Annotated in this window: 101 protein-coding genes and 1 tRNA gene (2 of these 102 only partly in view); 59 read left to right on the top strand and 43 right to left on the bottom strand. The window is 61.0% G+C overall.

The features are described 5' to 3' along the window. The 3 genes in view from EV700_RS02345 to EV700_RS02335 are tightly spaced (at most 14 nt apart) and all read left to right on the top strand, a layout consistent with a single transcriptional unit that may run on beyond the window. Positions 1–525: the 3' portion of a CoA pyrophosphatase gene (locus EV700_RS02345; protein WP_130410746.1), read on the top strand. 54 nt of this gene lie to the left of the window's left edge; only the last 525 of its 579 coding nucleotides appear in the window; the start codon falls outside the window, past its left edge; its stop codon occupies positions 523–525. Between the two features lie 14 nt (positions 526–539). Further along, complete coding sequence (locus EV700_RS02340) at positions 540–1067, top strand: gamma carbonic anhydrase family protein (RefSeq protein WP_130410745.1); 528 nt, start codon at positions 540–542, stop codon at positions 1065–1067. Next, complete coding sequence (locus tag EV700_RS02335) at positions 1054–1989, top strand: alpha/beta hydrolase (protein WP_130410744.1); 936 nt, start codon at positions 1054–1056, stop codon at positions 1987–1989. The genes EV700_RS02340 and EV700_RS02335 overlap by 14 nt, the downstream gene beginning before the upstream one ends. Positions 1990–2008: 19 nt before the next feature. Here the strand turns inward: EV700_RS02335 and EV700_RS02330 are convergent, their stop codons facing one another. Beyond that, entirely contained in the window at positions 2009–3277 is a 1269-nt protein-coding gene (locus EV700_RS02330) for an HlyC/CorC family transporter (protein ID WP_207224548.1), read from the bottom strand. A gap of 81 nt (positions 3278–3358) precedes the next feature. Further along, on the bottom strand, positions 3359–4174 hold the full coding sequence (locus EV700_RS02325) for a cytochrome C assembly family protein (RefSeq protein ID WP_130410743.1): 816 nt from the start codon (positions 4172–4174) through the stop codon (positions 3359–3361). Positions 4175–4316: 142 nt separating this feature from the next. Here EV700_RS02325 and ffh point away from each other — a divergent pair, with 142 nt between their 5' ends. Continuing rightward, the gene (gene ffh, locus EV700_RS02320) at positions 4317–5762 is read left to right on the top strand and encodes a signal recognition particle protein (protein WP_130410742.1); all 1446 of its coding nucleotides are present in this window, start codon (positions 4317–4319) and stop codon (positions 5760–5762) included. Between the two features lie 55 nt (positions 5763–5817). Here ffh and EV700_RS02315 read toward each other — a convergent pair whose 3' ends face one another. From EV700_RS02315 to EV700_RS02290, 6 genes are all read right to left on the bottom strand, one after another. Beyond that, on the bottom strand, positions 5818–6423 hold the full coding sequence (locus tag EV700_RS02315; RefSeq protein WP_130410741.1) for a DUF2238 domain-containing protein: 606 nt from the start codon (positions 6421–6423) through the stop codon (positions 5818–5820). A gap of 66 nt (positions 6424–6489) precedes the next feature. After that, the gene (locus tag EV700_RS02310) at positions 6490–7374 is read right to left on the bottom strand and encodes a DMT family transporter (RefSeq protein WP_130410740.1); all 885 of its coding nucleotides are present in this window, start codon (positions 7372–7374) and stop codon (positions 6490–6492) included. A gap of 72 nt (positions 7375–7446) precedes the next feature. After that, complete coding sequence (locus tag EV700_RS02305) at positions 7447–8472, bottom strand: phosphatidylinositol-specific phospholipase C (RefSeq protein WP_130410739.1); 1026 nt, start codon at positions 8470–8472, stop codon at positions 7447–7449. A 177-nt stretch (positions 8473–8649) separates the two neighbouring features. Continuing rightward, positions 8650–9111 carry a hypothetical protein gene (locus tag EV700_RS02300; RefSeq protein WP_130410738.1) on the bottom strand — a complete coding sequence of 154 codons (462 nt, stop codon included), beginning with the start codon at positions 9109–9111 and terminating at the stop codon, positions 8650–8652. Between the two features lie 408 nt (positions 9112–9519). Then, positions 9520–10767 (bottom strand): ribonucleotide-diphosphate reductase subunit beta, encoded by a 1248-nt coding sequence (locus EV700_RS02295; protein ID WP_130410737.1) that lies wholly within the window; start codon positions 10765–10767, stop codon positions 9520–9522. A 65-nt stretch (positions 10768–10832) separates the two neighbouring features. Beyond that, on the bottom strand, positions 10833–13676 hold the full coding sequence (locus EV700_RS02290; RefSeq protein WP_130410736.1) for a ribonucleoside-diphosphate reductase subunit alpha: 2844 nt from the start codon (positions 13674–13676) through the stop codon (positions 10833–10835). 449 nt (positions 13677–14125) lie between these two features. Here EV700_RS02290 and EV700_RS02285 point away from each other — a divergent pair, with 449 nt between their 5' ends. Together EV700_RS02285 and EV700_RS02280 are read left to right on the top strand one after the other, a co-directional pair. Then, entirely contained in the window at positions 14126–14845 is a 720-nt protein-coding gene (locus EV700_RS02285) for a response regulator (RefSeq protein ID WP_130410735.1), read from the top strand. A gap of 74 nt (positions 14846–14919) precedes the next feature. Next, complete coding sequence (locus EV700_RS02280; RefSeq protein ID WP_242610166.1) at positions 14920–16563, top strand: ATP-binding protein; 1644 nt, start codon at positions 14920–14922, stop codon at positions 16561–16563. Positions 16564–16738: 175 nt separating this feature from the next. On the opposite strand, the gene EV700_RS02275 is transcribed toward EV700_RS02280, so the two are convergent. Together EV700_RS02275 and rpsT are read right to left on the bottom strand one after the other, a co-directional pair. Beyond that, positions 16739–17581 (bottom strand): HEAT repeat domain-containing protein, encoded by an 843-nt coding sequence (locus tag EV700_RS02275; protein WP_130410733.1) that lies wholly within the window; start codon positions 17579–17581, stop codon positions 16739–16741. Positions 17582–17805: 224 nt separating this feature from the next. Beyond that, positions 17806–18069 (bottom strand): 30S ribosomal protein S20, encoded by a 264-nt coding sequence (gene rpsT / locus EV700_RS02270; RefSeq protein ID WP_130410732.1) that lies wholly within the window; start codon positions 18067–18069, stop codon positions 17806–17808. A gap of 173 nt (positions 18070–18242) precedes the next feature. Here rpsT and murJ point away from each other — a divergent pair, with 173 nt between their 5' ends. The 12 genes from murJ (at position 18243) to EV700_RS02210 (ending at position 33195) form a co-directional block, all read left to right on the top strand. After that, the gene (murJ, locus tag EV700_RS02265) at positions 18243–19820 is read left to right on the top strand and encodes a murein biosynthesis integral membrane protein MurJ (RefSeq protein WP_130410731.1); all 1578 of its coding nucleotides are present in this window, start codon (positions 18243–18245) and stop codon (positions 19818–19820) included. A gap of 88 nt (positions 19821–19908) precedes the next feature. Continuing rightward, positions 19909–20844, top strand: coding sequence for a bifunctional riboflavin kinase/FAD synthetase (gene ribF, locus EV700_RS02260; RefSeq protein WP_130410730.1), 936 nt, complete (start codon positions 19909–19911; stop codon positions 20842–20844). Beyond that, a complete protein-coding gene (gene ileS / locus EV700_RS02255; RefSeq protein WP_130410729.1) occupies positions 20837–23662 on the top strand; it encodes an isoleucine--tRNA ligase in 2826 nt (941 codons plus the stop codon). Before ribF ends, ileS begins: the two co-directional genes overlap by 8 nt. Positions 23663–23716: 54 nt before the next feature. Next, on the top strand, positions 23717–24220 hold the full coding sequence (gene lspA / locus EV700_RS02250) for a signal peptidase II (protein WP_130410728.1): 504 nt from the start codon (positions 23717–23719) through the stop codon (positions 24218–24220). Then, complete coding sequence (gene fkpB / locus EV700_RS02245) at positions 24217–24696, top strand: FKBP-type peptidyl-prolyl cis-trans isomerase (protein WP_130410727.1); 480 nt, start codon at positions 24217–24219, stop codon at positions 24694–24696. Before lspA ends, fkpB begins: the two co-directional genes overlap by 4 nt. Positions 24697–24707: 11 nt before the next feature. Then, entirely contained in the window at positions 24708–25661 is a 954-nt protein-coding gene (gene ispH / locus EV700_RS02240; protein WP_130410726.1) for a 4-hydroxy-3-methylbut-2-enyl diphosphate reductase, read from the top strand. Between the two features lie 122 nt (positions 25662–25783). Continuing rightward, on the top strand, positions 25784–26302 hold the full coding sequence (locus EV700_RS02235) for a pilus assembly FimT family protein (protein ID WP_130410725.1): 519 nt from the start codon (positions 25784–25786) through the stop codon (positions 26300–26302). Between the two features lie 28 nt (positions 26303–26330). Next, positions 26331–26834, top strand: coding sequence for a type IV pilus modification protein PilV (gene pilV, locus EV700_RS02230; RefSeq protein ID WP_423201205.1), 504 nt, complete (start codon positions 26331–26333; stop codon positions 26832–26834). Beyond that, the gene (locus EV700_RS02225; RefSeq protein ID WP_130410723.1) at positions 26834–27700 is read left to right on the top strand and encodes a PilW family protein; all 867 of its coding nucleotides are present in this window, start codon (positions 26834–26836) and stop codon (positions 27698–27700) included. The genes pilV and EV700_RS02225 overlap by 1 nt, the downstream gene beginning before the upstream one ends. Positions 27701–27717: 17 nt before the next feature. Next, positions 27718–28413, top strand: coding sequence for a PilX N-terminal domain-containing pilus assembly protein (locus tag EV700_RS02220; RefSeq protein WP_130410722.1), 696 nt, complete (start codon positions 27718–27720; stop codon positions 28411–28413). Positions 28414–28443: 30 nt separating this feature from the next. Continuing rightward, positions 28444–32631, top strand: coding sequence for a PilC/PilY family type IV pilus protein (locus EV700_RS02215; RefSeq protein ID WP_130410721.1), 4188 nt, complete (start codon positions 28444–28446; stop codon positions 32629–32631). A gap of 102 nt (positions 32632–32733) precedes the next feature. Then, the gene (locus EV700_RS02210) at positions 32734–33195 is read left to right on the top strand and encodes a type IV pilin protein (protein ID WP_130410720.1); all 462 of its coding nucleotides are present in this window, start codon (positions 32734–32736) and stop codon (positions 33193–33195) included. Between the two features lie 11 nt (positions 33196–33206). On the opposite strand, the gene EV700_RS02205 is transcribed toward EV700_RS02210, so the two are convergent. Continuing rightward, entirely contained in the window at positions 33207–33761 is a 555-nt protein-coding gene (locus tag EV700_RS02205) for a GspH/FimT family pseudopilin (protein WP_165391297.1), read from the bottom strand. Between the two features lie 78 nt (positions 33762–33839). Here EV700_RS02205 and thiO point away from each other — a divergent pair, with 78 nt between their 5' ends. After that, positions 33840–34931 carry a glycine oxidase ThiO gene (gene thiO / locus EV700_RS02200; protein WP_130410719.1) on the top strand — a complete coding sequence of 364 codons (1092 nt, stop codon included), beginning with the start codon at positions 33840–33842 and terminating at the stop codon, positions 34929–34931. Here the strand turns inward: thiO and EV700_RS02195 are convergent. The 3 genes from EV700_RS02195 to EV700_RS02185 are packed head-to-tail and all read right to left on the bottom strand — an operon-like array spanning position 34928 to position 38159. Further along, positions 34928–36334 carry a sigma-54-dependent transcriptional regulator gene (locus EV700_RS02195; protein WP_278044863.1) on the bottom strand — a complete coding sequence of 469 codons (1407 nt, stop codon included), beginning with the start codon at positions 36332–36334 and terminating at the stop codon, positions 34928–34930. The genes thiO and EV700_RS02195 overlap by 4 nt on opposite strands. After that, on the bottom strand, positions 36331–37929 hold the full coding sequence (locus tag EV700_RS02190; protein ID WP_165391296.1) for a sensor histidine kinase: 1599 nt from the start codon (positions 37927–37929) through the stop codon (positions 36331–36333). Before EV700_RS02190 ends, EV700_RS02195 begins: the two co-directional genes overlap by 4 nt. Beyond that, positions 37926–38159, bottom strand: coding sequence for a PP0621 family protein (locus EV700_RS02185; protein WP_130410717.1), 234 nt, complete (start codon positions 38157–38159; stop codon positions 37926–37928). The genes EV700_RS02190 and EV700_RS02185 overlap by 4 nt, the downstream gene beginning before the upstream one ends. Positions 38160–38233: 74 nt before the next feature. On the opposite strand from EV700_RS02185, the gene EV700_RS02180 reads away from it, so the two are divergent. Continuing rightward, positions 38234–39859 (top strand): NAD+ synthase, encoded by a 1626-nt coding sequence (locus tag EV700_RS02180; RefSeq protein ID WP_130410716.1) that lies wholly within the window; start codon positions 38234–38236, stop codon positions 39857–39859. Here the strand turns inward: EV700_RS02180 and EV700_RS02175 are convergent, their stop codons facing one another. Further along, positions 39860–40396: an RDD family protein gene (locus EV700_RS02175; RefSeq protein WP_165391295.1), complete on the bottom strand. Its 537-nt coding sequence runs from the start codon at positions 40394–40396 to the stop codon at positions 39860–39862. Between the two features lie 95 nt (positions 40397–40491). After that, a tRNA-Thr gene (locus EV700_RS02170) sits at positions 40492–40567 on the bottom strand. 216 nt (positions 40568–40783) lie between these two features. On the opposite strand from EV700_RS02170, the gene rpmE reads away from it, so the two are divergent. Beyond that, complete coding sequence (gene rpmE, locus EV700_RS02165; protein ID WP_130410714.1) at positions 40784–41002, top strand: 50S ribosomal protein L31; 219 nt, start codon at positions 40784–40786, stop codon at positions 41000–41002. 91 nt (positions 41003–41093) lie between these two features. Here rpmE and EV700_RS02160 read toward each other — a convergent pair whose 3' ends face one another. Continuing rightward, positions 41094–43496, bottom strand: a complete 2403-nt coding sequence (locus EV700_RS02160) for a penicillin-binding protein 1A (RefSeq protein ID WP_130410713.1) — start codon at positions 43494–43496, stop codon at positions 41094–41096. Between the two features lie 177 nt (positions 43497–43673). On the opposite strand from EV700_RS02160, the gene EV700_RS02155 reads away from it, so the two are divergent. From EV700_RS02155 to EV700_RS17285, 9 genes are all read left to right on the top strand, one after another. Next, on the top strand, positions 43674–44735 hold the full coding sequence (locus tag EV700_RS02155) for a pilus assembly protein PilM (protein ID WP_130410712.1): 1062 nt from the start codon (positions 43674–43676) through the stop codon (positions 44733–44735). Beyond that, positions 44735–45376 (top strand): PilN domain-containing protein, encoded by a 642-nt coding sequence (locus EV700_RS02150; RefSeq protein ID WP_130410711.1) that lies wholly within the window; start codon positions 44735–44737, stop codon positions 45374–45376. The genes EV700_RS02155 and EV700_RS02150 overlap by 1 nt, the downstream gene beginning before the upstream one ends. Beyond that, positions 45373–46101 carry a type IV pilus inner membrane component PilO gene (locus EV700_RS02145; RefSeq protein WP_130410710.1) on the top strand — a complete coding sequence of 243 codons (729 nt, stop codon included), beginning with the start codon at positions 45373–45375 and terminating at the stop codon, positions 46099–46101. The genes EV700_RS02150 and EV700_RS02145 overlap by 4 nt, the downstream gene beginning before the upstream one ends. Before the next feature lie 2 nt (positions 46102–46103). Further along, positions 46104–46637, top strand: coding sequence for a pilus assembly protein PilP (locus tag EV700_RS02140; protein ID WP_242610164.1), 534 nt, complete (start codon positions 46104–46106; stop codon positions 46635–46637). A 23-nt stretch (positions 46638–46660) separates the two neighbouring features. After that, positions 46661–48895 (top strand): type IV pilus secretin PilQ, encoded by a 2235-nt coding sequence (locus EV700_RS02135; protein ID WP_242610163.1) that lies wholly within the window; start codon positions 46661–46663, stop codon positions 48893–48895. Next, complete coding sequence (gene aroK, locus EV700_RS02130; protein ID WP_278044895.1) at positions 48876–49436, top strand: shikimate kinase AroK; 561 nt, start codon at positions 48876–48878, stop codon at positions 49434–49436. The genes EV700_RS02135 and aroK overlap by 20 nt, the downstream gene beginning before the upstream one ends. Positions 49437–49470: 34 nt before the next feature. Further along, positions 49471–50574 carry a 3-dehydroquinate synthase gene (gene aroB, locus EV700_RS02125; protein WP_130410709.1) on the top strand — a complete coding sequence of 368 codons (1104 nt, stop codon included), beginning with the start codon at positions 49471–49473 and terminating at the stop codon, positions 50572–50574. Next, positions 50571–51287, top strand: coding sequence for a hypothetical protein (locus EV700_RS02120; RefSeq protein ID WP_130410708.1), 717 nt, complete (start codon positions 50571–50573; stop codon positions 51285–51287). Before aroB ends, EV700_RS02120 begins: the two co-directional genes overlap by 4 nt. Before the next feature lie 71 nt (positions 51288–51358). Next, positions 51359–51595 carry a C1orf53 family protein gene (locus EV700_RS17285; protein WP_130410707.1) on the top strand — a complete coding sequence of 79 codons (237 nt, stop codon included), beginning with the start codon at positions 51359–51361 and terminating at the stop codon, positions 51593–51595. A gap of 2 nt (positions 51596–51597) precedes the next feature. Here the strand turns inward: EV700_RS17285 and EV700_RS02110 are convergent, their stop codons facing one another. Next, on the bottom strand, positions 51598–52980 hold the full coding sequence (locus EV700_RS02110) for a sensor domain-containing diguanylate cyclase (protein ID WP_130410706.1): 1383 nt from the start codon (positions 52978–52980) through the stop codon (positions 51598–51600). A gap of 165 nt (positions 52981–53145) precedes the next feature. Between EV700_RS02110 and hemE the strand changes: the two genes are divergently transcribed. Further along, the gene (hemE, locus tag EV700_RS02105; protein WP_130410705.1) at positions 53146–54210 is read left to right on the top strand and encodes a uroporphyrinogen decarboxylase; all 1065 of its coding nucleotides are present in this window, start codon (positions 53146–53148) and stop codon (positions 54208–54210) included. Positions 54211–54264: 54 nt separating this feature from the next. On the opposite strand, the gene EV700_RS02100 is transcribed toward hemE, so the two are convergent. From EV700_RS02100 to EV700_RS02075, 6 genes are all read right to left on the bottom strand, one after another. Continuing rightward, a complete protein-coding gene (locus EV700_RS02100; protein ID WP_130410704.1) occupies positions 54265–54996 on the bottom strand; it encodes an SRPBCC family protein in 732 nt (243 codons plus the stop codon). Between the two features lie 186 nt (positions 54997–55182). Further along, on the bottom strand, positions 55183–56112 hold the full coding sequence (locus tag EV700_RS02095; RefSeq protein WP_130410703.1) for an alpha/beta fold hydrolase: 930 nt from the start codon (positions 56110–56112) through the stop codon (positions 55183–55185). Between the two features lie 2 nt (positions 56113–56114). Further along, entirely contained in the window at positions 56115–56783 is a 669-nt protein-coding gene (locus tag EV700_RS02090; RefSeq protein ID WP_130410702.1) for a hypothetical protein, read from the bottom strand. Beyond that, a complete protein-coding gene (locus EV700_RS02085) occupies positions 56749–57108 on the bottom strand; it encodes a 4a-hydroxytetrahydrobiopterin dehydratase (RefSeq protein WP_130410701.1) in 360 nt (119 codons plus the stop codon). The genes EV700_RS02090 and EV700_RS02085 overlap by 35 nt, the downstream gene beginning before the upstream one ends. Further along, entirely contained in the window at positions 57081–57791 is a 711-nt protein-coding gene (locus tag EV700_RS02080) for a hypothetical protein (RefSeq protein WP_130410700.1), read from the bottom strand. Before EV700_RS02080 ends, EV700_RS02085 begins: the two co-directional genes overlap by 28 nt. Before the next feature lie 42 nt (positions 57792–57833). Continuing rightward, positions 57834–59735, bottom strand: a complete 1902-nt coding sequence (locus EV700_RS02075) for an ATP-binding cassette domain-containing protein (protein ID WP_130410699.1) — start codon at positions 59733–59735, stop codon at positions 57834–57836. Positions 59736–59872: 137 nt separating this feature from the next. Here EV700_RS02075 and EV700_RS02070 point away from each other — a divergent pair, with 137 nt between their 5' ends. Together EV700_RS02070 and EV700_RS02065 are read left to right on the top strand one after the other, a co-directional pair. Next, a complete protein-coding gene (locus tag EV700_RS02070; RefSeq protein ID WP_130410698.1) occupies positions 59873–60082 on the top strand; it encodes a SlyX family protein in 210 nt (69 codons plus the stop codon). Between the two features lie 29 nt (positions 60083–60111). Then, positions 60112–61869 (top strand): cation:proton antiporter, encoded by a 1758-nt coding sequence (locus tag EV700_RS02065; protein WP_130410697.1) that lies wholly within the window; start codon positions 60112–60114, stop codon positions 61867–61869. Between the two features lie 40 nt (positions 61870–61909). On the opposite strand, the gene EV700_RS02060 is transcribed toward EV700_RS02065, so the two are convergent. After that, on the bottom strand, positions 61910–62398 hold the full coding sequence (locus EV700_RS02060) for a DUF4442 domain-containing protein (protein ID WP_130410696.1): 489 nt from the start codon (positions 62396–62398) through the stop codon (positions 61910–61912). A gap of 40 nt (positions 62399–62438) precedes the next feature. Then, on the bottom strand, positions 62439–62927 hold the full coding sequence (locus EV700_RS02055; RefSeq protein ID WP_130410695.1) for a YajQ family cyclic di-GMP-binding protein: 489 nt from the start codon (positions 62925–62927) through the stop codon (positions 62439–62441). A 58-nt stretch (positions 62928–62985) separates the two neighbouring features. Here EV700_RS02055 and EV700_RS02050 point away from each other — a divergent pair, with 58 nt between their 5' ends. Together EV700_RS02050 and EV700_RS02045 are read left to right on the top strand one after the other, a co-directional pair. After that, complete coding sequence (locus EV700_RS02050) at positions 62986–63633, top strand: MBL fold metallo-hydrolase (protein ID WP_130410694.1); 648 nt, start codon at positions 62986–62988, stop codon at positions 63631–63633. Positions 63634–63863: 230 nt separating this feature from the next. Next, the gene (locus EV700_RS02045) at positions 63864–64880 is read left to right on the top strand and encodes an alpha/beta hydrolase (protein WP_130410693.1); all 1017 of its coding nucleotides are present in this window, start codon (positions 63864–63866) and stop codon (positions 64878–64880) included. 15 nt (positions 64881–64895) lie between these two features. On the opposite strand, the gene EV700_RS02040 is transcribed toward EV700_RS02045, so the two are convergent. Further along, positions 64896–65519 carry a TetR/AcrR family transcriptional regulator gene (locus EV700_RS02040; protein ID WP_130410692.1) on the bottom strand — a complete coding sequence of 208 codons (624 nt, stop codon included), beginning with the start codon at positions 65517–65519 and terminating at the stop codon, positions 64896–64898. 116 nt (positions 65520–65635) lie between these two features. On the opposite strand from EV700_RS02040, the gene EV700_RS02035 reads away from it, so the two are divergent. Continuing rightward, positions 65636–66535: a metal-dependent hydrolase gene (locus EV700_RS02035; RefSeq protein ID WP_130410691.1), complete on the top strand. Its 900-nt coding sequence runs from the start codon at positions 65636–65638 to the stop codon at positions 66533–66535. A 6-nt stretch (positions 66536–66541) separates the two neighbouring features. Here the strand turns inward: EV700_RS02035 and EV700_RS02030 are convergent, their stop codons facing one another. From EV700_RS02030 to EV700_RS02020, 3 genes are all read right to left on the bottom strand, one after another. After that, a complete protein-coding gene (locus tag EV700_RS02030; RefSeq protein ID WP_130410690.1) occupies positions 66542–67411 on the bottom strand; it encodes a cation diffusion facilitator family transporter in 870 nt (289 codons plus the stop codon). Between the two features lie 63 nt (positions 67412–67474). Beyond that, positions 67475–68449, bottom strand: coding sequence for an NAD-dependent epimerase/dehydratase family protein (locus EV700_RS02025; RefSeq protein ID WP_130410689.1), 975 nt, complete (start codon positions 68447–68449; stop codon positions 67475–67477). A 25-nt stretch (positions 68450–68474) separates the two neighbouring features. Next, positions 68475–69236, bottom strand: coding sequence for an alpha/beta fold hydrolase (locus EV700_RS02020; RefSeq protein WP_165391294.1), 762 nt, complete (start codon positions 69234–69236; stop codon positions 68475–68477). Positions 69237–69557: 321 nt separating this feature from the next. Between EV700_RS02020 and EV700_RS02015 the strand changes: the two genes are divergently transcribed. Then, complete coding sequence (locus EV700_RS02015; RefSeq protein WP_130410687.1) at positions 69558–70199, top strand: TetR/AcrR family transcriptional regulator; 642 nt, start codon at positions 69558–69560, stop codon at positions 70197–70199. Between the two features lie 91 nt (positions 70200–70290). Then, complete coding sequence (locus EV700_RS02010) at positions 70291–71751, top strand: DUF4403 family protein (RefSeq protein WP_165391293.1); 1461 nt, start codon at positions 70291–70293, stop codon at positions 71749–71751. A 28-nt stretch (positions 71752–71779) separates the two neighbouring features. Here the strand turns inward: EV700_RS02010 and EV700_RS02005 are convergent, their stop codons facing one another. The 5 genes from EV700_RS02005 to pilB are packed head-to-tail and all read right to left on the bottom strand — an operon-like array spanning position 71780 to position 76421. Further along, positions 71780–71983, bottom strand: a complete 204-nt coding sequence (locus tag EV700_RS02005) for a DNA gyrase inhibitor YacG (protein WP_130410685.1) — start codon at positions 71981–71983, stop codon at positions 71780–71782. Then, positions 71976–72584, bottom strand: coding sequence for a dephospho-CoA kinase (gene coaE, locus EV700_RS02000; RefSeq protein ID WP_130410684.1), 609 nt, complete (start codon positions 72582–72584; stop codon positions 71976–71978). The genes EV700_RS02005 and coaE overlap by 8 nt, the downstream gene beginning before the upstream one ends. Positions 72585–72587: 3 nt before the next feature. Continuing rightward, the gene (locus EV700_RS01995; RefSeq protein WP_130410683.1) at positions 72588–73442 is read right to left on the bottom strand and encodes a prepilin peptidase; all 855 of its coding nucleotides are present in this window, start codon (positions 73440–73442) and stop codon (positions 72588–72590) included. 8 nt (positions 73443–73450) lie between these two features. Next, on the bottom strand, positions 73451–74674 hold the full coding sequence (locus EV700_RS01990; protein WP_130410682.1) for a type II secretion system F family protein: 1224 nt from the start codon (positions 74672–74674) through the stop codon (positions 73451–73453). Positions 74675–74690: 16 nt separating this feature from the next. Further along, complete coding sequence (gene pilB, locus EV700_RS01985; RefSeq protein ID WP_130410681.1) at positions 74691–76421, bottom strand: type IV-A pilus assembly ATPase PilB; 1731 nt, start codon at positions 76419–76421, stop codon at positions 74691–74693. Positions 76422–76602: 181 nt separating this feature from the next. Between pilB and EV700_RS01980 the strand changes: the two genes are divergently transcribed. Then, entirely contained in the window at positions 76603–76893 is a 291-nt protein-coding gene (locus EV700_RS01980) for a ComEA family DNA-binding protein (protein ID WP_130411458.1), read from the top strand. A 3-nt stretch (positions 76894–76896) separates the two neighbouring features. Here EV700_RS01980 and EV700_RS01975 read toward each other — a convergent pair whose 3' ends face one another. Beyond that, positions 76897–77562, bottom strand: coding sequence for a sterol desaturase family protein (locus EV700_RS01975; protein WP_130410680.1), 666 nt, complete (start codon positions 77560–77562; stop codon positions 76897–76899). 163 nt (positions 77563–77725) lie between these two features. Here EV700_RS01975 and EV700_RS01970 point away from each other — a divergent pair, with 163 nt between their 5' ends. The 3 genes from EV700_RS01970 (at position 77726) to EV700_RS01960 (ending at position 81624) form a co-directional block, all read left to right on the top strand. Next, positions 77726–78688 carry an alpha/beta hydrolase gene (locus tag EV700_RS01970; protein WP_130410679.1) on the top strand — a complete coding sequence of 321 codons (963 nt, stop codon included), beginning with the start codon at positions 77726–77728 and terminating at the stop codon, positions 78686–78688. Between the two features lie 83 nt (positions 78689–78771). Then, entirely contained in the window at positions 78772–80823 is a 2052-nt protein-coding gene (locus tag EV700_RS01965) for a hypothetical protein (RefSeq protein ID WP_130410678.1), read from the top strand. A gap of 75 nt (positions 80824–80898) precedes the next feature. Further along, on the top strand, positions 80899–81624 hold the full coding sequence (locus tag EV700_RS01960; protein ID WP_130410677.1) for a Bax inhibitor-1/YccA family protein: 726 nt from the start codon (positions 80899–80901) through the stop codon (positions 81622–81624). Positions 81625–81683: 59 nt separating this feature from the next. Here the strand turns inward: EV700_RS01960 and EV700_RS01955 are convergent, their stop codons facing one another. Genes EV700_RS01955 through EV700_RS01945 form a run of 3 tightly spaced genes read right to left on the bottom strand, consistent with a single transcriptional unit; the run spans position 81684 to position 84556 of the window. Then, positions 81684–82685 carry a class 1 fructose-bisphosphatase gene (locus EV700_RS01955; RefSeq protein WP_130410676.1) on the bottom strand — a complete coding sequence of 334 codons (1002 nt, stop codon included), beginning with the start codon at positions 82683–82685 and terminating at the stop codon, positions 81684–81686. 58 nt (positions 82686–82743) lie between these two features. Next, entirely contained in the window at positions 82744–83289 is a 546-nt protein-coding gene (locus tag EV700_RS01950; RefSeq protein ID WP_130410675.1) for a phosphohydrolase, read from the bottom strand. Between the two features lie 13 nt (positions 83290–83302). Next, positions 83303–84556 carry a glycosyltransferase gene (locus tag EV700_RS01945; protein ID WP_130410674.1) on the bottom strand — a complete coding sequence of 418 codons (1254 nt, stop codon included), beginning with the start codon at positions 84554–84556 and terminating at the stop codon, positions 83303–83305. 68 nt (positions 84557–84624) lie between these two features. On the opposite strand from EV700_RS01945, the gene EV700_RS01940 reads away from it, so the two are divergent. The 5 genes from EV700_RS01940 (at position 84625) to EV700_RS01920 (ending at position 97084) form a co-directional block, all read left to right on the top strand. Further along, positions 84625–90423, top strand: coding sequence for an alpha-2-macroglobulin family protein (locus tag EV700_RS01940; protein WP_130410673.1), 5799 nt, complete (start codon positions 84625–84627; stop codon positions 90421–90423). Between the two features lie 11 nt (positions 90424–90434). Then, entirely contained in the window at positions 90435–92579 is a 2145-nt protein-coding gene (gene pbpC / locus EV700_RS01935; protein WP_207224546.1) for a penicillin-binding protein 1C, read from the top strand. Between the two features lie 84 nt (positions 92580–92663). Then, on the top strand, positions 92664–93428 hold the full coding sequence (gene pgeF / locus EV700_RS01930) for a peptidoglycan editing factor PgeF (RefSeq protein WP_130410671.1): 765 nt from the start codon (positions 92664–92666) through the stop codon (positions 93426–93428). Positions 93429–93666: 238 nt separating this feature from the next. Continuing rightward, positions 93667–96543 (top strand): adenosylcobalamin-dependent ribonucleoside-diphosphate reductase, encoded by a 2877-nt coding sequence (locus tag EV700_RS01925; protein ID WP_130410670.1) that lies wholly within the window; start codon positions 93667–93669, stop codon positions 96541–96543. Between the two features lie 226 nt (positions 96544–96769). Next, entirely contained in the window at positions 96770–97084 is a 315-nt protein-coding gene (locus EV700_RS01920) for a rhodanese-like domain-containing protein (RefSeq protein WP_130410669.1), read from the top strand. On the opposite strand, the gene EV700_RS01915 is transcribed toward EV700_RS01920, so the two are convergent. Continuing rightward, the gene (locus EV700_RS01915; RefSeq protein WP_130410668.1) at positions 97081–98148 is read right to left on the bottom strand and encodes a lipid A deacylase LpxR family protein; all 1068 of its coding nucleotides are present in this window, start codon (positions 98146–98148) and stop codon (positions 97081–97083) included. The two genes, EV700_RS01920 and EV700_RS01915, sit on opposite strands and share 4 nt — an antisense overlap. A gap of 75 nt (positions 98149–98223) precedes the next feature. Continuing rightward, positions 98224–98628, bottom strand: a complete 405-nt coding sequence (locus EV700_RS01910; protein WP_207224545.1) for a hypothetical protein — start codon at positions 98626–98628, stop codon at positions 98224–98226. A 283-nt stretch (positions 98629–98911) separates the two neighbouring features. Between EV700_RS01910 and clpB the strand changes: the two genes are divergently transcribed. The 10 genes from clpB to EV700_RS01860 all read left to right on the top strand — a co-directional run bounded on the left by clpB (position 98912) and on the right by EV700_RS01860 (position 111314). Further along, positions 98912–101497, top strand: coding sequence for an ATP-dependent chaperone ClpB (gene clpB, locus EV700_RS01905; RefSeq protein ID WP_130410667.1), 2586 nt, complete (start codon positions 98912–98914; stop codon positions 101495–101497). A 5-nt stretch (positions 101498–101502) separates the two neighbouring features. Then, on the top strand, positions 101503–102501 hold the full coding sequence (locus EV700_RS01900) for an AraC family transcriptional regulator (RefSeq protein ID WP_130410666.1): 999 nt from the start codon (positions 101503–101505) through the stop codon (positions 102499–102501). Between the two features lie 145 nt (positions 102502–102646). After that, a complete protein-coding gene (locus EV700_RS01895; protein ID WP_165391292.1) occupies positions 102647–103555 on the top strand; it encodes an oxygenase MpaB family protein in 909 nt (302 codons plus the stop codon). 178 nt (positions 103556–103733) lie between these two features. Continuing rightward, entirely contained in the window at positions 103734–104441 is a 708-nt protein-coding gene (locus tag EV700_RS01890; protein WP_130410664.1) for an ABC transporter ATP-binding protein, read from the top strand. Continuing rightward, positions 104438–106804: an ABC transporter permease gene (locus EV700_RS01885; protein ID WP_130410663.1), complete on the top strand. Its 2367-nt coding sequence runs from the start codon at positions 104438–104440 to the stop codon at positions 106802–106804. The genes EV700_RS01890 and EV700_RS01885 overlap by 4 nt, the downstream gene beginning before the upstream one ends. After that, positions 106797–107996 carry an efflux RND transporter periplasmic adaptor subunit gene (locus EV700_RS01880; RefSeq protein ID WP_207224544.1) on the top strand — a complete coding sequence of 400 codons (1200 nt, stop codon included), beginning with the start codon at positions 106797–106799 and terminating at the stop codon, positions 107994–107996. Before EV700_RS01885 ends, EV700_RS01880 begins: the two co-directional genes overlap by 8 nt. A gap of 172 nt (positions 107997–108168) precedes the next feature. Further along, positions 108169–108645, top strand: coding sequence for a hypothetical protein (locus EV700_RS01875; protein ID WP_130411451.1), 477 nt, complete (start codon positions 108169–108171; stop codon positions 108643–108645). Positions 108646–108651: 6 nt separating this feature from the next. After that, a complete protein-coding gene (locus EV700_RS01870) occupies positions 108652–109839 on the top strand; it encodes an iron-containing alcohol dehydrogenase (protein WP_130410662.1) in 1188 nt (395 codons plus the stop codon). 95 nt (positions 109840–109934) lie between these two features. Next, the gene (locus EV700_RS01865; protein ID WP_130410661.1) at positions 109935–110606 is read left to right on the top strand and encodes a Hint domain-containing protein; all 672 of its coding nucleotides are present in this window, start codon (positions 109935–109937) and stop codon (positions 110604–110606) included. Between the two features lie 48 nt (positions 110607–110654). Next, positions 110655–111314, top strand: coding sequence for a polymorphic toxin-type HINT domain-containing protein (locus tag EV700_RS01860; RefSeq protein ID WP_165391291.1), 660 nt, complete (start codon positions 110655–110657; stop codon positions 111312–111314). 394 nt (positions 111315–111708) lie between these two features. Here the strand turns inward: EV700_RS01860 and EV700_RS01855 are convergent, their stop codons facing one another. Further along, the gene (locus tag EV700_RS01855; protein ID WP_130410659.1) at positions 111709–112284 is read right to left on the bottom strand and encodes a hypothetical protein; all 576 of its coding nucleotides are present in this window, start codon (positions 112282–112284) and stop codon (positions 111709–111711) included. A 172-nt stretch (positions 112285–112456) separates the two neighbouring features. Between EV700_RS01855 and EV700_RS01850 the strand changes: the two genes are divergently transcribed. Next, entirely contained in the window at positions 112457–113128 is a 672-nt protein-coding gene (locus tag EV700_RS01850; protein WP_130410658.1) for a spermidine synthase, read from the top strand. A 2-nt stretch (positions 113129–113130) separates the two neighbouring features. Here EV700_RS01850 and EV700_RS01845 read toward each other — a convergent pair whose 3' ends face one another. Continuing rightward, positions 113131–114057 (bottom strand): alpha/beta hydrolase family protein, encoded by a 927-nt coding sequence (locus tag EV700_RS01845; protein WP_130410657.1) that lies wholly within the window; start codon positions 114055–114057, stop codon positions 113131–113133. Positions 114058–114206: 149 nt separating this feature from the next. Here EV700_RS01845 and EV700_RS01840 point away from each other — a divergent pair, with 149 nt between their 5' ends. Further along, a protein-coding gene (locus EV700_RS01840) for an adenylate/guanylate cyclase domain-containing protein (protein WP_130410656.1) crosses the window boundary here: on the top strand, positions 114207–115343 show its 5' portion. 162 nt of this gene lie beyond the right edge of the window; only the first 1137 of its 1299 coding nucleotides appear in the window; the start codon lies at positions 114207–114209; its stop codon lies off the right edge, out of view.

The raw sequence follows: 115343 nt of genomic DNA, 5'->3' as shown, positions 1-115343 counted from the left end.
GTGGATGCGGCGGTCCTGATCGCCCTGACCCGTGAACCCGTTCCGCGCGTTATCCTGACCCGCCGCGCCGGTCACATGAACACCCATGCCGGGGAAGTTGCCTTTCCCGGCGGCAAGTGTGATGCCGCCGACCTGTCGGTGGTGGGCACCGCGCTGCGCGAGGCGCACGAGGAAATCGGCCTGTCGCCCAAGGAGGTCAAGATCATCGGCGAACTGGGCGTGTTCACCTCGCGCGTCGGGCTGAAGGTCAAGCCGATTGTCGGCCTGCTGGAGACGATGCCGGAACTGACCGGCAACCCCGACGAGATCGACAGCATCTTCACCGTGCCGCTCGACTTCTTCCTGCAACAGCCGCCGTCCTATGATCACAAGATCAAGTTCATGGGCGTGAATGTGTCGGTGCCCAGTTTCAATTATGAAGGCTATGTGATCTGGGGCCTGACCGGCTACATGATCGTCGAACTGCTGCGCCGCGTGTACGACGCCGAAATCGACTGGCGCTGGCCGAATCCGCTGAAAAAATAAGTCCGGAAACCCGCATGATCTACGATCTTGAAGACCGCCGCCTGATCACCAACGGTGATTACTGGATTGCCGACAACGCCACGCTGGTGGGCTCGGTGGTGCTGGAGCACAACGCCAGCATCTGGTTCAACGTTGTCATCCGCGCTGACAACGACATCATCGTCATCGGCGAGAACTCCAACATCCAGGACGGCGCGGTGCTGCATACCGACGCCGGGGTGCCGCTGATTGTCGGCAACCATGTCACCGTCGGCCACAAGGCGATGCTGCATGGCTGCACCATCGGCGACAATTCCCTGATCGGCATCAACGCCGTCATCCTCAACCGCGCCCGCATCGGCCGGAACTGCATCATCGGCGCCAACGCGCTGATCCCGGAAGGCAAGGAAATTCCCGACAACTCGCTGGTGATGGGTTCACCCGGCAAGGTCGTCAAGGAAATCTCCGAAGCCCAGGCGATGATGCTGCGCCTCAGCGCGCTGCATTACGTCGAAAACTTCAAACGTTACCAGCAACAGTTGAAACCTCATGTCCCGATTTAACGCCCTTCCTCTCCGCACCCGTCTGCTCGGCCTGTTCTCGCAGCCGATGGACTACCTGCCCAAGGCTCCCGATTTCCTGCTGAAGGCCGTGCAGCGCGCCGGCATCCACCCGGTGATCGAGCGCGCCGTGCTCGGCAAGTCGCTGCCGCTGCCGAAGGTGCGGCAACAGCAGGTCAACACGCCGCACGGCCCGGTCGATGTCCGGCTCTATTACCCGTCCACGGCCGAGAATCTGCCGGTGATCCTGTTCTTCCACGCGGGCGGCTGGGTGATCGGCAATCTGGAAACCCATGACGTGATGTGCCGTCGCCTGGCCAGCATGACCGGGGCGCTGGTGATCTCGGTGGATTACCACCTGTCGCCGTGGGTGAAGTTCCCGGTGCCGGTGGAGCAGGGCGAGGCGGTGCTGGCCTGGCTGCGCCGCGATGCCGTCAGCCTGGGCGCGGACCCGCTACGGGTGATGGTGATGGGCGACAGCGCGGGCGGCAACCTGTCGGCGGTGCTGGCGCGCAAGCATCCCAACGCGCTGAAGGCGCAGGTCCTGGTCTATCCGGCCACCGACGGTGATTTCCGTTCGCTGAGCGCCGACGAGAACAGCGCCGCCCCCATCCTCAGCAAGCGCCTGATGCAGTTCTTCTACGATTGCTATGCCCGCACCGAGGACGACAAGCGCCATCCCGATTTCTCGCCGCTGCTGGCGCACGACCTGACCGGGCTGCCGCCCTGCCTGATCATCACGGCGGAATACGATGTGCTGCGCGACGATGGCTTTGCCTACGCCCAGCGCCTGCAGGCGGCCGGGGTCACCGTGCAGCACGAGCATTATGCCGACATCCACGGCTTCCTGAGCTTTCCGACGCTGTGCGCGTCCGGGGAAGAGGCCTTCGCGGCCATCGGGCGGTTTGTGGGGAAGGTGTTGTAGAACGACGCGGGGCGGCCGTTCAGGCCGCCTCCACCCGCTTGATGCGCGCCGCCTTGATGGTGTTGTCGCGGATCTGCATCACTTCAATCAGGTAGTCTTCCAGCCGCAGGCCCAGCGCCGCGTCGGGAATCGTTTCCAGATGCTCCAGAATCAACCCGCTCAGCGTTTTCGCGCCGTCGGTCGGCAACTGCCAGTGCAGTGAACGGTTGATGTCGCGCAGGCCCAGACTGCCATCGATCACGTAGAAACCGTCGGCGTGCGGCGTGATGTCCTGATGGTTATCGGCGACGTTGGTGGTGAATTCGCCGACAATCTCTTCCAGGATGTCTTCCAGCGTCACGATGCCCTGTACATCGCCGTATTCGTCCACCACCAGCCCCAGCCGCCGTTTCTGCTTCTGGAACTGCAGCAGCTGCGCCTGCAACGGCGTGCTCTCCGGTACGTAGTAGGGTTCGCGCACGAATTGCATGATCTCGGCTTTGCTGACGTTTTCCTGCCCCAGGAAGCGGGTGGTGTTGCGCGTATGCAGGATACCGATGGTCTGGTTCAGTTCGCCGCGATAGACCGGCAGGCGGGTGTGATGGGTGGTGCGCAGGATATTGAGAATGTCTTCAACCTCGTCATCCATGTTGATGCCCGCCACTTCCTGGCGCGGAATCATGATGTCGTTGACGGTGATGTTGTCCAGTTCCAGGATGCCCAGCAGCATGTTGCGGTGCTTGGTTGGCAGGAACACGTCCTGAAGGATGGTGTGCAGTTCGTCGCGGGTCAGCTTGTCCTTGCGGTCGTGGCTGCCCTGGTTCATCCGGAACAGGGCATTGGTGATCTTGTTCAGCACCCACACCAGCGGATGGAACAGCTTCAGCAAGGCGGGCAGCACATAGGACGCCAGTGAGGCCACCCGTTCAGGATGGTTGGCGGCGAAAGTCTTCGGGCCGACTTCGCCGAAGATCAGCAGCACGAAGGTGAGGATAGTGGCTGAAATGGTGGCGCCGACATCGTCCGAGACCCCGAAACGGCTCGCCAGCGCGATGCCGATGAAGGTGGCGACCATGGCGACCAGGGTGTTGACGGTGGTGTTGCCGATCAGGATGACGCCGATCAGGCGGTCCGGCTGGCTCAATAACCCGAGAATGCGCTGGGCGTTACGCTCACCCAGTTTGGCGCGGTGCTTCAACCGGTAGCGGTTGGAGGCCATGAGGCCGGTTTCAGAGCCCGAAAAAAAGGCGGAGCAAAGAATGAATACTACGAGCAGGGCAAAGAGCAGCCCTAAATTGGTGTCGTCCAAGGAGGGGGAACCGGATTATGGGAATAGCTTCATCAGAAAGGGCCGGTGACGGCAAGTCAAGAAAACTTGACGGTTAATTGTTTACACTTTTTGCAGGATCAGTTCCAGGACGATCTTGGAACCGTAGAAACCCACCAGTAAAAGCCCGAAGCCGCTGAGCGTGAAGCGGATGGCGGTCTGGCCGCGCCAGCCCCGGTAACGGTGGCCGCCCAGCAGCACCGCGAAGACCATCCAGGCGAACAGGCTGAACACGGTCTTGTGCACCACGTGCTGGGCGAACATGTTCTCCAGGCTGAGAAAGCCGCTGACGATGGCCAGGGTCAGCAGCGTGAAGCCCAGCCCGATCATGTCGAAGAGCACGGCCTCCATGGTTTGCAGCGGCGGCAGCACTTTCAGCAATGTCCGGGAGGGCGAGGCGGCGCGGTGCTTCAGACCCCGGCTCTGCACCGACAACAGCAGCGCGTGCAGGGCGGCCATGAACAGGACGCTGTAGGCCAGGATGGACAACAGGATGTGGAATTCCATGCCCGGCGCCAGTCGCGACAGCGGCATGTACGCCGGTGACGGCAGCAGCAATGACAGCAGCAGGCTGACCGCCGCCGCCGGATAGGCGGCCAGGCACAGCGCCAGGACAGGCCGGTAGCTGGTGAAGAGGATATGCATGGCGGCGATGAGCCAGCCGACCAGCGACACGATATGGAAAAGCCCCAGATGCAGGCCTTCGGGGCGGAAGATTTGCGACATCACCACCAGCCCGTGCAGCGGCAGGGCCAGAACGCCCAGGCCCAGAATGGCCGGACGGGGCAGGGGCAGCTTGCGGGCCAAAAAGTGCAGCAGCAGCAAGCAGGCGCCCAGATAACAGCCGATGGCCAGCAGGCCTGCAAGCATTAGGGACATGTCAACACAACCGCCTGACGGGAAAAGACCGATTATAGCCGGATTTTTCAAGACAAAACCAAGCGCCGGCTATAGCATAGGCGGGTTCTTTTTCCTATCCTTTAGGCCATTTTCCGCCTGACGACCAAGCGACGCAAAAAACATGTTTGATAATCTGACCGAACGCCTGACCCAGAGCCTGCGCAACATCAGCGGCTCGGGCACCCTCACCGAAGACAACATCAAGGATACCCTGCGCGAAGTGCGCATGGCGCTGCTGGAAGCCGACGTGGCCTTGGCGGTGGTGCGCGATTTCATCGAACGCATCCGCACCCAGGCGCTGGGCGCGGAAGTCATGCAGTCGCTGTCGCCGGGCCAGGCCTTCGTCAAGATTGTCTTCGACGAGTTGGTCAAGACCATGGGCGATGCCAACGAAAGCCTGAACCTTCATGCCGCCCCGCCCGCCGTGGTGCTGATGGCCGGTCTGCAGGGCGCGGGCAAGACCACCACCGTCGCCAAGCTGGCCAAGTTCCTGCAGGAACGCCACAAGAAGAAGGTGATGGTGGTGTCCTGCGATATCTATCGCCCGGCCGCCATCAAGCAGCTGGAAACCGTGGCCGGCGATGTCGGGGCGACCTTCTTCCCGTCCGACCTGACCCAGGATCCGGTGGATATCGCCCGCAGCGCCATCGCGGAAGCTAAACTGAAATTCTTTGATGTGCTGATTGTCGACACCGCCGGCCGACTGCATATTGATGAAAGCATGATGGGCGAGATCCAGCGCCTGCATGCCGCCATCAAGCCGGTGGAAACGCTGTTCGTGGTCGATTCCATGACCGGTCAGGACGCCGCCAACACCGCCAAGGCCTTCAACGATGCGCTGCCGCTGACCGGCGTCGTGCTGACCAAGGCCGACGGCGACGCTCGCGGCGGCGCGGCGCTGTCGGTACGCACCATCACCGGCAAGCCGATCAAATTCCTCGGCGTCGGTGAAAAGACCGATGCGCTGGAGCCTTTCCATCCGGAGCGCGTGGCGCAGCGGATTCTCGGCATGGGCGACGTGCTGTCGCTGGTTGAGGAAGTCGAACGCAAGATCGACAAGGAAAAGGCCGAGAAAATGGCCAAGAAGCTCCGTCGCGGCGGCGGCTTCAGCCTGGAAGACCTGCTGACCCAGTTCCAGCAAATGAAGGCGATGGGCGGCATGATGGGGTTCATGGACAAGCTGCCGGGCATGAACAGTGCTGCTGTACAGCAGGCTATGGCCCAAGGCGCGCCTGAAAAGATGATGAAGCAGATGGAGGCGATCATCCAGTCGATGACGCCGCTGGAGCGCAACAAGCCCGATGTCATCAACGGTTCGCGCAAGCGCCGCATCGCTGCGGGCGCGGGGGTGCAAATCCAGGACATCAACCGCCTGCTGAAGCAGCACGCCCAGATGGAAAAGATGATGAAGAAGCTGGCCACGCCCAGCGGCATCAGCAAGATGATCAAGGGCTTGCGCAACATGCAAGGGCAGGCCAAGGGCATGCCCGGCGCCGGCGGCGGCCTGCCGCCCGGCGTTGACGCCAATGAACTGGCCAACCTGATCGGCAAGCCGCCGAAGAAGTAAGCCGGATGGTCAGCGGCCGGGCAGGCGTGCAGCCTCCCGGCCGTTTTCTTTTGGTTCAGTGATCCCGGCGATGGACCAGCAGGTACCAGCCGATCGCGAACAACGCACCCAGCGTATCCGCCAGCATGTCCTCCTGCGCATCCCAGACATCCCCTTGCGAGCCCAGGAATTCCGCCCCCGCCGTTCCCCCGTCCGCCGCCGCATACCACCACTCGATAATTTCGTAGCCCGCCGCGATGCTCATGATGCTGAACAGCCCGAACAGGCAGGCGAACACCAGCGGCAACCGGAATTTCTTCACCAGCAGTTCAATAATCGCGAAGGCGTAGAAGCCCACCGAGAAATGACCGACCCGGTCAAAATGGTTACGCGTGGCGCCAATCAGGTCGGTGATAAAACCGAAAGGCACATTGGCAAAGGTGTAGTGCCCGCCGACGGTATGCCAGAACAGCCAGAAGCCCATCAGGCCGTAGGCCGTGTTGGAAAATCGATAATGGCGGGCCGTGCCGACCAGCAACAGGAATACCAGAATGACCGGCGTCACTTCGGCGATCCAGACCTGGCGCGATACCGGGGCGATGCCCAGTGCTGCAAAGAAAACCACGAAAACCAGCGCCATGACCGGCGCGAAACGTTCCTTGAAGGCGTAAGAAATGGACATAACCGTGTGCCTGAGCCTGAATACAGACTGTTTGTAGCATGCGGCTTACGGTTCGTGAAACCCCCGTCAGAGTTCGTCGGGCACGCGGGCGGTCTTGACGCTCTCACGCGGAAGGCACAGTAACAGCGCCAGGAAAATCAGCACCATGCCGCCGATACTGTAATGGTCGGGGACTTCCCCCCACAGCAGCCATGCCCAGAATCCGGCAAAAATGATGGCCAGATAATTGGCGGGTCCGATCTTGCCGGCGGGCGCATAGCCGTAGGCCTTGGATAAGGAAATCTGGCTGAGGGTGGCCAGCGCGCCCGCGCCGCCCAGATAGACCAGTTCCATCGCGGTCAGCGCCCGCCAGTGCCAGAACATCGGGATGGCGGAAACCACGGTGGCGATGGCGCAGAAGTAAAACACGATGCGGGTGGCCGGTTCGGTGGCGGTCAGCGCCCGCACCGTCACAAAGGCCATCGATGCCAGCAGGCTGGAGGCAATGCCGACCAGGCTGAGCAGGTTGAACATCCCCTGATCCGGCTTGGCCACCATGACCACGCCGACCATGCCGACCGCCGCCGCCAGCAGCATCAGCGGCGTGATTTTTTCCTTCAGGAACAGCCAGGCGACCAACGGGATAAAGACCGGGGAGGAATAGGTGAAGACCATCGCATTCGACAGCGGCAGGTGGGCGATGGCGTAGAAAAAACCGTACATCGCCGCCAGCCCTACCAGTGCGCGCCACAGGTGCTTGAACGGAACCCGGGTTTGCAGGAACGCCCGTCCTCCTGAAACCGCCAGCGGCAACAGCAGCAAGGTGCCGGTCAGATTACGGGCGAAGACCACGGTGGCGTTGTCCACCGTATGCGACGCCAGACGAATCATCACGCCCATGGCGGAAAACAGCAGCGCGGAAAGGCTGAGCAGGGCAAGGCCCTTGAGCAGGGAGGAGCGGGGTAAGGTCATGCCGGGAAGGATACCGTAAAGCCGCCTTCCCGTCAGGCGCGGCGACGCCCTCCCGAGGGAGGGCGCACCCGCTTAGCGCGGGTTCAGATTGATGATGTTCTGCAGCAACAGGCGACCCGGGAAGTCGGCCATGATGATGCCGGTGCGGCGATAGCTGCCCGCCGCCAGCCGTTCACTGGTTAGCATATTGGTGCCTTCAAAGGCAATGGTGCAGATGCCGATGAAGCAGGATACCCGGGGAAAATCCGGATAATAGGACTTGAAGCCGGGTGTGGTCAGTCCGGTGGACAGCAGGGGTGCGCCGTTGCCGGGCGAACTCTGGCCGCTGGCGACAAAGTAGGGGAATGACCCGCCGGAGGCGCTCAGGTAATTGATATAAAACGACGTATTGCTACCGGCGACGGCGGCGGCCAGGTGATTCTTGACCTTGGTCCACTTGCTGTACAGATCCCAGTTGGTGCCCATCGAATAGTCATCCTGGGCAATCAGGTTGTTGTAGTTTAGGCCCCAGCTTTGCGGCGCGGAGAAGTTCTGCAGCACCACGATTTTACCGCGCGCCTCACCCAGCGTAGGTGTGGGGCCGGAGTAGGTCCAGAACAGGCCGGGGTAGCGTGCGGCATAGTCGGCGAAGGTATCCGCAAACGAGCGGGTATTGCCTTCCGGGTTGTATTCCTCCTTGACCCGCATCAGCAGGGTTTCACGCGGATTGGCCTGCAGGAACTGGCGCGCCGTGGTCAGCACATCATCAAAGTTGGCGTTCTGGTAGATCAGGCCGTGATGAATGGTGAATTTGTCATAGTAGTGGCGGCAACGGATATCCAGCGCCCGCACGCCGGAATTCAGCTGCATCATCAGGTCCATCGACTGGGTCTGGGCGATGTCGCCCCCGTAACGGGCCATGGTGTCGTGGGTGCCGGGGATGTTCAGTTCGCTGAGCAGGCGGCCGTCAGGAAGCACCGACATCCATTGCGGATTGCGGTAGCCGCTGTCGCTGTTGTGTGAGTAGGCGTCACGGTCAATGGCGGCAGCCATGCCGGTGGCGGTCAGGGCCAACAGGAAGGCCAATATGCGTGACAGGGAACGATAAAACAGGTGCATGGAACGCCTCTTCTGGGGTCGGGCTGATCTGGATGTGGCGAAGTTTTAGGCGAACCTGAGCAACCGTCAAGTCATCTTGGCGGTTGTTCATCACTTTGGCGGAAGGGAGCAAATTCTGGCGGGAATTATCAGTAACAGCCGGGGCCGCGCGGTCGCTGGGCCGCGTCGGCGTCTGGTCTATTGGCCGTTCTTGATGCGTTCTTCCATTTCGCGGATCTGTTGTTCCTTCAGCCGGATGATCTCCTCGCTGTCAGAAACCTGTGATTCCAGGGACTTCTTGCGCTGGGCCAGTTGCTTGGCCTCTTCCGCGGCGCGATCGGCATCTTCCGCCGCCAGGGAGGCAGTCACGGGTGGCAGTTTCCTGGCGACGGGCGCGGGTTGTGCGGCAGGCGCTGCCGGTTCGCGTGCAGGCGGAGCCGCGTCGGTTTTGGGAGCGGGGGCGGCTGCCGTTGAAGGCACCGGAGCCGCGACGACCGGCGCCGTTGAAGCCGGAGTTACTGTGGGAGGTGCCGCCGGAGCAATGGCAGCGGGTGCGGGCTCCTTGCTCTGCGACAACACCACCGTAATGCTGGCGGTGGCGACGATGCCGCCCAGCACGAAGCCGGCGGCGCCGATAATCAGATGTTCCCGGGTAAACATTGTTGTTTTTCTCCTTGCCTGCAGGTCAGGGCTGAACGGCGATGCTGTCGCACGCAGCCGGTGCCTGTCAACCCGGCTTTCTGTCCGGTTTATGACGCTCTACACGTTTTTACAACGATTGAAGCCCTAAGATCAGGATCTAATGTTCAGGATACTCGGTCCTGAGCCGACCAGGGAGTGCGTCGCCCAGGCTTCCGGCCTTGCCGGAGTGCGCAATCAATCCATGAGTGGGGTGCGATATGCTCGTTTCAGTCGTATGTTTGTGTGTCCTGGCGGCCGGTCTGGCGCTGTCGTCCGCGCGTCAGCCGGAGCGGATTCCGGTCCGGATCAAATCGACTTATCGGGACTGAGCGTTTTGCCGGCATAAAAAAGGGCGCAATCCTTGCGCCCGATGGGGGTGTTACCCTGTTACCAGGCCAGCGCGCCGCCGGTCTGGTATTCCGTCACGCGGGTTTCGAAGAAATTCTTCTCCTTCCGCAAATCCATGATTTCGCTCATCCACGGGAACGGGTTCTTCACGCCGGGGAATTGTTCCGGCAGGCCGATCTGCACCAGGCGGCGGTTGGCGATGAACTGCAGGTATTCCTCCATCATCGCCGCGTTCATGCCCAGCACGCCGCGCGGCATGGTATCGCGGGCATATTCGATTTCCAGCTGCGTGCCTTCCAGGATCATCTGGATCACTTCCTGCTGGAATTCGGCCGTCCACAGGTGCGGATTTTCGTTCTTGATCTGGTTGATCACGTCGATGCCGAAGTTCAGGTGCATCGATTCGTCGCGCAGGATGTACTGGAACTGCTCGGCGACGCCGGTCATCTTGTTGCGGCGGCCCATGCTCAGGATCTGGGTGAAACCGCAGTAGAAGAAGATGCCTTCCGTGACGGCGTAGAAGCCGATCAGGTTGCGCAGCAGGTGCTGGTCGTCTTCCGGGGTGCCGGTCTTGAACAGCGGGTTCGACAGCGAATGGGTATGGCTGAGGCTCCACGCCGCCTTGCGCGCCACGGCGGGCACTTCGCGGTACATGTTGAAGACTTCGCCTTCATCAATGCCCAGCGACTCGATACAGTACTGGTAGGCATGGGTGTGGATGGCTTCCTCGAAGGCCTGGCGCAGCAGGTACTGGCGGCATTCGGGGTTGGTGATGTGGCGGTAGATGGCCAGCACCAGGTTGTTCGCCACCAGGCTGTCGGCGGTGGAGAAGTAGCCCAATGAACGCATTACGATCAGGCGTTCGTCCTCGGTCAGGCCGTCGGCGGAGCGCCACATGGACACGTCCTTGGCCATGTTCACTTCCTGCGGCATCCAGTGGTTGGCGCAGGCATCAAGATACTTCTGCCAGGCCCAGTCATACTTGAACGGCACCAGCTGGTTCAGGTCGGCGCGGCAGTTGATCATGCGCTTGTCGTCGACCTGGATGCGGGCGGCGCCCATTTCCAGCTCTTCCAGGCCCGGCGCTACGTCAAGGCTGGCCAAGGCTGCAGCTGCCCGGGCTGCAGGGCTGCCAGCGGCAGCAGCGGCTGGGGCTGCAACAGCAGGAACCACTGCTGCCGGCGCAGTTGCTGCTGCTGGCGCTGGTGCTTTTGCAGGAGCTGACGGCGCAGCCGGTGCTTTCTTTGCGGGCTTTTCTTCGGCATGGAAATCGTCCCAACTGAGCATGATCGGTCTCTCTCTGAATCTGTTTTATCCAAGTCCTCCCCGCGCACGGGGAGGGTGTTCAATCGTTACTGGCAGGCTTCGCAATCCGGATTGTCGATCGAGCAGGCCAGCGGCACCGGCGCGGCTTCGGCAAACTCGGCCGGAGTTTCCTGCACCACGGCCTTCACCGCATTCAGCGCGCCGTCGGAAATCGTCGATTTCTCGGTGGCGGTGGCGCCGATTGCGCGGAGGTAATACGTGGTCTTCAGACCGCGGTACCAGGCCATGCGGTAAGTGATGTCCAGTTTCTTGCCGGACGCGTGGCTGATGTACAGGTTCAGCGACTGCGCCTGGTCAATCCACTTCTGGCGGCGGCTGGCGGCGTCCACCATCCAGCGCGGCTCCACTTCAAAGGCGGTGGCGAACAGCGCCTTCAGGTCGTCCGGAATGCGGTCGATGTTCTGCACGGAACCGTCGTAGTACTTCAGGTCGTTGACCATCACCGCGTCCCACAGGCCGCGCGCCTTCAGCGCATTGACCAGGTAGGGATTGACCACGGTGAACTCGCCGGACAGGTTCGATTTCACGTACAGGTTCTGGTAGGTCGGTTCGATCGATTGCGAGACGCCGCAGATGTTGGAAATCGTCGCGGTCGGGGCGATGGCCATGACGTTGGAGTTGCGCATGCCCTGGCTCATCACCTTCTGGCGCAGGCTGTCCCAGTCCAGGGTGCTGCTCTGATCGACTTCAATGAATTTGCCGCCGCGCGCCTCGATGACCTTCTGCAGGGAATCCAGCGGCATGATGCCCTGGCTCCACAGCGAGCCTTCAAAGGTACTGTAGCTGCCGCGCTCCTTGGCCAGTTCGCAGGAGGCATTGATGGCGTGGTAGCTGACGGCTTCCATCGAGGTGTCGGCGAAGGCCACGGCGGCGTCGGAGCTGTAGGGCACGTTCAGCACGTACAGCGCATCCTGGAAGCCCATGATGCCCAGGCCCACCGGGCGATGGCGCAGGTTGGAGTTGCGGGCCTGCTCCACGGCGTAGTAGTTGATGTCAATGACGTTGTCGAGCATGCGCACGGCGGTCTTGACGGTGCGTTCCAGCTTGGCGGTATCCAGACCGGCCGGGGTCACGTGGTTCACCAGGTTGATCGAGCCCAGGTTGCAGACGGCGATCTCGTCCTTCGAGGTGTTCAGCGTGATTTCCGTGCACAGGTTGGAGGAGTGCACCACACCGACGTGCTGCTGCGGCGAGCGCAGGTTGCAGACGTCCTTGAACGTGATCCACGGATGGCCGGTTTCGAACAGCATCGACAGCATCTTGCGCCAGATGTCCTGCGCCTTCATTTTCTTGAACAGGCGGTGCTTGCCTTCGGCGGCCAGGCGCTCGTATTCGGTGTAGCGGGCGGCGAACTCCGCGCCGTACAGGTCGTGCAGGTCCGGGCAGTCGGAAGGGGAGAACAGCGTCCAGTCACCGTCCTCGAAGACGCGTTGCATGAACAGGTCGGGCACCCAGTTGGCGGTGTTCATGTCGTGGGTGCGGCGGCGGTCGTCACCGGTGTTCTTGCGCAGTTCCAGGAACTCTTCGATGTCCAGATGCCAGGTTTCCAGATAGGCGCAGACCGCGCCCTTGCGCTTGCCGCCCTGGTTCACCGCCACGGCGGTGTCGTTGGCCACCTTCAGGAAGGGAACCACGCCCTGCGACTTGCCGTTGGTGCCCTTGATGTAGGCGCCCAGCGCGCGCACCGGGGTCCAGTCATTGCCCAGGCCGCCCGCCCACTTCGACAGCATGGCGTTGTCGCGGATGGCGCCGTAGATGCCGTACAGGTCATCGGGCACGGTGGTCAGGTAGCAGCTGGACAGCTGCGGACGCAGCGTGCCGGCGTTGAACAGCGTCGGGGTGGACGCCATGTAGTCGAAGCTGGACAGCAGGTTGTAGAACTCGATGGCGCGGGCTTCGCGGTCCTTTTCGTTCATCGCCAGGCCCATCGCCACGCGCATGAAGAACAGCTGCGGCAGTTCAAAGCGCACGTCGCGATGGTGCAGGAAGTAGCGGTCGTACAGGGTTTGCAGGCCCAGGTAGGTGAACTGCTGGTCGCCGGACGGCTTCAGCGCGTCGGCAATCTTCGCCAGGTCGAAGGCGGTCAGCAGCGCGGGGTCCAGCAGTTCCAGTTCCACGCCTTTCTTCAGGTAGACGGGCAGGGCTTGCGGATACAGCTCGCTCATTTCCTCGTAGGTGGCGTGCTCGGCCAGTCCCAGGAACGACAGCGCTTCCGAACGCAACTGGTCCATCAGCAGGCGGGCGGTAACGTAGGTGTAGTTCGGTTCCTGCTCGATGTGCACGCGGGCGCACATCACCATGGTGGTGACCAGGTCGCTTTCCTTGACGCCGTCGTACAGGTTGCGCAGGGTTTCCTCAATGATGTCGCCGGGTTCGACGCCGGTCAGGCCTTCGCAGGCGCTGGCCACCAGGCCTTCCAGGCGGCCCAGGTCCAGCGGCATGCGGGTGCCGTCGCCCATGGTCACGGTCAGCGTCGGGTGCGGCTTGGCGACCCCGGCGTCGCGCAGGCGGGCGCGCTCTTCGCGATAGATCACATAGGCGCGGGCGACCTTCTGTTCGCCGGAACGCATCAGCGCCAGTTCCACCTGATCCTGGATTTCTTCAATATGCACGGTGCCGCCGCTGGGCATGCGGCGCTTGAAGGTATTGCCGACGGCGGCGGTCAGCAAGGCGACCTGCTCATAGACGCGGCGCGAATCGGCCGCCACGTTGCCTTCCACGGCCAGGAAGGCCTTGGTGATGGCGATGGCAATCTTGTCGTCGGTGTAGGGCACCAGCGTGCCGTTGCGCTTGATGACGCGCAACTGGCCGGGCAGCACGGAGGCTCCCGGTTCACCGGTTTCAAAGGAACGTTGGGCGGAAATGGTCATGTTCAGGCTCCCGGCGCCGCAATCAGCCGAAAAAACGCTCCCGCGACAGGCCATGGCGGTCGTCGTGTCGGTCAGGAAGGTTTTGTCGGTCTGTGTTAGTGTGAAAGAGTGCGCAAAACACAATCTATTGTGTGTCTTTGCTGGATGGGGCACAAAATAAGGCGTTTTTGACCCTGATGCAAGAGTTCAGGCCTGTGGATGAATCTGTGGATAAGTGGAGGGTGAAATTTGATCACGAATCGAATTTCAATTGAATTTCCCGGAGCTTGGTCAACATGGGGTTGTGGATAACCTGATGAAACGAAAATGTAAAAAAATATATTCCTGACGAGCGGCTTGCGGGGCTTTGGTGAGCCAATGGTAGTCTTTTCGTGAAACCACCCTTGGGGTGTTGCCGGGAATTAACTATCATCGGCAGCACCCGTACATAGAACAGACAGGAAATGACCATGAGTCAAACCGAAGAAAAGCTGCCGCGCATCCTGATCGTCGAAGATGACGAGCGTCTGGCAACCCTGACTCAAGAGTATCTGATCCGTAACGGCATGGAAGTCGGCATCGAAACCGATGGCAATCGCGCCATCCGCCGCATCATTTCCGACCAGCCGGACCTGGTGGTGCTGGATGTAATGCTGCCCGGCGCCGACGGCCTGACCATCTGCCGCGAGATTCGTCCGCATTACCATCACCCTATCCTGATGCTGACCGCGCGCACCGATGACATGGATCAGGTGCTGGGGCTGGAAATGGGCGCCGATGACTATGTCGCCAAGCCCGCCCAGCCGCGCGTGCTGCTGGCCCGCATCCGCGCGTTGTTGCGCCGTTCCGACAAGATCAGTGATGATGAAACGCCGCAGCGGCTGGAGTTTGATGACCTGGTGATCGACAACGGCGGCCGCTCGGTGACGCTGGCCGGGAACCCGGTGGAATTCACCAGCGCCGAGTACGACCTGTTGTGGCTGCTGGCCTCCAACGCAGGCCGCATCCTGTCCCGCGAGGACATTTTCGAGCGCCTGCGCGGCATTGAATATGATGGCCAGGATCGTTCGATCGACGTGCGTATCTCGCGAATCCGCCCCAAGATCGGTGACGATCCCGACAATCCCCGCCGCATCAAGACGGTGCGCAGCAAGGGCTACCTCTTCGTCAAGGAGTCGGTCGCCGGTTAAGCGGCGGCCGTGTGCCCGGGCCCGCTGTTACAGCGGGCCTTTTCATTCCAATGCACCACCCCGAGGTATTCCGCGTGATCGTGATCCGCCCCCCCAGCAGTATCTTTGTACGCATTTACGGCGGGCTGCTGATTGTGATCAGCACCGTCGCCATTTGCGCGTACCTGATATTGCAGGTCCTGAATGAGCAGCGTGCGGCGGATTACCGTGAAAAAATGGCGACCGGCTTCTTCCACCTGATTTCGTTGGGGGTGGCGCGCCAGCCATCGGGGCCGGCGCGCGACGCCTGGCTGCAGGAAGCCGGGCAGTTGATGAACAATGAACTGAGTCTGGTCAAGAATGTTCCCGCCCTGAATTTCAGCAGTGATGAGCTGGATTCCCTGTCAGCCGGTCGGGTCGTGCTGCGTCTGGATGTGCCGCATAACGCGGCGGATATCTACGTGCGGGTTCCGGGTGAAAAGGAAGTCTATCTGAAAGCCCGCATGAGCAAGGTGTCCGAGCAGCAGGCCAAGGCCATGGCCGTGTTCCTGCTGGACGACCTGGAACAGTTCCGGGGGCAGGAAGCCAAGCGTCTGAAGGAGTTGCAGCCCTATTTCGCGTTCCCGTTGTCGATGGTGCCGCTGGAGTCGGTGGGGCTGGAGCCGGACCAGCGCGCCCGCATCAAGCGCAATGAGGTGGTGATTGCGCTGAAAGAAGGGGCGGGAACCCGTAATTCGTCAATCCGCATCATTGCGCCCGCCATGTATCCCGGGCAGGTGCTGGTCATGGGGCCGATGTACCTCTTTGAATGGATGCCGGTGAAGTTGCTGCTAATTGTCTGTGCGGTCAGCCTGGGCATCATTACGGTGGCGGCCTACTTCATCATTCATCCGCTGGAAAAGAAGATCAAGACCGTGGAACAGGCGGTTCGCCACATCCGCGCCGGGGATCTGGGCGCGCGCGCCAATGTTGACGGCCGTGACGAAGTCAGCCAGTTGGCCTTTGCTTTCAACAGCATGGCCGAACATATCCAGCGGCTGATCGATTCCCAGCGCGAACTGACCCGGGCGGTGTCCCATGAGTTACGCACGCCGGTCGCCCGCATCCGTTTCGGCATGGAAATGATGGCGGATACGGAAGAGCTGGAAGCCCGTCTGGAGCAGTTGACCGAACTGGATCATGATATTGACGAGCTGAACAAGCTGATTGATGAAATCCTGACGTACGCCAAACTGGAACAAGGCATTCCGGTCCTGAATTTTGAAACGGTGGATCTGGGGTCGTTGCTGGCCCGCGTCGCCAAGGAAACATCCGCGCTGGGGCTGCCGGCCCGGGTCGAATACCGGGTGTTGTCGGATGCTGCCGAAGTCGAGGCCGAGGCGCGCTACCTGCACCGGGTGTTGCAAAATCTGGCGGGGAATGCCGGACGCTATGCGCAGTCGCGAATTTTGCTGACGGCGTGGGTTGAGGACGGCTGGGCTCATGTCGCGGTTGAAGATGACGGTCCCGGTATTCCTGAAAAGGATCGCGAGCGTATCTTCCAGCCGTTCACCCGTCTGGATGACAGCCGGACGCGCGCTTCCGGCGGTTACGGCTTGGGCTTGTCAATTGTGTCGCGCATCGCCTTCTGGTTTGGCGGTCAGATTACGGTGGGACAGAGCGATACGCTGGGCGGCGCCCGTTTCGAGATGTCCTGGCCGGAAGTGCAGAAGCGCCGTAACAAACTGCCGCGAAATTAACAGCCGCTTTACATGAAGTTGACAACGCCGCTACAGATGGGCGGCGGGGTCTGGCGCATACTGAACCAATGAAGCGATCATGTTCTCCTCCCAATGCGTTGTTTCTGGATGTACCCCTGTTAAGCCCGCCTAGAGCGGGCTTTTTTTTGGCCGGGATTTCCGGGAGAAGGGGGATTTACAGGGAGGATTGCGGGTCCGCCTCGTAGGCATCCATGTTGTGCAGGGCGGTGATGACGTTCCGGTGCATGTCGATGGATTCCCGAGGGTTGTCGCGAATAGCCAGTAAGGCGCTTTTCAGGGTGGTCGACCGGGTATCGATCAGGCCGACAACCGTCGTGGCGCTCAGGCGTACTTCCGGCGAGGGATCATTCAGCGCCTGATAGAGGTAGCCTTCCAGCGTGGCGTAATCGTCCCATTGCAACAGTTGCAGCAGCGCCTGGGAGCGAACGTCATTATCCGTGGAGGTCAGTAACCGGTGCAGCCCGGACGAGATTTCCGTATCCGTACCGTAGAGGTCAATGGGGGCATCCATGCGGGCCAGCAGACGCAGCAGCAATTCCGGGGATTGCTCCTCCTTCAGCAGTAATGCGACTTGTTGGTGAACTGTCGGGTCGGTCATGGAAAAACTGGTGATCAGATCAATCCCGACGCGGCGTAGCCGGATATCCGATTGCTCCAGCAGTACATTCGCCAGCCGCAATCCCTGTCCGGAGTCCCGATCGGCGAGCAGTGACCGGATCCGGTACAACCCCTCTTCGTCTCCGGCGTTCGCCAGACGCTGGATCAGGGCCATGATCTGGGCATCGGAGTGTCCGGTAGGGGGCAAGGCTGCTTGCCGGTGGGCGGTAACGAGGGTTGAAACCGGGGGGGCGGGCATGTTGTCCGCGACAACGGCCTGGGTGTGTGTGCGGTAGGACGCGGCGCTCGGCTCGGGTGCGTTTGGCGACAACATCCAGAGCAGGGCTGGCACTGTCAGGGTCACTCCGGCCAGAAGACGAACAGAAAAGACAGGGCTCATGGTTGGAATTCCTTAAAAGCCGCCGGCCAATGATGGAATTTTTATGGCGACCGGCATGATTCGGGGAGGTTAACCACGGAATCAGGGGATGATCGTATTGAGGAATGCCAAGGGATTTCCGTGAATCCGGTCACAGAATGGGGAGGGGGAGACTGATGGTAGCAAAAGGGGGATGACGGGCATAAAAAAACCCGCACGAGGCGGGTTTTTTACATCAGGACGGCTTACGCCATGGCCTTGATGTGGCCGTTCAGGCGGCTCTTGTGGCGAGCGGCCTTGTTCTTGTGAATGATGCCCTTGTCGGCGATACGGTCAATCACGGGAACAGCGGCAGTGTAAGCAGCGGAAGCGGCAGCCTTGTCGCCGGAAGCGATGGCGGCAACGACCTTCTTGATGTAGGTACGCACCATGGAACGCAGGCTGGCGTTATGCTTGCGTTGCTGCTCGTTCTGGCGCGCACGCTTCTTGGCTTGTGCAGAATTGGCCACGGTGGCACTCCTAAAATTAAGTCGGTTGCGGGTAACTAATACCCAAAATCAGGCGGGCGATTTTGCCTAGCTCTCATCCCCAAGTCAAGGGTGCCGAGTGTTTTTTAGTGATTTTGACAGGTCAATTCGCTACTATCACCAGCCTCGCGTTTCACTCAGCCAATGGTTCACTGATGTCGTCTTCGCCCGTAGTGCCTGCCGGAAACCCGCCGCCCGCCAAGAAAGGAGGCCTGTGGCGCTCCACGCTGGTGGTCAGCGCCATGACCATGCTCTCCCGCATCCTCGGTCTGGTGCGCGACATGGTGTTGTTGAATGTCTTCGGCGCCGACAAGCTGATGGACGCCTTCCTCGTCGCTTTCAAGATTCCCAATTTCCTGCGTCGTCTATTTGCGGAGGGCGCGTTTGCCCAAGCGTTTGTGCCGGTGTTGTCGGAATACAAGACGCAGCAGGGCGATGATGCCGTGCGACTGCTGGTCAGCAAGGTCGCCGGGTCGCTGACGTTGATCTTGTCCATTATTACCGGTCTGGCGATGATCGGCGCGCCGGTGATCATCTTCCTCTTTGCTCCTGGCTTCCGCGGGGACGAGCTGAAGTTCAACTTGGCCTCCGATCTGTTGGTGTTGACCTTTCCTTATTTGTTGATGATTTCGCTGACGGCATTTGCCGGCGGCATCCTCAACAGCTATGGCCGCTTCGGTGTTCCTGCATTCACCCCGGTGATGCTGAACGTGACCATGATCGGCGCGGCCTGGTGGCTGGCGCCGCATATGGATGTGCCGGTCATGGCGCTGGGCTGGGGAGTGATGATGGCGGGGGCGGTGCAGCTGGCCATGCAGATTCCTTCTTTGCGCCAGCTCAACATGCTGCCGCGTTTCCGGGTCGATTTTGCCGACACCGGCGTGAAAAGGATCCTGAACCTGATGGTGCCCGCCATGTTCGGCGTCTCGGTCAGCCAGATCAACCTGCTGCTGGACACCATTCTGGCGTCCTTCCTGGTAGAAGGCTCGGTGTCCTGGCTATATACGGCCGAGCGCCTGACCGAGCTGCCGCTGGGCCTGATCGGCATCGCCATCGCCACGGTCATCCTGCCGTCGCTGTCCGCCAAGTATGCCGAGAAGTCCCATGAGGAGTTCAGCGCCATGCTCGACTGGGCGCTGCGGGTGATTGTCATGGTCGGCCTGCCGGCGTCGCTGGCGATGCAGGTGCTGGCCGAGCCGATGGTGGCGGCACTGTTCCATCATGGCAAATTCACCGAGAACGATGTGATGATGTCGGCCGGGGCGCTGAAGGCCCTGTCCGGCGGCATTCTGGCGTTCATGCTGATCAAGGTGTTCGCTCCCGGTTATTTCGCCCGTCAGGATACCAAGACGCCGGTGAAGATCGGCATTATCGCCATGGTCAGCAACATGGTGTTCAACCTGATCCTGGTCTGGCACCTCAAGCATGTCGGCCTGGCGCTGGCCAGCACGCTGTCGGCCTTCCTGAATGCCGGACTGCTGTACTGGGGGTTGCACCGTCAGGGCGTATTCCGCCTGCAGCGGCATTGGATTGCGCTGGGCAGCCGCTACTTCATCGCCAATGCCGCCATGGTGGGGTTGCTGGTGTGGATGACGCCGCCGACAGCCGAGTGGATGCACATGCACGGCTGGCTGCGGGTATTCTGGCTGCTGGGCATTTGTGTGGCGGGGGGTGTGTCCTATCTGGCGGCGCTGACCCTGACCGGCTTCAAGTGGCGTGACTTGCGCCACTAATTCCTTATACTTGCTCTTTCGTCCGCCGGGCGGACTTCCGTCATAAGAAGCCGCCCGTCCATCAGGGTATTCAGACACGCAGACCGGCATGAAACTCCTTCGCAACTGGCAGCATCCCCAGCAGCTGACCCCGACCGTCGTCACCATCGGCAATTTCGATGGCGTGCACTGCGGCCACCGCGTCATGCTGCAACGTCTGGTGGAGCAGAGCCATGCCGAGGGACTGGCCAGCGTGGTGATGATCTTCGAGCCGCAGCCGCTGGAGTTCTTCCTCAAGGACAAGGCTCCGGCGCGCATCATGTCGTGGCGGGAAAAGGTGGACGTGCTGCGCGATTGCGGGCTGGATTATGTCTTTCTGGCGCGTTTCGACCAGGAGTTCCGTTCACTGACCGCCCGCGCCTTTATCGAGCGGCTGCTGGTTAAACAGCTGAACTGCCGTCATCTGGTGATCGGCGATGATTTCCGCTTCGGCTGTGACCGCTCCGGCGACTTTGCGCTGTTGCAGCAGGCCGGGCAGGAGTTTGGCTTTCAGGTCGAGCAGACGCCCACCGTCAGCCTGGCCGAGGACCGGGTCAGCTCCACCCGCATTCGTCAGGCGATCCAGTCCGGTGATTTTACGCTTGCTGAACATTTGCTGGGCCGTCCGTTCATGATCAGCGGCCACGTCCGCCACGGCGACAAGATCGGCCGCACGCTGGATTTTCCCACCGCCAACCTCAGCTTGAACCGGCAGGTGTCGCCGCTGGCCGGCATTTATGCGGTGAAGGTGCATGGTCTGGGGGACAAACCCCTGCTCGGCGCGGCCAATGTCGGCACGCGCCCGGCGGTCAACGGCCGCGAAAACCGGATTGAAGTACACATTCTCGATTTCAAGGGCGACATTTATGGTCGCCGCATTGGCGTGGAGTTTTGCCACAAGCTGCGCGCCGAAACCAATTTCCCGTCTCTGGATGCCTTGAAGGCCGCCATCGCCAACGATGTGCTGGCCACCCGCGCCTATTTTCAGCGAGTTGAACATGACTGACGCCAAACCCGACTACAAGACCACGCTTAACCTGCCGGAAACCGGCTTTGCCATGAAGGCCAGCCTCGCCACGCGTGAAGCCGCCTGGGTCAAGGACTGGCAGGAAAACAAGCTCTATGCCCGCATCCGCGAAGCGCGCGCCGGGGCGCCGAAGTACATCCTGCATGACGGCCCGCCCTACGCCAACGGCGATATCCACATCGGTCATGCCGTCAACAAGATCCTCAAGGACATCATCCTCAAGTCGAAGACGCTGTCCGGCTTTGACGCGCCCTATGTGCCGGGCTGGGACTGCCACGGCCTGCCGATCGAGCTGAATGTCGAGAAGAAATACGGCAAGGCGGGTGACAAGGTCACGGCCAAGGAATTCCGCAAGCATTGCCGCGAGTTCGCGCAGGGGCATGTCGAGAAGCAGAAGGCTGATTTCCAGCGTCTGGGCGTGCTGGGCGATTGGGAAAATCCGTACCTGACCATGAACTTCCAGCAGGAAGCCGACATCATCCGTGTGCTGGGCAAGATTGCCGCCAACGGCCACCTGCACAAGGGCCTGAAGCCGGTGCACTGGTGCATGGACTGCGGCTCGGCGCTGGCGGAAGCGGAAGTGGAATATGAGGACAAGCAGTCCCACGCCGTGGATGTTGCGTTTGCCGTCCGCGATACCGCCGAATTCGCCAAGCGCGCCGGTCTGGCGCAGGCCCCGGCCTCGGCGGACTTCGTGATCTGGACCACCACGCCGTGGACGTTGCCCGCCAACCAGGCGGTGTCGCTACATCCGGAGCTGGAGTACGTGGTCGTTCAGGCCGCCATCGACGGTCAGACGCGTACGCTGGTGCTGGCGAAGACGCTGGCTGACGGCGCGCTGGAACAGTACCGCGCCGAGAATCCGGTGATTCTGGCGACCGTGCCCGGTCAGGCCTTTGAACATCTGTCCCTGCAGCATCCGTTCTATGAGCGGATCGTGCCGGTGATTGTCGGTGAACACGTGACCGCCGACGCGGGCACCGGCGCCGTGCACACCGCGCCGGGCCACGGTCATGACGACTTTGTCATCGGCAACGTCTACGGTCTGCCTGTGGATAATCCTGTGGATAACTCCGGGGTGTTCCTGCCGAACACGCCGCTGTTCGCCGGCCAGCACGTCAACAAGGCCAACGTGCCGATCATCGAGACGCTCAAGGCCAACGGCCGCCTGCTCTGCCACAAGAAGATCACCCACAGCTACCCGCACTGCTGGCGGCACAAGACGCCCATCATTTTCCGCGCCACGCCGCAGTGGTTCATCAGCATGGAACAGAAGGGCCTGCGTGATGACGCCATGAAGGCGATCGACGAGGTGCAGTGGCTGCCCGACTGGGGCAAGGCCCGCATCGTCTCGATGATGAATAACCGTCCGGACTGGTGTATTTCCCGTCAGCGCAACTGGGGCGTACCCATCGCCCTGTTCGTACATAAGATCAGCGGCGAGCTGCACCCGAAGACCCTCGACCTGATCGAGCAGGTTGCACAACGTGTTGAGCAAGAAGGCATTGACGCCTGGTGGGATGTCGACGCCGCCGAACTGCTGGGTGCGGAAGCCGCCGATTACGACAAGGTCAAGGATACGTTGGACGTGTGGTTCGATTCCGGGGCCACCCATTCCTGCGTGCTGACCCGCCGTCCCGATCTGCAATATCCGGCCGACCTCTATCTGGAAGGCTCCGACCAGCATCGCGGCTGGTTCCAGTCCTCTCTGCTGGTGGCCCTGTCCGCCAATGGCAACAAGCCCTACAAGACGGTGCTGACCCACGGCTTCACCGTCGACGGCCAGGGCCACAAGATGTCCAAGTCCAAGGGCAACGTCGTCGCCCCGCAAGACATCATGAAGACGCTGGGCGCGGACATCATCCGCCTGTGGGTTGCCGCCACGGACTATCGCGGTGAAATGTCGGTGTCGAAGGAAATCCTGGAGCGCATGTCGGACAGCTACCGCCGCATCCGCAACACCATGCGTTTCCTGCTGGCCAACCTCAACGGCTTCGACCCCGCGCAGCATCTGGTCGCCAACGAAGATATGCTGGCGCTGGACCGCTGGGCGGTGGACCGCGCCTGGCAGGTGCAGCAGGAAATCCTGGCCGCCTACGAGTCCTTCGAATTCCACCAGATCTACCACAAGCTGCACAACTTCTGTTCGCTGGACCTGGGCAGCTTCTACCTCGACATCATCAAGGACCGCCAGTACACCACCCAGCGTGACTCGCTGGCGCGGCGTTCGGCGCAGACGGCGCTGTTCCACATCATTGAAGCCGTGGTGCGCTGGATTGCCCCGATCCTCAGCTTCACCGCCCACGAAATCTGGCAGGAGTTGTCGGGCGAGCGGGCCGGGTCCGTATTCCTGGCTGACTGGTATCAGGGCCTCGCGCCGTTGACTGGCGAATCCGGCGTGCTCAGCCGCGGCTACTGGGATCAGGTCATGGCGGTGAAGACGGCCGTCAACAAGGAAATCGAGGAAGCCCGCAACCGCAAGGAAGTCGGCTCCGGCCTGTCGGCGGAGGTGGACCTGTATGTCGCTCCGGCGCTGAAGCAGCATCTGGCGGTGCTGGGCGATGAACTGCGCTTCGTGCTGATCACCTCCGCCGCCCGTCTCAATGACGAAAGCGACGCCGGTCAGGCCACCGATGTTGCCGGATTGCGGGTGAAGATCACGCCGTCCGCCTTCACCAAGTGCGTGCGTTGCTGGCACTACCGCGCCGATGTCGGCAGCCATCCCGAGCATCCGGAAGCTTGTGCCCGCTGCGTGGAAAACGTTGCCGGCGCCGGTGAAAAGCGCCTGTTTGCCTGAAACTCCCGTTCGCCCTTCCCGGCGGGGGAGGGCGACCTCTAGCGGAACGATGTCATGCCTTCCAAGGTGAATCTGAAAAACCTGCACTGGCTCTGGCTGGGCGTGGTGGTTTTTGTGCTCGACCAATGGTCGAAGACCTATTTCGAACGCTTGCTGGATCATGGTCAGTCCATTGACCTGCTGCCGGTGTTCAGCTGGACGCTGGCCTACAACACTGGCGCGGCCTTCAGCTTCCTGCACGACGCGGGCGGCTGGCAGCGCTGGTTCTTCATCGTGCTGGCGATCAGTGTCTGCGCCGCGATGGTGGTCTGGCTGTCCCGTCTGCCCGCGAATGCCCGCTGGCTGATGGCGGGCATCGGCCTGCTGGTCGGCGGCGCGCTCGGCAATGTCTATGACCGCTTTACCCTGGGCTATGTCATCGACTTTATCCACGTGCATTACCAGACCTGGCATTTTCCGGCCTTCAATGTTGCCGATTGCGGCATTACCGCTGGCGCGGCGTTGCTGGTGATCGACTCCCTCTTTCTTGAACCCAAACGTCAGGCGGCGGCATCATGATTCCCGACAACTCCCTCCAGCGTATCGGCCCCGGCAAGACGGTCAGCCTGCATTTCTCGGTCTGCCTGGCCGACGGCCAGTTGCTGGATTCCACCCGCGAACGTCCGGAACCGGCGGTTTTTACCGTCGGCGATGGCAATCTGGCGCCGGGCTTTGAAAAGGCCATCTTCGGCCTGAAGGCGGGTGACCGCCGTTCGGTGCTGATCCCGTCCGCCGACGCCTTCGGCGACTGGCAGCCCGGCAACGTCCAGACCTTCGAGCGGCACCGGTTTGTGGATACCGAACTGGCGGTCGGCCTGATTGTCTCCTTCGCCGACAAGAGCAAGTCCGAGCTGCCCGGCGTGGTCAAGGAATTGCATGAGGAAACCGTGGTGGTGGATTTCAATCACCCCCTGGCCGGGCGGGACTTGCTTTTTGAGGTCGATATAATTAGTGTGCGCGATGCCGATGCACAACCGTTCACAATAAAAGCATGAGGGCGAAGAATATGGAAATCAGGCTGGCCAACCCTCGCGGCTTCTGTGCGGGTGTGGATCGTGCTATCGCCATTGTCAATCGCGCCCTCGAAGTCTTCGGCCGTCCCATCTATGTCCGTCATGAAGTGGTCCACAACAAGTTCGTGGTGGATGACCTGCGCCAGCGCGGTGCGGTTTTTGTCGATGAGCTCGAACAGGTTCCCAACGGGGCCATTGTTATCTTCAGCGCCCACGGGGTATCCCGGGCCGTTCAGGAAGAGGCCTCGCTGCGCGGGCTGAAGGTTTTTGACGCCACCTGCCCGCTGGTGACCAAGGTTCATATGGAAGTCACCCGCTATGCGCGGCAAGGAGTTGAAGCCATCCTGATCGGACATGCCGGCCACCCGGAGGTTGAAGGCACCATGGGCCAGTACGATACCGGTTCCGGCGGCGCCATCTATCTGGTTGAAAATGAAGAGGATGTGTCCCGCCTGGCGGTCCGCGACCCCTCCAACCTGGCTTTCGTGACCCAGACAACGCTTTCCGTGGATGATACCGCGCGGGTGATTGATGCCCTGCGCGCCAGGTTTCCCGAGATACAGGGGCCACGCAAGGATGATATCTGCTATGCCACCCAGAACCGGCAAGATGCCGTCAAGACCCTGGCGGGGGATTGCCAGGTAGTGCTGGTGGTTGGCTCTCCCAATTCCTCTAACTCCAACCGCTTGCGAGAGCTGGCCGAGCGCATGGGAGCCCGAGCCTATCTGATAGACAATGCCGATCAGATTCAGGCGGAGTGGCTGCAGGGTGTTGCTTCAGTGGGGCTGACGGCCGGCGCCTCGGCGCCGGAAATCCTGATCCAGCAGGTGGTAATGCGTCTGCAGGAGTGGGGCGGCCGATCCCCGGAGGAGATTACCGGGCGCGAGGAGAATGTGGTTTTCTCGATGCCCCGGGAACTGCGTATACCGCTCGTGAATGAGGAGTAGTTGACAATTTTTGTCACTCGGGCATACAAAAGCCCCGATTGTCTGCACGGACTTGTGGACAAGAAGCATTCTTACTAACTTCAATAACAAGAAAAGGCCATGCCTTCCAGGGTTGATATTTCATGATCAGGCAAAGCGGTTTCACACTTCCGGAGTTGATGGTCACCGTCGCGATTCTGGCCATTATCGGCTCGCTCGCGATACCGTCAATCCGTGACTTTCAGTCGAATGTCCGGATGTCCACGACAGCCAATCTGCTTGCCGTTTCCTTGAAAGATGCCCGATCCAAGTCCATCACCACCCGTCGGAACGTGGTGGTTTCGGTCGTCAATACCACGACCGGTTGGCGCGGCGGCTGGCAGACAGCCTTCCAGACACCTTTGGCCACCGATCCTGCAAACCCGCTTGAAGGTCAGGATATCCCGGTCAATATCACCATCGGCCCCAACCCGGTATTACTGACCATGACAATGACCGGTTCGACCGGGCAGGTCACCCGGGCGGACGGCACCGTGCTGAACATGGTGTTTACCGTCTGTGATTCCGGCCGTACGGGTGAGCTTGGCTATAACGTGATGATCAACCAGTTCGGACGGGTGGCTGTGATGCGTCACACGGCAGTCACCACATGCGGCACCTAGGAGAGCAATAGTGAACGTCAGTAGCTCAATGACATTACAGCGAGGAGTGGGCCTGATTGAGGTCATGGTGGCCCTCCTGCTTCTGGGGATAGCGGTTGTGGGTTTTGCCGCCCTGCAGGTGCGCGCGGTCGGCAGCACGCATGATGCCTATTTCCGTACTCAAGGAATGGCGATTGCCCAAGAAGTGGCCGAGCGGCTGCGGGCCAACAGCAACGCCACTTTCGCCATCAATGCCGTGGCGACCTACCGTGCAGGTTCCACGGGCGGAGTATCGGATACCCAGTGCATCACCAATACCTGCACCCCGACACAGATGGCCCAATTCGATATCGCCAACCTCAACACGCTGGCGGCCTCCACCCTGCCGAACGGTCGCTTTGCCGTGGTGCCTTGCACCAACGCCACCAATAGTTGTGTGTTGGTTTCGTGGAATCTGACGTCGCCGACCGTCGGCAACACCACCACGGACTGCATGTCCACCGGCGGTAGCTATATCCTGAATGCGGATTGCATGATGCTGGAGATTTATTAATGAAAGCATCCTTCCGTAACAAGGGCTTTACCCTGATCGAACTGATGGTTTCGCTGGCCATCGGCCTGCTGGTTGCGCTGGCCGCGACCCAGTTGTTCGTCGCTAACCAGCAAAGCTTCAACCTGCAGCGCGGCATGGGTGACGTACAGGACAACGGGCGTTTTGCCCTCGATTTCATGGGCCATGACATTCGTCTGTCTGGCGCAAAGGCCTCCGAATTCCGGCTGGCCAACTCCAAGTACTCCAGACGGGCTGTTGTTTCCACGATAACCGACTCGGCGGTAGCCGACGCCACCCTGCTGAGTCTTGACGGCAGTAGCGCCTTGGGGATTGGGCCGGCCAGCGATCAGCTGACGATCCAGCATACCTCGCTGGATGACAATAACCGGGATTGCGAGGGCAATGTCGCCCCCTTCAACAGCGTGATTGTGAACCGTTACTTCATCCGGGCGGATAATGCGTCAAATACGCCATCCGCCTTGGCCTGTGATGGCGGTTACTACGATCCGGATACCGGCGTGGTGACGGCTATCGGCGATGCCGGCGTCGTCCTGCTGTCCGGTGTGGATAGTTTCCAGGCCCTTTATGGCATCAATAACGGCGGTGCAACCAGTTGCGTGCCGGTGCGCTATGTGACGGCGGCTCAATACAACGCGCTGCCCAATGCCGCAACCACCATTATTCTGGCCGTCAAAATCGGACTTGTTGTCCGGTCGCAGGACACGACGGGCGGCCTGCCGGCGTCACCAGCCTTCCAGGTGCTGGACGCCGCCATCCCGGCAACAGCGGTGCCCCGCGATGGGCGAATCCGCCGGTTGTTTACAGCAACGATGGCGCTGCGAAACGCCGTGCCTTCAGACTGCTGACAAGAGGAGTAGAGACAGTGAGCTTCCGAACCGAGGAATACATCCGATCGCCGGGCGGCAAACAAAGAGGCGCCACGCTGATCGTTGTCATGCTGGTGCTGGTTGTCCTGACCGTTCTGGGCGTCAGTGCGATGCGTATGGGCTTGTCCAACCTGAACGTGGCCACGAACAGTCAGGTAGGCAATCTGTTGTACCAGTCCTCCGATGCCGGGTTGTATTACCTGATGCGGCTGGATCCCCTCAAGGAAGCGGTACCGGGCGGCGCCTTGGCCGTGGTCAACCTGCCGGGTCGTGAAGACATGTTCTGCATGCGCATGAAGGGGGCTACTCCGTCTTTGAAGGCGGGAGTCTGTGACCCTGCGGTGACGGATGACTTCATGAGCGGCCGGAATGCCGTGCTGACCCAGGTGTATGTAAAAAGCAGCCAGATTGATACCGCCCCCACGCTGGGGAACGATCTGGATAACCTGAATCAGTCATTGACCATGACTTCGACGGCTGTGCTGCCCGCATTCGGTTCCGCGACGACGGCAACCATCAAGGGGTGTCTGGCGTTGCCCGGTGACGACACGGTCGCAGGCAAACTGGCTAATGGCAGTATTTATTATTACGAAGATCCGGCGGTTGTGTCCGCCTCCGAATGCCTGACGACCAATGGCGCCATTTTCACGACATTGGTGGAAGACGTTCAGATCGTCCGGGAACTCAAGTAATTCCATGGTGGTTGCAGGTGGAGAATAAAAGTGAAAAACGCTCTTGAAATGAAGGTGCTGCTCTCCGCGAGCGCCTTCGCAACAGTCACCCTGGCCACGTTGCCGGTTTACGCCAGCGATACGGAGGTCTACGTTCAGTCCGTACCCGCCGACCCCAACAACTCGCCCACCTTGATGATGGTGCTGGATACATCAGGCAGTATGGACTGGTGTATGACTAGCGACAACAGCTGCAGTGCGCCCAACCGGCGTATTGATGTGTTGTCCAGTGCCATGAAGAAGATTCTTTACGGCGATGCCGCTACCGGCGTCAAAGCGGCTCCCGGCTTTGTGAAAATGGGCTTCGCCCGTTATATCCCGGCGGCCAATAAGGGCGGCTGGGTGAAATATCCCGCGCGGCCCCTGGATGCCTTTGTCGAAATCAACCCCAACGGCGACGTCACCTCGCCGGTGACGGCGGGTTCGGGCGACGCCATTCAGCCGCTGACCGGCAGCATGACGTCCACGGGGAACGAGTTGTTGATCGGCGGTCCCCTGAATCAGTCGGCCGGACTCTACTTCACCAACCTGATGGTTCCCAAGGGGGCGACCATTCAGGAGGCGCATATCGAGCTGACGGCGGATAATGCCGATTCCGGCCTGTCCACGTGGGAAATTGCGGTGGAAAACACGGCGACGCCCACTGACTATTCCTCGGGCGCCATTTCAGCCCGGAGCTACGGCGCTTCCACCACCTATTCGCCGGATACCTGGGCGGCCGGCACGGCCTACGACATTCCGGTAACGTCCCTGGTGCAAGGCATATCAGACCGCACGGACTGGTGCGGCGGCAATAATATTGCCTTCCGCATCCGCGATATCGGCACCATTCCGACCACCCGTCGCGCCTATTCTTTTGAAGGCGCCGGGTCCACGACCGACAACCAGCCCAAGCTGGTGGTGACCTATCTGATCGATCCGAAGAAAACGGACAGCTGCATCGTCATGAAACGGATCGGGCGCTCTTATCCGGTACGCACGACGCTGGATGACGTGCAGTGGGTGGGCACCAGCAACTCCGTAACCTACAACAACAGTTACAATACGCCCAATACGGTCGCCTCGTCGGGCACCACGCAGGTTGCCGCCCGTTTGCAAGGCGTCGCCATTCCGCCGGGAGTCACCATCGACCGTGCCGAATTGGTGACCACGGTGCGCAGTAACGTAACAGTCAAGCCGACACGGATTGATGCCTACAAGTCGACCAATTTCGGGGCGATGTGTACGGGCAGCAGCACCGTGACCTGTACGCGCCCGACCGGCACCACCACCACGGCGACCACCACCTTCCCGGCAGCCAACACCAGCTATTCCTCCGGCTCGCTGCTGCGCTTCGATGTCAAGAACATCGTCAACGAACTGATCGGGCAGACAGGCTGGGCGGCAGGCAATAGCATGGGTTTCCGCATCCAGAACAACAGTTCGGTAGTGGCCGACAGCGGCACGTTGCAGATTTATGACGCCACCAAGGACCCGACCAAGGCGCCCACGCTGGAAGTTGACTGGACCGAAACAGTGCGTGACCTGTCGAAGCTGATCACCGCCCGGGACGAGTTGGCTAACGAAGTGACACCCGCACAGCTCGCAGTTGCCGGCGGCACCCCGCTGGGCGCCGCGTACGCCGAAGCCACGCTGTATATGTATGGCATGCATACCTCTCATGATACCACCGGCGAAGAGGCCTATATCGACCCGCGCACGGTGGATAGCAACCGGGATTATATTTCCCCGATCGAGACCAGCAGCAGCAAGTGCGGCGCCAACTACATCTTCATGCTGACGGACGGCGACCCCAATGACTTGGCGAACGTCCAGCCGTTGACCAAGCAGATTACGGGCAACACCTGCTCCAATGCAGCGTCGGTGTCGGGTAACGGCAAGGCGTTGAACTGGTATTGCATGTTTGACCTGGCGGCGTTCAATGCCAAGCCGACCAACCCGGTCGGCGTGCGCCTGCGCAGCAATACCGTCCTGTTCGGACCGTTGGCGACCGATGCGGAAGCCAATATGAAGCAAATGGCCGATCTGGGGCAGGGTACTTACTACAAGGCTGGTGATGAGGCTGCGTTGGTGAACGCGCTGTCGGATACATTGAACTCGTTGCTGCTGGCCGGCGCCAGCGTGGCGGCGCCCGGTGTGGCGGTTAACCAGATGAACCGGTTGACCCACTTGAACCAGTTGTATTACGCGGTGTTCGATCCGGAACCCCAGAAGTCCCGTTGGGACGGCAATCTCAAGCGTTACCGCCTGGATCTGGCCAACTCCGCCATCCTGGACAAGAACGGCAACAATGCCGTGGATACCACCACCGGTTTCTTCAAGCAAACCAGCCAGAGTTTCTGGAGCGCGGCGGTTGACGGCGACAAGGCGATTGAAGGCGGTGCGGCTTCACTGCTGGTGCCGGATAACCGCACCCAGTACACCTACATGGGCAGCCTGACCGCCAAGAACCAGGGGCTGACCAAGATCGACCTGAGCAGCAGCACCTTCAACTCGGCCGCCAAGCCGCTGGTAGGGCTGTCGACCGATAACGAATATTACAACCTGATGAACTGGTACCGCGGCTATATCATTCCCAGCCTGAAGGATGGTCTGGTGACTGTGGGTTCCGGGTCGCTGCTGCGTAACCGCATGGGCGCCGGCCTGCATTCCAAGCCGGTGCTGATCAACTACGGTTATGTGCCGAACTCGGACAGCACCCAGCCGGACAATCAGTACAACTATGTGTTCTTCAGCACCATGGAAGGCACGCTGCACGCAATTGAAGCCAAGACCGGTTTGGAGAAGTTTTCGTTCATCCCCGGTGAGAAGCTGTCGGTTCTGCCAACACTGTATGCCAACAGCTCGACGACCCTGCCTGAGTTCGGCATGGATTTGCCCTGGACGGTCTATCGCAAGGACGGCAATTTTGACAACCAGATCAACGGAACCAGTGATGCTGTCTATATCTATGGCGGCATGCGCATGGGCGGCAACAACTACTATGCCATGGATGTGACGAACCTGAATGCGCCCAAGCTGATGTGGGCGATTGATGGCGGCTCCTCCACGGACAGCAACCGTTTCTTGCGGATGGGCCAGACATGGTCGCAGCCGGTGCTCGCCAATATCAAGATCGGTAGCAGCGTCAAGACCGTCGTCATCTTCGGTGGCGGTTATGACCCTCGTCATGAGACGGCCGGTCAGATTTTCACGGGGGCTGATCTGGGTAACCAGCTGTACATCGTGGACGCGCTGGATGGCACCCTGTACTGGAGCGCCAGCGGCACGGCAGCGGATAATCCCTACAAGCTGGTCAACGAAATGACCTACAGCGTCGCCACCGCACCCAAGGTCGTTGACATGAACGGCGACGGCTTGTCCGATACGATCTACTTCGGTGATCTGGGCGGACAACTCTTCCGTGTCGACCTGGATAACGGCCAGCCAGCCGCCAGTATCGCCAAGCGTGTCCGGTTGGTCGCCAAGCTGGGCCAAACCGTGACGGCCGATGTGGCTAACCAGCGCCGTTTCTATGAACCGGCCACGGTGGCGCTGTTTGAAGACAAGGACAATATCAACAACGGCAACCCGTTTGCAGCGGTGGCCTTCGGTTCCGGTTATCGCAGCCACCCGCTGAACGAAAGCACCAAGGATCGGTTCTTCAGTATTCTGGACTTTGATGTGACACGTGCTGACTTGCTGTCGTTGCCTGAAACATCATCCAGCCTGCGCGCGCCGGTTACCGTGAGCGACCTGTCCAAGCTGGATCCCACGACCGGAGCCGGTGCGGACAAGAGCAAGCAAGGCTGGTACATTGAGTTCCCGGATAGTGGTGAAAAGAGTATGGCGCCAGGCCTGATCTTCAGTAACCAGCTGGTCTTCACCACCTATGTTCCGACGGTAGTGAATGGCACCAACAGCTGTACACCGGTGATTGGCCGCACCAAGCTGTATCGCCAGTGCATGCCTTATGGTGGTATCGGTGATACCTGCAGCTGGGAAGGGGATCGTGTACAGGATAACGTCATGATGGGTATCAGCGGTGAGCCCCAGTACGTATTCCAGGCAACAACCTCGGCCTCGGGTGCAACCGAACTGAAGGGTGGTCTGGTGTTGGGTGCGGCGCCTCCGATTCCTCTGGGCGATTACCGGATCTACTTCAAGTCCATGCATCGCTTCCGTGAGAAGAAAAAATAAGCAGTGATCCCAACCCGGGGCGGCCATGTGCCGCCCTTGGGCTTGAAGGGGTTGTCCCAGGCGAAGACCTTGCCTCAACGGATAGGATATTTCGGAGTCATCATGCTCATAACAAAACGCAATAGCGGCTTTACCCTGATCGAACTGATGGTGACGGTATTGGTGATTGCCATCCTGGCAGGCATCGCGATTCCAGCGTACCGCTCATATACCGTTCGGGGTAATCGCGGGGCCATGCAATCCGAGCTCATGCAAATTGCGGCAGGCATGGAGCGTTACCGGGCCCAGCAGCTTTCCTATACCGGCGCTACCTTGCCGATCGTCTATGGCGATACCTTCTATCCTCGCGGCGCACCGGCCGCCAACCGCTTGTATCAGTTGACGCTGGTGATGGCCGCCAATGGTTTGACCTGGACCATTGCCGCGACGCCCTTAAGCGCGCAAAAGAATGATGGCGCCATGATGATTGATAATCAGGGGCGTCGCTGCTGGAATCAGGCGAGTGATACGACCTGCACGCTGGGAGATGCGTCGCAAGTCTGGAGCGCCAAGGCCAAGCAGTAAGCGTTAATGTTTCAGGGGCAGGCAATGGGAAGTCCGTTGCTGCCCTCGTGTTTCCCGTCCTTGTCATCATCGCGCGATGTTCTGGCGCGTCCTCCCCGGTTCAGGATGATCTGTCTTGAATAGCGCGGATCCTTCTCTTCGCGGCAATACGTAAAGGTGCCGTTGCTGGCGTACGAAGCCCCGGTTTGCTCGAAGGTTACCTGGCTGCCGCCAAAGCCCCGCCACGAGATTCTGGATGGCGTGATGTTCAGCGGCGCGTAACTGATCAGGTCTTCGGCTGAATCAATCAGGTTGTTATGGTTGTTGTCGCGGAACATGATGATGCCGACATCCCACTTGCCGTCGCAGCTACGGGCATCCGAACTGCCGCAGAGATTAATGGCCGTGCGCTGCAGGGCCGCTTCACTCCGGGCCTTCAGCACCAGGGAATAGAGTTCGGTTGTTACCCGTTGCGCCTCAAGGCTTTTGAGCAGGTCGCGTGACCAGGGGACAGCGAAGGAGAAGATGAGCGCCGCAATAATCAGGACGATCAGGGTTTCAGGCAGGGTAAAGCCATGCATTTTCATAGAAAAATCCATTTATAGGTATCCCGATTCCGTTCGGGCGCGGTATTTTATTCGAAATAATTCAGGGGTCAACGGGGAATGAAGGTTCTGATTGTCGGCGGCGGCGTTATCGGTTTGATGACTGCCAGAGAGCTGATCAGGGAAGGCATTGACGTTGTGGTGGTCGAACGGGGACAGATCGGAAAAGAGGCATCATGGGCGGGCGGAGGCATCGTATCTCCTCTTTACCCATGGCGTTATTCGGCGGCGGTCACAGCCCTGTCAGGGATGGCACAGTCCCTGTATCCGGCGCTGGCCGAGGCATTGTGGCAGGAAAGCGGCATCAACCCGGAATACTATCCTTGCGGCATGCTGATGCTGGATCCGGATGACGAGGCGGCTGCTGTTGACTGGTCCCGGAACAATCATCGCGAGCACCGCTTGCTGGAATCGCAAGACTTGGCCGGCATGGGCTATCGGAGCCCCGGGTTCCGGCGCGGATTGTGGTTGCCCGGGATTGCCAATATCCGTAACCCGCGACTGATGGCGTCACTCAGGGCATCGCTGGTGGCGCACGGCGCTGAGTTCCGGGAGGCGGCGACAGTCGTCGGCTGGGACCGGGAGGCGGGTCGACTCGGTTCCGTGCGCCTGGCCTCCGGAGAGCGTCTCCATGCCGATGCGTTCATTCTGGCGGCCGGGGCATGGTCGGGGGGACTGCTGACGCAACTGGATATTCAATTGCCGGTGGAACCGGTTAAGGGGCAAATGCTGCTTTATCGCGCGGAACCGGGAGTATTGACGCACATTGCCTTGCATCAGGGGCATTATGTCATTCCGCGGATGGACGGTCACATCCTGTGCGGCTCAACGCTTGAACATACCGGGTTTCTGAAGGAAAGCACACCGGACGCCTTGGCGATGCTTTCCGGGGTTGCGGAAAGCCTGGTGCCTGCGCTGCGGGGCATGAAGCCGGTCGCCCATTGGGCCGGATTGCGTCCGGGAGCGCCGGACGGCATTCCGTTCATCGGCCGGGTCGAGCCCTATGACAATCTATGGATAAATACCGGGCAGTTCCGTAACGGTCTGGTGCTGGCGCCGGCATCAGCCCGACTATTGTCGGCCTTGATGACCGGCAGGCCTCCCGAAATTGACCCCAGCCCATATTCACCGTCCTTGCGTCGGATGGCCTAGCTCTCGCTGTCATCCGTGTCGGAACCATCATCCAGACCCAGCTTTTTCAGCCGGTAGCGGAGTGAGCGGAAGGTCATGCCCAGCTTGCGGGCGGCCGCCGTGCGGTTCCAGCGCGTTTCGTCCAGCGCTTTGAGGATCATGCTCTTTTCCACGGACATCAGGTAATCCTCCAGCGAGTTGCCCGCAGCGGAAGGGTCCAGGGCAGGAACGCTCAAAGGGGTGGGCGTGCCGGCGGCGGCATCATCATGGGACACCTCTTGCAACTGCAAGTGTTCCGGCAAAATGGTGTTGCCGTCGCAGAGAGTGAGCGCCCGCTCCAGGGTATTCTGCAACTCCCGCACGTTGCCGGGGAAAGGGTAGCTTTTCAGTGCTTCTTTCGCGGCGGCGTTCAGGGAGGGCTGTCGGATGCCCCAGTCCGCGCTCAAGCGGCCCAGAAAGGTTTCGGCCAGATAAATGATGTCGTTTCCACGCTCGCGCAGAGCCGGAATACGCACCTGGATCACATTAATCCGATAGAAAAGATCCTGCCGGAAGCGGCCGGCAGCCACTTCCGCCGCCAGATCCTTGTGCGTGGCGCTCAGGATGCGGACGTTGACCGGGATTTCCTTGGAGTGCCCGACCGGGCGAACCGTTTTTTCCTGAATGGTGCGCAGCAGTTTGACTTGCATGGCCAGCGGCAGATCAGCGACTTCATCCAGAAACAAGGTGCCTTCATGAGCGGCCTGGAATAATCCCTGCTTGTCTTCCGTAGCGCCGGTAAAGCTGCCTTTCTTGTGTCCGAAGAATTCGCTTTCCATCAGTTCTGACGGGATGGCGCCGCAATTGACCGGGATGAAGGGTTTGGCGGCCCGAGGCCCCCAATCATGAATCAGGCGCGCGACCACTTCCTTGCCGGTCCCGGATTCGCCGCTGATATAAACCGGCGCCTGGCTGCGCGCCAGCTTGCGAATGGTTTCCTTCAACTCCCGGATGGGCGCCGATTGTCCCAGTAATCGCGCATCTTCTTCCGTGGCGTTCGCCTGGCCGGCCGGGGTTGCCAGCTGGAGGGCGCTGCGGACCAGTTCGCGCAAGTGTCCAAGCTCCACCGGCTTGGAAACAAAGTCAAAGGCGCCGGCCTTGAGGGCGATCACGGCGGTTTCCATGCTGCCGTAAGCCGTGATTACCGCGACGGGTGTTTGCGGGTGATGCTTCTGGATATGCTGGACAAGGTCGATGCCGCTGCCGTCAGGTAGATTCATGTCCGTCAGGCATAGCGCAAAGCGATGCTTCTCCAGCAAGGCGTGCGCCTGCGAAACGGACTCGGCCAGGCAGCAGTCAATCTGCATCCGGTTCAAGGTGATTTCCAGCAACTCCCGAATGTCGGGTTCGTCATCAACAATCAGCGCCAGCGGGTTCATGGTCATATCAATCGGTCCGGATGTGAAAAGGATATGCGGAAACAGCCGCCGCTATCCACGGGAATATAATCAAGATGGGCCTGATTGGCCTCGCAAAGCTCACGCGAAATATAAAGGCCCAGCCCGGTTCCGGTTTTCTCGGTGGTATAAAAAGGCTCGAAGAGGTGCTTCTGCCGCTCCGGCAATACGCCAAGGCCGCCGTCGAGGATGTCCATGAAGGGCAGGTGGCTGATATGGTCCAGGCCGCAGACGATTTTGACGGTATGACACTGGTTGAGCAGTCCGTGATGAATGGCGTTCGACACCAGGTTGGTAGTCACCTGATACAGCTGTTGCGGGTCAAAGCGGACCTCCAGCGCCTCATCGCATGCGGTTTGAATATCAATGTCGGCATGGATGTGACGCATGTCTTCGATAAAAACAGCCAGCCACTCGGACAGACGGATTCGTTCGGGCAGGGATTTGTCGCGGCGTGAAAGCTGCAGGATGCTTTCAATAATGCCGTTAACCCGGACACAGTGCTGCTGGATGATCATCAGCAGGCGCTGATCCGGCCCCGTAATGGAGTTGGACTCCGCCAGCAACTGAGCGGCATGACTGATCGCGCCCAGCGGATTGCGCACTTCATGGGCAATGCTGGCGGTGAGACGCCCCAGTGAAGCCAGCTTCAATTGCTGCGCCTTTTGAATGGTCTGGGCGGTGTTTTCCATGAAAATAATGGTCAGGCTGGCCGGGTTTTGCTGGCCCAGGCTCATGAACGAGACGTGCATTTCCGGGTAGCCCGGCTGGTTCTTGAAGACCAGCGGTCTGGACATCTGGTGTAACTGCCAGGCCAGAAGGCCACTGTCCAGCAATGGGGAAATTTCTTTCAGGTTCACACCAACAAAAACGTTCTCCACACCAAGCAGCTGCCGTGAGGCGTTGTTCATCAGCAGCAGACGCCGTTCACTGCTGACAACCATGATGCCGGTATGCATCCGCTCGACAATCTGCTCGTTGAGCTTCTGCAGGTTGGCGATTTCCTCCGACCGCAGTTGCGCCAAGGCCTCCATTTGCCGGAAGCGCAGGCTGATCAGCTGACTGAATACCGCAACCGTGAAGAAACTGAGTCCCAGCAGCGACGATTGCGCCAGCGTTTGCAGACTCATCCGCTCCGCGTCATCCAGGACGGAGTAGACCTGCTCATAAAGCACGGAGACGGTGGCGACAGCGGCAATCAATGTGCCTTGCTTGCCGGGCAGAAGAATGTTTCCGGCAGTAACGATCACCAGGTACAACACGCTGAGCTGGGCCGACGGGCCGCCGCTGGCGTGCATGATCAGCGTGATCGCGAAAATGTCGATCAGGGTCAGCATGAAGCCCTGAAAGCGGGGTTCGGCGCGCAGCTTTCCGGTCAGCACCAGGCTGAGCGTACAGAGACCCAAATAGCAGACGGCGGCCAGCAAATAGAGTTTCGGGTTGGTGCCGCCCAGGATCGGGTTGTACGGAGAGACCGCGAACAGTGCGACCAACAGCGCGGAGAGCACCAGACGGTAATAGACATAGACCCTGAGCAATCGCCAGTCATTATCACCCTCGGAAAAGCTGGATCGCGTGCTCATGGTTGATCCTTGAGCCATGCGTCCCGATGAGCGGTGCAGCAAAAATAACGGCCCTGCCAGCAGGTGCAGTCCGGCTCGGCGACATGCACGCCGCAATAGCGGCAGGGATGCATGGGGGTGACGGCGGGTTCGTCCCGATGCGGGCCGGCGGGACTGCCCAAACGGCGGATAAAGGAAATGACCAGCCAAACCAGGCTTGCCAGCACAATCAATTTGAGCAAAGCGCCCATCTCGGCCTCTTGATCGGTCTTTTTCAGGGGGTCGCGCTAGTCTATCCTATGCGCTTTCCGCTGCAAGCCGGTAAATGGATATGTCTTTGTCGATCGCAATTGCCCAGCACAACTTCTGGGTCGGTGATATTGAAGCCAACGCCCGCAAGGCCGTCGAACTGGCTGAACAGGCGCGTGCGCAGGGGGCGGACATTATCCTTTTCCCCGAACTGGCGTTAACCGGTTATCCCCCCGAGGATCTGCTGCTGCGTCCCAGCCTGGAATTGCGGGTTCAGGAGGCGCTGGCGATTCTGGCGCAGGCGACCGGCATCCTGCTGGTAATCGGTTATCCGCGCCGGATTGACGGCAAGCTGTACAACATGGCCGGCGCCTGGCTGGACGGCCGCTGCCTGACGGAATACGCCAAGCGTCACCTGCCGAACTATCAGGTTTTCGACGAGAAGCGCTACTTTGAAGCCGGCGCCACCGCAGGCGTGTTTGAATATCGCGATGTCCGCATCGGGCTGACGGTCTGCGAAGACATCTGGCATCCCGACCCCATCGCGGATCTCGAACGCGCCAACGTCAGCCTGGTGCTCAACCTCAACGCCTCGCCCTTTCATGTCAACAAGCAGGCTGAACGGATACAGACGGTCGCCGCGCGTTGCCGTGAAACCGGTCTTCCGGTCCTCTACGCCAATCTGGTTGGCGGCCAGGATGAGCTGGTCTTTGATGGCGGCTCATTCGCCATGAATGCGGACGGCGGCCAGGCTGTTGTCCTGCCGCTGTTTGAAGAGGTGCTGCAACTGGTGGATTTTGATCCGGAACATGGCCGTTTCCGGGCGGGGCCTCATGCCGCGGAGCTGTCAGAGGAGGCGGCGGTATACCGCGCGCTGGTGTTGGGTGTTCGCGACTATGTCGGGAAAAGCGGTTTCCGTGGCGTGGTGCTGGGATTGTCAGGCGGCATAGATTCGGCGCTGGTGCTGGCCATTGCGGTGGATGCCCTGGGCGCGGACCGGGTGCAGGCGGTGATGATGCCGTACCACTACACGTCGCAGATGAGTCTGGAGGATGCCGCCCGGGAGGCCGCTATTCTGGGAGTCGGCTATTCAGTACTGGAAATTGCCCCGGCGGTAGAGTCGGTGCAACAGATCCTGGCGCCGGTATTTGTCGGCCTGGGCAAGGACAAGACCGAAGAGAACCTGCAGGCGCGCGCGCGCGGCATCTTGCTGATGGCCATTTCCAACAAGAAGGGGTGGCTGGTGCTGACTACCGGCAACAAGTCGGAGATGGCGGTTGGCTACGCCACGCTTTACGGAGACATGGCCGGCGGCTTCGATGTCCTGAAGGATGTCCCGAAAACCTTGGTATTCCGGCTGGCCGAATACCGCAATCAGCTGGAGGGGGCGGAGGTGATTCCGCAGCGGGTGATTGATCGCCCGCCATCGGCCGAACTGGCTCCTGATCAGAAAGACGAGGACAGCCTGCCGCCCTATCCGGTTCTGGATGCCATCCTGGAGCGGTATATTGAGCATGACTGGAGCGCCGAAGCGATTGTGGGTGACGGGTTTGATCGTGAGACCGTCTACCGGGTGCTGCGGATGGTGGATTTCAACGAATACAAGCGGCGTCAGGCGGCGATCGGTCCGCGCATCACGCGTCGCGGTTTCGGGCGCGACCGCCGCTATCCGTTGGTTAACGGCTGGAAGCCGGGACGCTGATCAGTCGCGGGAAAACCAGCCCAGGGCGCTGCGCTTGGGGCTGTGTTCCTTGGGGACGCGGATCACAACGGTGCCGGAAAGCTGGTCGTGCCAGGCCATGCCGCGGCCCTTCAGCTTGGCCCAGGCATAATTGCCGATAAAGCCCAGCATGAGGCTCAAGGCCGATGCCGCGGTATTGTGGAAGGGCAGGGACGCCAGTCCGCAAAACGCTGGGAGAATAACCGCGGCGGCGCATCGGCCGAAGGCGTCGTCCCAGCCCAGCAGGCTGCCATCAGGCCGCGTGACGCGAATGCGCCAGGTTTGCATTCCCAGTGTTTGCCCGGCTTTGCGCCAGAAGTATCCGTAGAAGCTCCAGGTCGTCAGAAGCATGGCCGGGAACAAGACGAAATGCCGGATGTGGGCGGGAAGCACGGTGGCCTGCTTGGTCGCGGCAACCTCAGATGGCGTCACGAAGCCGACAATCAGTCCGATCACGATGGCGTTTAGCGCCACAATCAGCAGGGCGTCGTATACGACGGCTGCCAGGCGGACCCGCATGCCGGCAAGCTCCGGGCGTGCAGGGGGAGTGGTCGTGACTGGCGTCAGGTCCGGAGATTGGTTTGAACGGGATTTTTTTGCCATGACGGGTTCCATGGTGCCGAAAACAGGAATCGAACCTGCGACCTACTGATTACGAATCAGTTGCTCTACCGACTGAGCTATTTCGGCATGACCGGAATGAGGGTGTGATTTTAGCGGCCGATGTACAAAAAACAAGTGTGTTGATCGGGCTATTTTGCTATATTTCGCGGCCTTGTTGTGTCTGGCTCTGACGAAGCGACTGTCAGGGTAGGCCAAAAGAATGGTCGTGTGTCGTTCCTGCTAGAGCCTCTTGGTGACGCAGGGGGGCGACATCCTGCTAACCACTCTTTTTTGAGGTTAATCATGAAAGCCGATATCCATCCGCGTTACGAAGAAATCACCGCGACCTGCTCCTGCGGTAACGTGATCCAGACCCGTTCGACCCTGGGCAAGAACATTCACCTGGACGTGTGCGGCAAGTGCCACCCGTTCTACACCGGCCAGCAAAAGGTGGTTGACACCGGCGGCCGTATTGACCGCTTCAAGCAGCGCTTCGGCGTTCGCGGCGCAGTCAAGAAGTAAGGCGGTGAGTGGTTGCTCCTCTGCGTTGAGGGCAACCATTCCCCCTGAAAGCAAAAACCCCGCATCTGCGGGGTTTTTGCTTTCAGGGGCTCTAGAAAATATCTTCAGGAGCGGCCTGCGCCGCGTCAGCCGGCGCGGCTCCGTCGGATGCCGGGGTGGTCCCGTCAGCCGATGGCGCGGTGCTGCTATCCGGGAGTCCGCCATTGTTGGCGGGTTGGGGGGCCGGGGCCATGCCTTCGGGAGGTTCAAGCCAGCGCTCTTCTATTCCGGACAGGGCTTGCTTCATGAAGCCGGTCCAGATGGGCAGGGCCGCATAGCCACCGTACTCCAGTCTGCCCAAGGGTGACGGATTGTCAAAGCCGACCCAGGCGATGGCAACCATGTGCGGATTGAAGCCAGCGAACCAGGCATCCTTGGCGTCATTGGTGGTGCCGGTTTTACCGGCAATATCGCTGCGGCCGAGGCTGAGTGCGCCCCGGCCGGTTCCATGCACAATCACGTCACGCAGGATGTTCGCCATTTGATACGCCGACTTCGCGCCCATCACGCGCTTGGCGACCGGAGTGAAGGGCCTGGTCTCGGGCGCCGCCGGGACCGCGGCATCGGCCGGGTTCGTGGTCGTGATGTGTGTCCCTTCACCGGTAATTTCGATCGGCGAGGTGCTCTGCGGGAGAGGGGCAGGCTTCTCGCAATCCCGGCAAATCCGCTCCGGGTTTGCAGTAAAAAGAACTTTGCCGTGCGAGTCTTCGATTCGTTCAATGAAATACGGGTTGATGCGATACCCGCCATTGGCAATGACCGAGTAGGCCGTCGCCATTTGCACCGGCAAAACCTGCGCCGTACCCAAAGCGAGGGTCAGGTTTTTCGGTAGTTGGGTATCGATGAAACCGAACCTGTCCAGATATGATCGCGCGCGATCGACACCGACAGCCTGCAGCAAGCGAACGGAAACCAGGTTGCGCGAAAGATACAGGGCGCGCCGCAAGGTAATGGGACCCATGAATTCGCCATCGGAGTTGCTGGGGGACCAGTTACCGATGGTTAACGGGGCATCATTGATGATGCTGTTGGGGGTATAGCCGCGCTCCAGCGCCAGGGTGTAGATAAAGGGCTTCAGGGTAGAGCCGGCCTGCCGCCAGCCTTGCAGGCTGCGGTTGAATTGACTCCGGCTGTAGTCGAATCCCCCGGCCAGCGCCTTGATGGCGCCGGATTCAGGGTCAACGGCGATCAATTGACCCTGTACAGCGGGAATCTGGGCCAGCGCCCAGCCATTTCCGGATTTACGAACGCGGATAATGTCATCGACATGCACAATCTGGCCGGCATTTGCAGGGTAAGCGCCAACGCTGTTGACGCCCTTGTAGGGTCTGGCCCACGACATGCCCTCCCAGTCAACCCGGACGGAAGTGCTGTCCTTTAATAGGGCAGTGAAGTTGCGCTTGCTGACGGCTGTGACCTTGGCGGGCTGGAGGCCGCCAGCCTCATAAAAGTCACTGAGCGGCTGCCCGTTGGCTTCCGGGCCTCTCCAGCCATGACGATGATCATAGGCGATCAGGCCGTCGATGACAGATTTGACGGCGGCATTCTGCATGTCAGCCTGGACAGTGGTGTAAATACGATACCCGGCGCCCTGGATATTTTCACCAAAGCGGGCAACCAGGGCGGCGCGGACCATTTCCGCAATCCACGGGCCGTAGACCTCGGTCGTCGCCGGGCGGAAATTCAGATTGGTTGGTTGCGCCAGCGCTTCCTGATACTGGGCCTCGGTGATGAATCCCAGATGCAGCATCCGGCCAAGAATCCAGTCACGCCGCTGCAGGGCGCGCTTGGGATTGACCACGGGGTTGTACTTGGAGGGAGCTTTCGGAAGCCCGGCAATCATCGCCATTTCGGCGATAGACAGTTGATTAACATTTTTACCGTAGTAAACTTCAGCGGCAGCGCCTATGCCGTAGGCCCGCTGGCCCAGAAAAATCTTGTTGACATATAAGGCCAGGATCTCCTGCTTGCTCAGCGCCTGCTCGATGTCGCGAGCCAGAAGGATTTCGGTGAACTTACGGCTGAATGTGCGTTTGGATGTCAGGAAGTAGTTTTTGGCTACTTGCATGGTGATGGTTGAACCGCCGGACTGGATTGACCCAGTCTGAAGAATGTCAACAAATGCCCGGCCAAGCCCTTTCAGGCTGATGCCCCCGTGCTTGAAAAAGTTGTCATCCTCGGCCGCCAGGAAGGCGTTAACGAACATGGGCGGAATTTCGGCATACTTCAGCGGACGGCTATGCTTCTCGCCAAATTCGCTGATCAGCTTTCCGTCACTGCTGTAGATCTGGAGCGGTGTTTCCAGTGCAATTTCGCGGAGTTGCGTAACGTTTGGCAGTTGTGGATTGAGATATAAATAGACGCCACTGCCCAATAGTATTAGGCTTAGCAAACCCGCAAACGTGGCTGCCAGAAGGGCAGGCATGTGGCTGGAGGAAGATTCGTGATGATTCATTGCAGATCAGGGAGTCCAGTCAGGCCGAGTGATAGACACAGAGCGATGGCGGATTATAGCCGCAAGAAGCACTTGTGCGGTAATTGCAGTCGTGTTAAGACTATTACTTAACGCTTTTAGGTATGAATGTGGTGTAAGTCCACATTTTCACTACAAAAATAAAAGGGAACCAATGCCGTGCTGCCCTTTCTGACGAAAAAGAACACCAGCCTACTCGGGCTGGACATAAGCTCTACCTCGGTAAAGCTTCTGGAGCTGAGTCTCCAGGGTGATCGTTACCGGGTGGAGAGCTATGGGGTCGAACCATTGCCGCAGAATGCGGTGGTGGAAAAGAACATTGCGGATGTCGAAGGTGTCGGTGAGGCAATCTCGCGCCTTGTGGCCAGAGCCCGGCCGCAGGGGAAGAATGCCGCTGTCGCTGTCGCTGGTTCTGCTGTGATCACCAAGACGATTGAAATGGACGCAGACTTGTCGGATGACGAGCGCGAATCCCAAATCCGTCTGGAGGCCGATCAGTACATTCCCTATCCTCTTGATGAAATCAATCTCGATTTCGAGGTCGTCGGCCCCTCGCCGGTGAACCCCGAGCGAGTCAGCGTTCTGCTGGCGGCATCACGCACGGAAAATATCGAATTGCGGGTTGATGCGTTGATCATTGCCAACCTGGTCGCGAAGGTGGTTGATGTCGAGGCTTACGCCATGGAGCGGGCCTTCGGTTTGATTGTGGATGGATTGCCCTGCGGACGTGAGGGTACGGTCGCCATTATCGATATCGGCGCCACCATGACGACCATGAACGTCATTAATGACGGCAAAATCATCTATACGCGTGAGCAGCTCTTCGGTGGACGGCAGTTGACCGAGGAAATCCAGCGCCGTTACGGCTTGTCATTTGAAGAGGCCGGTCGCCTCAAGAAAGAGGGCGGTCTGCCTGATGACTTCGAGCCCGAGGTGTTGCGCCCATTCAAGGAGGCAGTGGTTCAGCAGGTGACCCGCTCACTGCAGTTCTTCTTTTCGTCCAGTCAATTCAATGATGTGGATCATATCCTGCTTGCTGGCGGCACGGCTTCCATCCCGGGGCTGGCCCAAGTGGTTCAGGAAAAAATCGGAACCCCTGTTTCGGTCGCCAATCCGTTTGTCAATATGTCATTCGCCCCGCAAATCAGCGCTTCCGCCATCAGCAATGATGCGCCATCGCTGATGATTGCTTGCGGGCTGGCCTTGAGGAGCTTCGACTGATGGCCAAGATTAATTTATTGCCGTGGCGGCAGGAGCTTCGCAAGCAGCGCAAGCAGGAATTTCTGGCAATCAATATGGCGGTCGCCTTGATTGCGTTGGGTATTTTGTTGTTTCTTCACATGTTGGTCAGCTCTCAGTTGAGCGCCCAGGATGAAAGGAAAGCGTACATAAAATCTGAAATTGAGTTGCTGGACAAAAACATTGCCGAGATTGAAGAGCTGCAAAAGCGGAAGGATGAATTGCTTTCCCGCATGAAAGTGATTCAGGACCTGCAAGGGCGTAGGCCGGTGATTGTCCGTGTCTTTGATGAGATCGTTCGTGCGACTCCCGATAAGCTCTATCTGACTGCGCTTGAGAGAAAGGGGGATCAATTCCGGATTGAGGGGGTGGCGGAGAGTAATAATCAGGTAGCCACTTTTTTGAGAAATCTGAATGCCTCCGCCTGGTTCAAAAACCCTGTGCTGGATAAGGTGGCATCGACTGAAGACAAGGCTCCTGCTGGCAAGGCGGCGGCAAAGTCCGACAGGCCTAAAAATACATTTTCCCTGACCGTCGATCTTGAGGCCCCAGAGCCGGCCACTGATGGTGACAAGCAGGGAACTCCGGGTGCCGCAAATGCAACAAAGGGGGCTTCCAAATGAAAATCAAAGGGTTGGGAGCGTTGGGTTCTGATAATTCCAAAGCCGACTCCAAAAAGTTTGACTTGCAGGAGTTCGTAAACACACTGAATACCCTGGATCCTGAAAATATCGGTTCCTGGCCGCTCCTGGTTAAGATCCTCATCTATATCCTGGTGTTCATTCTGGTGCTGATCCTGGGGTATGTGTTTCATATTTCCGCAATGCGTGAAAACCTGGCGCATGGCGAGGAAGAGCAGGCGACGCTTTTGCAGGATTTTGAGCAGAAGGTTTTCAAGGCCAATAATCTGGATGTGTACAAGAAGCAGTTGAAGGATATGGAAGACTCCTTTGGGTCTCTGCTGCGTCAGTTGCCGCAGGATACTGAAGTCCCCGGCTTGCTTGAGGACATCACGCATACCGGTCTTGGAAGCGGACTGGACTTCGATGGTATTGAGTTGGGCACCGAGCAATCCAAAGAGTTCTACTCGGAGTTGCCTATCAATATCAAGGTTCATGGCGACTACCATGCCTTTGGCGCGTTTGTCAGCGGCGTTTCTTCATTGCCACGTATCGTGACATTGCATGACTTCGCTATTCGCCCGGTTCCAAGCAAACTGGCTGATACTGGCGCCCCTGTCTTGAGTATGCAGATTCAGGCCAAAACCTATCGTTATAAAGAAGCAACGGATGGATCTGCCGGTAAAAAGCCAAAGAATGCCGCAAAAGACGCGAAGGGAGGAGCCTGACCATGAAGACTTCAAGGCTTTTACTCGTCGTGTTGATGGGTGGCGTGTGCTTGACCGGGATGACGGGTTGTTCCTCCGGATTTGACGAGGTTCGTGCGCGGATGGATGCCATACGCAAGCAGCCTCGTGGCCGCGTAGAGCCGCCGCCGGAGTTTACGCCGATGCCATCCTTCACCTATGCGGCTCATCAGTTGAGGAGCCCCTTTATGCCTCCTGAAACCGCAGAAGAAATTGCGGTCAGGAATGACAAGAAAGTATTGCCTGATTTCTCCAGACCTCAGGAGTATCTGGAGAAATTCAGTCTTGAAGCGCTACGGATGCGAGGTACGCTTCAAAAGCCGGGCGGAGTGCTTTATGCCCTGGTCGAGGATAGTGACGGTGGTGTGCAGCGAGTCAAGGTTGGCAACTACATGGGCAAAAACCATGGCAAGATCGTCGATATTACTCAAAGTCAGATCAGTCTGGTTGAAATCGTTCCGGATGGTCGCGATGGTTGGGTCGAACGTCCTCGCAGTATGGTAATGGCGGATAAGTGAGCCGCACGGCCTGGAGAATGCAAATGATCAATCGGATCACAATGAACAATAACAAGGTTACTGGGAAGGGCTTCAAGATGCGCCGTCTGGTTCTGGGCTTGGGTTTAGTGTCGCTGATGCAGTTGGCCAATGCGGCTGACCGGATGCTCTTGAAACAGGTTGATTTCGTGACTCTTCCCGGAGACGAAATCGAAGTCAAACTCGGGTTTGACCATGCGCCGCCCCAACTTCAGTCGTATCAGATTGAGAAGCCCGCACGGTTGGTCTTCGACCTTCCGAATACAAAGAACGGACTTCCTTCCCGTTATTTGTCCCTCGGGAACGGTAATGCTCGCAGTCTTACGGTCGTGGACAACCAGGAGCGCACCCGCCTTGTCGTCAACTTGGGCGAGGTGACTGGTTATGTTTCCCGGGTGGAGGGAAACACGCTGGTTCTGCGCATCGGCAAGACCGAGACTGGAGCGCAGCCGGGTACGGCGGGTAATCGCGTTGTTGACACGGCTCCAGCCGCAACCACGACCGCTTCCGCGTCTGTTCAGCCTGTATCGTCCTCAGCCGATTCCCGCTCGACGGTTAAGTCCTCTTCCTCGACTCCCCGGATTGATGGGGTTGATTTCCGTCGGGGCGACCAAGGCGACGGCCAGATCATGATTGATCTGTCCCAGTCGACAATCCCGGTTGATGTTCAGCAGCAAGGCAACAAGATTATTGCCAAGTTTATTGGGGCCAAGCTGCCTGAAAGCCTCCGTCGTCGCCTGGATGTAGGGGATTTTGCAACGCCGGTTAAAGTCATCGAGGCCTACAACGAAGGCGCTAACGGCGTCATGGTCATACAGCCGCAAGGCGAGTTCGAGTATCTGGCTTATCAGGCAGATAATCGCATGACAATCAGCGTGAAGCCTGTTCTTAAGGAAGAGCGCCGCAGAAAGGAATTTACATATACGGGCGAAAAGCTGTCCCTGAATTTCCAAGATATTGAAGTTCGGTCCGTCCTTCAATTGATCGCGGATTTTACATCCCTGAACCTTGTCGCCAGCGATACTGTTTCTGGCCGTATCACTTTGCGCTTGCAAAACGTGCCTTGGGATCAAGCTCTGGATTTGATCCTGAAAACCAAGGGCTTGGATAAGAGAACGGTCGGTAATGTGATGCTGGTTGCTCCGGCTGATGAGATAGCCGCCCGTGAGCGTCTGGAGCTGGAAAGTCAGACTCAGACCGAGCAGATCGTTCCGCTGCGAACCGAGTATATTCAGGTCAATTATGCCAAAGCAGCCGATATGCAGGCTTTGATTGCTTCGGGATCAAGCGGCGGCAATGCTCAAGGGTCCAGCAACAGCTCGCTGTTAAGCCCCCGCGGTAGCGTCTCTGTTGACTCGCGTACCAATATGTTGGTTATTCAGGACACGGCCAAGAAAATTGACGAAGTCCGCGAGTTGATTGCCAAGCTCGATGTGCCCATCAAACAAGTGATGATTGAGGCGCGTATTGTGCTGGCTGATAGCAGCTTTGCGAAAGAGTTGGGTGTGCAGTGGGGCGTAGCCCATGACCGGTTCAACGCGAACAGCCGCTATATGGTTGGGGGGTCACGGACCACGCTGTCGGATTTGCGCGATGTCCAGATTGATCAACTGACGGGTACGCGCAAATACACCATTACGCAGCCTCAAGACTTGGCGGTTGACTTGGGGATTGATAAAGCAGGGTCCAGCTCCTTGGCCTTGGGTATCATGGACTCTGACAATATTGTTCTGGATCTTGAGCTGTCGGCGCTGCAATCGGATGGTCATGGTGAGGTCATTGCGACTCCGCGCGTGCTGACAGCAGACAAGCAGAAGGCCCGCGTAGCCACCGGTAAGCAGGTTCCCTATCAGGAGAAGACCTCCAGTGGCGCCACGTCTGTCAAGTTTGTGAATGCCGAGCTTTCCTTGGAAGTAACCCCAAGCATCACACCGGACGGTCGGGTGAACATGGAATTGTTGGTGAACAACGATAGCCTGGGCGAAGTCCTGTCTAACGGAGCGGTCACCATTAATACCAACCGCATCACAACGAACGTATTGGTTGATGATGGCCAGACGGTTGTTCTGGGAGGGATCTTCAAGGAGTCGTCGAACAAGGGTGTGACAAAGACGCCTGTTCTCGGTGATATTCCTTACTTGGGTCGTCTGTTCCGTCAGGATATCAAGCGAAATGACAAGGTCGAGCTGTTGATTTTTGTGACCCCGCGTTTGATGACGGATACGGTGGCCGGTAAGTAAGGTAGGGCTCGGCTTGCGCTCTGAAGGTAGTATCTTTCTGGTGGGTCCCATGGGGGCAGGGAAAACGACAATTGGTCGTTTCCTTGCTGACATGTTGAGTTGGCGTTTTATCGACAGCGACCACGAGATTGAATTAAAGACAGGCGCAAGTATTCCCTGGATCTTTGAAAAAGAAGGGGAAGACGGTTTTCGTCGCAGGGAAGAGGCGATGATTGCCGAGCTGACCCAGCAACGGAATGTTGTTCTGGCAACCGGTGGCGGGGCGGTTATGCGTCGCGCCAACCGCCTTGCCCTCCAATCCCGCGGCACTGTTGTTTATCTTTACACGCCCGTCGCCATGCAAATTGATCGTACGGCGCATGATCGTAATCGTCCGTTATTGCAAACCGCCAATCCCGAGGCACGCCTTCGAGAATTGTTTGATCTGCGGGACCCCTTGTATCGCGAAATTGCGGATCTGATTATTCCAACTACAGACGGATCGGCCCGCGAACTTGCCCAAAAAATTATGCAAACTCTGGGGCTGGCTCCGCTAAAATAGGCCACCGGCAATTTACGCAGATGATTGATCCCTCATGGAAACGCTTCATGTAGACCTTGGAAACCGAGGCTATCCGATTTTTATTGGTGAAAACTTACTTGAAAAGCCTGAGTGCCTGATTCCATTCATCACCGGAAATCAGGTTCTGGTTGTTTCCAATACCACTGTCGCGCCGCTTTATCTTGAAAAAGTCATTAAAAATCTGACAGATGCGGGCAAGCAGGTCATTACACATATTTTGCCTGACGGCGAGCAATTCAAGACACTGGAACAGGTTGAGGGAATTTTCACTTCGCTTCTCAAGGGGCGTTTCAACCGGGATTGCTCGATAGCGGCTTTGGGGGGAGGGGTTGTCGGGGATATGAGCGGTTTTGCCGCGGCATGCTACCAGCGAGGCGTCGATTTCGTTCAGATACCGACAACGTTGCTTTCCCAGGTAGACTCATCCGTTGGCGGGAAAACCGGCGTCAATCATGCGCTTGGCAAGAATATGATTGGAGCATTCAAGCAGCCCAAAGTGGTGCTGGCAGACGTGGGGGTGTTGGATACCCTGAATGCACGGGAGTTTTCTGCGGGACTGGCGGAAATCATCAAATACGGACTTATTCGCGACAATCATTTCATAGTCTGGCTGGAAACCAATATTGAAAAAATGATGATGCGTGATAAGGCCGTGGTAGCAGAGGCGGTGTCGCGCTCTTGTCGCAACAAGGCCGAGGTTGTGGCAGCAGACGAATTTGAGACGGATCAGCGCGCCTTGTTGAATCTGGGGCATACCTTTGGCCATGCGATTGAAACGTCGGAGGGCTACGGATCATGGTTGCACGGCGAGGCTGTCGCGACCGGGATGCTTATGGCGGCGGATTTATCATGGCGCAGCGGCTGGATTAGCCAAGAGGATGTTTTAAGGGTTCGCCGATTATTGCTACGCGCCGGATTGCCGGTAGTGCCGCCGGTACACATGACACCGGCACAGTTTCTTGAGTTAATGGCGGTCGATAAAAAGGTGCAGGCAGGCAAGTTACGACTGGTTCTGCTGAAAGCCTTGGGTGATGCCGTGATCACTGCAGATTTTTCTTGGGAGTTACTGCAGCAAACGTTGGCTGCCGGAAGTTCTTTGGGACAGGTGTCGCCATGACTGCGGCCGGCGTAAGTCGTGAATGGGGTACTGCTTTAGCGCTGGTTAGCCTGATGCTGATTCTGGATATGTCTGCGTTGGCCCTGAAAAGCCGCAAGGCAACGGAAGAGCCGGCTATCCAGGATGTTTTCATGAAGGACAAGCCCCAATTTACCCCTGACCTTGGGCAATTGCTTTCACTGGTTCCCCTAACGGATTATGTGGCGACTACGCCTGAAACTCATGGGCCGCAATATCGCACCGCCGATTGGCTGAAAGCCCAGGGAGGATTGGCCTGGACACTGCAAGTCATGCAGTCTGAAGATGAGAACGTCATCAAGGAGTATCTGGCCAAGCGCCCGGACCGTGAGCAGTTTGCATATTTTGCCCAGAAGATTGACGGCGGCATTGTTTATGTCGCGGTCTTCGGTAACTTTGTGACCCGTGAACTGGCCATGGGAGAAGCGGAAACGACCGATTTCGGGTTACAACAAGGCGTTCCCGCACCGATGAAGCTGGCTGATTATGTAGCCCAGGTTCCGATCCTGGAGCCAGCTATTGATGCACCTCCGCCACCGACCTATGGCGACGTGCCGGAAGTGGCGGCACCTGCGGATGCAGCCCCCGATACTGAGGGGGCTTCGACGGCGCCAGCAGATGGAACTTCACCTGCCCCTGCCCCCGGGCCGGTGCCCCGCCCCGGAACATTCGATCCGTTTTCAACGGCGCCTTGACAGTCAGGTCAGGCTTCGCATGAGGGGGCGAGCGCCCCCGCAAATGGATTTCCTGCTTTGTGAGTCTGAACATGCAGTCCTCAATTTGCCAACACTGCGGCCAAGCCATTGATGAGTGCGCGCACACGGGCAACAAGCCGGCGCGGCCCTCGCCCGCGCCTTTGGCTGCAGCGCAATTGGTAGAGACAGTGGATTATTATCTTGAGCAGGGAAATTGGGTTTTTACGGCCGACTATCATCGTAAACGCGGTTATTGTTGCGGGAATGGCTGTCGGCATTGCCCCTGGAAGGGCTCGCGCCGCGACTAGCGTCAGTCCTGTTCCGGGTGTATCCGGTTCCTGCCGCCATGCTTGGCTTCGTATAGGCAGCGATCAGCTTCGGCAACCAACTCCTTGATGGTGCGCGCCGTCTCCGGGATTACGCTGGCGACGCCGATACTGACCGTAATCAGGCGTGATGGCCATTCATGATTCATCACAACTTGCCTGAAGCGCTCCGCCAGAACCAGGGCGCCCTCCAGTGGGGTGTTGGGCAAAATTATCGCAAACTCTTCACCGCCATACCGAACGACGCAGTCAATGGTGCGGCTGTTCTGTAGCAGCAACAGGCTGAGTTGCTGAAGGACATGATCCCCGGCCGGATGACCGAACTCGTCATTGTATTCCTTGAAGCGATCGACATCGAGAATCATGACGGCCAGCGGGGTTTTCTGGCGGATGGCGCGGTCACACTCGTAATCCATGCGCTCGTCAAAAACACGGCGATTCTTCAAGCCGGTCAGGGCGTCGGTCGTGGCCAGCAGCGCCAGCTTGACGTTGGCGCTGGAGAGTTGTTTCTGGTGCTCAGCCAGCAATTGCTCCTGGTGTTTGCGCGAGGTGATGTCATGGAATATGGAGCGGATGGCCGTCAGCTTGCCGTTCTCGAACGAGAAGCTGTTGCTGCTTTCCACGATGATTTCGTGGCCGTTTCGGGTCTTCAGGATCAATTCCTGCCGGCTATGGCGGTGACCGGACAGGGCTTGTTTGAACAACAGCGCTGTCTGGCCCATGCTGACGGGATGAATGACATCGACCAGCGTCAGTTGCGGAAGGTCATCCACCTGATATTCCAGCGTTCGTAGCCAGGCGCGGTTTACATACAGAAAGTGGCCGTCCGGCGTAATGCTCTGCACCAGGTCATGGGTGCTGTCGAGGAATTCCCGAAAGCTGGCTTCGGGATTGTCGATAGGTTCGGGCTGGGGGATTGTTTCGCGTTCCCGGGCAGTGTACAGGAAGCCGGACAAGGTCTGGCTATGGGCATAAAGCGGGGTGATTTCCACGACTACCGGGATGGCTTCACCATCCTTGCGCAGGTAGTCGCACTCCAGGCGGTCGACGCCGCGAACGGCGGCGATGGCTGTCAGGCAGTCCAGGCCCGGTCTGATCGTGCGGCCCAACTCGTTGGCCATTTGGGTGGAGCGCTCCTGAATCTGGGCCAGATCATGCAGCAACAGGATGGTGGCGCGGTTGCACAATTCCGTCTCGGTATAGCCCAGATGATAGAGTGCGGAGGGATTGGCGAAGCGGATGACGCCGGCCAAGTCTGTGGCGACCGTCATGGTGGGCAAGGCTTCCAGGATCAGTGTTCCCCAGTCCGGTACAGCGCTGATTTCCGGTGCGGCGGCGGACAGGGAGGGAAGTAGCGGGCTTTCCATGATGATTCGCCAGTGGTGTGTTCTTGTTGTGAAGCAACGGGCCGTCGTTCAAGTTTGAACCACGGCGGTAAAATTTCCAGCCCCCCGCGATGAATTACCGTATTCGGCTCCTGAAATGGAAAAAGGCAGTTACAATAACGGCCTTTCGGATCCGCGAGTATCGTCATGACAGCCCTGAAGAATGACCGTTTCCTGCGTGCGCTTGCGCGTCAGCCCGTCGATGTCACCCCCGTCTGGATGATGCGCCAGGCCGGCCGCTATCTGCCGGAATATCGGGCGACCCGGCAAAAGGCGGGTGATTTCATGGCGCTGTGCAAGAATCACGATCTGGCCTGCGAAGTGACGCTGCAACCGCTGGAGCGCTATCCGCTGGACGCCGCGATCCTCTTTTCGGACATCCTCACCATTCCGGATGCAATGGGGCTGGGGCTGTATTTCGAAACCGGTGAAGGTCCGCGCTTCCGCAAGGTAGTGCGAACGGAGGCGGATGTCGCCGCCCTGCCGGTTCCGGATCCGGAGAGCGATCTGGATTATGTCATCCGTGCGGTTCGGACAATCCGGGGGGCGCTCAATGGCCGGGTGCCGCTGATCGGCTTTTCCGGAAGCCCGTGGACGCTGGCGACGTATATGGTGGAAGGCGGCGGCAGTCGTGATTTCCGCGCCGCCAAGACCATGCTTTATACCCAGCCGCAGTTGATGCATGCCTTGCTCGACAAGCTGGCGGATTCGGTGATTGCCTATCTCAACGCCCAGATCCTGGCGGGAGCCCAGGCCGTGCAGATTTTCGATAGTTGGGGTGGGGCGTTATCGGCGGCGGCCTATCAGGAGTTCTCGTTGGCCTACATGCGCAAGATCGTGCACGGGCTGATCCGCGAGCATGAGGGCCGCAAGGTGCCGGTGATCCTGTTTACCAAGGGTGGCGGCTTGTGGCTGGAAAGCATGGTGGACACCGGCGCGGACGCGCTGGGCCTGGACTGGACCATCGATATCGGTGTGGCGCGTCAGCGCGTAGGCGGCCGGGTGGCATTGCAGGGGAATATGGACCCCTCAGTCCTGTTTTCCTCACCCTCGCAGATCCGTCAGGAAGTGCAGCGCATTCTGGCGGCTTACGGCCATGGTGAGGGACATGTCTTCAATCTGGGACATGGCATTGACCAGCATGTGAATCCCGAGAATGCGGGCGCATTCATCGAGGCCGTGCACGAGTTCAGCGGCGCCTATCACGGCTGATATGGATCGTGGTCATGCATGAAGCGGCCGGGCATTAGCCCGGCCGTTTTACATTCAGCGTACGCTGAGATCGCCTTGACCGAGAATGGGAAATGGCAGCGGGGTCCGTGAATTGGCATAGTCATCATTTTCCAGCATGCGTTGCATGCCGATCATGATGCTGTAAGGGGCGGCGCGCTGGACATAATTATTCGCCCAGGCCGGGATGTTGCCGCCCGGATCGACGTAGCCTTCCGCTTCCACCTTGACGCGCTTCCCGGGTAACGGCGTGAAACGGACCGTCATGTCCTCGGCGGCCATGCGCACCAGATCAGGCTTGAGCGGAATGAAGCCCGGTTCGGCGCGGACGGTCATGACGATGTCGTTATGGCTACGGCTCTGCGGTTCAATGACTGCATGGAGGACAGCATCGCGTCCCGGGATTCCGTGCGGAGTACGATGACGGAAGTAAAGGTAGTATTCCGTGGCCGACACTTTCTTCAGCAGGCGCGACTCCAGCACTTCCCAATACCATTTCCGGTAGTTGTCGAAATCGAGCATGATCCGGGCATAGGACTCCATCGAGCCTTCCAGCGTCGCTTCGACCTTGAATGAACGGAAGCGTTTCTGGTCTTCCTGCTTGATCCAGGTGCGAATGTTGCGTTTGCGGTCGTTACGGACCTCTACCCAGGTATTGCCCAATTTTCCTTGCAGTTCCGCCATGTCATCGGCGTCGGCGCGGGCGGGGGAAGCCGGTAGCAAGAGTCCGAGGGAAAGCAGGGCGGCGAGCCAGAGTGGATGGACCATGACAGAACTCCTGTTCAGCTATTGTCGTTTTTGTGGTCGGATACGGATGGCGAATACGGCACGACCGTGCCAATCGCGGGGTGAAGTTAATCAGGTGCTGTGGTTAAACAATCGCCATCACGCGCCATCGGCGGGACAAATGACGTCAGTGTTCCTGGGCGGAACGAAGATGTTTCAGCCGGGATTTCAGGAGTGGACGCGACTCGCCGCCAGACCGGGAGACTCATCCCCCGTGTCGACAAGGCGGGTGAACTCGGCCAGGTAGCCCGCAATGAGGTCCGGGTGGCTGAGTTGAACCCAGTGTCCGGCGGCGACATTGCGCCGCCAGAGCTTGTGCGCCCAACCGGTCAGATCATCAAACAGGCCGGGCGTCACAAAGATGTCGTCGGTCGGCACGACCAGCTGTACCGGCACATCGGTCCAGCGGCCTTCGGGATGCAGCAGGCGCTTCAGGAAATTGGCCCGATACAGCTTGATGCCATGCAGACCGTCGCTGGCCTGGGTAGGGAATTGTTCCGCTTCCAGCGCGTGATTCAACTCGGCAATCCGCGCGGGCCATTTGTTGAACGCCAGACGCCAGGTCAGGCGTGGCAACAACGGCAGGTGGAAGGAGGCGATATACCAGGAATGCAGCAGCTGGTTGAGGACGCGCTGACGGCGGGCGTCGTCGTGAGGTTGGCGGAAGCTGCGCTGCATCCAGAACGCGGCATGATCCAGGCTGGGGCCGGAGATTGAGGTGAAAGAGGCGATGCAGCCTTGCAGGAGCGGCGTGGTCACCGCCTCCCAGCACTGGATGGAGCCCCAGTCATGTCCGGCCAGATGAACAGGATGATCAGGGCTGACCACGTCTATGACACAGGCCAGATCTTCCACCAGACAGGCCATCCGGTAATCACGGGTACGGGCGGGAATATCCGAGTTTCCGGCGCCGCGGACATCGGGAGCGACTACGTAGAACCGGCGCATCAGCCGCTCGGCGATACCGGTCCAGATCAGGCTGTTATCCGGAAAACCGTGCACCAGAACCAGGACAGGCCGTGAGCGATCCCCCCAGCAGCGGACATTCAGGCGTATCGGCCCGTTACGGACCTCAAGGCAGGAGCTGGATATGGGCATGGTCAAGGATCCCAACGATCCATTTTGAACTGGCGGATTACCGTGGTCAGGCGCGCGGTATAACGGCCGTGCTCACTGGTCAGCGGCTCCAGCGCCGGGGCCAGCGTTCGTCCGGATAACGGGCGTTTTTGCTGGCGTAGCTGTGCCCGGACGGTCCGGAAATTGGCGCCGGCGGGCTCGGTATTGATGGTCAGCACCCAGGCATGCATGTCTTCGGGCGCCAGGGTGCGATTGCCCGCCATGCAGCGGGGGGCGCAGGCCGGGGGGAAACGGGTTGGCTTGGGTTTGCGCCAGCCGTACTCCAGCCAGCCTTGCGCCAGCGCCAGAGAGGGCGGCACTACGTCCATGCGGCTGAGCAGGGCGTTGAAAAAGTTGCGGTCCCCGCGCTGGCGCGGTTCGAGCCCGTACTTTTCGGCATTCAGTTTCAGCCAGTTGAAGTCGTCCTCGGAAATGTCATCGCTGGACAGGTATTGCCGGGCAATCGCGTCCACCCGTTGGCGGTCGGCAAGTATTTCACGATTAAGGGTTTGCAGGCGCGCACCCATCGCCGCCCAAGGCGGCGGGGCGGGGCGGGCCTGGGCCGCAGCGGCGATCAGGCTGAGACCAACCGCCAGCAAGCGCGGCAGGAGGCGGGGTTTAGAGGTGGCGAGTGAAGAGTTGTTCGGTCGCATGGGCCAGTCGCAGATCATTTTCGTGGACTCCCCCCAAGTCGCGGGTATACCAGCAGACCCGGATGAAACCCCAACCAATCGTGATTTCCGGGTGGTGCTGTACGGCTTCGGCCAGCTCCGCCAAGCGCGCGGCCAGTCGGGCGGCCGCAGCGAAATCCGGGGTTTCCCATTGCCGAAACAGGCGGTCGATGCCGGTCGAGCGATCCAACCGCCAATGCGGCAAAGACAGGCATTGGTGTTCCAGCAGAGCCGCCTGATAAAGTCCGGACGGCGACCAGGGAGCAAGTTCCGGCAGGGTCAGATGCAGTTCTGCGCTTTTTTCCACGCATCAATTTCTGTTTGCGAGCCGAAGACCTGGTCAACCACGCCCAGACCATCAACCTTGCGTTGTTCGTAGCCCTTGCCGGGAATGGTCATGTCGGTGACCAGGGTCACCAGCATCGCCTTCATCCGTTCCGGTTGGTAGACCTCTTGACGATGCTGGACGATATAGGAAAAGTCACCGCGGCGTACCACGAAAAACCCGTAATAAATGGTATTGTCCAGCGCATCTTTGGGGAGGCTTTCCGGCTTCATGGTCATGCTGACGATGGCCAGCAAACCTTCACCCACGTCCGAGTTCACGGTGTCCTTGAACAGGACTTTCCGTTCCAGGATGGTTTTTTCCTTGTCGAGCACATCGCTGAGGTAATAGCTCAGCACCATGTCATTCAGCGTCCGGTCATTCGCGAACGAGGGCGGACGGACGACGGGATGCGCAATCAGGTTCAGGTAATCGATCCGGAAGAAGCGGTTCTTGCTGTCCCAGATATTGAGGCTGCCGCCGTAGGGCTCGCATTGCTCGGTCAGTTCGAGCTTGCCTTGCAGCGCCTGGCTGCTCAGATTGAAAGAATACGCACCGCCGGGGGCATGGTAGGCGGCCTGAGTCTGGGGATAGGGACCATTCGATGCACAGCCGGCCAGTCCGGCCAGGGCGAGACAAGCAGCTGCGAGCCTTCCGCGAATCATTGTTTTCTCCTCAGTTCAGGTCGTGACGCACGCCGGCAAGTCCTACGATTCCAGTTCGGTCCAGCGTTCGAGCAAGTGTAACAGTTCTTCTTCTATTTCCGCCAAGCGCCGGCTGGCGGTTGCGGCGCCATCCGGATCCTTGACATAGATGTCCGGATTATCCAGACGCGCCTGCAGATCGGCTTGTTCGGCCTCCAGCGCTTCGCAGCGCGCAGGCAGGGCCGTTAGTTCGCGCTGCTCATTGTAGCTCAATTTCTTTTTGGGAATAGCGGGTTTTTCCCGGATTTCCGGGACTTCGGTCACAGGCGCATTCTTCACGGGAGCCTTGCCGGTAATGGCGGCGGGCGCCCGGCCCTCGGTCTGGCGCAACCAATCAGTATAACCGCCAACAAACTCTTCGACGCGGCCGTTGCCCATGAACGCCCAGGAGCCGGTGACGACATTGTCGACAAAGGCGCGGTCGTGGCTGATCAGCAGCAGCGTGCCCTGATAGGCGTCCAGCTTGTCTTCCAGCAGTTCCAGTGTTTCGATGTCGAGGTCGTTGGTGGGTTCGTCCATGACCAGCAGGTTGGACGGACGGCTGAACAGCCGCGCCAGCAGCACCCGGTTGCGCTCGCCGCCGGACAGGGCCTTGACCGGTGTCCGGGCGCGTTGTGGCGTGAACAGGAAGTCCTGCAAGTAGCTGAGTGCGTGCTTGCGCTCGCCGTTGATATCGATGAAGTCGGAGCCGCCGGCAATGTTGTCCAGCACCGATTTTTCTTCATCCAGCTGGTTGCGCAGCTGGTCAAAGTAGGCGACTTCGAGCTTGGTGCCGCGCTTGATCTGCCCGGCGGCGGCCGGGTCCTCGCCCAGGATGACCCGGATCAGGCTGGTCTTGCCGACGCCGTTTTCGCCCAGCAGTGCAATCTTGTCGCCGCGCATGACAGTGGCGTTGAAGCCCCGGACCAGTTCACGGTCGCCGGCCTTGACCGTCAGGTCGTGAATGTCGAGCACCAGCTTGCCGGACTTCTCGGCTTCCTGGATGCTGATGCTGGCGTTGCCGACGCGCTCCCGGCGCTCGGCGCGTTCCCGGCGCAGTTCGATCAGGGCGCGCACCCGGCCTTCGTTGCGGGTGCGGCGCGCCTTGATGCCCTGACGGATCCAGACTTCTTCCTCGGCCAGTTTCTTATCGAAGAGGGCGTTCTGCTTGGCTTCGGCTTCCAGCAGTTGCGGCTTTTCGGCCATGTATTGTGAGTAACTGCCGGTAAAACTGCGCAAACGGCCGCGATCGAGTTCGACCACGCGGGTGCTGACGCGGTCGAGGAAGGCGCGGTCGTGGCTGATGAAGACGACGGTGCCGTTGTAGTTACCCATGAAGTTTTCCAGCCACTGGATGCTGGTGACATCCAGGTGGTTGGTGGGTTCGTCCAGCAGCAGGATGTCCGGTTGCTGCACCAGCGCCTGCGCCAGCAGCACGCGGCGCTTGCGGCCGCCGGACAGGCTGTCGAGCGGGGCGTCGCCATCCAGCTCCATGCGGCTGAGCACTTCCTCGACACGCTGTTGCAGCGACCAGCTGTCGTGGTCGGCCATGTCGGACTGGATGGCCAGCAGTTTGTCGCAGGCGTCGGCATCGCCCAGTTCGCAGGCGTGACTGAGGTGGTGATATTGCTGCAACAGTTTGGCCGGTTCGCCAAGCCCGCTGGCAACGATATCGAAAACATCGCCTTCCAGCCCCTTCGGCACTTCCTGCGGCATGGTGGCGATGGTCAGGCCCTGCTGGCGCGAGACTTCGCCCGAATCCGGCTGCAATTCGCCGAACAGGATCTTCATCAGCGTCGACTTGCCTTCGCCGTTGCGGCCGAGGATACAGAGCCGCTCGCCGCGCTCCAGGCTGAAGTCGGCCTTGTCGAGCAACAAGGGGCCGCCAAAGCCAAGGGAAACGGAACGGAGGGTCAGCAGGGCCATGAGAGGATTACCGGGGGTGAAAGAGGGCGACATAGTAGCAAAATCCCGGCGGCAAACGGCAGGGGAATTGCAGGACGGCAGGCGGATGCAGCCGTTATACTGCTGTTTGAACGGGAAATTGATGAGGATGACACCGCATGTCCACCGAGCGTCTGGACGATCTGGAAATCAAGATGGCCTTCCAGGAGGAGCTGGTCGAGGCCCTGAACGGCGTCGTGGGGCGCCAGCAGCAGGAAATCGAGTTGTTGCAGCAGCAGGTCCGTTACCTTTACCGGCAAATCCGCGACCTGCGGCCGGTGGACGAGGCCGCTCCCGCGCCCGAGGACGAAGTTCCGCCCCATTATTGATGCCTTGACTGTCAGGAGTCTGGAAACGCATGCACGCCGAGCTGTTCCTGCAGGATCTCGCCATGATCATGATGGTGGCGGGACTGGTGACTGTCCTGTTCCACCGCCTGAAGCTGCCGGTGGTGCCCGGTTACATCCTGGCGGGCCTGATCATCGGCCCGCACACGCCGCCGTTTGCCCTGATCCATGACCTGCAGACCATCCACACGCTGGCCGAATTGGGCGTGGTCTTCCTACTGTTTTCGCTGGGGCTGGAGTTCAACCTGAAGAAGCTGGGGCGGGTGGGGGCGGCGGCACTGGTGGCGGCCACGCTGGAAACCTCGCTGATGATCTGGGTGGGCTACCAGATCGGCCGCTATTTCGGCTGGCAGACCATGGATGCGGTGTTCCTCGGTGCGATGATGGCCATTTCCTCGACCACGGTGATCGTCAAGACCCTGGGCGAACTGGGGCTGAAGAACCAGAAATTCGCCCATTACATTTTCGGAATGCTGATTGTCGAAGATATCCTGGCGATTGCCATTCTGGCCCTGTTGTCCGGCGTGGCAAGTTCGGGCGGCATCAGCTTCGGCTCGGTGGCGCAGACGCTGGCGGAACTGGCGCTGTTCATGATCGTGACGCTGGTGGTGGGTATCCTGGCGGTGCCGCGGCTGCTGGCGTATGTGGCGTCCTTCCGCAGTCAGGAAACGCTGCTGGTGGCGGTACTGGGTTTGTGTTTCGGCTTCTGCCTGCTGGTGACGAAACTGCATTACAGCATGGCGCTGGGTGCGTTCCTGATGGGAGCGATCATTGCCGAGTCGCGGCAGTTGCGCCAGATCGAGCGGCTTGTGGAACCGCTGCGCGACATGTTCAGCGCCATTTTCTTCGTGGCGGTGGGGCTGCTGCTGAATCCGCAGGTGCTGATTGACTACGCCGTGCCGGTGCTGGTGATCACGCTGGCGGTGATTGCGGGCAAGGTGGCGGGCGCCAGCTTCGGATTACTGCTGGCCGGGCAGAACGGTTCGACGGCGCTGCGCGCCGGTTTCGGGCTGGCGCAGATTGGTGAGTTCTCCTTCATTATCGCCAGTCTGGGCGTCAGCCTGAAAGTGACCAGCGATTTCCTGTTTCCGATCGCGGTGGCGGTATCCACGCTGACGGCCTTTTTCGGGCCGTGGCTGATGAAGAGCGCCGATCCGCTGTCGCGCCTTCTGGGACAATGGATGCCGCGCCGGGTAGTCGGGGTGTGGGAAGCCTATGATGTCTGGCTGCAAAGCCTGAGCCCGCAAAACGAGGATGAGGTGCTGCTGGCGAAGATGATCCGCCGCATCCTGGTGCACGCCTTCGTCAATCTGGCGCTGGTGATCGCGATCTTTGTGTCGGCGGCGGCGTTCTTTGACGGCGTGAAGGTGTATCTGCCGCAATTGATCCGCCATGAGGGGCTGGAAATGGCGGCGGTGTGGGCGGGCGCGCTGTTCCTGTCGCTGCCGTTCCTGATTGCGGCCTACCGCAAGCTGAAGGCGCTGAGCATGCTGCTGGCGGAAATGGGCGTGAAGCCGGAAGTCGCGGGGCAATACACGGTGCAGGCGCGCAAGGTGGTGTCGGAACTGATTCCGATCGTGGCGATGCTGGTGATGGTGCTGCTGGTGGCGGCGCTCAGCGCCAGCATCCTGCCGCCCGCGCCCTTGCTGGTGGGCGTGCTGGTGGGCATGGGGCTGCTGCTGCCCTTGCTGTGGAAGCGTTTCGTGCGGTTGCACTCGCGCTTGCAGATTGCGTTGATGGAGACGCTGGAGGAAGAGGGCGGGGAGTAAATGAACCGGCCTGACAGGTTTCCGTCAGGCCGGGACAGGCTCAGGAACGCTGCTTCGGCACCCAGGCCCACAGCATTTCACAGCGGATCGGCTCGTTGCCGGTTTCGTCGGTGACGATCACCGGCACCAGCACTTCCCCCTTCGGCTCGCTCTGGATGCGGGCGATGTCTTCCGGCTTCAGGTGCGCCACGGCCACCATGTCGCCTTGCGAACGCTTCAGGTATTCCACCTTCAGGCTCTTGATCAGCGGCAGCTTGTCGTCCGGCAGGTTGATGCCGACGCAGAAGCCGGTGGCGGTTTCGGCCAGCAGCGCCATGGCGGCGGCGTGCACGTTCTTGATGTGGTTCTGCACCTTGCGGCGGTTGCGGATGCTGACCACCACGCGCTCGGGCGTCAGTTCCTCATAGACCAGCCCGGCGGTGCCGACCAGCGGCACCACATTGCCGAAAATCTTGGAAATGGCCTTGGCGCGGATATTGGCGGGAAGCCACTGGGTGGCGTTGACAAGCTTCTGGACCTGGTTGGCCATGACGGATTCCTCGGGAGTGGGTTGACGGACCGAGTCTGGCTCAGTCCTTGAAGTTATTGAATTGCAGCGGAATGCCGAATGACTGTCCGCGCAGCAAATTCATCACGGCCTGCAGGGTGTCCTTCTTCTTGTCGGTAACACGCACTTTGTCGCCCTGAATACTGGCCTGCGCCTTGATCCCGGATTCCTTGATTGCTTTGGCAATCTTCTTGGCGGTGTCGCTGTCCAGACCGTCCTTCAGCTTGATGATCTGGTGCATTTCCTTGCCGGATGCGGTCATCTTCTGCGGGTCCAGGCATTGCGGGTCGATCTTGCGCTTCAGCATGTGATTTTCGAAGATGGCGAAGACCTGTTCCACCTGGAAATCCGACTCGCCGGTCAGCTTCACTTCCTTGGTCTTTTCATTCAGCTCCACCTTGACGTTCGAGCCGCGGAAATCGAAACGGGTGGCGATTTCCTTGGTGGTGTTGCCCACCGCATGGTTCACTTCAAACATTTCCAGTTCGGAAACAACATCAAAAGAAGGCATAATCCACCTCGCCAGCACAATTTGGCGCGAAGTCTAGCACGCAGAGGAAACCCCCGAAATGGCCTTGCAATACCGCATCATCCCCGTCACGCCCTATGAACAGAACTGCACGCTGCTGTGGTGCGATGAAACGATGGAAGGCGCGCTGGTTGACGCCGGAGGCGATATTCCCAAGCTGCGGGCGGCGGTGGAAAAGGCCGGGGTGAAGCTGGTGAAGCTGTTGGTGACGCACGGTCATCTCGATCATGTCGGCGGCGTGCTGGCGTTGGCGGAAGAACTGGCGCTGCCAATCGAAGGCCCGCAGCGCGAGGAGAAATTCTGGCTGGACATGCTGCCACAGCAGGCAATGATGTTCCGCTTCCCGCCCGCCCGCGCCTTCGAACCGACGCGCTGGCTGGAAGACGGCGATACCGTCACCGTCGGCAAGCTGGAATTCGAGGTGCGTTACTGTCCCGGCCATACGCCGGGGCATATTGTCTTCATCAATCATGCGGCGAAGCTGGCGATGGTGGGCGATGTACTGTTTGCCGGTTCCATCGGCCGCACCGATTTCCCGCGCGGTGACTACGACACCCTGATCCAGTCCATTCGCGGTCGGCTGTTCACCTTGGGCGACGATTACCGCTTCATTCCGGGGCACGGCCCGATGTCCACCTTCGGTCAGGAAAAGGCGACCAATCCGTTTGTCGGCGGCCGTTTCGGCTGATGTCCCTATATGAGAAGACGCGGCGGGGCTTGATTTTGGTCAGGTCGGGCCAACCCGCGCCGGACGGTGCAAAAACGCGGACTGGAGGGCGTGACAACCGAGCAACACTCGGATTAAGCTCGGTAACAATCCCTCATTATTCTGATCGGGCCGGCGGGATTTCCGGCCCCTGAAAACAAGATCGGAACCGCGCCGCGACGGCTGACGGTTCCGAGCGGAGCCGCGCCTTCATGACCCAGCAACTCGCTTTTGCCACCGATCCGCATTTTCACCATCCCTCGTTCCATCGTCAGGTGGATTATCCGCTCAGTTGGCAGGCGCGTCTGTTCAACCTGGCCACCAAGCTGACGGTGAAGCCGGTGCTGCAATACGCCGCCGTCACCAACAACACCATGAATGTGGTGAACCAGATTTACCGGCTGACCAGCCCGTTCACGACGCATGTCCCTGATTTTGTGAAAATTACCCCGGTGTCTTTTGAACACTGCTACGGCGAGTGGGTGCGCTCCGGCAAGCGGCTGAAGGAAGAGAAGGTCATCTATTACCTGCATGGCGGCGGCTACTTCTTTTCCTCCATCGAGCAACATCGCCCACTGACCTGGCGGCTGTCGCGGGCGTTGCACCGGCCGGTGTTCGCCATCAACTACCGCAAGGCGCCGGACTGGCAATTCCACCATTGGCTGGATGATGCCGTGACCGGCTACACCTATCTGCTCGACATGGGTTTCAAGCCGGAAAACATCATCGTCTCCGGCGATTCGGCAGGCGGCAACCTGACGCTGATCCTGATGCAGGCGCTGAAGTTCTCCGGCATTTCGCTGCCGGCGGGCTGCATCTGCATTTCGCCGTGGACGGATATTGCCTGTGAAGGCGATTCGATGCATACCAACCGCGATCATGATCCGTTGTTCGCGGCGTCGGCGGTCGAGGCGCTGGGGCAGCACTATGCGAAGGGAGCCTCCACCTGGCATCCGTGGGTGTCGCCGGTGAATTCCGACCTGACCGGGCTGCCGCCGTTGTTGCTGATGGTGGGCAGTACGGAGGTGTTGCGCGATGATGCCCTGCGCCTGGCCGACCGCGCCCGCGCGTCCGGCGTGCCGGTGGTGTATGAGGAGTGGGCGGCGATGCCGCATGTCTTTCCGCTGTTCGCCTTCTTCCTTCCGGAAGGGCGGCGCGCCTACAAGCACATTGCGCGCTTTGTCCACGATCTGGAGAAGTTCCAGGCCGGCGGTTACGCCGATCACTGAGTTCCCGCCCGCCGTTTATCCTCCCGCCGACAGCGCCAGAAGGCGCTCGTAGGCGACGTAATGCCCTACCATGTCCGCCAGCCCCTGTGTCAGCTCCTCGAAGCTGACCGGCGGGCTCGGGTCGGAGAGGTGGCGGATCACCGCGAACACCCCGCCATTGATGAAGATATAGCTCATCGCCGGAATGTTGCGCATGCGCATGTTCTCCGGGTGATGCATCAGGTGGTTCATCACCAGTTCCGACAAAATCTTCACGATCGGGTCCAGATAGCCCTTGATGTCGACCCGGATCGCCTGCCGCGCGCATTTCAGGTAGCGCTCGTCATCCTTGCGCAGGAAGTTGCTGAACTGCCCGAGCAGGGTATGCACCGCTTCGGTAATGTCCATGCGCATCAGCTGCGGCAGCAGCGGCTGGATCATCGCCACCACATCCGTGACCATGCGCTGGTTCATGGCTTCGTAGATCGCCTGCTTGTTGCTGAAGTATTCATAAAGCGAACCGACGCTGATGCCGGCGCGCTCGGCGATATGGCGGGTGGTGGTGCCGGTGATGCCCAATTCGGCGACACATATGAATCCCGCCTCGACGATGGCGTCGACGGTAGCGCGGGAGCGTTGCTGGCGGGGCTTTCTGGGCATGACGGTTTCCGAATTGAATCCGAACAATGGTTCGGATTAATGTGTCATCAATGGATGTAACAGTCAATGGTAGATGACACGATAATCCCCACCCGATTCCACCGGAGCCGCGCCCCATGAACACGACCGTCACCCCGACCGCCGCCAAACCCCGCAAGCTGGCCGGAGCCACCGTCGGCATTCCGCCCCGCCAGATGGAATTCCGCCGCCTGGAAGCGGGATCGCGGTATTTCTACGACAACAATCCGACCGCCACCCTGTTTTTCGCGCTGTTGTCGGCCATCTTTCCGCCCGGTGAGCTGTTCTTCATGGACACCGTGCGCCATTACCGCGACCGCGTCACCGATCCGGTGCTGAAGGCGAAGATTTCCGGTTTCATCGGCCAGGAAGCGATTCACACCCGCGAGCATGAACGCCTGAATGAATTGCTGAAGGCGCGCGGTTTTGATGTGATGGTGGCGCAGAAGGGCGTCGCCGCCGGACTGAAGCTGCTGGAAAAGCTGTCGCCCAGCCAGCAACTGGCCTGCACCACCTTCATGGAGCATTTCACCGCCCTGCTGGGCGAACAGTTGCTGAATGACGAAAACTTCCGCAGCAAGGCCGATCCGGAAATGATCGGGCTGTGGCAGTGGCATGCGTTGGAGGAGCTGGAGCACAAGGCGGTGGCATACGAGGTTTACGAACTGATCGGCAACAGCCGCCTGGAGCGTTGGCTGAGTTATCCGCTGGTGGCGGGCGCGCTGCTGCCGCCGATCCTGGGCAGCTGGCTGTGGATGGTGGCGAAGGACGGGCAGTTGCTGAACTGGAAGGAAAACCGTCGCGGCCTGCAGTTGCTGCTGGGCCGTAACGGTTTTGTGACGCGCATCCTGCCGCGCATGGGACTGTTCGCGCGCAAGGATTTCCATCCGGACCGCCATCACACCGCCGAACTGGAGAAAGTATGGCGCGAGAAACTGTTCGGCGCGCAGGGCATGCTTAATGCCGAACTGCGCAACCGCGAGGCGCTGGCCGTCTGAGCAGCCTCAGTCGCGTTCGCGCGGCTCCAGATGCGTCAGGATGTGGGTGTTGGGCAGGACGTTGGCGATTTCCGCTTCGACCGCGTCGAGCAGGTCGTGACCCTGTTGCACCGACCAGTCGCCCGGCACCTGCACATGCACGGTGATGAACTTGCTGGCGCCGGACTGGCGGGTGCGCAGTTCCGAATAGCGCGCGCCCTGGTCATGGTAGCTGTCGAGGATGCGGCGGATGGCGGCCAGTTCTTCCGACGGCAGGGCGGTGTCCATCAGCCCGGTCACCGAGCGGTACATCAGGTGCATGCCGGTCCAGACGATGTTGGCGGCGACCAGCAGCGCGATCACCGGGTCGAGGATGTACCAGCCGGTCGCGGCCACCAGCGCCACGGCGATCAGCACGCCGGCGGAGGTCCAGACATCGGTCATCAGGTGGTGCGCGTCCGCCTCCAGCGTGATGGAATGATATTGCTTGCCTGCCTTGAACAGCACCCGGGACACCCACAGGTTCACCAGTGAGGCGCCGACCGAGATCGCCATGCCCAGGCCGACCTGCTCGATGGGTTTGGGGTCGAACAGGCGCGGGAAGGCCGTCCAGGCAATGCCCGCCGCCGCCACCAGAATCAGCAGTCCCTCCAGCGCGCTGGAAAAGTATTCCGCCTTGGTGTGGCCGTAGGCGTGGTCGTCATCGGGCGGCTGGGCCGCGACATGCAGCATCGCCAGCGCCATGATCGCCGCCGCCAGGTTCACCAGCGACTCCAGCGCATCGGACAGCAGACCGACCGAGCCGGTGAGGGCGTAGGCCACCATTTTCAGGCCGAGGGTGATCAGGGCGGCGGCGATGGACAACCAGGCAAAGCGGGTCAGTGAGGGAGGCGTCATGACTGAGGCGGCGCTCGGGTGGAAGAGTGACGCGAATGCTAGCACATCCGCCTTAACACTGGCTTAGGCGAGCGGCCGGCTCGCGCGGATTTCGGCAAGTCCTTCATCCAGACGGCGGACCGGCTGGTATCCCAGATCGCGGCGGATGCGGTCCAGCCGGTAACGGCGGGGCAGGGCAATAAAGTCCAGCTGAAAGCGCGAGAGGGGCGGTGTACTTTGCAGCGCCAGCAGACGCCACAGACTCTCGACCAACGGCGCCAGCGGCTTCACCAGCGCGGCGGGCAGGCTGGCTTCCGGCGGCGTCAGGCCATGCGCTTCCATCAGCGCCCCGAGGAATTCCCGCGCCGTCGAGGGCTGGTCATCGGTCACAAAATAGATGCCCTTGTGCAGCCCCCGGTTCATGGCCAGCCTGATGGCTTCCACCACATTGTCCACATGGACGTGCTCCATGGGCGCATGGCCGTGGTCAACCCAGACGAATTGCCCCTTGCGTACTTTCTCCAGCAAGGTATCAAGCTGGCTTTCACCTGCGCCCCAGATGAAGGTGGGCCGCAGGATGATCAGCGTGGTTGGCCCGGCATGGGACAGCAAGGACTGCTCGGCCAGCTTCTTGGCCTTGCCGTACAGGGAATTGGGTTCCAGCGGATAAGGGGTGGACTCATCGATGTCCAGCAGCGGACGGCTGTCTTGCAACACCGATTCGGAACTTAGATAGATGAAGCGCTTGACGCGGCGGTCGCAGGCGAATTGGTACAGCTGCAGGCTGGCTTCAAGGATGTCGTGACGAAAGGTCCGCCAGCGTCCCCAGACATCAATCGGCGCGGCGGCGTGAACCAGGATGTCCTGGCGATCCAGCGCCTTTTCCCAGCGCGGGATATCGCTCAACGAACCGCGAACCGGTGTGGCCCCCAGTGAGGCCAACCGGGTATCGCTGTCAGTCGTGCGCGACAGCGCGGTCACCTGATGGCCTTCTTCCGTTAACCGCCGGATCAGCCGTTGCCCGAGAAAGCCGCTGCCGCCGGTGACAAAGATACGCATGCCTGCTCTCCGGAAGTCATCAGCCTCAAGCTTGTGCGGGGGCGGTGACAGGGAAAAATTCGGCCAGCCACTTCTTGATGCGGGTGGAGCACTCGTGGGGGCGCTCCGCCAGCGACAGGTGGCCGGTGGCGGGAATGACTTCGAGGCGATGGCCCTGAATCGCGGTCGCGGCTTGCTTCAGGGTTTCCAGGGGGTAGAGCGAGTCATCTTCGCCGGCGATGACCAGCACCGGCACGTCCAGCTTGCCCAGCGCCGGCAGTAGTGACGGGCGTTCCAGCAACACGGACCGGATCGCGGCATGCAGCCCGGGGTTCTCGAAGGTATCCTCCTGGCCGAGGAAGTTCTTCAGGACTTCGGGATGACGCAACGCGGTCGAGGGTGAGAAAAAAGCCTTGGCGATGCCTTGCCGGAAGATTTTCAGACCCGGAATGAAGCGGGACATGGCGACAATGAGCCGGGTGCGCCACCGGGGGGAGGGGTCGGCGCCGAACGGAGTATTGGCCAGGATCAAGCCCTTGACCCGATGGCCGGAGTTGCTCATGGCATGGGTAATGGCGACCAGGCCGCCCCAGGACGTGCCGACGGCGACGGCGGCCGGCACATTCAGTTCGCGCAGCACCTCCTCTTGAGCCTGGGCGCACAGATCCAGCGTCAGCCGGTCGGGGCTGCCGTGGCTGCGGCCGTGCCCGGGACCGTCCAGCATGATCATCGGGTTTGGCAGCCACTCGGTCAGGCCAAGATACAGGGAGTGATCGAAGAAAATGGACGGCCAGAGGATCAGGGGCATACCCACGCCCTCCCGGCGCCGGACAAAGAGGTGTCCCGCTGATGTTTCGACATGCTGGACTCGCCAGGACGCAGGGCGGTGCATGATGTCTCCTGATGAAAAATCGCCGTGCTCGGCGCGATCTTCTTGTTGTAAAACTTCGCGACTCCGACGTTTGTAACGATGCGGGGCGTGTCACGAATGGTGTGTGCTGAATCAGGCGATAATGACCCAGCCTATTACTGTTTACAATGGGACGACGGCGCGATGGCTTCGGGCCGGATGTTTTTTTTCAGGTAATAGGCTAAACTTTACACTGTAAAGACAATTCATGGTGTTCCGATGACCAGTAGCCTCGCCATTCCCGAACCGCGCCCGCCATATCATCATGGCGATCTGGCGCGTGCGTTGTTGCAGGCCGCTGGTGAATTGATAGAGGAAGAAGGGCTGGAGTCTTTCACCCTGCGCGCCTGCGCCCGTCGGGCAGGCGTTTCGCATGCCGCGCCCGCCCACCATTTCCGCGACCGGGCCGGTTTGCTCTCGGCCTATGCCGCCAGCGTCTTTCAGGACATGACGGTGCAAGGGCGGGCCCGGATTGCCGCCGCCGGCGCCAATCCTTATGCGCGATTGAAAGCTGTGGGCCTGTCCTACATCGATTTCGCCATTCAGCGACCCGGCGCGTTTCGCCTGATTTTCCGCTGTGAGGTTCTCGACAAGACCAACCCGGTTCTGAAAGAGGCCGGGGATGAGTGCTTTGCCCTGTTATCCGATGTGGTCGGCAGCCTGACCCCGCCGGACCGCCAGAGTCAGGTGTTCCTCTACAGCATGCTGGCCTGGAGCGTGGTTCATGGCTTCGCCCATTTGTGGCTGGAGGGCAACTTCACCCAGGTCTTCTGTCATCACAGCAACGAGCCCGATGTCCAGGCGGATATCCTGGCCAACCGTATTCTGGACCTGATGAAGCCCGCATTCGGCAAGTCCTGACACACGACCGATACAGCCTGACGGGACATGTTGGCGGCTGATATGGCAAAATGCCGCCCTTGTCGTGTTTCCCCGTCCAATGAGGCATCCTATGCGTACCGTATGGCCCGCCCTTGCTGTCAGCGCCGCCCTGCTGGTGGGTTGCTCCGCCCCGCAAATCCAGCCGCCGCCCAATAGCCCGCTGCCTTTTGTCATGCCGGCGGTGAACCCCTCGGTGATCAATCTGCCGATCTCCCTGGATCTGGAGGCCTTGCGCGCCGAAGTGCTGCGAACTTCGCCCAAGCCGCTCTCCTATGCGACGACGACCCAGCCGATCGGCATCGGCAATGCCGATATCCAGCACAAGGTTTTCCTCAAGGACCTCAAGCTCTCGGTCACCGGCAACCAGTTTCAGGCGACCACGCAACTCGATTTTTCGCTGGACTCCAATATCCGCGCCGCCGGCCTGAATCTGGGCGGAGTCAGTTGCGGGATCAATGGTGAGGAAATGCCGCGCATTGAGTTCACCTTGCCCGGCAAGTTGTACTGGACGCAGGGCGGTGATCTGGCCCTGCAATCAGACCCCTGGCAGCTCAAGTGGCTGAAACCCTGCAACATCACCAAACTCAATCTGCCGGTCGAGAAGATCCTCAACCTGCCGATTGTGCGCGACAAGGTGCAGACGCTGGTCACGGCCGCCATTACCGACAACCTGAAGCAGTTCGGTCTGAAGGCCATGCTGGGCAAGGCGTGGCCCACGCTGAATGAGCCAAGGGAGTTGCAAAAGAATGTCTGGCTGTTGTTGCAGCCGGAATCAGTCGGGCTGGCTGACATCAAGGGTAACGGCCGCCTGGTGACAACGGCGGTCAGCGTCCAGGCCCGCCCCCAGATCGTGACCGGCGACAAGCCGCGCCTGCCCTTGCCGCCGCAACCGCAACCGCAGCGTTTGACATCCACGCCCGATACCTTCTTTATCGCCCTGCGCGGCGATATCGGGCTGGATACCGCCAATGCCCTGTTGAATGAAAAACTGGTTGGCAAACCGTTTGATGCCGGTGGACGGGAAGTCCTGATCGAAAGCCTGCGCTTCTATGGCAGCGGCGACAAGGCCGTGCTTGGCTTGAAGCTGCAAAAGCCCATCGCTGCCGAAGTCTATCTGTTGGGCAAGCCGGTGCTGGATACCGATACCAATGAGATGCGGCTGGAGGATGTCACTTTCGAATTGTCCACCAGCAGCTTTCTGGCGCGCAGCGCCAACTGGATGCTGCATGGCACATTCCGTGATGCCATCCAGGAAAAGGCGCGTTTCAATTTCGACAAGGATCTGGCGGATGTGCTGAAGGATTTCCGCGACTACCGTCAGGACTTGGGCTATGGCATGAACCTGCGCCTGCAGGTGGCCAGCGTCAAACCCCAGGGAGTGTTCTTCACGCCCACGGAGTTGAAGGCGCTGGTGCTGGTGGATGGGAAACTGGGTATTGATTCCGGTAAGCCGGCGATCCCTGTCGCTCCTCCGGCGGCGTTGCCTGCCGCTGCGGCTCCGGCCATCAAGCCGGTCGCTGTCTCCAATTGAGCCGGCGGCCGGTCACGGCCGTCGTGGTTCAGTCTTCTTCGGCAGATGCGGGTTCGGGGTTGAAGTCATTACCCCGGCCCAGCGGTATCCGGTAATCCTCGCTGGCCCAGCCCCCCAGATCGATCAGCTTGCAACGCTCGCAACAGAACGGGCGATACGGGTTGTCGGTCCAGCGCGAAGGCTTGCCGCATTGGGGGCAGGGAAAGCCGGTCGGCCTTGGGGATTCAGCCATGATTCAGCTCCGCCGCCAGTTCCAGATACTTCTGGTGCAGGTCGTCCAGTTGCAGATAGAGGTCGTCGGGCGCGCCATGGTTGACGACAATATCATCGGACCGGCGCAGCCGTTCTGATCGCGGCATCTGGGCGGCGATGATGCTGGCGATCTGGGTCTCGCTCACGCCGTCCCGAGAGGATGCCCGGGCTTTCTGCGCGGATTCGTCGGCATCAATGACGACCGTGCGTTGGCAGAAATCCGCTTGACCGGTCTCGAACAGGAGAGGGGAGACCAGCAAAACATAGGGCGAGGTCGCGGCTTGCAGATGGAGCAGGATGCGAGCGCGGATGGCCGGGTGGGTGATGGCTTCCAGAACAGATCGTTCGGCCGGATCGGCAAACACCCGCGCCCGCAGCGCCGCGCGGTTCAGCGAGCCGTCGGCCTGCAGGACCTCCACGCCAAAATGGGCGGCAATCGCGGCCAGCGCCGGTTCGCCGGGCTCCACGATCTCGCGCGCCACCCGGTCGGCATCGACCACATCAATTCCTTTCTCCGCCAGATAGTCACTGGCCAGTGTCTTGCCGCTGCCGATGCCGCCGGTCAAACCGATAATCAGCATGAGTCAGTGCTTCCAGGTTCCCAGATACCAGGTGATGATTTCCGGGCCGCCGAGCAGGGCGATGAAGCCGGCGATGGCCAGATAGGGCCCGAAAGCGAAGGGCAGGTTCTGCTTGCGGATGGCCAGGTAAGCGCCGCCGATAATGGAGCCGACCAGCGAGGACATCAGGATGATCAGCGGTAGCTGCATGGGCCCAAGCCAGGCCCCCAGCGCCGCCAGCAGCTTGAAGTCGCCATAACCCATACCTTCCTTGCCGGTCGCCAGTTTGAAGGCCCAGTAGACGCTCCATAGCGACAGGTAGCCGAATGCCGCGCCCAGCACCGCTTGGTCCAGATTGACAATGAGGCCGTGATAATTGACCAGCAGTCCGGCCCAAAGCAAGGGCAGGGTCATTACGTCAGGCAGCAGCTGCGTGTCGAAGTCGATCATGGTCAGCGCCACCAGACACCAGGTCAGTGCGAGCGCCGCCAACATCTTGCCGGTGGGGCCGAATACGGCGAAAACCAGCAGCGAGAGCAGGGCGGTGGCCAGTTCCACCAGCGGGTAACGGGCGGAAATCGATGTTCCGCAGCCTCGGCATCGTCCTCGCAACGCCAGCCAGCTGATCACCGGGATGTTCTCCACGGCGGTAATGGCGTGGCCGCATTTCGGACACCGGGAAGGAGGCGTCATCAGGTTGAAGCGGGGAGTCTCGGGAGTAGGCAACTCCAGAACTTCACAGGCTTGCCGCCGCCATTCCCGGTCAAGCATGACCGGGAGGCGATAGATGACAACATTCAGGAAACTGCCGATGCAGAGCCCCAGCAGAAAAACGAGGCCCCCTGCAAGCAGGGGGCTGGCGGCCATGAGTTCGGGCATGAGCGGAATTACACCACGGAACCCATCTGGAAGATTGGCAGGTACATGGCGATAACCAGGCCGCCGACCAGAACGCCGAGGATGGCCATGATCAGCGGTTCCATCATGGAAGTCAGGCCGTCAACCGCGTTGTCGACTTCATTTTCGAAGTAGGTCGCGACTTTTTCCAGCATGGAGTCCAGGGCGCCGGACTCTTCACCGATGGCCACCATCTGCAACGCCATGGAGGGGAAGATACCGGTCTGCCTCATGGCGAACCCGAGTTGTTGGCCGGTGGCGACATCGTCGCGAATCTTGAGGATGGCGTCTTTGTAAACCACATTGCCGGCAGCCCCTGCGCAAGCCACCAAGGCGTCAATCAGCGGCACACCGGCGGCAAAGGTCGTGGCCAGGGTCCGGGAGAAGCGGGCAACCGTGGATTTATAGGCCAGATCACCAACAATGGGCATTTTCAGCAGCATCCGGTCCAGCATGTCATTGAAGGCAGGTATCCGTTTCTTGGCCTCAAAGAACGCACCAAAGCCGCCGACGACAATGATCAGTGCGACAAACCAGTAATTCTGCATCCACTTGGACATGTTCACCACCATCTGGGTGAAGGCGGGCAGTTCGGCACCGAAGCCTTCGAACAGGCTCTGGAACACGGGCACCACCTTCAGCAGCAGGATCACGGTGACGATCACGGCGACGATGATAACCGTAATGGGGTATTTCAGCGCTTTCTTGATCTTCTGCTTCAGCAGTTCGCTCTTTTCCTTGTACTGGGCGACGCGGTCCAGCATGGTTTCCAGCGCACCGGACTGTTCGCCGGAGTTAACCAGGTTACAGAACAGTTCATCGAACAGCAGCGGGTATTTGCGCAATGCGGCGGCAAAGGTGCTGCCGCCCTCAACTTCATTCTTGATGCCCAGCACCACGGTGCGCATGGACTCGTTATCAAGGCCTTCCGCCACGATTTCGAAGGACTGCACCAGTGGAACCCCGGCTTTCATCATGGTTGCCAGCTGCCGGGTAAAAATCGCGATATCCATCGGGGTGATTTTCTTGGCCCGTTTGAACCCGACGGCGGCGCTCTTTTTATGGATTTTTTCAACAGTGATGCCTTGCTTGCGCAACTGGGCCTTGGCCAGGGCGATATTCTTGCCCGAAATCTCGCCTTTTGTTTTTTGACCGCGCTTATCCTTGCCTTGGTAGGCGAAGTTCAGCATGGTTTCCGGTTTGTTAGCTGCCATTTTCGGTCACACTCGGTTAATCGACACCGGTTACCCGGTTGATTTCAGTCAGGCTGGTGACGCCAGCCATTGCTTTTTTTAATCCGGAACGGCGAAGGTCCGGGAATCCTTCCGCCTTGGAGGCCTCGGCGATCTGGATGGAGTTACCTTCTTCCATGATGATCCGGGCAATCTTCGGCGTTACTTTCATGACTTCGTAAATGCCGACCCGGCCTTTATAGCCGTCCCGGCACTGGTCGCATCCGACCGGCTCATAGATGGTAAAACCGGTGGCGAGGTCTTCGTCGGTAAAGCCCATTTCCAGCAAGCTGGCGCGGGGGACATCCATCGGCTTTTTGCAGGCGCTGCAGAGGCGACGGGCCAGGCGCTGGGCGATGACCAGGTTGACGGATGTGGCGATGTTGAACGAAGGGACGCCCATGTTGCGCAGGCGGGTCAGGGTTTCCGGGGCGCTGTTGGTGTGCAGGGTGGACATCACCATGTGACCGGTCTGGGCGGCCTTGACCGCAATCTCGGCGGTTTCGAGATCCCGGATTTCACCGATCATGATGATTTCCGGATCCTGACGCAGGAAGGCTTTCAGGGCCGAAGCGAAAGTGAGGCCCACTTTCGGGTTCACGTTGACTTGATTGATGCCTTCAAGGTTGATTTCGACCGGATCCTCGGCGGTGGAGATGTTGTTTTCCACGGTATTGAGGATATTGAGACCGGTGTAGAGCGACACGGTCTTGCCGGAACCGGTGGGGCCGGTGATCAGCAACATGCCCTGCGGCTTGTCCAATGCGCCCATGAACAGGGCCTTTTGGTCTGGCTCATAACCCAGCATGTCAATGCCCAGCGAGGCGCTGGAGGGGTCAAGGATACGCAAGCAGAGCTTCTCGCCGAACAGGGTGGGCATCGAGTTGACCCGGAAGTCGATGGCCCGTGTCTTGGAGAGCTTCAGCTTGATACGGCCGTCCTGCGGTACCCGGCGTTCGGAAATGTCCATCTGCGACATGACCTTCAGTCGCGCTGACAGCTTGGTGGAGAGCTGCACGGGCGGGCGGGTGATCTCGCGCAGCACGCCATCGACCCGGAAACGGATGCGGTAGGACTTTTCGTAGGGTTCGAAGTGCAAGTCGGACGCCCCCATCTTGATGGCGTCGAGCAGGATCTTGTTGATGTATTTGACGATGGGGGCGTCATCCTCGGCCGAGGAGGAGCCGCCATCCTTGGCGGCGGAATCCTCTTCGCCGCCGGAGATGTCCAGGTTCTCCAGGTCGTCATCCAGCCCCTGGAAGGCGGCGTTGCTGTTGCCTTCCATGATGCGTTCGATCAGCTTCAGCAGCCGGTCTTCCTCGGCGACGATGGTTTCGACCGTCATGCCGGTATTGAACCGGATGGCGTCTATGGCGTCGAGCCGGGTCGGGTCGCTCATGGCGACGAAAATGCGCTTGCCGCGTTTGAAAATGGGCAAGGCATTGTATTTCTTGATGATTTTTTCGTCGAGGATGTCCTTGGGGATCACCTCGGGGTCCAGCAGTTCGAGATCGATCAGCGGGTCGCCGAACTCGTCGGCCATGGTCCAGGCCACCTGGGCGGGCTTGGCCAGCTTGTTATTGACGAGATAGGTGACGAGCGAGGCCTGTTCCCGTTGCGATTCGGTCAGTGCTTTCTGCATGGCGTTGGCATCGACTACGCCCTCCATGACCAGGCGCTTGGCCAAGCCTCCAAAGGATGTGGTGGGTGCGGACGGTGACACTGCCATGCTGGTACCTGCTGCCGTTGTTGTATTTCTTGGTGAGGAAACAATGCTAAGATTCTGGAATATAAATCAAATCCGGCATATACGCCAAGCATCGCACCTTTAATTTCACGGAGGGGCGCTTGGAGTAATGCCTGCATTGTAGACGGAATTGCTCACAGACAAGGAGTGCAGTGTTGTGATTATGCGGAATGGCTCCCTTTTTCGGGGGATTTTGATCGGCTGGCTGGGTATTTGCGGGTCATTGGCGGCTTGCGAGCCCGCTGTAGCAACCGGGACGGACAAGGTCAACATCAACACGGCCGATGCGGCCACGCTGGCGTCAAAACTGAAGGGAGTGGGTCAGGCCAAGGCGGAGGCGATTGTCCGCTGGCGGTCTGAAAAAGGGAAATTCACCAACTTGCAGCAGCTGGATGCGGTCAAGGGGTTCGGCCCGGCGCTGATCGACAGCAACCGGGACCGGATTGCCTTCTAGGAACTAGGCAGCCTGCTGACCGAAATCGGGCATGGCTTCATCGAGTCCCTGGGCGCGCTTGCGGGCTTCTTCAGCCAGGTTGGCGTCCAGTTTCTCGAAAGCGCGCGGCGCGTACTTGCGCGCCAGCGCGTTCAGGCGGTCTTCCACGAACTTTGGCAGCGGAATGCCCAGCGGATTTGATTCCTTGAGGTCTTCCGAGCTGATGACGCGCGTACCCATGATGTAGTCGAACCAGGGCTTGGTCACGCACCAGTTGGCGTCCTGGTTGGTGTTCATGTGGTGGTCGTAGTGCCAGGGAATCTTCTTCTTGCCCCATTCCGTATCCAGGTGGGACTGGCTGTGGACATGCCAGTAATTCCACGCGCAATACCAAGTGGTCAGGGTAAAGAAGGGGGCAACCGGAAAAACCACGCCGGTGGCGGCGCACAGCTTGAGCAGCGCGGCGACCTCGGCCTTGGCGTCGGGGCTGTTGTTGAAATCGGCGTACAGGTCGTCATCGCGGTATTTCTGCAGCCGTACCCGGCGATGATGGCTCCAGTGTCGTTTCATGAACGGTTCGGAAATGGACTTGCGCCCGCCCTCCGGTTTCGGGACGCCGTGCAGGGCGTATTTGTGCAGATACCATTCCGTCGCGTTCGAGGCGAGCAGGCCAATGGGAATACCAATCATAACTTCACCTGTGTGGCTATACTTGCGGGAAACCAGACATTCCGGTGTCGCCGTCATCCAGGTACGTTCGTACTGGATTCAGCATAGCACTGGCTGTCAACCTGACTTGACATTTTGTGCCAAAAACGGGAGTTCCCCTCTGTGGTAATCCCCGGGAGACGTCATGTTTCATCCTGATGCCGTTCGCGCCGTCATGCCGATGTTCGATCCGGATCAGGCATGGCCCGTTGCCGGTCCGGCGGACGATTACAGCCGCTATTATGCGTTGGACGAAGAGCGGAGGCAGGTTGGACTGACGCATGCGGGCGGCTGGCTTGAAGCTGCCGGCTACCGGATACTGGTGCATTATTTCCGGCCCGAGCGCTGTCGCGGCACGCTGTTTATCGTGCATGGCTATCTGGAGCATAGCGGCCTCTACCCGCAATTGCTGCCGTATATTCTGTCGCTGGGCTATGCCGTGGTGCTGCATGATCTTCCGGGGCACGGCCTGTCGAGCGGGGTGCGGGCGGGCATCCGGGATTTCAGCGAATACCAGATCATCCTTGACCGGCTGATGGCGCGGGTGGCGACGTCAGCGCCCCGGCCCTGGCTGGGCATGGGGCAAAGCACGGGCGGCGGCATCCTGATGGAACATGTCTTGCAGTCCTTGCAGGATGGACGTCCGCCCGCGTTTGAGCGGTTGTTCCTGCTGGCGCCGCTGGTGTTGCCGACACCGTTCCAGTGGTGGCAGATACGGGGGGCGTTCTGGCTGGTGGGGGCGCTGCGCACGGCCATGCCGCGCAATTTCCGCCGTAATACCAGTGACGACAGTTTTCTGGACTTTGTGCGGCGGCAGGATCCCCTGCAGTCCCACTGGATGCCGGTAGGGTGGATCAATGCCCTGCGGCGATGGGTGCCGCACCTGCACCGTTTTCCGGCAACCGATTTCCCGGTCTGGCTGGTGCAGGGGGATCGGGACTCCACCGTCAACAGCCGTTATAACCGGCGGTTCATCCGCAGCCGCTTCCGGGTGGTGGTCAGCCTGCAACTGCGGGAGGCGTCGCACCAACTGGCGAATGAACGTCAGGACATCCGTGCGCCCGTTGACGCCTTGTTGACGGATTTCCTGCAACAATCACCCGCTTAAATGCTTCACAGTCCGCCGCTGATTCGGTAAAAGTGGCGAATCCATGCTTTTTAGCCGCGTATCTTCCAGGGAGAATTCAAAGAATGGCCCATAACTGGCGTTTTATCCGTTACGGCGGTTTTGACCAGGTGTTCATTGACCGGGTCGAGGATCTGGAGAATTTGCCGGAGCTGGACCAGAAACTTTGGGCGGCATTGGCCTGCCCGACCCGTGGGTTGGAGATGGACAGCCGGACGCTGGACTATATTGATACCGACAAGGATGGCCGCATCCGCGCTCCGGAGTTGCTGGAGGCGGTGCGCTGGTCTTTGTCACTGTTGAAAGACAAGTCGGTGCTGTTGTCCGGCAACGGCCTGCCGCTGCTGGCGATTGACGCCGGAACCGAGGCCGGCCGCAAGCTGGTGACCGGGGCGGGGGAGTTGTTGTCCCGTTTGGGGCGGGGTGAGGCCACGTCCGTCACCGTCGCCGATACCGAAGATCTGGCCAAGGTATTTCCCCCGGCCATGCCCAACGGCGACGGCATCGTGCCTGCCGCCATGGCGACGGAACCCGGTCTGGCCGAGGCGATTACCGATATTCTGGCCTGCACCGGCTCCGAAACCGATCGCAGTGGCGACCCCGGCGTAACCGAGGCGCTGATCCGCCAATTCTTTACCGATCTGGCGCTGGTGACGGACTGGCAGCGGGCGAAGGTCAGCGAGCCGCTGGCGGACGCTACCCCGGCCGCCTGTGAGGCGCTGCTGGCGGTCGAGGCCAAGATTGATGACTATTTTTCCCGCACCCAACTGGCCGGGTTTGACCAGCGTGCACAATCGGCGCTGAACGGCAGCGAGGATGATTTCGCCCGTCTGGGTGCGCAAGCGCTGACCTTGAGCAGTGAGGACATGGCGCGCCTACCGTTGTCGCTGATCGCCCCGGATCAGCCGCTGAACCTGTTGTCGGGCGTGAATCCCGCCTGGCGCGACCGGTTGGCCGCGTTCAAGGTATTGGTGGCGGACCCGTTGACGGGCATGAACCTGCATTCGCTTGACGCTGCTGCCTGGTCCGCGATCAAGCAGCGTTTTGGCGCTTACCGGGACTGGCAGGCCGCCAAGCCGGCCGTGCCGCAGGCCGCCCTGGCCGAGGAACGGCTGGCCGCCCTGTCAGCCCCGGGTGTGATGGATGCGCTGCTGGAACTGGTGACCGCCGATCTGGCGGTCGCGGACGCCGCAGACAGCCTGGTGGATCTGGACCGCCTGGTGCGCTATCAGCGCGACCTGAAAACCCTGCTCAACAATTTCGTGTCGCTGAGCGACTTCTATACCCGTCGCGACAAGGCGGTCTTTCAGGCCGGAACCCTGTATATCGACGGCCGCAGCTGTGATTTGTGCGTGAAGGTCAACGACATGGGGCGGCATGCGTCCATGGCCGGGCTGAGCGGCACCTACCTGATCTATGCCGACTGCGTGCGCAAGGGCAGCGCCGAGAAAATCACCATTGTCGCCGCGCTCACCGCCGGTGAGGCGGGCAAGATGATTGTCGGCCGCAACGGCATTTTCTATGACCGTAACGGCGATGACTGGGACGCCACCGTCGTCAAGCTGGTGGAAAACGCGATCTCGGTGCGCGAGGCTTTCTGGAGCCCCTACCGCCGGATCAGCCGCATGGTGTCCGAGCAGTTGCAGAAGATGGCGGCCGACAAGGACAAGGCGATAGAAAGCAAGGCGACGGTGCATATCACGACCGGCACCGCCAAGATCGAGCAGGCGGCCGTGACGCCCAAGGATGCCAAGGACGCGCCGAAGACGCCGCCCGCGCCTTTCGATGTGGCGCGATTCGCCGGCATCTTTGCCGCCCTCGGGCTGGCGCTGGGGGCCATTGGCACCGCGATCGCCTCGGTCATTTCCGGCTTTCTGGCGCTGGCGTGGTGGAAAATGCCGATCGCCATCGCCGGGTTGTTGCTGCTGATTTCCGGGCCGTCGATGGTGGTGGCCTGGTTCAAGCTGCGCCAGCGCAACCTGGCGCCGATCCTGGACGCCAACGGCTGGGCGGTGAACACCAAGGCCAAGCTGAACATCCCCTTCGGCACCACGCTGACGGCTCTGGCAACCTTGCCGAAAGGCGCGGAACGCAGCCTTAAGGATCCGTATTCCTGATTACGGAACACGGATATAGCCGGACCGCCGGGCGTGTTATGCTCGGTCGGTTGTTTCCTGTTCGAATGGAGAAAGATGATGTCGGGAAATCCGTTGTTTGGCGACCGTCTGTACCAGAAGGTCGAAGTGGGCGTGTCGGGCATGACCGTCAAGGGCACGATCAACCGTCTGGCGATGCTGCTGGCGATGACGCTGATCACCGCCTGCTGGTCGTGGCAGCAGTTCCGGGTAGATCCGGGCGCAGGCATGCTCTGGGCCGCCGGCGGGGCCATGCTGGGACTGGTCATGGTGCTGGTGATGATGTTCAAGCGGCAGTGGGCGGCCTTCCTGGCGCCGGGGTATGCACTGGCGGAGGGGCTTTTTCTCGGAGCGATTTCGGCGACCTTTGAAAAAATGTACGGCGGCATCGTGATTCAGGCGGTGCTGCTGACCTTTGGCGTGATGTTCGCCATGCTGTTCGCCTACATGACCGGCATCGTCAAGGTGACGCCGGGCCTGATGAAGGCGGTGTTTGCCGCCACCATGGGCGTGGCCATTTACTACCTGATTGCGATGGTGATGGGCATGTTCGGCGCGGAAGCGCCGCTGATTCACCAGAGCGGTCCGCTGGGCATCGGCTTCAGCCTGGTGGTGATCGGCATTGCCGCCTTCAACCTGGTGATTGACTTCGCCCAGATTGAAAACGCCGCGCAGGCCGGGATGCCCAAGTACATGGAATGGTACGGCGCCTTCGCGCTGCTGGTGACGCTGATCTGGCTGTACATGGAAGCCCTGCGCTTTCTGGCGAAACTGCGGGAATGATGTTCCTCCGGACATGAAAAAGGGGCCTCGCGGCCCCTTTTTCATGGGTGAACGGCGACTCAGGTTTCGAGGTGATAGCCAGTGACGCGCTCGACCTCGTTGGCGGAGCCCATCACCACCGGTACGCGCTGGTGCAGGCTGGTCGGGGTGACATCGAGGATGCGCTGACGGCCGGTGGTGGACGCGCCGCCCGCCTGCTCCATGATGAAGCTCATCGGGTTGGCTTCGTACATCAGGCGCAGCTTGCCGGGCTTGCTGGGGTCCTTCAGGTCGTAGGGATACATGAAGATGCCGCCGCGGGTCATGATGCGGTGCACGTCGGCGACCATCGAGGCCACCCAGCGCATGTTGAAATCCTTCTCGCGCACGCCGGTGATGCCTTCCAGCAGTTCGCGCACATAACGCTGCATGTTCAGTTCCCAGTGGCGCATGTTCGACATGTTGATGGCGAACTCCTTGGTATCCTTCGGCACCTGCAGGTTGGGTGCGGTGAGGTAGAACACGCCCTGTTCGCGGTCGAGGGTGAAGCCGTCGGCGCCGTCGCCCAGCGTCAGCACCAGCAGGGTGGAGGGGCCGTAGACCACATAACCGGCCGCGACCTGCTGGTTGCCGGGTTGCAGGAAGTCCTGTTCGGTGACCGGACCTTGCCCGTCCGGGCGCTCCAGGATGGAGAAGATGGTGCCGACGGAGATGTTGACATCGATGTTGGAGGAGCCGTCCAGCGGATCGAACAGCATCAGGTAGCGGCCTTCCTTCATGCCGTCCGGCACCGGCAGGATCTCGTCCATTTCCTCGGAGGCGAGACCGGCGACGCAGCCGCCGCCGAGGGTGGCGGCGATCATCAGGTCGTTGGTGATGATGTCGAGCTTCTTCTGTTCCTCGCCCTGCACGTTCTCGGAACCGGCCTGGCCCAGCACTCCGGCCAGCGCGCCCTTGGCGATGGCGTCGCTGATGCGGTGGCAGGCGTCGCCGGTCTGGCGGATCAGTTCGCACAGTTCCGGGGTGACGCCGGGCAGGTCCAGTTTCTGTTGCAGGTAACGGCTCAGGGTGAGGGTGGTCATGTCGGCTCCGGGCGCGTGTTCAGTCTTGGGGGCGGATTATCGCCAAGAATGCCCGGCTTCACCAGCGAAACATGGGCAGCGGATTGAGCGGATGCTTCAGCGCCTGTTGTACGGACTGTCGCATCAGGAATTGGTGAAAACCGGCGTTGGGGAAGGTGCGCATCACCCGCACGGCAAAACCCAGCGGCAGCGAGAAGCGGCGCAGGCCTTGCGTGACATCGGCCCAGTCCGCCTGGCGGAAGGTTTCAGCGATCGGGTTGTCGGCGCAGGCGGTCACCTTGTGGTGGTCGCTGATCATGGCGGTGATGTCCGGGACCCAGTCGTCCAGCCCGTGGTCCAGCAACCAGGCCTCGGCCAGCAGGGACGAGGGCTCAAGATAGTCCAGCGTGCCGTGGCTCCAGATGCCGATGTCATGGAAGGCGAGGGCGACCGCCGCCTTGTCGAGCGTGGTTTCGTCATCGGCGTTGCTCAGGACGGCGAAGTAGTTCAGCACCCGGTAGCAATGGTTGTGGTAGGCCGTGAAGTCCTGCCCCAGGGCATCGTGCCATTCCTCCAGCAGCGTATCCAGCCGGGGGTGGAAGGTGATGATGTCGGGGGTGCTCATGATCGTGGTTCCTTCAGGATGAGTGTTCCGGGTGGAAGGCGCTGTGCAGCGGTTCAGCAGCCCAATGTTCCAGCAGGCGGACGTGCGCTGCAAGCAATTTGGGCAAGTGGTAGCGCTGGATCACCGTCTGTCGCGCGTTCTCGCGCAGGGACCGGAAGCGCTCAGGCTGGCGCAGCGCCTCTTCCAGGCGGTCAGCCAGGGCATGATGATCGAAAAAGTCGGTGAGCAGACCGTTTTCGCCATCGTGGATCACTTCCTGCAAAGGGGCGGTATTCGAACCGATGATCAGGCAGCCGGCGGCCATCGCTTCCATCAGTGACCACGACAGCACATAAGGCCGGGTAAAGTAGACATGCGCGCAGGAGGCCTGCAGGACTTGCAGGTAGTAGGGGGTGTCCAGCCAGCCGGTGAAATGGATGCGGCTGAGATCCAGCCGTCCGGCCAGCTCTTCCAGCAGCTCCTGCTTGTAGGTGCGTCCTTCCGGCAGGGTCTTGGAGTAATAGACGTTGTCGGTGCCGACAATCACGGCATGGCAGTTCGGACAGCGCGCCTGCAATTCCGCCAGCGCCCGTATGAACTGGGGAAAGCCGCGAAAGGGCTCCATGCCGCGCGTGGAATAGGTGACGACAGGCGTACCCGGCGGCAGGCTGAGGCCGGGAAGGTTCAGCCCGGCATCGGGTTTGGGCCGGAACAGTTCGGTATCGACGCCATCATGCAGCACGGTCAGCTTGTGCCGGAATTCCTCGGGAAACTGGTGCTGCTGCCAGCGCGTGGGCGTAATGCCGTGGTTGCAGGATTGCAGGTCCAGCAACATCGGCGTGTTGGCGGCGCGCAGGTAGAGCTGGTGTTCGGTCGCCAGCGGATAGGCCGGGTCGAAGTTGTATTCCGAACCATAAGCATTGAGGAACCATTCGAAGTAGCCGACCAGCGGCACATTGGGGTAGATGTCCTTGATGAACATGATCTGGCCCCAACCGGCGTAGCCGTAAATCAGGTCGGGAACAAAGCCCTTGCGCTTCAGTTCGGCGGCCACGTGCGCCACGGCCTGACCCTGGATGACGGCCTCTTCCAGCTTGTGCACATAGGGATGCCCGGTCGGCGTTGCCCCTTCGGGAACGCTGAAGCGCAGCTTGCGCACGCCGGGCACGGCCTCCAGCGCCGACTGCCGCGACAGGTGCACGACCTCATTGCCCGGTTGGGCGGCCAACTGCTGCATGACGCGATGGAACTGTCCGGGAAAGACCGGATGAATGAAAAGATAGCGCATAAAAGTACCGGCATCGTGCCGAAATCAATATTAGAATTGTCCGCAAAATCCTTCGCCATGGAGGCGATATGCAGTCTTTAGTTGTCAGGTGGTTCGGCCTGAGCCTTCTTCTTCTATCCTCCCTGACCCACGCGCTTACTATCAACGATTTGGTCGCCCAAGCCAAGGGGACGGCGTATCGTATTTCCGGCCAAACCGTTAGCTTGCAAGCCTTTTCGCCCCAAGGCGATGTCGGGGTGGTCAACCAGGCGCGGGCGCGATTTTCGGAAGACATGGTGCGCGTGGGCGACCCGGCCGTACGCAATCCGTTCATCGTCAGCGGCAACTGCAAGGACTTCGGCCGCGGCCGCTGGCTGGATACCCGCACCTGGGTCTACCAGTTTGACAGCAATCTGCCCGCATTGCGTTGTGAATTCCGGCTGGTCGCCAACCTGAAGAGCGTACAGGGCAAGCCGGTGCGGGCCTTCCCGCTCTACCATTTCAACCGGATTTTTGCGACGGTGGGTTATGACACCACCGCCGAGCGCGGGCCGCGCATTGTCGATTCCTGGCCGGAACACAATGGCTCGGTGATTGAGGATCAGGTCTTTCTGCTGAAGCTGGACAAGCCCGCCGATGTGAAGTCCTTGCCCGGCAATGTCTGGTGCCTGACCAGCAACCTGCCGGAACGCCTGCCCGCGCGCTTCCTGACCGTGGCGGAGACCGCGGCGTTCGTGCAGCAGCAGATTCCGGAGGTGCGGGAATGGTGGCGCCGCGAGACCGGCCATGACTGGTGGGACGCCTCGACCAAGGTAACGCGCCGCGCCGCCGTTAAGGAATGGCGGGCGGTCAGTTGCGGCCGTCGCCTGACCGGAGGGGAAGGGCTGCGGCTGGTGTTGAGCAAGAATGTGGCAACCGCCGCCGGCGCGAAGCGCGGTTCCGACCAGGTGCTGTCCTTCGACATCCGCAAGCCGTTCACCGCCGCCTTTAGCTGCTCGCGGCAAAGCCCGACCGCGCCCTGTGTGCCGCTGGCCGACATGGAAATCCGGTTTTCGGAAATCGTGACCTCGGAAAAACTGGCCGCCATCCGTTTGCAGTCCGGAGCCACCAGCTGGTCGCCGGAGCTGCCGGACGGAGAAGCCTATGACGGTGGCGACAGCTCGGTAGTGCGCTTCAAGGGGCCGTTCCCGGCCAACGCCGCCTTCACGCTGACGCTGCCTGCCGGATTAGTGGACCCCTTCAACCGGCCGCTTGCCAACGCCGCCCGCTTCCCGCTGGCGGTGCGCACCGACACCTGGCCGCCATTGGCCAAGTTCGCCGCCGATTTCGGGGTGGTGGAAACCGCCGTCGGCGCGGTGCCGCTGACGGTGCGCAACCTGGAAAGCACGCTGCCGGGCAAGACCGGCGTCACCTTGTATACGCAGAAAATGGACAACAGCGAGCAGGCCTTCATCCTGGCGCTGAAACGCTACAGTGCCGGCAATTACGGCCTGCTGGACAAGCCGTGGATTGCCCGCCAGCCCGGCGTGACCGCGCAGGAACTGCCGCGCAGCCTGTCGGCCAAGGAATTCGAGGTGATCGGGCTGCCGGTGACGCAGGGCCTGTACCTGCATGAAGTGGAAAGCCGCTACCTAGGCGAGTGGATTTCGCAGAAGCCGCAACCGGCCTATGTACATGCGCTCAGCCTGGTGACCAACCTCGGTGTGCATGTGCAGATGGGCAAGGTGAACGGCCAGGTATGGGTGACCGACCTGGCGGCGGGCAAACCGGTGGCCAATGCCGCCGTCAGCGTCTGGGACTGCTATGACGAACGTCAGGTGTGGAGTGGTCAAACCAATGAGCAGGGCGTGGTGCGCGTTGATCGCGGCGTCTTCACCGAGCGTCCCTACAAGGAAATCGAGAACAAGAGCAACTGTCAGGGTTCGCCCTGGGTGATCATGGCCGCCAGCGGTGCGGACCGCAGCTTTGCGCTGTCGGAGTGGAACGGCGGCATCGAGTCGTGGCGCTTCAACCTGTATGGCGAAAGTGACTACGCCTGCGAGGAGGAGTGTGGTGGCTACGGCTATGGCGAAACCCGCACCGGCGATTATGTCGCGCACACCATCTTCGACCGCACGCTGCTGCGCGCCGGGGAAACGGTGCACATGCGCCATCTGCTGCGCCGCAACAAGCTGAGCGGCATCAGCGCGCCCGAGGCCTCGTTGAAGGTGAAGGCGGTGATTGTCGAGCATCCCGCCAGCGATACCCGTTTCGAGCTGCCTGCTTCCTTTACCGCCATCGGCAATGGCAGCAATGAATGGACCATTCCCAAGTCGGCCAAGCTGGGCGAGTACTGCGTTTACCTGCAACTGCCGGATGACAACCGGCTGTCCGGCGGTTGCTTCAAGGTGTCCGCCTTCCGCCTGCCGGTGTTGAAGGCCGATCTGGGCTTGCCCGCCGCGCCGGTGCTGCCCGCGCCGAACCTGCCGCTGCAATTGCAACTGCAATACCTGAATGGCGGCGGCTACAGCAACGCGCCGGTGACGCTGCGCGGCAAGTTCGAATCCGACGCCTATCCGGCAGTCAGTGGTTTCGACGAATTCAGTTTCTACTCGGTGCCGGTGATTCCGCCGAAGAACCCGGACGAATCCTACTGGACCAGCCAGGACCTGCCCGAAACCGCGCTGACGCTGGATGACGCCGGGGGCCTGAACGCGCTGTCGCCGACGCTGCCGGTGGTCGACCGCGTCAGCCGCCTGCGCATGGAAATGGAATTCCGCGACCCCAGCGGTGAAACCCAGACTGTCGGCGCCAGCACGCAGTTGTGGCCGGCGGCGGTGGTGCCGGGCCTGCGCGTGCTGTCGTCGTGGCTGGGCGGTGACGGACCGGTGGTGGTGGAAGCCATTGTGGTCGACCGCAACGGCAAGCCGGTGGCGAATTCGCCCGTGGAAATCCAGGGCGCGCTGATGACCTGGGATTCGCACCGCAAGCGCACGCTGGGCGGCTATTACGCCTATGACTCCACCCGTCGTGAAGAGGCGGTGAAAGTGCCGTGCGGCAACCGCACCGACGCCCAGGGCCGCCTGCTGTGCAAGCTGCCGCTGAAGCGTTCCGGGGAACTGAAGTTGAGGGTGATTGCCACCGACAACGACGGTCGCCGCGCCGCCACCGAAAACACGGTCTGGGTGGCCGGAGCCGATGACTGGTGGTTTGACCAGGGCAATGACGACCGCATCGACGTGATCGCCGAGAAGAAGCAGTACGCGGTCGGCGACACGGCGCGCCTGCAGGTGCGCATGCCCTTCCGCGAGGCGACGGCGCTGGTGACCGTGGCCCGCGACGGCGTCATGGACAGTTTCGTGACGACGCTGGACGGCAAGGATCCGGTGGTGAGCGTGCCGGTGAAGCCGGATTACGCGCCGAATGTCTATGTGTCGGTGATGGTGGTGCGCGGCCGCAATAACGCCATCCAGCCGACGGCGCTGGTCGATCTGGGCAAACCGGCCTTCAAGCTGGGCATCGCGCAGTTGAAGGTGGGCTGGGAAGGCTACAAGCTGGGCGTGAAGGTGCAGACCGACAAGACCGTCTATCATCCCCGCGACACGGTGCAGGCGACGGTGCAGGTGAGCAACGCCGCCGCCCGCGAGCGCCTGCCCGCCAATACCGAAGTGACGCTGGCCGTGGTGGACGAAGCGCTGATGGAGCTGGCGGACAATAATTCCTGGGACCCGTTGCCGTCGCTGGTCAACGCCCGCGCCTATGACCTGAACACCGCCACCAACCAGTTGCAGGTGGTGGGCAAGCGGCATTTCGGCAAGAAGGCGCTGCCCTCGGGCGGCGGCGGCGGACGCGGCGGTTCCACCCGCGAACTGCTGGACAGCCTGGTGTACTGGAAGGCGACGGCGACCGTGGATGCCGACGGCAAGGCCACGTTCAGCTTTCCACTCAATGATTCGCTGTCGGCCTTCCGTGTCGTGGCGGTGGCGTCGAGCCGTGACCAGTTCGGCAACGGCTCGGCCACCATCCGCAGCACCCGCGAATTGCAGGTGCTGAGCGGCCTGCCGACGGTGGTGCGGCAGGGCGACCGCTATCAGGCCGAGTTCACCGTGCGCAACAGCAGCGACCAGCCGGAAGCGGTGACGCTGACCGTGCGCTCCCCGGCGCTGGCGAAGGACTTCGTGACCGTCGTCGATCTGCCCGGCGGCCAGTCGACGCGGGTCACGGTGCCGGTGACGGTGCCGAAGCGCATCGACACGCTGGCCTGGGAGATCAGCGCCGTCAGCCCGCATTTCAGCGACCGGTTGAAGGTGTCACAACAGGTGCTGACCGCCGCGCCGCTGCAAACGCTGGCCGGGGCGCTGACCCAGCTGTCGCCGGGCGCACCCTATGCGCTGCCGTTGACGCTGCCCGCGGGCAGTACGGAGGAGGGCAGGATCGACCTCGACCTGCAACCCACGCTGACCGGCACGCTGGAGCCGGTGCGGCAATGGTTCCGCGACTATATCTACCTGTGCCTGGAGCAGAAGGCCACCAAGGCGGCGGGCCTGCAGAATCCGGCGCTGTGGACCGACATCATGGGCGACCTGCCGACCTATCTGGATCAGGACGGTCTGGCGGCTTTCTTCCCCGGCAGCAAGGGCTCGGCCTTCCTCACCGTGCATGTGCTGCGTCTGGCCAAGGCGCTGAACTGGACGATCCCGGCGGAAAGCCGCGAGCGCATGCTGACCGGGCTGGAAAACTACGTGCAGGGCAAGTTGCCCAAGGCGACCTACGAATACTGGATCTACGACAACCGTCAGGACCTGATCCAGCGGCAGATGGAGGCGATGAGCCTGCTGGCGCAGTACAACCGCTTCAAGCCGGTAATGCTGGACAATATCCGCATCCAGCCCGCGCTGTGGGATATCCACATCCTGATCGACTGGCGCGACCTGCTGCGCAGCGTGCCCGGTCTGGCCAACCGCGAGGCGCGCCTGAACGAAGTCAACCGCCTGCTGCGGGCACAACTGGCGCAGGCGGGCAGCAGCGTGCTGGTGATCAACGAGCGCCGTCAGGATCGCTGGTGGTGGTTCGACAGCAACGAGCAGCTGCAAGCGCGATTGATCCTGAGCGTGCTGGGCGACAAGGCCTGGGAGCAGGAGCTGCCGCTGCTGGTGCGCGGTCTGCTGCGTCACCAGAAGGACGGCCACTGGCAGGACACCCAGGCCAACCTCTGGGGCGGCATGGCGTTGACCCGTTTCAATGAGGGCGTGCAGCCGGTGACCGGCCAGACCCGCGCCACGCTGGCGGGAGAAAACCGTCGCCACGATTGGGCAGCGGACCCGCAGCCGGTGATTCCCGGCGTCAGTATGAGTCCGGTCGAGCCGACGATGAGCCTGCCGTGGCCGAAGGCGAATTCGACGCTGAACGTGCAGCATGACGGCGCTGGCAAGCCGTGGCTGCGGGTGCTGGCGCGAGCACCACTGGCCGTGACCCGGCCCGATTTCAAGGGCTATACCATTGCCAAGACCGTGGAGCCGGTGACGCTGAAAGTGAAAGGGCAGTGGAGCTTGGGCGATGTCGTCCGCATCAAGCTGCGCATTGTCGCTGCACAGGACATGGGCTGGGTGGTGGTCAACGACCCGGTTCCGGCCGGCGCGGTGCTGCTGGGTCGCGGATTGAAGCGCGACAGCGCCCTGCTTTCGGAAAATGACAGCAGCGGCTGGTGGCCGGAATTCGTCGAGTTCGCCGCCGACGGCTATCGCGCCTACTACGAATATCTGGGCAAGGACGCGGACTGGGAAATCAGCTATAGCGTGCGCCTGAACCAGGCCGGGGAGTTCCGCCTGCCGCCGACTCGGGTGGAGTCGATGTATGCCCCGGATGTCTACGGCATGCTGCCGAACAGCAACTGGACCGTCGCCCCGTGACGGGAGGTGGTTTGCGGCGATACCAGGCCTGTTTCGGTCTGCTGTGGCTGCTGGCGGTCTCGTCGGTGCGGGCGGAAACGGCGGTTCCCGATTTCGCGGTGGTGAAGGCGGGCTGGACCTCGTCCTATGCCGCCTTGCTCGACCGGCATGGCGAGGTGCTGATCCGGCAGCGGCAGGACAAGAGCGCCCACCGTCTCGACTGGACGCCGCTGGACCGGGTCTCGCCCGCGCTGGTGGATGCGCTCATTTTCGTCGAGGATCGCGACTTTTACCGGCATCATGGCGTCGATTGGGGCGCCTTCAGCCGTGCCGCGCTCAAGTACCTGACCGGCCAGCGCACGCGCGGCGCCAGCACGCTCAGCATGCAGACCGCCGCCTTGTTGGACCCGACGCTGGCTTGGCGCACCGGCGGTCGTCCGCTCGACCGCAAGTGGCGGCAACTGCGCGCCGCCCGCGCGCTGGACGCACGCTGGGGCAAGGACCGCATCCTCGAAGCCTACCTCAACCTGACGCAATGGCGCGGCGACCTGCAAGGCATCGACGCCGCCAGTCAGGCGCTCTTCGGCAAGCGACCTGCCGGACTCGATCGCGCCGACAGCATCCTGCTGGTCAGCCTGCTGTCATCCCCGAACATGACGTCCGAGCAGGCGGCGAAGCGCGCCTGCGTGCTGATCGCCGCCGGTTATGACGCTGATTGCCCGACGGTGCATGCCTTGGCCGACAGCCGCCTGCGCAACCGCAGCCTCGGGCTGGACGACGACCCGGCGCTGCTGAGTCTGGCCTCGCGCCTGCTGACAGCGGCGGGACGGGATGTGACGACAACGCTCGACCGCCGCCTGCAACACGTCGCCGGGGAGGCGCTGCGCGAGCAGTTGCTGTCCTTGCAGGCGCAGCAGGCCAACGGCGGCGCGGTGCTGGTGCTGGACAACCGCAGCGGCGAGGTGCTGGCCTATGTCGGTAACAGCGGCTTGGACGAGGACAGCCGGTGGGTGGACAGCGTGCAGGCGCAGCGTCAGGCTGGATCGACGCTCAAGCCGTTCCTGTACGGACTGGCGCTGGAGCAGAACCGCCTGACCGCCGCCACGGTGCTGGAAGACAGCCCGGTCAATATCGCCACCGAACGCGGGCTGTATGTGCCGCAGAACTACGAGCATGACTTCAAGGGACCGGTGACGGTGCGCACGGCGTTGGCCTCGTCGCTGAATGTCCCGGCGGTGCGCACGCTGCAACTGACCGGCGTCGACGGTTTCTGGCAGGTGCTGCGCGCTTACGGTTTCGGGCTGAAAGAGGATGCCGAATTCTACGGTTCGGCGCTGGCGCTGGGCGGCGCTGATATTACCTTGTGGGAACTGGCCAACGCCTACCGCGCGCTGGCCAACGGCGGCGTGTGGTCCCCGGCGCGCTTGACGACCGGAGAGGCGATTAACCCGCCTCCCGCCGATGCGCCGCGCCTGTCGCCAGCCACCACTTTCATCCTGTCGTCCATCCTCAGCGACCGCAACGCCCGCAGCCTGACCTTCGGCTATGAAAACCCGCTGGCGACGCCGTTCTGGACGGCCGTCAAGACCGGCACCAGCAAGGACATGCGCGACAACTGGTGCGTCGGTTTTTCCCGCCATTACACGGTGGCGGTGTGGGTGGGCAACATGCAGGGACGGCCGATGCGCGAGGTTTCCGGCATCAGCGGCGCGGCGCCCGTGTGGAATGCGGTGATCAGCCATCTGGAGCAGGGCGGCGATGAGGTCGGTCCGCCGCCCGCGCCCGCCGGACTGCTGCGGCAACGGGTGGCGTTCGAGGGTGTGGCCTTGCCGCCGGTGGAGGAATGGTTTGCCGCCGGGACGCAGCAGGATACCGTGCATTATCAGGCCGATACCGTGGCAGAGATTGTCTACCCGGTGGACGGCGCGATCATCGCGCTGGACCCGGACATGCCCGCGCGGGTGCAGCGGGTGGTGTTGCGCGCCCGCACCGGTGGCGAAAACCTGGACTGGTGGCTGAACGGCCGGAAGCTGGCTCCGGCGGGTGAGCCGCTGTCCTGGGCCCCGAAAAGAGGGCGTCACCGGCTGGAATTGCGGACCGGCGATGGGGAGGTGCGGGCCAAGGCCGCCTTTGAAGTGCGGGGCGTGTTGTCGTCGGTTGGCTCCGCTTCACACTAAAGTTGTAGGACAAGACAATTCGGCGAGTATCCGCTCTCTGCTACACTCGACCCACAATCCGTTACTCCCCCTGAGGGTTGCAGCATGCGTCTTGAGGATTCCCTGATCCTTCCGGACTGGCCAGCGCCGGCCAATGTCCGCGCCGTGGTGACCACCCGCCACGGCGGTGTCAGCCAGGCGCCCTACGACAGCTTCAACCTGGCCTTCCATGTGGGCGATGAAGCCCCCGCCGTGGTCGAGAACCGCCGCCACCTGTTCAACCTGCTCAACGAGATCGCCCCCTGCGGCCCGCCCCAATGGCTGCAACAGGTGCACGGCACCGAGGTGATCGACGCCTACAGCGAGCCGAAGAAGCGCGCGCAGAGCGTGCCCGAAGCCGATGCCGTCACCAGCACCCAGCGCGGCCTGCCCTGCGTGGTGATGACCGCCGACTGCCTGCCGGTGTTCTTCTGCAACGAGACCGGCACCCGCGTCGCCGTTGCCCATGCCGGGTGGCGCGGCCTGTGCTACGGCGTGCTGGAAAACACCCTCGCCAAATTCGAGAATCCCGCCGAGGTGATGTGCTGGCTGGGTCCGGCGATCGGCCCCGACGCCTTCGAGGTGGGGGAAGACGTGCGCCAGGAATTCATCGCCGCCTATCCCGCCGCGGTCAGCGCCTTTGAGGCGACGTCGCAGCCGGGCAAGTACCTGGCCGACCTCTACGAACTGGCCCGCCAGCGCCTGACCCGCGCCGGGGTGGGCATGATCAGCGGCGGCGGCATGTGCACCTACACCGACGCCGAACGCTTCTATTCCTACCGCCGCAACAGCCAGACCGGCCGCATGGCCTCGGTGATCTGGCTGGGCTGAGTCCGTCCCCTTTATGCTTCCTGTTCACAGCCCGGGCGGGGTTTGATATCCGTCAATGACGCGACGGGCTGTGTCGTGCAAGAGCCACAAGATGTAGTGTTTTTATGTTATTGAAAACACTATAAAAATATATAAGCTATTGTTTTTTATAAAAATATAAATGGGTGTCCCGGGGTTCACATCCGGGAGGGGCGGGCGTATGCTGTTGTCCTTCCCCAGAACTCGAATGGAGTCGTTCATGACCGCCCATGAAACGCTGCCCGCCAATAAGAAGCCGGTTTCCGCCCTGCCGCCCCAGCCCATTTCGGCGGAAGTCCTGATTGAAAAATACGCCAAGGGTGATGAACTCACCGTGCAGGACGTGCGCCTGCGCGTGGCCAAGGCGCTGGCGCGCGTCGAGGATGAGTCCGTGCGCGCCGAGTGGGAGCAGCGCTTCTTCGAGGCCCAGGAAAACGGCTTCGTGCCCGCCGGACGCATCAACTCCGCCGCCGGCACCCGGCTGACCGCCACCCTGATCAATTGCTTCGTGCAGCCGGTGGGCGACGCCGTCACCGAGGCCGTCGACGGCCGTCCCGGCATCTACACCGCGCTGGCCGAGGCTGCCGAAACCATGCGCCGCGGCGGCGGCGTCGGCTATGACTTCTCCAGCATCCGGCCGTCCGGCGCGTTCGTGAAGGGCACGCAGTCGCGGGCCAGCGGCCCGGTGTCGTACATGCGCGTTTTCGACCGTTCCTGCGAAACCGTCGAGTCCGCCGGCGCGCGGCGCGGCGCGCAGATGGGCGTGCTGCGCTGCGACCATCCCGATATTGAAGCCTTCATCCACGCCAAGGACGAGGGCGACCTGCGCAATTTCAACATCTCCGTCGGCGTCACCGACGCCTTCATGCAGGCGGTGGAAGCGGACGGTGATGTCGAGTTGGCGCACAAGGCCGAGCCGTCGCCGGAATGGAAGGAAAAGGGCGCGTGGCAGCGCGAGGACGGGCAGTGGGTCTACCGCAAGGTGCCCGCCCGCGAGCTGTGGGACCAGATCATGCGTTCCACCTATGACCATGCCGAACCGGGCATCCTGTTCCTCGATCGCATGAACCGCGACAACAACCTGCATTACTGCGAAACCATCGAGGCCACCAATCCCTGCGCCGAACAGCCGCTGCCGCCTTACGGCTGCTGCTGCCTGGGCTCCATCGACCTGACCCGCTTCGTGCGTGATGCCTATACCGACAAGGCTTCGTTCGACTTTAACGCCTTTGCGGTCAATGTTGCCGTGTCCGTGCGTATGCTGGACAACGTGCTGGATTCCACGCACTGGCCCTTGCCCGCACAGGCGCAGGAAGCGGCCAACAAGCGCCGCGTCGGCCTCGGTTTTACCGGGCTGGGCGATGCGTTGATCATGCTGCGCCTGCGTTACGACACCGCCGAAGCCCGTGACATGGCCAGCCGCATTTCCATCTTCCTGCGCGACCATGCCTATCTGGCCTCGGTGGAACTGGCCAAGGAGCGCGGCGCGTTTCCGCTGTTTGACGCCGACAAGTACCTGAGCGGCGAAAGCTTCGCCACCCGCCTGCCGGATGACCTGAAGAAGAAGATCCGCAAGCATGGCCTGCGCAACTCGCACCTGCTGTCGATCGCGCCCACCGGCACCATCTCGCTGGCCTTCGCCGACAACGCCTCCAACGGCATCGAGCCGCCGTTCTCGTGGACCTACACCCGCAAGAAGCGCATGGCCGACGGCACCTTCAAGGAATACGCGGTGGAAGACCACGCCTGGCGGCTCTACCGCCATCTCGGCGGCGACGTGAAGCACCTGCCCGACTACTTCGTCACCGCGCTGGACATGAGTGCGCAGGCGCACAAGGACATGGTGGCGGCGGTGGCACCTTATGTCGACACCAGCATTTCCAAGACGGTGAACGTGCCCGCCGATTATCCCTACGCCGAGTTTGAAGACCTGTACATGACGGCGTGGAAGGCCGGGTTGAAGGGGCTGGCGACCTATCGTCCCAACAGCGTGCTGGGGTCGGTGCTGTCGGTGGACAACGCTGCCGCCGCACCGAAGGATGCCAAGACGCCGCAGGACGTGGAACTGGACGCCGCCAACACCCGCCTGACCATCCAGGCGCTGCCCGCGCCGGTGCTGGCCAGCCTGCGCTGGCCCGGCCGCCCGACGCTGCCCGACGGCAACGAGGCCTGGACCTACCTGCTGGAATACCCGCAGGGCCAGTTTGCGCTGTTTGTCGGTCATACCCGCGACGGCAAGAACCGCGCCTTTCCGTTTGAAGTCTGGGTCAACGGCGCGGACCAGCCGCGCGGCCTGGGTGCGGTGGCAAAGACGCTGTCGATGGACATGCGCGCCAACGACCGCGCTTGGCTGAAGCTGAAGCTGGACGTGCTGGCGAAGACGGTCGGCGAGGCCTCGTTCAGCCTGCAATTCCCGCCGCACGGCGAAGGCAAGGTGATGCCGGGTGTGGTGGCCGCGTTCGCGCAGGTAGTGCGTTACCGTTGCGAGAAGCTGGGCGCGTTTGACCATACCGAACCGCATCCGGTGCTGGACGCGCTGTTCAGCCAGCAGGAGCCGAAGACCGGCACCGACGGCACGCTGTCGTGGACGGTCGATGTGACCAATGCCGCGACCGGTGAGGAATTCGTGCTGGGGTTGAAGGAAATCACGCTGCCGGACGGGGTGACGCGGCCGTATTCGATGTGGCTGTCGGGGAACTATCCGCGCGCGCTGGACGGGCTGGCGCAACTGCTGTCGCTGGACATGCGGGTGATGGACCCGGCGTGGATCGGCATGAAGCTGCGCAAGCTGCTGAATTATCCGGAGCCGCTGGGCGATATGTGGGCCTTCATTCCCGGCACGCGGCGGCAGCAGAACTGGCCGTCGACGGTGGCTTATGTGGCGCGGTTGGTGATTCACCGCTACGCCATGCTGGGGGTGCTGGATGAGCGCGGGTATCCGTTGCGGGAGATGGGGATTTTGCAGGCGCCCAAGGAGGAAGGGGAGCGGCCGGTGATGGCGGGGGCGCGGTGCGGGGAGTGCGGGAATTACACGGTGATCCGGAAGGATGGGTGTGATTTCTGTAGTGCGTGCGGGGCAGTGGGGAGTTGCGGGTAAGGGATTAGGGCATCCGCCTGCCGCGGGCCTTCCTTTTTGTCTTGGCAAAAAGGAAGCAAAAACCGTGTCCTTCGCCAAAACTCGCGATCCGCCGATCTTCGTTAGCGCCGCCTTGTTGGGCGGCGTTTTCGTTTCTGCTTGATTTGTCCTGCTCAGACAGTTGGCTGCGGACGGCCTGTATGATAGTAGAATCGATGTTTTGTGATTGTTATTGTTGGGGTTTTCCATGATTCGTGAATTGCTGGTGACTGAGTTCGATCTTTCCCGGGACGCAACCATTTGGGATGTGCGGGATGCGAAGTCGTATGCAGAAGGGCATCTGAAGGGGGCGGTGAACCGGCCGATTGACGGGCTGTCGGCGGAGGTGCTGGCGGCGGTTCCGTCGGGGGAGCCGGTGTATGTGTTGTGCGGGGGCGGGACGAAGGCGCCGCGTGCGGCGGCGTTGCTGGACGGGTTTGATGCCGGGCGGGAGGTGGTGGTGCTGACCGGGGGGACGCGGAAGGCGAAGGCGGAGGGGTTGCCGATCGAGACGGGGGCTTAATAGTCGCGGTTGTAGATGAAGCTGCCCCACATGACGTCGCGGTCGCCGTGGCCGTGGCGCAGTTCCGAGCCCTGATAGCGCAGGACCCAGCTGAGGCGGCTGTGGTCGCCGGTCTGGCGGGTGATGCCGAACCAGGCTTCGCCGATCAGCGGGCGCATTTCGTCGAGATGGTAGCGCAGTTCGCTGGGCTGGAACTGGCCTTGCAGGAAGGCGTTGTAGAGCCGGGCGCGGGCCTTGACGCCTGCCCACAGGTAGAACTCGGGCGGGCCGCGCCATTCAGCGGGGCTGAGGCCGGGCGTGGGTTGCGAGAAGTATTCGGTCCATTCCGGGGTGTTGCTCCACCACGGGGTGCGCAGCCGTCCCCAGCGCAGGGACATGGCCAGGTTGGTTTCGGTGACCATGCCGAGGCTGCCCTCAATGGCGCGCTTGAGTTGCCAGGGGTGACGGCCGAACAGTCCCTGATCCAGCAGTCGCTGGCGGGACAGGCTGTAGCGGAAGGTGGGTTCGCCGCCGTCGGAGATCTGGTGCTGCCAGCCTTGCGGCGGCGTGGAGCCGGTGACGTGGTGGATGGTTTTCTGGATGTTTTCGGCGATGTGGGTGCCGAGGATGCCGAGCAGCAGGGTTTGTTCGTCGGCGGTTTCGCCGTCGGTGTTGAGGGTGAGTCGGGAGTTCGCCCAATAGATCAGGCTGGCGTAGGGGCGATCGTCGGCAATCAGTTGCGCGTTGCTGATTTCGTCGGGGGCGAAGGCGAGCATGCCGATCTGCAGGCTGTGCAACGTCAATGGTGAAGTCGGTTCGCGGCGTTGCAGCCAGTCGTTGAGGCGGTCCAGCGCCGGGTCCAGCGACAGGGGCCAGCCGGTCACCCGTTTTCCGGCAAAGGTCAGGCTGACGCCGCCGGTATAGTCGCGGTCGTGGTTGCGCGGGCTGAACAGGTCGTTGTCCAGTTGCAGCGACCAGCCGCTGTTGTCGGGTTCCCTGACGGTCACCGGCATATCGGCGGCCTTGGCCGGTCCTGCGGCCAGAACGGCCAGCAGAACGATCAGGGAAGCTTGCCGGGTTGTCATGCCGTTCCTGGTATGGGGAAAGATAAGAATGTTACGAATCAAGCATAGACCCGGCCGCCCGGCGGGTAAACCCGGCTACAGCCCGGGCCGCAGGGTCATCACCAGCCAGGGGAACGTTGCCAGCAAGAGAACCCCGAACAGCAGGTAATTCCCCGTACGTGGATCGAAGTCGTCAAAGGCTTTCCGCCATGGACGCTTCAGCGCCAGTCTGCCCAGGGTCACGTCGAACGAGGCCATGAACAGGGCAATCGTGACACCCAGACCGAATAGCGGACCATCGCCCTGAATCCCCATGCCTGGTACTTGCCAAACGCAGATGCCAAAAGCCAGCAGCGAGCCGGTGACGATGCTGATTTTCAACGCCCGTTGCTTGCCGATGCGCGGCACCAGCACGGCGGCGCGGAAGATGCCGTGCAGGGTTTCGGCGGAGGCCAGCAGCAGGCATAAGGACAGGATGCGCAGCAGCAATTCTCCGTTCATGGCCAGGCTCTCGCTTGTGATTCCCTGATGATGCCCGAAAATACTCCCGTGTAGGGGCGCACTGCGTGCGCCCTTCTCGAAACGAACATGATGACGGCAATGTCAGGAAGCCGTGTACAGCGGAGAGGGCGCATGCAGTGCGCCCTACGGCGTGTGTGGATGAATGCCTGTTTTTCAACCCGTTTTCCCCCGCGAAAAAAGAAAAAATCCTCGCCTTGAAATAACTCGTCTATACCTCATTTCTACAACAACCCCACTATTGCTGTGTGAATGAGATCCCATCATGCGCTTTGACAAACTGACCGCGAAACTGCAACAGGCCCTCAGCGAGGCCCAGTCGCTGGCCGTCGGCCGCGACCATACCACCATTGAACCCGCCCACCTGCTGCTGGCCTTGCTGCAGCAACCGGATGGCAGCACCCGGCCGCTGCTCAGCCAGTCCGGCGGCAACATCGCCGCGCTGGAGCGCAAGCTCAACGAGCTGCTGGAAGGCGTGGCCGTGATCAAGAATCCTACCGGCGAGGTGCAGGTGGGACAGGAGCTGGGCAAGGTGCTGAACCTGGCCGACAAGCTGGCGCAAAAGAAGCAGGACCAGTTCATCGCCAGTGAAATGGTGATCCTGGCCATGCTGGAAGCCGGCGGGGCCATCGCCAAGGCGCTGCAACAGAGCGGCGTCGACAAGAACCGGCTGAACGCCGCCATCCAGACCATTCGTGGAGATGAACCCGTGACCGACGCCAATGCCGAAGACAACCGTCAGGCCCTGAGCAAGTACACCATCGACCTGACCGAGCGCGCCGCGGCCGGCAAGCTGGACCCGGTGATCGGCCGCGATGATGAAATCCGCCGCACCATCCAGGTGTTGTCGCGCCGCACCAAGAACAACCCGGTGCTGATCGGCGAGCCGGGCGTCGGCAAGACCGCCATCGTCGAAGGGCTGGCGCAGCGCATCGTCAATGGCGAAGTGCCGGAAGGGCTGAAGAACAAGAAGGTGCTGTCGCTGGACATGGGCGCACTGATCGCCGGCGCCAAGTTCCGTGGTGAATTTGAGGAACGCCTGAAGGCGGTGCTGAACGATCTGGCGAAGCAGGAAGGCAACATCATCCTCTTCATCGACGAACTGCACACCATGGTCGGCGCGGGCAAGGCCGAGGGCGCGATGGATGCGGGCAACATGCTCAAGCCCGCCCTGGCGCGCGGCGAGCTGCACTGCGTCGGCGCGACGACGCTGGACGAATACCGCCAGTACATCGAGAAGGACGCCGCGCTGGAGCGCCGTTTCCAGAAAGTGCTGGTGGACGAACCGTCGGTGGAAGACACCATCGCTATTTTGCGCGGCCTGAAGGAGCGTTATGAACTGCACCACGGCGTCGACATCACCGACCCGGCGATCATCGCCGCCGCCAAGATGTCGCACCGCTACATCACCGACCGCAAGCTGCCGGACAAGGCCATCGACCTGATTGACGAAGCCGCCTCGCGCATCCGCATGGAGATGGACTCGAAGCCGGAAGAAATGGACAAGCTCGACCGCCGCCTGATCCAGCTGAAGATGGAGCGGGAAGCGTTGAAGCAGGAAAAGGACAAGGCCTCCGTCGCCCGTCTGGAAACGCTGGAACAGACCATCGAGAAGATGGAGCGTGAATACGCCGACCTCAACGAGATCTGGCAGGCCGAGAAGGCCAGCGTCAAGGGTGCTCAGCAGATCAAGGAGGAGCTGGACAAGGCCCGCTTCGACTTCGAAAAGGCGCAGCGTAACGGTGACATGGCGGAAATGTCGCGCCTGAAATACGGCGTCATTCCCGAACTGGAAAAGCAGCTGAGCCAGTCGCAGGAAGTGGAACAGGGCACCCACAAGCTGCTGCGCAGCAAGGTGACCGAGGTTGAAATTGCGGAAGTGGTGGCGAAAGCGACCGGCATTCCCGTCAGCAAGATGATGGAAGGCGAGCGCGAGAAGCTGCTGCGCATGGAGGAGTCGTTGCATTCGCGCGTGGTCGGCCAGCATGAAGCCGTGACCGCCGTCGCCAATGCCGTGCGCCGTTCCCGCGCCGGGTTGTCCGACCCCAACCGGCCGACCGGCTCGTTCCTGTTCCTCGGCCCCACCGGCGTCGGCAAGACCGAGCTTTGCAAGGCGCTGGCGACCTTCCTGTTTGATACCGAAGACTCGATTGTTCGCATCGACATGTCGGAATTCATGGAGAAGCACAGCGTTTCCCGCCTGATCGGCGCGCCTCCCGGCTATGTCGGTTATGAAGAGGGCGGTTACCTGACCGAAGCCGTGCGTCGCAAGCCGTACTCGGTGATTTTGCTGGATGAAGTCGAGAAGGCGCATCCGGATGTGTTCAACGTGCTGTTGCAGGTGCTGGAAGACGGCCGCCTGACCGATGGTCAGGGCCGCACCGTCGACTTCAAGAACACGGTGATCATCATGACCTCCAATCTGGGTTCGGATGTGATCCGCAACTTCAGCGAGGAGAAGCAGTACGACCACATCAAGCTGGCGGTGATGGAAGTGGTGGGGCAGCATTTCCGCCCGGAATTCATCAACCGCATTGATGAAGTGGTGGTGTTCCATCCGTTGGAAGAAAGCCAGATCCAGGGCATCGCCGAGATCCAGCTGGAACGCCTGCGCAAGCGCCTGGCCGAACGTGACCTGCGGCTGGAGCTGACCACGGCGGCGATGGAACAGCTGATCGTGGCCGGTTACGACCCGGTGTACGGCGCGCGGCCGTTGAAGCGCGCCATCCAGACCGGCTTTGAAAACCCGCTGGCGCAGAAGCTGCTGGCCGGGGAATTCGTGGCCGGGGATACGATTGTGGCGGATGTGGAACAGGGGCGGTTGGTGTTCGGGAAGCAGAAGCTGCATTGACGCGCATGCCCCCCGATTTCCCCGCCACCTACTCCCGCCTGCTCGTCCGCGAACTCCGCCTGGACGAGGCGGGCGTTGCGCGGTTGCTGGCGGGTTCGGGGGTCACCTCCGGCCAGTTGTTCCGGCTGGATGCGTTGATCAGCGCGCCCGACCAGTACCGCATCATCCTGAACGCCCTGGCGCTGTCGGGCAACCCGGCGCTGGGGTTGCAGATCGGCTGCCGCATGCCGTTGTCAGCACACGGAGCGATGGGCGTGGCTGCGTCCTCCGCACCGACGCCGCGTCTGGCGCTGGACATGCTGGAACGCTTCGGCATCCTGCGCCTGCCGGTGATGACCATGAACCGTGTCATCACCGGCGAGCATCTGCAACTGACCCTGTTCAGCGACATTCCCTACGACCCGGTGGGCATCTTCCTGATGGAAGCGCTGATCGCCTCGATCTTCTGGGTGATCGAACAACCGCTGGGACGGCCGGTGACCGGCGCGGAGATCGGGCTGGGTTACGCCGCACCCGATCACGCGGCCCGCTATGCCGCGCATCTGCATGGCCGGGTGACGTTCGGCCATGCCCATACCGTCCTGCGCCTGCCACTGAGCGAGCTGGACACACCCAATCCCTTTGCCGATCCGGAAGTGCATGCTGAAGCGGTGCGCCAATGCGAGCGTCAGCGTGCCAGCCTGGAAACGCGCGAAACCTGGCGGACGCGGGTAGTGCGCGTGTTGCAGCAGCATCCGGGGCAGTTGTGGACGATCACGGAAGTGGCGGCGGCGCTGCATGTTTCCGCGCGCAGCCTTACCCGGCATCTGGCGGCGGAACAGGCGACCTACCAGCAATTGCTGGATGAGGAACTGTGCCGCCAGGCGCAGCTGCATCTGGAACTGCCCGGCCACACCGTGGCGTCGGTGGCGGCGACGTTGGGTTATCAGGACGTCTCCGCCTTCCGCCGCGCCTTCAAGCGCTGGACCGGCGTGCCGCCGCAAGACTGGCGATCCGCGCGCTGATAGGGTGCCAAAGACGCCATATTGGCGTGATCGGCACCCATCAAGGCGGCATCGGAGCTTAACGGCGGTCATGGACACGGCGCACAATCGGCGTTATGGCCGCCACTGCCGGGGGCTGAAAATAATAACCGTCGAGAGGGTTCCCATGTCCGCCACCTACCACAAGCGCTTCTTCTTCCGTCCCGATGCCGGGGTGGCGCGCGAAATCGCCGGGCTGGACGCCAAACGCGACTGCCAGCGCATCGTCCATCTGCTGACCGCCTACGAATTTCCCTGGGACTTCCAGCGCGCGCTGGAGCTGGCGCTGTTCTACACCTACGGCAGCGCCACGGTCTCCAAGGTGCTGAACGCCACCGGCCAGTTCAGCAAAAGCGGCCAGAAGCGCTATGACGATACCCGGCTGCTGATGACGCACATCATGGACTCCGGTTGGGATGGCGAATTCGGCCGTCGTGCGCTGGAGCGGGTGAACAAGAGCCACGGCCATTACCGCATTGCGGCCGCCGACTTCCTGTTCGTGCTCTGGACCTTCATCGAATTCCCGATCCGCTGGACCACGCACTTTGGCCCGCGGCCGATGACCCCGCACGAGCAGCGGGCCTGGTTTTATTTCTGGGCCGGGCTGGGCGAACGCATGCACATTCCCGGCATTCCGGAGAGCAAGGCCGCCTTCGACCGCTGGGTGGCGGACTACAAGCGCCGCACCTTCAAGCCCAATGACGACAGCGCCGCTGTGGCCGCCGCTACCCTCGCCATTTTTGAAAGCTGGCTGCCGCCGCTGCTGCGCGGCAAGGCCTCGCCGGTCATTTACAGCCTGTTCGACGATGACCTGCCGTTCCTGAACGCGGTGAAGGTGAGCCTGCCGCCGGGCTATCTGCGGCCGGTGCTGGAGCGGGCGCTGCGGGCGTATGGAAAGCTGCGCCGTCATGTCGTCACCGGCCCGTATCCGGTGCTGCCGGATTCGCCGCGCAACCGCACCTACGGCGATCGCCCGTACCGGATTGAAGACCTGCGACCGGAGTCGCTGGGGAAGAAGGAGGCGAGGCAGGGGTAGAGCGGAGGGGCGGGGAGGGATATGATCAATGGAGCTCCCTCTCCCCTTGTGGGAGAGGGCCGGGGAGAGGGGTACGCCGGTCGAGCTTGAACGGTCTGTGTGTTTGGGCGACTTTCCGCACCCCTCTCCCTAACCCTCTCCCACAAGGGGAGAGGGGACTCAAGCCCCCGGATACCTCATGCCCGACCTCGTTTTCCGTGCCCGCGCCCTCACCAAAACCTACGACATGGGCGAACAGCAGATCCATGCCTTGCGCGGCGTCGATCTGGAGCTGTATCGCGGGGAACTGGTGGTGCTGCTGGGCGCATCCGGTTCCGGCAAGTCGACGCTGCTGAACATCCTCGGCGGTCTCGATACCGCCACCTCCGGCGAAGTGCAGTACAGTGGCCGTGACCTGACCCGCGCCGGTGACCGCGAACTAACCGAGTACCGCCGCCATCACGTTGGCTTCGTTTTCCAGTTCTATAACCTCATTGCCAGCCTCACCGCCCGCGAGAACGTGGAAGTGGTGACGGAGATCGCCGCTCATCCCATGTCCGCCGACGAGGCGCTGGCGCTGGTCGGCCTGTCCGACCGCGCCGACCATTTCCCCGCGCAGCTTTCCGGCGGCCAGCAGCAGCGCGTCGCCATCGCCCGCGCCATCGCCAAGCGGCCGCAGGTACTGCTGTGTGATGAGCCCACCGGCGCGCTGGATTCGCAAACCGGCCTGATCGTGCTGGAAGCGCTGCAAACGGTGAACCGCGAACTGGGCACCACCACCGCCGTCATTACCCACAACGCCGCCATCGCCGGCATGGCCGACCGGGTGATGCTGCTCTCCGACGGCCGCATCAGCGAGGTGCGCGTCAACGCCAACCCGCAATCGCCCAAGGACATCCACTGGTGAAGCCGTCCGTCCTGCACCGCAAGCTGTGGCGCGAGCTGTGGCAGATGCGCGGCCAGGCGCTGGCGATCCTGCTGGTGATCGTCGCCGGGGTAGGGGTGTGCGTGATGAGCGTGTCCACCTACGACTCGCTGCAACAGACCCGTGACCGTTTCTACCGCGACACCCGTTTTGCCCATCTCTTTGCCAGCCTGACCCGCGCCCCGGAGGCCGTGGCGGAGCCGGTGACGCGCTGGCCGGAAGTGGCGGCGGTGGAAACGCGCATCACCGCGCCGGTCAGCCTGACGGTGCCGGGTTTCGGCGATCCGGTGACCGGGCAGCTGGTCTCCTTGCCGGACAGCGGCCAGCCGCAGCTGAACCGGCTGGAGATCCTGGCCGGGCAGCGGCCCGGCGACTGGCGCGAAGACGAGGTGCTGATCAGCGACGCCTTCGCCGAGGCGCACCGCCTGCATCCCGGCTCGACGCTGACGGCGGTGCTGAACGGACGGCAGCGGGTGCTGCAGGTCACCGGCATCGCCATTTCCCCGGAATTCATCTACCAGATCGCCCCCGGCGCGATGATGCCGGACTACCGTCATTTCGGCGTGCTGTGGATGGCGCGCAAGCCGCTGGCCAAGGCCTTCAACCTGGACGGCGCCTTCAACAGCGTGGTGCTGAGCCTGCAACCGCAAGCCCCGGAAGCGGCGGTGATACAACGGCTCGACCTGTTGCTGGCGCGGTGGGGCGGGGCGGGCGTCATCAGCCGCGCCGACCAGCTCTCGAACAAGTTCCTCAGCGAGGAATTCGAACAGCTTCGCACCATGGCCTGGCTGTTCCCGGTGATCTTCCTGTCGGTGGCGTCCTTCCTGCTGAACGTGGTGGTGACGCGGCTGGTCAGCACGCAACGGCCGGTGATTGCCTTGCTGAAAGCCTTCGGCTACAGCAGCCGCGACATCGCCCTGCATTACGGACAACTGATACTGCTGATTACAGGGCTGGGCATCGTCGGCGGTTTTGCGCTGGGCGCGTGGCTGGGGCAGCTGATGACCGGTATCTACACCGATTACTACCGCTTTCCGGAACTGATCTATAACCTGAACACGCCGTGGCTGCTGCCGGTGGCCTTGCTGACGTTGATGGCGACATTGGCCGGCACGGCGCGGGCGGTGCTGTCCGCCGCCGCGCTGCCGCCCGCCGAGTCGATGCGCCCGGAACCGCCGGAACGCTACCGCCTGACCTGGCTGGAGCGCCTCGGCCTGCGCCGCTGGCTGGGCGCGCCGGAGCGGATGATCCTGCGCCACTGGTCGCGTCGTCCGGCCCGCGCCTTGCTGGCGGTGACCGGCATGGCGCTGGCGGTGGGCATCATGATGGTCGGCAATTTCCAGCAGGACGCGGTGCAGCAGATGATGTTCGTGCAGTTCCACAAAACCCAGCGCCAGGATGTAGAAGTGGTGTTCAGCCAGACCAGGCCGGAACGGGCGCTGGGCAGCCTGCGCGCCATGCCCGGCGTGCTGTATGCCGAAGGCCAGCGCAGCGTCGCCGTGCGCCTGCGCCACGAACACTGCAGCTACCGCACCGCCTTGCAGGGCCTGCCCGATCGGCGCCGCCTGCAACAGGTGCTGGATCTGGAGTTGCGGCCGCTGGCGCTGCCCGAGGACGGCCTGTTGCTCAACGAGCATCTGGCGCGCAAGCTGGGGGTGAAGGCGGGCGACAGCGTGCGGGTGGAAGTGCTGGAAGGCGCGCGGCCGGTGCGGGAAGTGCGGGTGGCGGCGCTGACGCAGCAATACATGGGCATGGGCGTCTACCTGCGGCAGGCCGCGCTGAACCGGCTGCTGCGCGAAGGCCCGGCGATCAGCAGCGCCCTGCTGGCGATTGACGACCGGCAGGCCGATGTTATCTACCAGCGCCTGCGCGAGATGCCCGGCGTGGCGGCGGTGAACCTGCGCCATACCCTGATTGAAAGTTTCAACGAAACCATGCAGCGCGTGCTGCTGACCTTCACCCTGATCAACGCCGTGCTGGGCGCGGTGATCGCTTTCGGCGTGGTCTACAACACCGTGCGCATGGCGCTGGCCGAACGCAGCCGCGAACTGGCCAGCCTGCGCGTGCTGGGCTATACCCGGGCGGAAGCCGCTTATATCCTGTTGGGAGAACTGGCGGCGCTGACCTTGCTGGCGCTGCCGCTGGGCGTATTCTTCGGGGTGGGCCTGTGCCAGTTCATGGCGGGCAGCCTGGAAACCGATTTGTACCGCATTCCGCTGGTGATCAGCCCCTACAACATCGCCTTCTCGGCGGCGGTGGTGGTGCTGTCGGCGGTGGTGTCGGGCGTGGTGGCGTGGCGCAAGATTGCGCGGCTGGATATGGTGGGAGTGTTGAAGAGTGCGTGATCCTAAAGTGAAAAGCCGCCGCCTGATCTGGGCCGCCATCACCCTGACCCTCGCCGCCCTGCTGGCCTGGGGCCTGATGCCCGCGCCGCTGCGCGTCGAGACCGCCAAAGTGACGGTAGCTCCGCTGGAGGTATCGCTGGAGGAAGAGGGCCGCGCTCGCGTGCGTGACCGTTTCGTGCTCTCCGCGCCGATCTCCGGCTACCTGCGCCGCGTCAGCGCCCGGGTGGGCGATGCCGTGCAGCCCGGACAAACGCTGGCGCAGCTGGAGCCGTTGCGCGCCGAGGCGCTCGATGACCGCCGCCGCGCCGAAGCGCAGGCCCGCGTCGAGGCCGCCAATGCAGGGCTGTCCGCCGCCGCCGAATCTGTCAACGCCGCCCGCACCGATGCCGCCCTCGCCAGAACCGAACTCGACCGCCTGCAAAAACTGCTGCCGACCCAGGCCGTCACCGAACAGCAACTGGCCGCCGCCCGCGCCGCCAGCCAGCGCGCTGACGCCGCGCTGCGTTCCGCCCGTTTCGCCGAGGATGTGGCCCGCCACGACCTGCAGGCCGCCCGCACCGCCCTGCAATACGCGGGCGACAGTCCCTCGGCGCGCGGCGTGCTGGCGCTGAAATCCCCGGCTGCCGGGGCGGTGCTGCGCCTGCTGCGTGACAGCGAGGGCGTGATCATGGCCGGTGCACCGGTGCTGGAAGTGGGCGACCCCGCCGCGCTGGAAGTGGTGGTGGATGTACTCAGCGCTGACGCCGTGCAATTGCAGCCCGGCATGGCCGCGACGCTGGAACGCTGGGGCGGTGAACCGCTGGCCGCCACCGTCCGCCGCATCGAGCCGGTGGGTTTCACCCGCGTCTCCGCACTGGGGGTGGATGAACAGCGTGTCACTGTGGTGCTGGACATTACTGCGCCGCCCGAGCAATGGCGGCGGCTGGGCGACGGCTATCGGTTGGAAGCCCGTTTCCGCCTGTGGCGCGGCGAGCAGGTGCTGCAAGCGCCCGCCGCGGCGCTGTTCCGGCAAGGACCGGGCTGGGCGGTGTTCACCCTGCGCGACGGCCGGGCGGTGCTGACCCCGGTCACCGTCGGCCACCGCAACGGTCTGGAGGCCGAAATCTTGACCGGGCTCAAGGCGGGCGATACCGTCATCGTGCAACCTGACGGTCGCCTTGCCGACGGAATTCGCGTAGAAAACGGCCAATGACAACCGTTCGTCCTATCCCGCCACGCCCCGGCAGCGTAATCTATTGCCCCACCGGATGACGGATGCTAGTGTCCCGGCATCCCGATTTTGTCCAACAATTTTCACCAGGAGGTGTACCCCCGTGAACAAACAGAAACTCCTGCTCGAACTGCAACGGATCTACGTCATCATCATGATGGAGGTCGTGGGCAAGGGGCTGGTCGCCGCCAGTGAAGTCGACGAGGAAATCGCCCGCGAAGTCGCCGCGTTTCCCGCCGGACTGGAAATCGAAATGATCGTCATGCCCGCCGGCCCGTCCTTCCGCGTCCGCGTCACCCCGCACGGCACGCTGGAACTGGCCAACGGCAGCACCGCCCGTCCCGGCCTCAGCATCAAGATCAAGCACCTGTCGCACGCCTTCCTCGTCTTCACCTTCCAGGAAAGCACCGCGCGCGCCTTCGCCAATGACCGCATGGTCGCCGACGGCGAAGTGTCCTACGCTATCCGCCTGGTGCGCTGCCTGGACCGCATGGAAGCCCTGATCCTGCCGAAACTGGTGGCCGAACGCGCCGTGAAGCGCTATCCGGTGAACCTGCAACTGAGCGACAAAATCCAGAAAGCCGCCCGCATCTATGCGCTGGTGGGCAAACTTTTCCTGACACGGAGCTGATGCACCATGGCCAAGCCTTACTACGAATTCTTCTGTCCCGTCAAAATCGTCGCCGGCCACATGGCGCTGGAACACATTCCGTTCGAGCTGTCCACGCTGCAAGCCAAGCGTCCCATGATCATCACCGACAAGGGCGTGCGCGGCGCCGGCCTGCTGGCCCATGTCGAAGCCGCCTTTGAGGGCGCGGAAGCCGTCATCGCCGCCATCTACGACGACGTGCCGCCCGACAGCAGCCTGACCACCGTGCGCGACGCCGCCGCGATGTTCCGCGCCAACAACTGCGATGCCATCATCGCCATCGGCGGCGGTTCCGTCATCGACACCTCCAAGGGCGTCAACATCCTCGTCACCGAAGGCGGCGACGACCTGATGAAGTACATGGGCGCGCACAACCTCAAGCGTCCGCTGAAGCCCTTCTTCGTGGTGCCGACCACCTCCGGCACCGGCTCGGAAGTGACCCTGGTCGCGGTGATCGCCGACAAGGAAAAGGGTGTGAAGATGCCGTTCACCTCCTACTTCCTGATGCCGAACGCCGCCGTGCTCGACTCGCGCATGACGCTGACCCTGCCGCCGCACATCACCGCCATGACCGGCATGGACGCGCTGACGCACGCCGTCGAAGCCTTCACCTGCATGGCGCACAACCCGATGAGCGATGCCTACGCCACCGCCGCCATCAGCAAGATCAGCCAGAACCTGATGAAGGTGATGGAGAACCCGAAGGACGCCGAAGGCCGTCTGGAACTGGCCCAGGCCTCGACCATGGCCGGCGCCGCGTTCTCGAATTCGATGGTGGGTCTGGTGCATGCGCTGGGTCACTCGCTGGGCGCGGTGTGCCATTTGCCGCACGGCCTGTGCATGAGCCTGTTCCTGCCCTATGTGCTGGAATACAACCTGGAAACCAGCGCCGACCGTATTGGTGAGCTGCTGCTGCCGCTGGCCGGGGCCGATGTCTATGCCGCCACGCCGGTGTCGCAGCGTCCGCAGAAGGCGATTGCGCACATCAAGGCGATGCGTGACGAGCTGTACGAGCGTTGCAAGCTGCCGCGTACCTTGAAGGAAACCGGCAAGGTGGCGCTGGATCAGCTGGAGCATGTGGCGGATCTGACGATCAATGACGGGGCGATTATCTTCAATCCGAAGGAAACGGATTATGAGGAGGCGCTGGCGATCTTGAAGAGGTCGTGGGAGTGAGGTGAAAAGGGGAAGAAGGGGGACGCGCTAGCGTCCCCTTTTCATTTAAAGATACATGCGCCTTGTGATAGGTTTTGGGTTATCAGGGGTTGATAATGAGTGATCGGATAATACAAGGCAGTGGGTTTGTTGCGGGAACTCTTGTTCATACTGATAAAGGATTAGTTCCGATTGAACTATTAAGGGATGGTGACATGGTCTTGTCAAAACCTGAAAATGGTACATGTCAGCCAGATTACAAACGAGTGCTGAACAAATGTTGCTACAAAGACAAGGCCGTTAAAGCGCTATCAGTCTATGGAAAAACCAAGAAAAAATTTGAAGTTTACGTGGTTAGTGGAAGTCACCCATTCTGGGTAAAAAACAATACCTGTGGTGATGCTGGTTGGATGTCGGCTGATAAGTTGCAAATGAATTATCAGTTGGAGTTAGTTAATTCAGATGAAAAATGTATAGTTTTTTACACTAATCCGCTCTATAGAACGGACGATGAAAATTCTGCTTGGTTCGAGGTTAATTATTCGGAATCCATCGGGATAACGATAGATCTTTCTGATAATCATGTTTTTTATCATGAGGAAGCATTTTCGGAAGGCCCTCACGATAATTTTTATGTTGATGGACTTGGCAATGACCGCTATGATTTATTTAAGGCTACTTTATATAATATTGAGGTAGAGGGTCATCATGACTATTATATCGGTGAGCTTGGTGTTTTGGTACATGGCATTGACTGTAATAACAACGACAAGCGTAGGATAGGTTGAGGAACGAAACCCATCACTAGAAGGGCTTTGAGTTATCAGGGGTTGAGAGTGAGTGATCGGATAGTTCAAGGCAGTGGGTTTGTTGCGGGGACGTTGATTCATACGGATCGTGGTTTGGTGCCTATTCAGGAAATAAGAGTAGGTGACATGATTTTGTCAAAATCCGAGGGGGGTACTGGTGTTAAGGGGTATAAACCGGTTACTAAAAAGATGGTTTTTGAGGATGAATTAGTCAAGGCTGTCTCGGTTTATGGGAATGGGAAGGTTGAGGTTTTTGTAGTCACAGATAATCATCCCTTTTGGATCGCTAATAGTAATCGCGGGTATAAAGGATGGACGGCAGCTGAACTACTGCAAATGAACGATCAACTTGAGATTATTAATGAGGATGGTTCGGGAACTGTTCTGTATACCAATCCATTGTTGAGCCATAAGAAATATGGTCAAGCGTGGATGGAGTTGGATTGGTCAACTCAAACAGGAACATTGATTGATGTGACCAAAAATGGTCCAGTATTCAATAGCAGCGTGTTTTTTGGTGATTTTGATAACAATACCTGTGGATACGGCGATGATGATTATCAGCGATATAAGGCCAGTGTATATGATGTTGAGGTGGAGAATTGTCATGTCTATTATATTGGTGAGATTGGTGTTTTAGTGCATAGCATTGACTGTAGTAACAACAGCAAGCGTAGGATGTGTTGAGGCACGAAACCCATCACTCTCAAAAAATTCAGGTGTCTTGATTACGATGATTAATCGGGTGAATTAATCACGGGCAATCACCATAATCATCACATCATGATGGGTTTCGTACCTCAACCCATCCTACCCAAGTGACGGATTATTATTTCACACACATCCGCCAATTCCACGCCAAAACTGCCGCAGGGGGCAAGCGAATCGCCTCCTTGCCGCCCCCTTACCGCTTCGCCCCGCCCACCGGTAAATCCTTGTTGTTAGTAGTGTCCTTCCCAAACTCCTTGCGCATTGCGTCAGTAATCTTCGGCGGTATTCGCACAGCATCCGGCGCCCATTTTCTTGGCGCATGTGCCGCCTACCTCTGCCCATGACCAGGCAACGAAGGATTTCGTGCGAACTATCGGCCGATCTTGGGTGCGGACAGCCAGTCCCGTCCTTGTGGTCGATCCAGAAAAGCCTGACTGAACCCTTTCAGCTGGATTTCCTTCTTGTCGATCCGCACGGTACGGATGCCAGTGGTGCCTTTCCAGGCGGCCAGCAAAGGGGCTAATGCGGTCACTCCCATGCCGATCTTGCTGAAGGTGTCGTTCCTGGTGCTGGTGCCGGTAAGCATCAGGCAGAAGCCTATAAAAAGGCTGACCAGCGCGGCTGCCAGCGCCAGATTCCGGCTGCGCCGGTGTTGCGGACACAAACCAATGGTGACACGGGCGCTTTGGTTCACGATCAAATACACCACCATGTAAATCAGCGGGTTAAGCAACATGGTCAGGAACCAGGCGGGGTGATGCCAGCGTAATTGTGTGGTACGCAGATTCGATGCGGAAGGGGCGTTACACTTGACGCAACGGTGGGGCAGATCACTCCCTTTTTCCAGAATCAGGATCTTGCCGTTCAGTCGGAAGCGTGATTCCAGCGGAGCGGCAGTTCCGGAAATCGGGATTTTCACTGCGTACGGGTTGATGTCCTTGCTCATGTGATGTGTCCTGAAGTAAAGCGGATTCCTGTTTCTAGGTGATTTGAGGACAGTTTTCAATGACCCGGAGCATCATACGGCTCCAGCATCGGACAGCCGGTGTGCAAAATACTTGGTGCATGCGGCAAAACCCCTTACCCTACGCGCCATTTCCCGTTGTCCGAGCTCCGCCATGCACCGCCCCGAACTCCTTGATACCGCGCCCATTCCCAACGGCGGCGAACTGCGCCTGTTCCGCGAAGGCCCGCATTTCGCCATCAAGATTGCCGGGGGGGGTGAACTGATGCACTCGCGCACGCACGGTTCGGAAGACAAGCTGGCCGAGATTACCTGCACCCGCGTCGCCTCGCGTCCGCAGCCGCGCGTGCTGATTGGCGGCCTGGGCATGGGCTTTACGCTGGCCGCCGCGCTGAAGCATCTGGGGCCGACCGCCGAGGTGGTGGTGGCCGAGCTGGTGCCGGGCGTGGTGGAGTGGAATCGCGGGCCGTTGGGCGAGCATGCCGGGAATCCCTTGCAGGACTCGCGCGCCAAGGTGCATGTGGGCGATGTGGCCGGGGTGCTGAAAACGGAGCGGGAAGCCTTCGACGCCATTTTGCTGGATGTGGACAACGGGCCGCAGGGGCTGACGCACAAGAGCAATGACTGGCTGTATTCCCCGGCCGGGCTGGACGCGTCCATGGCGGCACTGCGTTCCGGCGGCGTATTGGCAATCTGGTCGGCGGGGCCGGACCCGATGTTCACCATCCGCCTGAAGAAGGCGAAATTCCTGGTGGAGGAAGTACCGGTGCGCGCGCACGGCAACAAGGGTGCGCGGCATCTGATCTGGCTGGCGAAGAAGCGCTGATCCTAGTGCTGCAACCTTGCCCGCAGCCTTCCCAGCAAGCCGGGACGATGTTCCGGCTCTTCAGGCTTTACCGAACCTTCCTGCTTCCCCAGCTCCGAGTTATAGCGCAGGTCGGAAACGCCGTCTTCCCGCACCGTCAGCGCCGGCGTCTGCAGTCCTTTCAGGTAATGGTCAAAGAAGGCGACGCTGTAATCCACAATCTGCGGTTGCGCCAGTTCACCGCGATCCGACCAGGCAAAATGGCTGGCGCCTTCAAATTCCACGTAGTATTTCGGGGCGGGGCTAAGCTCGTAAGCACCGCTGTTCTTGCGGATGGACGGCGTAACGCCCGGATCGCGGCTGCCGCCCTGATACATCACCGGCGCGGTCAGCCCGGCCAGTGACGGCTTGACGATAAACGGCTGGGCGTAGGGCGACAGCGCCAGCACCGCTTTCACCCCCTCCAGTTTCCACGACGGCCATGCGCCGGACAAGGCCAGCACGGTATAGCCGCCCAGCGAATGCCCGGCCAGACCCAGACGCGTCCAGTCCAGCCGGTCACGGTAGCGGGTATCCTGCTTCAGTGCGGCGATCAGGCGGCGGATGTCGTCGGCGCGATCACGGTAGCTGGCGTCATCCCAGGTTTCCGGTTTGCGAAACGGGGAGTCCGGGCGGTCGCGCATGCGCGATTCGCCGCCATTGCAGACGGCGTCATGGTGGTTGGCGGCGAATACCCAGTAACCGTGCGCGGCCAGGGCTTTCATCAGGAAGGTGGACTGGGTGGCGCAACCGTGGAAGCCATGCGAAAAAAGGATGACCGGTTGTCGCCCGTTGATGGCGGCGGGCGGCCAGACTTCGGCTTTCAGGCCGTCCAGCAGCAGGCTTTCCGCCCGGGCCTGAACCGACAGGCAGAGGAAGGCGGCCGTTAGCAGCATCAGTCGTAGGCGCATGGCAATCGGGGTATCGGGCGGGAATGATCCCGGATTTATCGTCCGGCGGCGGCGGCTTGTCAATGCGTGCTCAGCCGGGGTGACACGGATTGCCTGCCCGGGGGTTTCCTGTCATATATCAGAGCAGTCCCTTCCGTCCGATAACCTTCATGAAAAAGCCCGACGACGACTGCGCCTTCGACCCCCGTGCCTACCTGCGCCGCCCTGACCGGGCCTTCTGGCTGGACCTGCTCAGCCCCATGCCGCACGCCACCGAGGTGGAACGGCAGCGCCGCGAACGCCTGACCCGTTATTCGCTGGGGGCGGCCTTCCTGATTTCGGCGTTTTACCTGCTGCTGACGCTGGTGAGCACCCCGTGGGCGGCCGCGCGCGAGTTGCTGGCCGTCAATGCCGGTTCCATGGCCATGTACGGCATGGGCATGTGGGCGGCGTCGCTGGCGCAGCACCGGCTGGCGCGGTTGTGGCTGATGGTGACGCTGGTGGCGCAGGTGGCGGTGCTGGTGTGGCTGACCGGGGATCGCCTGGGCGTCTATCTGTACGCCATTGTCGGCGCGCTGCTGGCCCGCACCCTGTTCGCCCATGAGGAAACTGTTCCCCGTTTTACCTTCGTCATCCTGTGCATGGCAGTGCTGGCGGCGGGACTGACGGTGTTCACACGACCGGTGTTGCCGATGGAGCTGGTGCCGGAGTGGATGCTCTCCACCATGCGGGTGGTGAATGCGCTGATGGTGACCGAGTCGGTGGTGCTGATCGTGGCGTTGTTTCAGAAGGAAGTGCTGCGCAGCGAGGAGAACCTGACGATCGAGCGCGAGCGTTCCGACCGGCTGCTGCACGCGGTGCTACCCACGAAGATTGCCGGGGAGTTGCGCCAGCGTGACCGCATGATTGCCGACCATCATCCCGAGGTGACGGTGCTGTTCGCCGATATCGCCGGGTTCACGCCGTGGGCCTCGCAGCACGATCCCGAGGTGGTGGTCAGCCTGCTGGAGAAGATTTTCACCCGGTTTGACCGGCAGGTGCGGGCGGCGGGGGCGGAGAAGATCAAGACCATTGGTGATGCCTACATGGTCATTTCCGGCGCGCCCGACCCGCGTCACGACCACGCGCATGTGATGGCGCAACTGGCGCTGGATCTGGTGGAGGAAGTGAAGGCGATTCGCGAGGAAACCGGCATCGCGCTGGACCTGCGGCTGGGCATGCACACCGGCCCGGTCATTGCCGGGGTGATCGGCGCGATGCGTTTTACCTATGATGTCTGGGGCGATACGGTCAACACTGCCAGCCGC

The sequence above is a fragment of the Fluviicoccus keumensis genome, from assembly GCF_004217445.1.
In the GTDB taxonomy this organism is placed as follows: Bacteria; Pseudomonadota; Gammaproteobacteria; order Pseudomonadales; family Moraxellaceae; genus Fluviicoccus; species Fluviicoccus keumensis.
Note: the sequence above shows the minus strand (reverse complement) of the source record. Positions and strands in the feature narration are given on the sequence as shown.

What these genes read in the sequence shown, in the direction of transcription:
- EV700_RS02340 (WP_130410745.1), top strand. Translation starts at nt 540, where the DNA reads ATGATCTACGATCTTGAAGACCGCCGCCTGATCACCAACGGTGATTAC.
- EV700_RS02335 (WP_130410744.1), top strand. Translation starts at nt 1,054, where the DNA reads ATGTCCCGATTTAACGCCCTTCCTCTCCGCACCCGTCTGCTCGGCCTG.
- EV700_RS02325 (WP_130410743.1), bottom strand. Translation starts at nt 4,174, where the DNA reads ATGTCCCTAATGCTTGCAGGCCTGCTGGCCATCGGCTGTTATCTGGGC.
- ffh (WP_130410742.1), top strand. Translation starts at nt 4,317, where the DNA reads ATGTTTGATAATCTGACCGAACGCCTGACCCAGAGCCTGCGCAACATC.
- EV700_RS02315 (WP_130410741.1), bottom strand. Translation starts at nt 6,423, where the DNA reads ATGTCCATTTCTTACGCCTTCAAGGAACGTTTCGCGCCGGTCATGGCG.
- EV700_RS02310 (WP_130410740.1), bottom strand. Translation starts at nt 7,374, where the DNA reads ATGACCTTACCCCGCTCCTCCCTGCTCAAGGGCCTTGCCCTGCTCAGC.
- EV700_RS02305 (WP_130410739.1), bottom strand. Translation starts at nt 8,472, where the DNA reads ATGCACCTGTTTTATCGTTCCCTGTCACGCATATTGGCCTTCCTGTTG.
- EV700_RS02300 (WP_130410738.1), bottom strand. Translation starts at nt 9,111, where the DNA reads ATGTTTACCCGGGAACATCTGATTATCGGCGCCGCCGGCTTCGTGCTG.
- EV700_RS02295 (WP_130410737.1), bottom strand. Translation starts at nt 10,767, where the DNA reads ATGCTCAGTTGGGACGATTTCCATGCCGAAGAAAAGCCCGCAAAGAAA.
- EV700_RS02290 (WP_130410736.1), bottom strand. Translation starts at nt 13,676, where the DNA reads ATGACCATTTCCGCCCAACGTTCCTTTGAAACCGGTGAACCGGGAGCC.
- EV700_RS02285 (WP_130410735.1), top strand. Translation starts at nt 14,126, where the DNA reads ATGAGTCAAACCGAAGAAAAGCTGCCGCGCATCCTGATCGTCGAAGAT.
- EV700_RS02275 (WP_130410733.1), bottom strand. Translation starts at nt 17,581, where the DNA reads ATGAGCCCTGTCTTTTCTGTTCGTCTTCTGGCCGGAGTGACCCTGACA.
- murJ (WP_130410731.1), top strand. Translation starts at nt 18,243, where the DNA reads ATGTCGTCTTCGCCCGTAGTGCCTGCCGGAAACCCGCCGCCCGCCAAG.
- ribF (WP_130410730.1), top strand. Translation starts at nt 19,909, where the DNA reads ATGAAACTCCTTCGCAACTGGCAGCATCCCCAGCAGCTGACCCCGACC.
- ileS (WP_130410729.1), top strand. Translation starts at nt 20,837, where the DNA reads ATGACTGACGCCAAACCCGACTACAAGACCACGCTTAACCTGCCGGAA.
- lspA (WP_130410728.1), top strand. Translation starts at nt 23,717, where the DNA reads ATGCCTTCCAAGGTGAATCTGAAAAACCTGCACTGGCTCTGGCTGGGC.
- fkpB (WP_130410727.1), top strand. Translation starts at nt 24,217, where the DNA reads ATGATTCCCGACAACTCCCTCCAGCGTATCGGCCCCGGCAAGACGGTC.
- ispH (WP_130410726.1), top strand. Translation starts at nt 24,708, where the DNA reads ATGGAAATCAGGCTGGCCAACCCTCGCGGCTTCTGTGCGGGTGTGGAT.
- EV700_RS02235 (WP_130410725.1), top strand. Translation starts at nt 25,784, where the DNA reads ATGATCAGGCAAAGCGGTTTCACACTTCCGGAGTTGATGGTCACCGTC.
- pilV (WP_423201205.1), top strand. Translation starts at nt 26,331, where the DNA reads ATGACATTACAGCGAGGAGTGGGCCTGATTGAGGTCATGGTGGCCCTC.
- EV700_RS02225 (WP_130410723.1), top strand. Translation starts at nt 26,834, where the DNA reads ATGAAAGCATCCTTCCGTAACAAGGGCTTTACCCTGATCGAACTGATG.
- EV700_RS02210 (WP_130410720.1), top strand. Translation starts at nt 32,734, where the DNA reads ATGCTCATAACAAAACGCAATAGCGGCTTTACCCTGATCGAACTGATG.
- EV700_RS02205 (WP_165391297.1), bottom strand. Translation starts at nt 33,761, where the DNA reads ATGAAAATGCATGGCTTTACCCTGCCTGAAACCCTGATCGTCCTGATT.
- thiO (WP_130410719.1), top strand. Translation starts at nt 33,840, where the DNA reads ATGAAGGTTCTGATTGTCGGCGGCGGCGTTATCGGTTTGATGACTGCC.
- EV700_RS02195 (WP_278044863.1), bottom strand. Translation starts at nt 36,334, where the DNA reads ATGACCATGAACCCGCTGGCGCTGATTGTTGATGACGAACCCGACATT.
- EV700_RS02190 (WP_165391296.1), bottom strand. Translation starts at nt 37,929, where the DNA reads ATGAGCACGCGATCCAGCTTTTCCGAGGGTGATAATGACTGGCGATTG.
- EV700_RS02185 (WP_130410717.1), bottom strand. Translation starts at nt 38,159, where the DNA reads ATGGGCGCTTTGCTCAAATTGATTGTGCTGGCAAGCCTGGTTTGGCTG.
- EV700_RS02180 (WP_130410716.1), top strand. Translation starts at nt 38,234, where the DNA reads ATGGATATGTCTTTGTCGATCGCAATTGCCCAGCACAACTTCTGGGTC.
- EV700_RS02175 (WP_165391295.1), bottom strand. Translation starts at nt 40,396, where the DNA reads ATGCGGGTCCGCCTGGCAGCCGTCGTATACGACGCCCTGCTGATTGTG.
- rpmE (WP_130410714.1), top strand. Translation starts at nt 40,784, where the DNA reads ATGAAAGCCGATATCCATCCGCGTTACGAAGAAATCACCGCGACCTGC.
- EV700_RS02160 (WP_130410713.1), bottom strand. Translation starts at nt 43,496, where the DNA reads ATGAATCATCACGAATCTTCCTCCAGCCACATGCCTGCCCTTCTGGCA.
- EV700_RS02150 (WP_130410711.1), top strand. Translation starts at nt 44,735, where the DNA reads ATGGCCAAGATTAATTTATTGCCGTGGCGGCAGGAGCTTCGCAAGCAG.
- EV700_RS02145 (WP_130410710.1), top strand. Translation starts at nt 45,373, where the DNA reads ATGAAAATCAAAGGGTTGGGAGCGTTGGGTTCTGATAATTCCAAAGCC.
- EV700_RS02140 (WP_242610164.1), top strand. Translation starts at nt 46,104, where the DNA reads ATGAAGACTTCAAGGCTTTTACTCGTCGTGTTGATGGGTGGCGTGTGC.
- EV700_RS02135 (WP_242610163.1), top strand. Translation starts at nt 46,661, where the DNA reads ATGATCAATCGGATCACAATGAACAATAACAAGGTTACTGGGAAGGGC.
- aroB (WP_130410709.1), top strand. Translation starts at nt 49,471, where the DNA reads ATGGAAACGCTTCATGTAGACCTTGGAAACCGAGGCTATCCGATTTTT.
- EV700_RS02120 (WP_130410708.1), top strand. Translation starts at nt 50,571, where the DNA reads ATGACTGCGGCCGGCGTAAGTCGTGAATGGGGTACTGCTTTAGCGCTG.
- EV700_RS17285 (WP_130410707.1), top strand. Translation starts at nt 51,359, where the DNA reads ATGCAGTCCTCAATTTGCCAACACTGCGGCCAAGCCATTGATGAGTGC.
- EV700_RS02110 (WP_130410706.1), bottom strand. Translation starts at nt 52,980, where the DNA reads ATGGAAAGCCCGCTACTTCCCTCCCTGTCCGCCGCCGCACCGGAAATC.
- hemE (WP_130410705.1), top strand. Translation starts at nt 53,146, where the DNA reads ATGACAGCCCTGAAGAATGACCGTTTCCTGCGTGCGCTTGCGCGTCAG.
- EV700_RS02100 (WP_130410704.1), bottom strand. Translation starts at nt 54,996, where the DNA reads ATGGTCCATCCACTCTGGCTCGCCGCCCTGCTTTCCCTCGGACTCTTG.
- EV700_RS02095 (WP_130410703.1), bottom strand. Translation starts at nt 56,112, where the DNA reads ATGCCCATATCCAGCTCCTGCCTTGAGGTCCGTAACGGGCCGATACGC.
- EV700_RS02090 (WP_130410702.1), bottom strand. Translation starts at nt 56,783, where the DNA reads ATGCGACCGAACAACTCTTCACTCGCCACCTCTAAACCCCGCCTCCTG.
- EV700_RS02080 (WP_130410700.1), bottom strand. Translation starts at nt 57,791, where the DNA reads ATGATTCGCGGAAGGCTCGCAGCTGCTTGTCTCGCCCTGGCCGGACTG.
- EV700_RS02075 (WP_130410699.1), bottom strand. Translation starts at nt 59,735, where the DNA reads ATGGCCCTGCTGACCCTCCGTTCCGTTTCCCTTGGCTTTGGCGGCCCC.
- EV700_RS02070 (WP_130410698.1), top strand. Translation starts at nt 59,873, where the DNA reads ATGTCCACCGAGCGTCTGGACGATCTGGAAATCAAGATGGCCTTCCAG.
- EV700_RS02065 (WP_130410697.1), top strand. Translation starts at nt 60,112, where the DNA reads ATGCACGCCGAGCTGTTCCTGCAGGATCTCGCCATGATCATGATGGTG.
- EV700_RS02060 (WP_130410696.1), bottom strand. Translation starts at nt 62,398, where the DNA reads ATGGCCAACCAGGTCCAGAAGCTTGTCAACGCCACCCAGTGGCTTCCC.
- EV700_RS02055 (WP_130410695.1), bottom strand. Translation starts at nt 62,927, where the DNA reads ATGCCTTCTTTTGATGTTGTTTCCGAACTGGAAATGTTTGAAGTGAAC.
- EV700_RS02050 (WP_130410694.1), top strand. Translation starts at nt 62,986, where the DNA reads ATGGCCTTGCAATACCGCATCATCCCCGTCACGCCCTATGAACAGAAC.
- EV700_RS02045 (WP_130410693.1), top strand. Translation starts at nt 63,864, where the DNA reads ATGACCCAGCAACTCGCTTTTGCCACCGATCCGCATTTTCACCATCCC.
- EV700_RS02040 (WP_130410692.1), bottom strand. Translation starts at nt 65,519, where the DNA reads ATGCCCAGAAAGCCCCGCCAGCAACGCTCCCGCGCTACCGTCGACGCC.
- EV700_RS02035 (WP_130410691.1), top strand. Translation starts at nt 65,636, where the DNA reads ATGAACACGACCGTCACCCCGACCGCCGCCAAACCCCGCAAGCTGGCC.
- EV700_RS02030 (WP_130410690.1), bottom strand. Translation starts at nt 67,411, where the DNA reads ATGACGCCTCCCTCACTGACCCGCTTTGCCTGGTTGTCCATCGCCGCC.
- EV700_RS02025 (WP_130410689.1), bottom strand. Translation starts at nt 68,449, where the DNA reads ATGCGTATCTTTGTCACCGGCGGCAGCGGCTTTCTCGGGCAACGGCTG.
- EV700_RS02020 (WP_165391294.1), bottom strand. Translation starts at nt 69,236, where the DNA reads ATGCCCCTGATCCTCTGGCCGTCCATTTTCTTCGATCACTCCCTGTAT.
- EV700_RS02015 (WP_130410687.1), top strand. Translation starts at nt 69,558, where the DNA reads ATGACCAGTAGCCTCGCCATTCCCGAACCGCGCCCGCCATATCATCAT.
- EV700_RS02010 (WP_165391293.1), top strand. Translation starts at nt 70,291, where the DNA reads ATGCGTACCGTATGGCCCGCCCTTGCTGTCAGCGCCGCCCTGCTGGTG.
- EV700_RS02005 (WP_130410685.1), bottom strand. Translation starts at nt 71,983, where the DNA reads ATGGCTGAATCCCCAAGGCCGACCGGCTTTCCCTGCCCCCAATGCGGC.
- coaE (WP_130410684.1), bottom strand. Translation starts at nt 72,584, where the DNA reads ATGCTGATTATCGGTTTGACCGGCGGCATCGGCAGCGGCAAGACACTG.
- EV700_RS01995 (WP_130410683.1), bottom strand. Translation starts at nt 73,442, where the DNA reads ATGCCCGAACTCATGGCCGCCAGCCCCCTGCTTGCAGGGGGCCTCGTT.
- EV700_RS01990 (WP_130410682.1), bottom strand. Translation starts at nt 74,674, where the DNA reads ATGGCAGCTAACAAACCGGAAACCATGCTGAACTTCGCCTACCAAGGC.
- pilB (WP_130410681.1), bottom strand. Translation starts at nt 76,421, where the DNA reads ATGGCAGTGTCACCGTCCGCACCCACCACATCCTTTGGAGGCTTGGCC.
- EV700_RS01980 (WP_130411458.1), top strand. Translation starts at nt 76,603, where the DNA reads ATGCGGAATGGCTCCCTTTTTCGGGGGATTTTGATCGGCTGGCTGGGT.
- EV700_RS01975 (WP_130410680.1), bottom strand. Translation starts at nt 77,562, where the DNA reads ATGATTGGTATTCCCATTGGCCTGCTCGCCTCGAACGCGACGGAATGG.
- EV700_RS01970 (WP_130410679.1), top strand. Translation starts at nt 77,726, where the DNA reads ATGTTTCATCCTGATGCCGTTCGCGCCGTCATGCCGATGTTCGATCCG.
- EV700_RS01965 (WP_130410678.1), top strand. Translation starts at nt 78,772, where the DNA reads ATGGCCCATAACTGGCGTTTTATCCGTTACGGCGGTTTTGACCAGGTG.
- EV700_RS01960 (WP_130410677.1), top strand. Translation starts at nt 80,899, where the DNA reads ATGATGTCGGGAAATCCGTTGTTTGGCGACCGTCTGTACCAGAAGGTC.
- EV700_RS01955 (WP_130410676.1), bottom strand. Translation starts at nt 82,685, where the DNA reads ATGACCACCCTCACCCTGAGCCGTTACCTGCAACAGAAACTGGACCTG.
- EV700_RS01950 (WP_130410675.1), bottom strand. Translation starts at nt 83,289, where the DNA reads ATGAGCACCCCCGACATCATCACCTTCCACCCCCGGCTGGATACGCTG.
- EV700_RS01945 (WP_130410674.1), bottom strand. Translation starts at nt 84,556, where the DNA reads ATGCGCTATCTTTTCATTCATCCGGTCTTTCCCGGACAGTTCCATCGC.
- EV700_RS01940 (WP_130410673.1), top strand. Translation starts at nt 84,625, where the DNA reads ATGCAGTCTTTAGTTGTCAGGTGGTTCGGCCTGAGCCTTCTTCTTCTA.
- pgeF (WP_130410671.1), top strand. Translation starts at nt 92,664, where the DNA reads ATGCGTCTTGAGGATTCCCTGATCCTTCCGGACTGGCCAGCGCCGGCC.
- EV700_RS01925 (WP_130410670.1), top strand. Translation starts at nt 93,667, where the DNA reads ATGACCGCCCATGAAACGCTGCCCGCCAATAAGAAGCCGGTTTCCGCC.
- EV700_RS01920 (WP_130410669.1), top strand. Translation starts at nt 96,770, where the DNA reads ATGATTCGTGAATTGCTGGTGACTGAGTTCGATCTTTCCCGGGACGCA.
- EV700_RS01915 (WP_130410668.1), bottom strand. Translation starts at nt 98,148, where the DNA reads ATGACAACCCGGCAAGCTTCCCTGATCGTTCTGCTGGCCGTTCTGGCC.
- EV700_RS01910 (WP_207224545.1), bottom strand. Translation starts at nt 98,628, where the DNA reads ATGAACGGAGAATTGCTGCTGCGCATCCTGTCCTTATGCCTGCTGCTG.
- clpB (WP_130410667.1), top strand. Translation starts at nt 98,912, where the DNA reads ATGCGCTTTGACAAACTGACCGCGAAACTGCAACAGGCCCTCAGCGAG.
- EV700_RS01900 (WP_130410666.1), top strand. Translation starts at nt 101,503, where the DNA reads ATGCCCCCCGATTTCCCCGCCACCTACTCCCGCCTGCTCGTCCGCGAA.
- EV700_RS01895 (WP_165391292.1), top strand. Translation starts at nt 102,647, where the DNA reads ATGTCCGCCACCTACCACAAGCGCTTCTTCTTCCGTCCCGATGCCGGG.
- EV700_RS01890 (WP_130410664.1), top strand. Translation starts at nt 103,734, where the DNA reads ATGCCCGACCTCGTTTTCCGTGCCCGCGCCCTCACCAAAACCTACGAC.
- EV700_RS01875 (WP_130411451.1), top strand. Translation starts at nt 108,169, where the DNA reads ATGATGGAGGTCGTGGGCAAGGGGCTGGTCGCCGCCAGTGAAGTCGAC.
- EV700_RS01870 (WP_130410662.1), top strand. Translation starts at nt 108,652, where the DNA reads ATGGCCAAGCCTTACTACGAATTCTTCTGTCCCGTCAAAATCGTCGCC.
- EV700_RS01865 (WP_130410661.1), top strand. Translation starts at nt 109,935, where the DNA reads ATGAGTGATCGGATAATACAAGGCAGTGGGTTTGTTGCGGGAACTCTT.
- EV700_RS01855 (WP_130410659.1), bottom strand. Translation starts at nt 112,284, where the DNA reads ATGAGCAAGGACATCAACCCGTACGCAGTGAAAATCCCGATTTCCGGA.
- EV700_RS01850 (WP_130410658.1), top strand. Translation starts at nt 112,457, where the DNA reads ATGCACCGCCCCGAACTCCTTGATACCGCGCCCATTCCCAACGGCGGC.
- EV700_RS01845 (WP_130410657.1), bottom strand. Translation starts at nt 114,057, where the DNA reads ATGCGCCTACGACTGATGCTGCTAACGGCCGCCTTCCTCTGCCTGTCG.